This is a genomic window from Bacillus xiamenensis, assembly GCF_000300535.1.
Taxonomy (GTDB): domain Bacteria; phylum Bacillota; class Bacilli; order Bacillales; family Bacillaceae; genus Bacillus; species Bacillus xiamenensis.
In genome coordinates this window covers 1-115,343 of sequence record NZ_AMSH01000005.1, presented here as the reverse complement: position 1 = coordinate 115,343, position 115,343 = coordinate 1, and the positions used below count along the sequence as shown (strand labels likewise).

Below are 115,343 nucleotides of genomic sequence, written 5' to 3'. Positions count from 1 at the left end.
TCTTTTTATATCCATTGAACGCTTATGATATGTCACGCTTTAGCGATTTAAAGCGTTTTTCAACCAATTGACTAAATTATCATTTACGCATATACTAACATTCGTCTTACGAAAAGATTTATCCATTAGGAGGTCAACATGAGTTCTTTATTTAGAAAAAAATCTCTCGACCAGCTCATGCTTGAAAGTCAAACAAAGCGGCTGAGTCGTTCTTTGAATACATTTGATTTAATCTTGCTTGGCATCGGCTGTGTGGTCGGGACTGGGATCTTTGTCATTACGGGGGTCGCTGCTGCGAAAGATGCGGGACCTGCGATTATTATATCTTTTATTTTGGCTGCGATCGCATGCGCTCTTGCTGCTTTTTGCTACGCAGAATTCTCCTCGTCCATTCCAGTGTCAGGAAGCGTTTATACGTATTCTTATGCCACACTTGGCGAATTCCTCGCCTTTTTAATGGGCTGGGATTTAATGCTCGAGTATGTCGTTGCGCTCTCTGCTGTAGCCAGTGGATGGTCGTCCTATTTTCAATCACTGCTCAGTGGATTCGGCCTGCACATACCGAAGGCCTTATCGGGTGCACCTGGAGCCGTTGATGGGGCCGTCTTTAATCTGCCAGGCGCACTCATTATTTTACTCATTACCTTTATTGTCTCAAGAGGCGTAAAAGAGAGCACAAAGCTGAATAACATCATTGTGCTCATCAAAATTGCCATTGTCCTGCTCTTTATCATTTCAGGCTTCGCTTACGTTAAACCTGAAAACTGGACACCTTTTATGCCAATGGGCTTTAATGGCGTCATTGCCGGAGCTGCGACTGTCTTTTTTGCTTATCTTGGATTTGATGCAATTGCTAATGCATCAGAAGAAGTCAAAAATCCACAAAAGGCGATGCCAATCGGAATTATTGGTGCGCTCGGCGTTTGTACGATTTTATACATCGGTGTTTCATTCGTCTTAACAGGCATGGTTCACTATACGAAGCTAAATGTCAGTGACCCTGTCGCATTTGCTCTTCAAGTTGTTGGCCTGAATAGTGTCGCTGGCATTATATCCGCAGGTGCGATTATCGGGATTACGACCGTGTTAATCGCTCTTGTGTATGCCCAGGTTCGTTTAACCTTTGCTATGAGCCGAGATGGGCTGATGCCGAAAATTTTCTCAAACGTTCATCCAAAATCGAAAACACCGGTTGCCAACACTTGGCTGACAGGGATTGTTGCGGCATGTATCGTTGGATTCGTCAACTTATCAACACTGGCTAATTTAGTCAGCATCGGTACACTTGCGGCCTTTACGGTGATCTCGATCGCTGTGATCGTTTTACGAGAAAAACACCCGAATGTCAAAGCAGCATTTAAGGTACCATTCGTGCCTGTTCTTCCGATTATTAGTGCCGTCATATGTATTAAACTTGCGACGACACTTTCATGGGTGACATGGAGAGCTTTCCTCATCTGGGTGGCTATTGGTGTCATTGTTTATTTCACGTATGCAAGACGAAAAAGCCATCTCAATCAAACACATTAGAAAAGAGACACGGGGATTCCCGGTCTCTTTTTTTGCTTAAATCACACTGTTTTTAGCTGAATTCGAGTCGATCATATCTGGATCTAATACGCTTGAAATTGGAATGACAAGCGGTGAACAATCTCCATTGTCCTCACCAAAACCTTGGTTCATTTTCATCGAAAGAAAATAATCGACCTGCTGATAAGGACCTAGCGTGAGTGAAGCCCCCCGGTCCATTGCATTGATTTTAAAAGCACCGACATTGACGACTGAAGGTGAGAATAACATCACACGTCACTTCCTTTGAATAGGTTTAGCTGCTGGCGAAAAAGAGGCAGGTGAGTCCACTTGATCTCGATCATCAACATGGCTTTTTGTTCCGACAAAACCGCTGGCATCTCCAAAATTCTGTCCGTACCCCTGATTTTTCTTATCTGAGTTTTGCCACTCTGCTAACAAATTTTGTCCGACATTCACCGCCGACGCATTTTCAAAGGAATTAATTTTTAACATGAAAATATTAATATTGATATACGGAGTTGGTTGAACCACAGATAAACCTCCTTTTTATAGGTATATGCAAGCACCCATCAAGTATGTTAACAGGAGGTCTTCACATGGACTTCGAAAAAATGAAGCAGTGGATGGATATTGCCCAGCAAATGCACGGAGATGATTTTTGGAAAATGATATTCGATGATGAGCAAAGATCTCCCTTTATGGCAAATGGTCCGTCTCCCTTTACATTCACGCAACAAGATCAGCGAGGAACAGATGCGTCATTTCCACCAATCGACATTGTGGAAACCCCTACAGAATTTCAGTACTTAATATATTTGCCTGGCTACCGGAAGGAAGATGTTCAGGTGCTGTCATATGGGGAATATTTGGTTGTGAAAGGACAGCGTTTTTCCTTTTTTAACGAGCAGGACTTTCGTCAAAGGCAAGGGAAATATGGTCCGTTTGAAAGAAAAATTCGGCTTCCAGATATGATTCTTGGTCAAATGAATGCCGTCTTTAAAGACGGCGTGCTGTACATCCGGCTGCAAAAGGATGAAGGAAAAGCAACTGCGATTATCATAGATGACGAATATTGATACTCACTGCATCTATTTGATCACGATCATCAACCGTTTCAATCGGCAGGATCGTGATCACGCCATCGGCATTTTGCTCACCGAAACCATTGTTTCTTTTTATCGTCGAGCAGTGATTTTGTACGAACGTCGAACCGAATGTCATCGAGGACCCTGCACCAATACTATTCGTTTTCATATGAGCAATCTGAATCCGTGTAGGCAGCATGCTTTTCTCCCCTTTCTTGTCATCTCTATAAGTATATACCGGGCAGCTTTTCCATAGACTAGAGCAAGGCGAAAGAAAAGGTTGTGGTCACTTGAAACATTTCATTCAATCACTCTTTAAAAAAACGGAATCCAGCCCATCCCCGTCTGTCGTCGAGCTGGAAAAAAGACTCACTGCTCTTGAACAAAAAATGTCTGCACCTGCTTCACCAGTTTCAGAGGATACGCACATTCATATTGAATCACTGCACGTGGACAAAATTGACTACCATCTAGAGTTTGGTGAACTTTCCATTAACCAGCTGCAAGGCAGACTCAACATTGGGGCAACCTATTATACGCCAAAGGACGCGCACCTCAAAAAGCCCGCTCCAGCACCGAAGCCAAAAGAAACATCTGCACCAACCGTTTCGATTCGATCAAAGCCCTCATCTCAGCACGATCGGCAGCCAGAAATAAACCGCAAGAACAATCGCCACAATACTGATGATATTTAACCAAAAGCCCGCCTTGACCATATCAGAAATTTTGAGTATATCTGCGCTAAAGACAGCCGCATTTGGCGGTGTAGAGATTGGTAGCATAAACGCACACGAGGAAGCTAACGCAGCCGCAGCCATTAAACCATACGGCTCAATGCCAATGGCCAGGCCAAGCCCTACTGTGATGGGAATCACCATATTGGCCACAGCTGTATTTGACATAAATTCTGTCATAAACAGAACGGCAGCCGTTAAAATGAAGATAATCATGAAATAAGACAGACCGTTTAAAAGTTGAAGCTTCTCCCCCATCCAGCCCGTCAAATCGGTTTCTGCAAATCCTGTGGCAAGCGACAAACCGCCCCCAAATAAAAGCAATAGCCCCCAAGGAAGCTGTTTCATATCCTGCCATTCTAGAATTCTCTCACCATTCGTCGATGGAATGAGAAAGAGCAGGATTGCACCAAAAATTGCAATAGATGTATCTGATACATAAAGATTTCCAAACAACAAAGATTTAAAGATCCATAGGCACGCAGTCATGAGAAAAACCGTAAGAACCCATTTTTCCTCTTGTTTGATCTTTCCTAAATCCTTTAAGTCCTTTTGAATGAAGTGAGCTTTGATATCACTTCGATGCTCCACCCGAAATTGAATTTTTGTTAAATATACATATAAGAGAGACAGCATAACGACTGTGACAGGAAAGCCAAATAAAAACCATTCAAAAAACATAATGTCACGATCTAATAATTTTTTAGACATTGCGGCAAACACTGCATTAGGAACTGTTCCGACGAGTGTCGCTAATCCGCCGATCGAGGCAGAATACGCAACAGACAGCAAAATGCTTTTACTAAACTTCTCAAGTGAATGCCCTGACAATATCTGATTTGCTTTGACTTCTTTAATGATAGCGAGTGCCACAGGAAGCATCATTAAAGCTGTAGCAGCATTCGAAATCCATAAAGATAAAAAAGCCGTTGATATCATAATCCCTAATACAATACGGTCACTTCTTGTGCCAATAAAATTGAGAATATGTAAGGCCATTCGTCGATGTAAATTCCATTTCTCAATCGCAATTGCAATCATAAAACCACCCATATACATAAAGACAATCGGATCACCGTAGGATTTTGCCGTTGCATCCATCGACAGTCCCCCAAGCGTTGGCAGTAAAATAATCGGCAATAGAGACGCAGCTGGAATCGGCAATGCTTCTGTTACCCACCAAGTAGCCGTCCAAGCTGTGACAGCAAGCACTACCTTAGGTGCATAGGCCAATTCTGACGCTGGTATCAAAAACATGAGGATAAGAAATAAGCACGGTCCTAGCAATAATCCTGTGATATTCACTTTTTGATAAGCGATCATACATCCCTCCATTTTGTTATCGCTTCCAAGCGATTTATTCCCTTATGATCCTTCGATGATATGAAGTGATTTCCCTTTTACCAAGAGCAGGCATAAAGACTCGATAAACACAGTGAAATTTGACACCCAAAATGACTATCAGCAGTTCATTTGTCTTATTCACGCAGCATGATTCCCATGAGAAACTATACAAATCGTACACAATAACTGTAAAATAAGGAAGACAAAGGGCTAAAATAAAGGACATTTTAGCCCTTTGTCAACAATCTGACACGCTCTCCATCAAGAGCGTGTGTCTCTTTTTTCTACATCATGACAATTTGCTATTGTTTTATAGTTCACCTTATGAATAAAATGAGGAGAATGCAAAAAGAAACCAGTTGAATGAAAGGAGGAAGTCTCATTGGCTATTGCTGCTCGTGCAAAGGATAAACCTCAAAAAGCTGTCACTGGCTCAACAGTTTATCCTATTTTATTGATTATCGGTATTTGCCATTTGCTCAACGACACATTACAAGCCGTTATTCCTGCCATGTTCCCTATTTTAGAACGATCAATGGGGCTGACCTTTACACAATTAGGGCTGATTGCCTTTACATTAAATATGGTCTCCTCCGTGATGCAGCCTGCTATTGGGTGGTACACAGATAAACGGCCGATGCCCTACGCACTTCCCATTGCACTATTCTCAAGCGCTGTCGGTATTTTCGGTCTTGCATTTGCACCATCCTTTACGACCATTCTGCTTTGCGTCGCCTTTATCGGACTCGGCTCTGCTATTTTCCATCCAGAGGGTTCCCGCGTTGCCAATATGGCAGCTGGTCCAAGACGTGGACTTGCACAATCAATCTATCAAGTCGGCGGAAATACAGGTCAAGCCCTTGCACCACTGATTGCCGCACTCATGCTCGTCCCGCTCGGCCAGCCAGGAGTCGCCTGGTTTACGATTGTTGGATTGGTTGCTACCTGTTTCCTTCTCTACATTTCGAGATGGTACGCAGGGAAGCTTCAAACCATTCGAGCACAAGCGAAAAAAGCGGCTGCAAAAGCGGCCAGATCTGATATGCATCGCAAGTCAGCACTCGCGGCACTCGGCATTATCGTCTTCCTTATTTTTGCTCGCTCTTGGTATGGGAATGCAATCTCGAATTTCTATGCGTTTTATGCAATTCAACAATATGGTTTGACAATTAAAGAATCACAAACTTATATTTTCTTATTTCTTATAATGGGTGCAGTCGGGACATTTCTAGGCGGACCGCTTGCAGATCGATTTGGCAAGAAAACCGTGATTTTGGCTTCATTACTAGCATCCTTTCCACTTGCCCTTTTATTGCCTTTTGCCGGACCTGTTTTTGCGTATGTTTTACTTGGACTCATTGGCATCATTTTAATGTCAAGCTTCTCTGTTACAGTGGTATACGCCCAAGAACTATTTCCCGGGAAAATCGGCACAATGTCTGGTTTAACGGTTGGGCTGGCGTTTGGAATGGGTGCAATCGGATCGGTTGCCCTCGGCTCATTCATTGATGCCTTCGGTTTAACGCCTACCATGATCGGTGCAGCCTTTTTACCAATTTTAGGCATTTTAGCTGTCCTGCTTCCTAGTGATCAAACCATCACCAAATGGAATGAATCATAAATGAAAACCGCTCAAATCACTGAGCGGTTTTTTTCATATCTCATAAAAATGTGTATCGGGAACATGCTTCTTTGCGATAAACCCTTGCTGAAAGTCCGGAAATACCTCTTGTACCTGTTGAATCTTTTGATGAATCAAATTGGCATATGGAAGATACAAATGATCCACCAGCTTTTGATCTGTCATATAGTAATACCAATTGAGATTAAAGGTACGCTCATCAATGATTGTAAAGGCGGAAAAATGATAGAACAGCAGTGGACATTCATCGAGATAAATATCTCCTTTCACAACAGAGAGCTCGTAGTTTTCAATATTCCAAATCGCTACATTGGCACCTTTAGATGCCACCACATGGACTCCCTCAAAATCATCGACCCATCTTTCAACATACCGCTGATCTCCGTATGTCTTTTTTTCCGTATCCATTTCTACCGTACAGTGTGCAATGCAGTTTTCTTTCCACTGCGTCACAGCCCGTTTGGCCACATCTGTGTTGCGGCAGCCTACAAAACCAGTATTAAAACGGCCGGATAATTCATAATAGTGATAGAATCGCTTGGAATTCATATGATCTGTCAAATATAAATGAGCGAGTGGATTCTCTGCAAATATTTCCTTTGGGTGATGATAAAAATACAAATCTGTATCCAAATGAGCGAGATAATCCGCATCAGAGGACTCTAGAATTTTGAGTAAAAACGCAGGCTTTAATGTCCAGCAATACTCATGAAACGTACGATCATCCTTTGCCTTTCGCAGCGAATCATCTTCAATGTCTTCAAGCTGTTCATATTGGACATGCGGGTGAGGAAATTCACTTAACACCTTGTAAGCCAAAGGGTCAGCACATAAAACGGAGAGTTTGAAGGAACGAGCCGTCTGCTCAAGTGAATGAATCAGCGCCAGCAGCTTCAATACATGGGTATTCGACACAATGGTTGTAAAATGATAGGATGCCATCTACAGCACATCCACTTGAAACAAGTCAACATGCAGCAGCTCTTGCGTCAGCCCTTGAATGGCTTCTACTAGAACCGCAGAATCATATTCCTGCTTTGCAAGCTGCGCCGCCTCTGACAGTTTTTTCAAAGAAAAGTGCTTTGCGGTCAGCACATCCTTTTGATCACGTTTGATGCCCATATTCCGCTCTGTAATCATATGCAGCAGCTCTAAAAAATAAGAGAGCAGATCATTAAATGCCGGGTTTTCACGCAGCTGACGAATTTCTTTCATGATGTCATTGGTCACAGTGTGAGAAAATGGTCCAGAGAAGGCCAAATGAACATCAATGGAATCAATATTGTTGTACTTCTCGCACATATACAAAATGTTATATTTGATGTCATCGAATGACGTTAAATTACTTGGATGCTCCTGATGTACACTCAAAATATCCTCACGCAGCTCAAATGAGAGGCCAAGCTGATGCAGACGAATCCCCAAATCATAATCCTCAAACCCGTACCGAACGATATTTTCATCAAACATCCCTAGTTTCATGACATGCTTTCTCTTTACGGAGGAGTTATTTGTAATGAAAAATCGCCACGGCAATTGATAAGAACTTAAATCATAGTCGTACGTGTTTAAAATGTCTTTCAGGATATCAATAAATTCGGACTGCAAGTCGAAGCTTCTCTCTAGAAATGCTCCGTTTTCCACTTCCTCCATTGATAAAAGAGGCGTTTTGTCCTTCATTTTCCGCTGATACAGCCCTTGTTCTTTCAATCGCTTCACATGATCTTTATCAAATCCAGTGTAAAAATAACGATAAATTCGCTTCCAGCAAACACCGCAAATGACAAGATCCTCTTGATCATCATGTGCTTCTGCATGCTTTTGAATAAACCTCGGTTCTGCGAGCATATCACTGTCATGAAAAATTAGCAGGTCTCCCTCCGCCTCGCGAATGGCATGATTGCGCCCCTTGGCAATCCCTTGATTGACGGGGATACGCACCTTTTTCAACGGAAAGTTCACTTCCATTTTTTCGAGCATTTCCATCGTGCCATCCGTTGACCCATTATCGGTGACAATGACCTCAAATGGAATATCTGTTTTTTGGCGTGTTAAGGAAAAAAGACTCCCTTCTAAACGCTCTTTGGCATTATAGCTCGGAATAATGACGCTTACCTTCGGCTTTTCATTCATGCGTCATCCACCTCCAGTGTGGCATAGCCGTTAAACATCGGATTGACTTGTTCCACAGATTCAATCACATGGCGCAGCACTTCTCGATAGGCTTCTTGGAAAAATGGCAAATCATTTCTTCCTTTTTCATGGATTTGCTGCATATCATCCTTGCTCACAATCCGAAAACCACTGAAATGATAGCAAATGAGCGGACTTCCATCCTCAAGCAGAATACGTCCATCCTCTTCCTGATAGACATGCTGTCCATAATTCCAATGACCAATATTGACACCTTTCGTTTCAATCTCTTCTACGTTGTCAAACAGCATTGGCATATGATCCAAATACCCTTGATCGCCAAATTTACCTTCTCCAGGCGCATTTTTGCATTCTTTTAGACACTCTTCTTTCCACCAGCTGAGACACTTTCTGCCGGCTTCATCTCCTTTAAAATGTAGGAATCCTGAATTATATCGGCCTAAAAGCTTCTGAAGCATCGTCACTTCCTCTGGATCAAAGCTTGGAATGACGATATCCCCTCTTGATAGGAGAACAGAGGCATCCGGCTGGTTTTGAAATATAACTTGCGGACTCTCATAAAAGAATAAATCCGCATCAAGATACGTCACTTCTTCTGCCTTCTCCTCTTCGAAAATACGCTCAATCCAGATCGGCTTTAACGTCCAGCAATATTCCGAATCATCCCGTTCCTTTTTGATCTCTAGAAGCTCAGGTGTTTCAAGCTGCCGTACATGAACAAGATCGACATGCGGGAAATTCATTTGATGAAGCAAATCAAATGCAGCATCATCCATACATAACGTCTTGATGACAGCATCATCTTCTACTTGCTTCAACGATAAGAAAAACGCAATGGCTTGATAAAGTCTTCCACTTGATAGAACCGTACAATATATGCTGTTCATCTATTTACACCTCTATTTTTGAAAGAATTCGCGGTACCATTCAATGGTTTTCTCTAAACCTTCATCAATGGAGTAGTCTGGCTTCCAATCAAGCAGCTTTCTCGCTTTTTCTGCCGACAAATATTGATGCTTAATCTCATGCGTTCCTTGGTTGAGAATACGAGGTTTCAGGTCACTTCCCATTGCTTTTAAAATCTTATCTACGAGTTCAAGGACCGTCAGCTGAATTTCATTACTAAAATTAAACGCTTCTCCAGCAAGCCCTTTTTCCTCCATTTTTTCAGCTAGGAGCAAATAAGCCTTAACCGCATCTTCAATGTAGAAATAATCGCGAATAAAGGTCCCGTCACTTCTAATTTCTGGAACCTTTCCCTCTAACACAAGCTGGATGGTTTGCGGAATGATTCGGTTAAAATTCAAATCCCCGCCACCGTATAAATTACCGCACCGCGTCACACAAACCGGAAGACCATATGTGTTGTAGTATGTGTGAGAAATTAAATCTGCGCAGCTTTTCGATACATCATACGGGTGCTTCCCGTTAAGCGGCATGTTTTCATCATAAGGAAGCTGCTCCTGATCACCGTAAGCTTTATCACTTGATGCCACAATGACTCGTTTGATGAGCGGCTGCCTCCTGCACGCCTCCAGCACATTCCATGTCCCTAAAATATTGGCTTCAAATGTAGAGACCGGATGTCTGTTTGCGACCCCAACAATCGCTTGGGCGGCCAAATGGAAGACGGTATCAATTTCGTACTCTCCTAGTGCACGTTCAATCGTTTGCATGTCCTCAAGTGCGCCTTGCACGACATTCATTTTTTCAAACTGACTGCCTTGATATAAATTCGATCTTGGCACTTGATCACGTACAAGCCCTGTTACGTTTGCTCCTTGATCTATCAATTCCTTGACGAGGTAACTCCCTAACAATCCCGTACACCCGGTCACAAATACGTTTTTCCCATTCCAAAATCCGCTCATGCTGTCACCAAACCTTCCATGGTTGTTTTCCTTCTGTCCACATGTCGTTGATTTCCTTCAAGTTTTTGTACGTATCAATTGCTGTCCAAAATCCGTGATGCTCATAAACCGCAAGCTCTCCATCATTCGCCAGATGTTGAAGCGGCTCCGCTTCGAACACGCATTGATCATCATCTGTTAAATAATCAAAAACCTTTGGAGACAACACAAAAAATCCTCCATTGATCATCCCGATACTGTCCGTCTTCTCAGAGAAGGATTGTGCCATCCCGTTATACACCTTAAGTGTCCCGTACTGTGACTTCTTTTCAATTCCTGTAACAGTGGCAGCTGCCCCAATATCTTGATGGCGCTTAAGTAAATGAAACATATTGATATTGGCGAGCCCGTCACCATACGTCATCATAAATGTTTCATCCCCAATGTAGTCTTGTGCCTGCTTTAACCGTCCGCCTGTCATCGTATCCTCACCCGTATCTAAAAAGGTGATTTTCCAGTTCTCCGACTTCCCTAAAAGCTTCATTTCTCCTGTCGACATATCCAGCTGCATGCTGTGATGCCGCCAGTCGTAGTTGAGAAAATACTCTTTGATCTTCTCTCCTTTATATCCAAGTAATAAGATAAACTCGTCAACACCGTAATACTGATAGATTTTCATAATATGCCATAGAATAGGCCGATCTCCGATCATAGCAAGTGGTTTAGGAAGCGCTTGTGTGACCTCACTCATTCTCGTTCCCTTTCCTCCGCAGAGAATGACTGCTTTCATCTTCTCCCCTCATCTCTCTATGAAATTTTTGATTAAAAACCTTATCTTTATGCGGAAAATCAGTACATGTTCCCTTATACTTTGTCCGATATCAGGTTTTGAATCTACTCTATTCATATGTAAAAAAGAGAGTTCGCGCCACCTAGCATTCAACTATTTTTACAAATAAAAAAGAGCGAGATTTGTCTTCTCGCTCTTGCAAAGTTTAAATTGTATATTTTCAGGGTAGATGGTATGATAAACATGTGCATACGCAACACAAACAGCCTCTTTCTATAAAGAGACTACTAGATTGAATGAATCAAGTGGCAGCTTGCGTCATTCTCAATATGAATCACGGAGGTGAATTCCCATGGCACAAAACGTACTTTGTGAAGTGAACTCTTGCCGTTTTTGGGCTGAAAACAGCTGTACAGCCTCTACAATTAAAATTGGTAAAAGCACAATGTCTGACGTGACTCGCAATGTAGACACTGATTGCGAAACATTCGAAACAAAATAATAAAAGATTTCTGAGATGAAGGAACTGGCAGGTTCCTTCTTTTCTTTTATCATTCTATCAAGAATGATAATTATTATCAAGTGTTTTTCAGTAAACATTTCTCGGGAAATAATGACACGATATTTCTCCATTCGTTGACGATTTTCACTCCTTTTTCTATACTCAACATATCCGAAGAAGAAAAAGTGGTGACCAATCAGTGGATTTTACGATACGTTTTCTATCATTCTTTGTGGTAGAAGTAGAAGGCAAAGATGAACAAGCAAATAAACGGTTTAAACATTATCAAACATTAGACCAAGAGGAATTTGAACAAAGTGAGCTGAAGGACTTTTTAGACGGTGAGCTGAAAAAAATCGTCAAACGAAAAGTGGACAGACACCCTAAGTCTGAGCAAGTACCGACTAAAATTGGCCGTTTTATTGTCGAACCGGGTCATGAGCTCGATTCAAATCCAAACTACAATTTATTTCATCAGACGAGATTTGCAGATACAAAGGAAATATTCAACGAATGCAGCGAACAATTTGTTCGCACCTATTTAGATACAAGTGCTGTGAGGGGTGGCGTTTTTTTAGTTGCTTCCGCAGTTCCTAAAAAGTATTTCGATGACTCCTTTGTCTTTATCATGAAATGTGATTTTGAACAGAAAGTCGCTTCTATTGCTGATACATCTACCTTGATCCGAAAAGTCGAAATGGCGATTACAACCAAAAACATGAAATCGATTCAATATCCGTTTATGCCAGAAGAGGGCATGACAGAGGAAGCAGAAGTGAAAATCCACCAATCCTCACACGCTCGTTATTTTGAGGACTTCCTGAAATTCGTCGAATATGGGGAATCGATGCCTGAAATCATGAAATCACAGGTCATGAATATGGTTCAGGAACAAGTATTTGAAACATTACAGGATGAAAGTGAAGAATTAAAACAATTTGAAGAGGACCTTGAAATATGGGAAGCGAGTGAAAAGCGTGAGATTAGGGAAACGCTCGATACAGAACAGGTCACGTTAGCAGCTTCACATATTGTTGAACAAACCCCTGACATCACAATGAAAATGCGTCTAGGTGAAACAGAGATCAAAGGTCTTTTAGCAGACTTTGGCCACTCGATCCATATTGCAAAGGTCAACAATCGTTATGTCGTACTAGTTGAAGCAGACCAAATCATATTCGAAAAAGGTAGCACACCTGTTGAATTCCATAAACCAAATGGCTTAAAAGAAGTCGTCAGCCAGCTGACGCAAAAAGCCTATGATTCGGGCATTGAATAGGTGAATATTACTGCCTCATGCGTTCAGCCGCATGAAGGCAGTTTTTTTATGTTGCTATCAGCCTTTACCACATATGCGATCATGAAGAAAATACATTCACTAACCTGACTTCTGTTACATCTTGACTTGATGATTCACACTTCCCCATAAGAGACATGCTGCCGATTGCCTCTCGTCCATAGACTTAAAAACAGTACGCTCATCATAATCATCAGCCAAAAGACACTGTTCGCCCCCCAAAATTGAATGACTGTATATCCCAGCAAAGGTCCTAAAGCAGCCCCCAGATCTTGAACAAAGGAATAGCTAGCAAGGAAGCGGTTCCTATCTGTTTGAGTAGAGGCTTTGTGAAAAGCAAGCGTATCGGTTAGCGTCGTTAAAATCGTGGACAACAGCTGAAGCAAAAGCAACATCACAAGAAACCAGCCAGTGATCTTCAGCATGGCTCCGAGTATACTGAGAGCTCCAAACGAAAGAAACATCCAGCACAGCATTCGTTCCTTCACCACAACCCCGTCAAACCACCTGCCTGCTCTTGGTGCGACAAATGGTTCCCATCCCCATCTGATTGCTTGAATCGCCCCACTTAAAGCAGACGCACCTATGACATAACCGAGAAGAGCTATTCCATTCTGGCCGATCTTGACTTCAATCACATGACTCAACGTTGAAGCAAATAAACCTTGTATGATCAGTGCTACAAGCATACCTGTCAGAAGAACTTTCACAACTTCACGTGAAAGCCACTTCTGTTTGATGCCTTGATAGACTTGCGTCTCTTTGCCCTTCTCAATCTCATCTAAAGACACATAAAAAATACACCCTAGCAATGTGAGCAAGCCAAAGACGAGCGTCATGGGCTGGAAACCGATCAAGCTGGCGAATACCCCGCCAAATAGCATTCCGAATAAACTGCCGAGACGGTAAAGCCCGTTATAAAGACCCGTTAAATGCCCTTGTGTGCCTTCATCCATTTCAGCCATCAACCGCATCCCGCTCATACGAAGTAAAGTCCAAGCTAATCCCCAAGCGCACCGGCAGATCAGCAGCAGCCAAAAACCGCTGACGCCATATAACATCGTGGTCACTGACGCCAGCAAGATAGCAATCAATACGCCAGTCTTCATCGGCACATACCGGTATAGCCACCAAACAACAGGCGCTAAAGGGATGCGAATGAATCGGTTGATCGAGAGCAGCAAACCGACCTCCCAAATGGACGATAATCCAACCTCTCTCCAATAGATAGGCAGAACAATATAAAGCATTGAATCTCCAATGAGTGCAAACGCAGTGATAAGTGATATGGACACGACCTGCTTTTGACGATGATCCATTTTTTTGCCCCCTTCGCTACCTTTACGATAAGGGGTGCCTTATAATAAATCTAATGAATGTTTTTGATCCAATCATCAAAATAATTGATAGGTGGTACAAAAATGAATTTACATGCCCTCCGTATTTTTGCAAAGGTAGCCGAAACGAAAAGCGTCACACAAACGGCAGACGTGTTGTCTTTGACACAACCAGCGGTGACGGCTCAATTAAGAAGCATTGAACAAGAAATCGGTTTCCGCCTATTTAAACGAAACGGCCGAGGAATTACACTGACAGAGATGGGAAAAATTCTGTATCCTTATGCCCGGCAAGTATTTGAGGCTGAAAAGGAAGTAGAATATCAGATCACACTTTTACAGAACGGGAAAAAAGGGAGACTGCGAATTGCTTCTACCTACGTTCCACTTAACTTTTTGCTGCCTGGATGGCTGGCTACGTTTAAAACATCATCACCACAGACAGAAATTGAATTAAAAAGCGGAAACTCCGCTCAAGTCATAGAGAATCTTCTGCAATATCATTCAGATGTCGCCATCGCTGTCATTGAAGACCTGCACCATGAGGACATCCACACCTCCCATTTGACTAATTTAAGCTATGATTTTATTGTCCCGTCTGATCATCCGTTGAACGGACAAACCGTTCCCCTTGAGCGCCTGCGTCATGAACCCTTTTTAATGCGAGAAGAAGGCAGTTCCACAAGAGAGAAGCTCTTTTCTCTTTTTACCTCGAAAGGAATTAAAAAACCGAACGTTGATTTACAATTCAGCGGTGTCCATGAAGCCATTCAAATGATCAAAGCTGGCTATGGCATCACACTTGTTCCTCGTGACGCTGTTCAGCAAAGCTTAGAACGTGGAGATATCGGACGCGTGTATATCGAAGGAGTTGACATTATCAGACCTGTTGTTGTCTGCAAACGAGCGAATGACCTTGAGGAAAATAAAACAGTGAATGCCTTTCTGCAAATGAAAGACATTGGACCATTTATACCACCAGCCTTCAATTAAAAAAGTGCCTGCTTCGTAAACAGGCACTTTTTCTATTCGGATGGTTGGACAAGATCAAACGGAACAGCCTTTGATGCCTTTACTAATTGTTCTGGTGTGATGAGTATTTCATTTCCCCACTCGCCAGCTCCTACTCCTAATACCTCTTCTTCTAATAGCGAAGCTTCAATAATCGTTCGGAACCCTTCAGGCTGCCAGCAAAATGGCGGAATCGAACCAATTCGATAGCCCGTCACTTCAAGAACCGTGTCTGGTGAAGCCATTTTGATATTACGAGAGCCTGCTGCTTTTTTTAGTTTTCCTGATTTGATGTGCTGATCAGCACCAACCATCACAAGCAGCTGCTCCCCTTCCCCTGTTTCAAAGATCAATGTTTTGATCATTTGTCTTTCTCTAAAACCAAGAGCTGCCGCTACATTTGCTGCACCCTTCTCTGTTTCGTCAGAAAATGTTTTGATGTCATACGGAATGCCAAGCTTGTCCAAAAAGTCGTGTGCTGGTAATTTTCTCAATGGATTGAACCCCTTTCCTTACAATGTCCTTTCATTTAGCTTATCACAATCCTCTCATCCTTAAGATGTATTTTTCAATAGAAAGCCTCTAGCCCCTTCGCTCTCATGCTATACTGAACTTGTTTTTGAAAAGGAGCCGGTTTGATATGGGAAAAACGTTTTGGTTTTACACAGGCAGTAAAAGCCTTCTGATGCTAAGTGATATCGTGTTTGTGATGACCATCACTTTCGTCATTTATCAAGATACACAATCTGCTACCTATGCGGCATTATTTCCACTCATTAGAACGTTATGTCAGCTATTAGCTGGGCTCATCTCTCCTGTTTTGATTGATCGCTTTCAAGCCTATCGCCTTTTAAAATGGCTCCCTCTTGCACGTCTTGTGATGATGATCTTGTTCACCACACAATTCCATTTCTTTCAGCAGCATATCGTCTGGCTGTTTGGTGCACTCATACTCATTTCGATGACAGGCGGATTCATCAGTCCTTTATTACAGGCGATCATGCCAATGCTTGTGCAGGCAAATCAGCTTGTTCAAGCGAACAGCACAGCCTCCATTTTTCAACAAATCGTTCAAATTGCCGGCTATTCGTTTACCGGAATACTCGTCTTGTGGATTGGGTCAACTTATTTATTAGCTTTCACTTGTCTCATGATTGTATGTTCTTATCTATTGTTCTTACCCGTTTTGCCTTTGCTTCAGGAAGAAAACACGACTCAAAGAACGAATCAATTAAACAGTTTCAAAGACGGCTGGACGGTCATTTGGAAAAATAAAATGATTCGTACCCTGACATTCATGGATGTTTGTGAAAATATAGCGGGATCTGTTTGGATTGGAGCCATTACACTCGCCTTTGTCACGCATGATTTGAATAGAAGCGAGGATTGGTGGGGGTTTATCAACGCTGCTTATTATACTGGCGCCATTATAGGCGGGCTGCTCGCTGCATGGTTCAGTCGTTTCATTCAAAAACAGCTGCTCCTCTTTATGGCAACAGGTTCATTCATCTATGCAGTGCTCACCATTCTTTTTGCAATGAACAGCCTTCCATGGCTTGCGCTGCTGCTTTGTATTCTGATGGGACCTGCCTATCAAATTCGAGATGTTTCCCAGCAAACCATTCTTCAAACAGCAACACCCACCCGTGACTTATCAAAGGTGTATTCCGCTCACTACGTCCTTTCTTCTGTATCTGCCGGTTTATCCATCTTCTTTGTTGGATTTATTGCAGATACATTCGGCGCAAGGTTTGTGTATTTGTTATGCGGACTGTTTGTCCTCGTCTGTTCCGGCATCGCCATTCTTGCTTTCATGGTGCAGAAAAAAAGAGCGGCTGTTTAAGGCAGCGGCTCTTTTACTTTTCTTTTAACATCGCAAACATGTCACGGGCCATGGTTTCTAAAATATACACAACGGGTGTCTGTGTGGTGATATTGGCTCTGTGCATCCGTTCATCTGTAACGTAATAGGCAATATTGACATCAGAAATACGTGAAATCGTACAGTGCTGATTGTTTGTAATACTAATGATCGTACTGCCTTCTCTCTTTAATTTCGAAATATGATCAATCGTAATACGGTTCTCCCCTGATACAGACAGCACAATCGTGACGCTATTGTCTAAATACTGCATATTCATCGGAAAAAATGGATCATTGATGTAAAACGAAAATTTTTCAAGACTTGAAAAGTATCTTGCCCCATATTGCGCCAGAATGCCAGAACTGCCAGTCCCAATAAACAGCACATTTTTTGCCTCAGCAATCAGCCTCGCTGCCTCTTTGATTTTTTCTTCAAAATCTCCTTTCAATGTTCGTTCTATAAATTCATATAGAAAATGCTGTGTGCTTTTCAAAGAGGGCGTTTGCTCTGATTCTAAATACATTTTGAGCTTCACTTTAAACTCTGAAAAGCCTTCACACTTCACTTTTCGGCAAAAGCGAAGGACAGACGAGGTAGAAATATGAGCAGCATCTGCTAAGTCGCGAATTCTCATATAGACGACCTTTTCACTGTTTTCCATAATATATCGGTATAAAGCGCTCTCTAGTTCATTAAAGCTGGAAATGACCTCACTTGAAAACATCTGACTTCCCCTTTCTCCAACAACATGTCACAACGTGTTTCTTTTATGTAACAAATCTCTAAATAGGGCACCCTTGCCTAAAGACGCCAAAGCCATTTACGCACAAGATGCTCTCACGATAAGCTATAGTTGTACAAACAAAAGAACAATTGGTTTCAATCTATTATAACATTGTGCGTTACATTATTCGGAGGTGCAGAGCATGGCAAAAGGATTAAAGGTTGTCACAATTGGCGGAGGATCAAGCTATACGCCCGAGCTAGTGGAAGGATTCATAAAACGGTACGATGAATTTCCAATTAGCGAACTTTGGCTCGTCGATATTGAAGCGGGAAAAGAAAAGCTTGAAATCGTCGGAAATCTTGCAAAACGAATGGTGAAAAAAGCCGGACTTCCAATTGAAGTTCACTTAACACTCGATCGTAAAAAAGCCCTCGTTGGCGCTGATTTCGTCACAACACAATTCCGCGTCGGATTACTGGAAGCACGTATGAAGGATGAACGCATTCCTTTAAAATATGATGTCATTGGTCAAGAAACAAATGGTCCTGGCGGTCTATTCAAGGGCCTGCGCACCATCCCTGTCATTCTTGATATTGTAAAAGATATTGAAGAATTATGCCCGGATGCATGGCTTGTGAACTTCACGAACCCTGCCGGTATGGTCACAGAAGCCGTTCTACGCTATTCAAATCACCGTAAAGTCGTTGGCTTATGTAACGTGCCAATCGGCATTCGCATGGGCATCGCCAAAGGGCTGGATGTAGATGCAAGCAGAGTGGAAGTCAGCTTTGCTGGATTGAACCACATGGTATTTGGACTGGATGTATTCTTAGACGGTAAAAGCATCATGGATCAAGTCATTGAAGACATGGCAGATCCAAACTCCACCATGTCAATGAACAACATTCAAGCGATTCCATGGGATGCAGATTTCTTAAAAGGGCTTGGCGTAATTCCTTGTCCGTATCACCGCTACTACTACAAAACAAGTGATATGCTGGCTGAAGAAAAGAAAGCAGCAGAGAATGAAGGAACGCGTGCAGAAGTCGTTCGTGCACTAGAAAATGACCTATTCGAGCTTTACAAAGACCCTGATCTTGATATTAAACCGCCACAGCTTGAAAAACGAGGCGGTGCTTACTACAGTGACGCAGCGTGTAACTTGATCGCATCCATTTATAACGACAAGCATGACATTCAGCCTGTGAACACGATCAACAATGGCGCGATCAGTGACATTCCAAATGATTCTGCCGTTGAACTGAACTGCGTCATCACAAAAGACGGTCCAAAACCAATCGCTGTTGGTGAAATGCCGGTCGCTGTCAAAGGACTTATTTCTCAAATTAAATCCTTTGAACGTGTAGCCGCTGAAGCAGCCGTGACAGGCGACTACAACACAGCCCTTGTTGCCATGACCATCAATCCGCTTGTCCCATCAGATGCCATTGCAAAAAGCATCCTAGATGAAATGCTAGAAGCACACAAAGAATATCTTCCGCAGTTTTTTAATAAAGTAGAAGCATAATAAGAAGGAACCGCACTTGTGGAAAGTGCGGTTCCTTCTTATTTACCGGCAAATAGCTGATCCATCCGAGCGAGATCATATGTTAATAGCCAGTGCTGTAAGCCCTCATAGACCGGCCGCAGATGTTCAGGGTCTGCCGCAATGAGATCACAGCCTTGATCATCATATAAGTGGAAAATCATCTGTTTTGAGAGGTTGATTAGATAGATTTCATAACCAAGCTTTCCTTTCATGATTTGATTCGGCGTGTAAAAGTCTTCTTGGCATATTGCATGAAGAAGCGGGCGCAATCGAATATCCATCATCTGACAATTGAGCATAAATCGCTCTATTTTCATTGTTTCTTCTAGATTTGGTTGTACATAGGTCAAACGCTCGTGACGCAACCTGTGACGCACTTGTCGGTCGACATATTTTTGATAAACAAGGAGCTTTCGCTTCGTTAGTTCATGTTCATGCTGCGTGTAAACATCTGTGACGAATAGCATCTCGTCCTCTGGATGAAACGCATATCTCACAATGTCAAAAGCACGATCCCCTGCTTTCTCTAATACATCCGATTCCTTTCCTAATGACCAATCTGCCACTTCAAACCGAAGTCCATACGGCCATTCATAAAAAAGAGGCGGTGCTAGTAAAAGATCAGAAAAATTGTGTTTTAAAAACGTATCTATTAGATCGCTCATTTGATTTCCTTCCATTGGTTTTATTTTCATCTTGAAACATGGAAAAAACAATTGGAAATTCCTTGTTATTTCTTATATGATAACATGAGATGGAGGTGTGACTAATTGAAAAAATCCAAATGGTTTTTACAAATATACCTCACGACATTGATCACGATGTGGATCCAGGACAGACTTGATCAGGCGAACATCATTGATATCACCAATGTATGGGCTGATGCTAGCAGCTGGGCCATCATCTTCTTAGTGACTTTTGCTCTTCTCGAATGGATAGCTCACGTCCTATCAAAACGAAAAGCCCCTGCTCTTCACTAAACATCTCTTTTCATAGAGTTGTTTTTTTGAAATGGTTCTCCCATCAATTCCTGAATAATGCCTAATTCTGCTCCTCAGACCATTCCACATTTCGCATTTTCTTCCGATAATAGTAGTAAGCACGAATAAAATTTTGATTAAAACGAGAAGGAGTGAAGGAAATGTCAGATCAACAGCACAACGCATCCCATGAAGAAGAAGAGGAATTTAACGTTTACGACATGCTTCCGCCCGCAGGAACAATCATCGGCGGAGCAACAGAGGAAGAAATGGAAGCAGCGGCAGCACTAGAAGTGAGACATTACGCCTTTATGCGCCTGCAAGACTCATACATTCAATTTGATGGGTCTTCGTATAAAGAATTGCTCAAAGACTTTCAAGAACTAGAATTTGACTCTGCAAAATTTTGGAGAGCCATCGCACGACGCCTGCAAGTCCCATACGAATGGCCAATCCGAATCGATCATGCAAACGGTCCTATTTATATTGGTGAAACAGAGGATAGCCGTGAGGTTGGGGAGAGTGCGGAGTAAAGGAATTGGTGACCCCCTTTTTAGTAAAAGGGGGACTTTTGTTTTCTAACTAAAAAAGAAAGATTTATGACTCCTCTAAATCAAATTCCAACGCGATTGATATATTAAAGGCAATATCCCGCAATTCATGAATTTCTGATTGATTCAAGTGTTCCGCAAAACGACATACATTTTGGACAACATCCATATTCTTCTTAATCATTTCTTCATTCAATATAAAGATCGTATTCAGCGCCCACCCAGCAGTCGTTACCATTTCTTCGTCTTGAATGGAGTGCATGTATGTTTCTACTTCAGAAAAGATCCACTTAATATCATCAATGTGTTTCACTTGGTAATTTGTAATTTTTGAAAGCTGTTCAGGGTCTTTGGTGATGAATATGTCCTTCACTTCTTCTTTTGATAATGGCGGATTCTGCTTTTCATATTCAGCCTGCCACTCTTCATCCGACATCCCATCTTCTAAGCTATCCTCTGCGGTATAATGCCCAGCAATCAGTTCATCAAACGAATCCGCTAATTTGAAATCCGTCTCATATTCTAGATCAAAGTAATGAACCGGCGGATGCTCCTTTGTTTCTCTATAATCCAAAGCGATCCACGTATGACCATCCCCACAAATAAGCACAAGTCCCTCAGGCAATTCCCATTCTTCTATTAAATAATCGCTATCCATTATGCCTTCACCTTTGGCAATTCCTCTTAAATGATCAAATGACACATGATCCTCTGCCCATCCATTCGGCTGGTCCGTTGGAAAAGCGTTATTCAGGGTATACCCGCCATTTTGTTCAAGAATAAGTTTCTTATATGTATCAGGCAAGATGACGCCTAGCTTCTTTTCCGCTTTTGCAATGCCTTTTTCATTGATTTTCTTAAATGTCTCTTCACTTTCTCTGTCTGTATCCCAAAATGGTTTCAAATAAAATACCTCCAATTGTCATTTCTATCTCATCTTACCATTTGAGCTACTAGTTTAATAGTCCTATTCATAAAAAAAGAGAAGGGTTACCCCTCCTCTTTTTCATCATGATTGTTCGTTATTTCTCGCTTCAAATTCATCAAGCATTGCACGCACTTCATCTGTTGACGATGTGTTCATTAATTGATTTCTTAAGAAACTCGCTCCTCTGAACCCTTTCACATAAATCTTAAAGAAACGGTGAAGCGCCTTGAACGGACGCAGACCTAGTGAGGAGTATTGATCATGGAGATCAAGATGCAATCTTAAAAGACCAAGCAATTCATCACTCGTATGCTCCTTCGGCTCTTTTTCAAAGGCAAAGGGGTTATGGAAAATCCCGCGCCCAATCATCACTCCGTCCACTCCATACTGCTCAGCGAGCTTTAAGCCAGTTTGACGGTCAGGAATATCACCATTGATTGTCAAAAGCGTATCAGGAGCTACTTCATCACGCAGTTTTTTTATCTCAGGAATGAGCTCCCAATGCGCATCCACTTGGCTCATTTCCTTTCTTGTGCGAAGATGGATCGATAAATTCACAATGTCTTGCTCCAAAATGTGTCTGAGCCACCCGCGCCATTCATCGACCTCTGTAAATCCTAGTCTTGTTTTCACACTAACAGGTAATCCCCCTGCTTTTGCCGCTTGAATTAGCTCTGCCGCAACGTCTGGGCGAAGAATCAAGCCACTGCCCTTCCCGTTTTGTGTGACATTTGGGACAGGACAGCCCATATTAATATCAAGCCCCTGAAAACCTAATTCCGCCATTCCAATGCTCATTTGTCTAAAGTTCTCAGGTTTGTCTCCCCAAATATGAGCAACAATCGGCTGCTCATCCTCTGTAAACGTTAAACGGCCCTTCACACTTTGAATGCCATCAGGGTGGCAATAACTTTCACTGTTCGTAAACTCTGTAAAAAACACATCCGGTCTCGCCGCCTCACTCACAACATGACGAAACACAACATCTGTCACTTCTTCCATTGGTGCTAATATAAAAAATGGCCGTGGCAAATCACGCCAGAAATTTTGATTCATCTTTCGTTCAATTCCTCTCATGACATAGCGCCTAAAGGGCATGTCCTTCTGTAAATTCTTTCAGCAATTTTTATCATTATATACTTTAATATGAACGTGGCAAAATTGCAAAAAGGGACATTTGGTAACCAAATGCTGGACAAATATTCATTTTTGATCCACGATTACCGTTTTTTATTCAAGTAGAGCAAGCGAAAATAAAAATATCCCGATGTCGGTTTAATATCACGAAATCGGGATGCTTCAATACATTACTAATTAATCACAAGACTTGCCACACACTCCACATGACTCGTATGCGGAAACATATCCACAGGCTGCACTTCCTCCGTCACATACCCACCATCCTCAAGAATACGCAAATCACGAGCAAGCGTCCCAGGGTTACAGGACACGTAAACAACACGGTTTGGTTTCATCTTGATGATTGTGTCAAGCAATGCTTCATCACAGCCCTTTCTTGGGGGATCAACGACTAATGTATCTGCTTTGATACCTTCTTTGTACCAGTTTGGGATAACAGTTTCTGCTTCACCAACTGCAAATTCGACGTTTTTAATCCCGTTTAAGGAAGCATTTCGTTTTGCATCTTCAATTGCTTCTGGCACAATTTCTACACCGTATACTCTACCTGCTTTTTGTGCGAGAAATAAGGAAATCGTACCGATTCCGCAGTATGCATCAATAACGGTTTCTTCGCCTTGCAGCTCGGCATATTCAAGCGCTTTGTCATAAAGCACCTTTGTTTGAGCTGGATTCACTTGATAAAATGATCGGGCTGAAATCGCAAATTTGATGTCGCCAATCGTATCATAAATGTATTCTTCTCCCCATAAAACGGTCGTTTCGTCTCCGAAAATGACATTTGTTTTCTTTGAATTCACGTTTTGCACAATTGACCGAACGTGTGGGAAGCGTGCTATAATTTGCTCAATCACCTGCTGCTTTTGCGGAAAATTAGCCGTTCTTGTGACAAACACAACCATCATTTCACCTGTTGCAATGCCGTAGCGAACCATGACATGACGCAACCAGCCTTTGTGCCTCTCTTCGTTATATGCTTTAATGCCAAATGCATTACAGATGTCTTTTACTGCCTGTACCGCTTCGTCATTTTCTGACTGCTGGATCAAACATTTTTCCATATCAATGATTTCATGCGTTCGCTGCTGATAGAAACCAGCAACGAGCCCGCCTTCACGTTCACCAACTGGAACTTGTGCTTTGTTTCGGTAATTCCAAGGATCTTCCATGCCGAGTACAGGATGAACTTTTACACGGCTCATATCAAGCTTGCCGATCCGCTCCAATACGTCCTTTACTTGTTTGTGTTTAAATTTCAGCTGACCTTCATAGCTCATATGCTGAATTTGACAGCCGCCGCACTGCTTGTAAATGGGACATGGCGCATCTTGCCTGTGCTGACTTTCCTTTGTCAGCTCCATGAGTCGTCCAAAAGCAAATCCTTTTTTGACACGTGTGACTTTGATTTTTCCTTGTTCGTCAGGAAGGGCATTCGGTACAAAGACAGGGAAGCCTTCAATTTTCGCTACTCCTGCACCTTCGTGCGTTAAGTCTTCGAAGGTGACATTGTAGTATTCATTTTTTTGAACGGGCGGTTTCATTTTCACCAATTTTATCACCTCATTTGCAAAGAAAAACTTGGTCGCCATAAGGAACCAAGTTCAGTCTTCACCCTATTTTTTCAGCTGTTGCTTTTGGCACAATAAATTCAATATGGCGATATAGGTTTTCAAATTCACCTGGCAGCATGCCGCCGTATTCACCATCTAAATTCAATTGCATTTTATCTTTTACATCTACTTTCACGCGATTCGCTTTTGCGTAGATGACATTGTTATCATGAATATGCTCGCCTCGAAGTGCAAGGCTGACCACTCGAATGGCTTCTGCTAGATTGACCTTCTTTAAAATAATCAAATCAAACATACCGTCATCTAATATGGAATCTGGTGCCAGCTTTTCAAAGCCGCCTACTGAGTTTGTTAGTGAAACAAGAAACAGCATGATTTCTCCATGAAACAATTTGCCGTCATATTCAATTTCGACTTCTGTCGGGCGGATGGAAGGAAGCATCTCCATGCCTTTCAAATAATAAGCAAGCTGTCCTAGCATGGTTTTCAGCTTACTAGGCACTTCATAGGTCAGCTCTGTTAATCGGCCGCCTCCTGCAATATTAATGAAATATTGGCCATTCACTTTACCGATATCAAGCGGCTTTGCTACTCCATCAATGATGGCATCTGTTGCTTTTAATATATCTTCTCTTGGAATGCCAAGTGCTCTTGCAAAGTCATTTGTTGTTCCTACTGGAATGATACCTAATTTTGGTCTTTTTTCAAGCGGTGCTAATCCATTGACGACTTCATTGATCGTGCCGTCTCCACCTGCTGCTACAATTAAATCAAAATCTCTCTGTGCAGCTTTTTCTGCTGCTTGTGTTGCATCTCCTGCACATGTCGTCGCATGACAAGATGTTTCATAGCCAGCCTGTTCAAATTTTTGCAAAACCTGCGGTAAATTCTTCTTAAAGAGTTCACGCCCAGATGTCGGATTGTATATAATTCGAGCACGTTTCATTCATCATCATCCTATTATCATTATGCAATCTATTTTCACCACTAACAACCTTTAATTATACTATGAGTTTTGAAAATGGCAACTGAACAATCCCCTAATATTTGAAATCTCATGGCACGTTTCCCTCAACAGATAAGCATTCTGATAAGATAAAAGAAAACGATGAAAAGGATGGTATGCGATGAAAAAACCTGTCTATTTCAATCATGACGGCGGTGTTGATGACCTCGTCTCCTTATTCCTGCTTCTTCAAATGGAGCACCTGAAAGTCATTGGGGTGTCTGTGATTCCTGCTGATTGTTATTTAGAGCCTGCGCTGAGTGCGTCTCAGAAAATCATTGATCGATTTAGTCCTTATGAGATTGAGGTCGCTGCTTCCAACTCTAGAGGTGTCAATCCATTTCCAAAGGAATGGCGCATGCATGCCTTTTATGTAGATGCACTGCCGATTTTAAACGAAAAAGGCGCTGTTGATACAAAAGTATCCAAACTTCCAGCCCATCTTCATCTGATTGAAACGGTTAAAAAGGCAACAGAACCTGTCACCCTGCTCTTTACAGGTCCGCTCACAGACTTTGCACGTGCCTTAGAAGAAGATCCCTCCATCTCAAATAAAATTGAGAAACTGGTATGGATGGGCGGCACATTCCTTGAAAAAGGCAATGTCGAAGAACCCGAGCATGATGGAACAGCCGAATGGAATGCCTTTTGGGACCCCTATGCTGTCAGCACCGTCTTTCAAGAGCGTTTTCCAATTGAAATGGTCGCACTTGAAAGCACGAATCAAGTCCCGCTCACACTTGATGTACGACAACGCTGGGCTTCCCTCCGCTCTCATATTGGAATAGATTTTATTGGACAGTGTTATGCCTTTTGTCCGCCACTCATTCATCACGAAACGAACTCGACTTACTACTTATGGGATGTGCTGACAACCATCACTCTTGCTTCCTCATCATTTACCCGTTCAAAAGAGATGAACGCGATCGTTTACACTGAAACACCAAGGCAAGGACGTACCGAAGAACATCCAGATGGAAAATCCATTCAAGTGATCGACCATGTCGATCGTGATGCATTTTTCCAAGCGTTTGAAGAGCTCATGAGAAAAGCGGTTTGTCAGATTTCAACATAAAAAACCCCGCCAATGAGCGGGGCTTCCTCTTACTCTTCTTCTGCGTACTTTTTCTTACGTCTAAATTTGCTTAGGATTTCATACACGATTGGTACGATGACCAATGTGAGAAGTGTAGAACTTGTTAAACCGCCAATAACGGTGACACCAAGTCCTTTTGATACGATCTGGCTTCCGCCTTCAAAGCCTAATGCGAGTGGCAGCAGCGCACCGATCGTTGCAAGTGCCGTCATTAAGATTGGACGTAACCTTGTTGTACCTGCTTCAAGTAACGCTTCTCTTGTTGAAAGACCTTCTTGTTCTTTGTGTATGACGCGGTCAATCAAGACAATGGCATTTGTCACAACGATTCCGATCAGCATGAGCAATCCAATCATGGCATTTAAACTGATGGTTTCTTTCGCTACAAACAATCCAACGAGTGCACCAATAATCGTAAATGGAAGCGAGAACAGAATGGCAAATGGTGCAAGACCTCCGCCAAATGTAATGACGAGAACGAGGTATACAATGGCAATTGCTGCAAGCATTGCGAGCCCTAGCTGTGTAAAGGATTCTTGAATATCCGCACTTACACCGCCTGTATCAATCGTAACGTCAGATTTCAAATCAAGCTTATCGACTTTCTTCTGAACATCCTGTGTCACTTTTGATACATCATCTGTCGTCATGTCACCAGACACTTCTGCGTAAATTTTTCCATCACGCTTTGTCACAGTGTTTGCTGTCGTGCCATCTTTCACTTCCACGACATCACCAATTCGGACTTCTTGCCCTGTCGGTGTTGTGATCTTTTTATTCTCTAAATCTTTTTTGCTCTTATATTCATCTTTTTCCGTTTGAAGCTTCACATCCAGTTCTTTGCCGTCCTCTGTTACTTTCGTCAGTGTTGTTTCACTGCTTTGAGGAGCAATCGCCTGTGCGATTTGTGAAGCCGTTAAGCCTAGCTTCGCCAGTTTTTCTTGATCTGCATTGAACGTATATTCGTCATATTTCTCAGATAAGCTTGTGCTGACGTTTTTCAGGTTCTTCTCATCTTTTAAAATGTTCTCGACATCTTTGACTGTCCCTTCAATATCACTGACCTTGTCACCGTACACATAGTACGTCACTGTATTACTTGCGCCAGCAGATGAGAAGTCTTGTGATTTCCATTCCCCTTTAGACGTTTTGTCTTGCAGGGCTTTGACCACACGATCTTTTTCTTTATCGAAATTCGGTGTGTCATCATCATATTGGACGAAGAATAACGCACCGTTAGAATTGCCGCCAACACTTGCTGTCAGTGCATTTGAAGAGCCTAATGAATATTGAACCGTATTGACATGGTCACGTTTCATTAAGTATTCTTCTGCTTTTTTCGTTTCATCAATTGCTTGTTCTCTCGTTTGTCCTGGCTCTGGCGTGTATGTCACCATCGCCGTTTTTTCCGCTTCTTGCGGTAAGAAGCTGACGCCGACAAGTGGTGCTAGGAATAAACTTCCGACAAGCATGAGAATCGCAATTCCTGATGTAATCCATTTATGATTAAGGGTCCAATTGAGTATCCGTCTATAACCGCCGGCAAGCCTGCTTGGTTTATGTTCTTTTACCTTTTTCGCTTTGCCATACAGGTTCTTTTTAAATAGGCTGTGAGCCATCATTGGTACAATTGTAATGGCGACAAGCAGAGAAGCAAGTAAAGCAAACACAATCGTTAATGCAAATGGGATGAATAGTTCACCAATCATTCCACCCACAAGTGCTAACGGTAAGAACACCGCAATTGTGACAATCGTCGAAGACATAATCGGGATAAACATTTCTTTCGTAGCTTCTCTGACGAGTGCTTTGCCTTTTAACGGTTCATTCTTTAATGCCATTCGCCGATAGATGTTTTCTATGACGACAATCGAATCATCGACAACGCGCCCAATGGCGACGGTCATAGCACCAAGTGTCATGATATTTAATGTGATATCCAGCTGATTTAATAATAAAACAGCAATCAACAGGGATAACGGAATGGAAATCACCGAAATTAATGTTGATTTGATATCTCGCAGGAACAAGAGAATGATAATGATCGCAAAGATTGCTCCGATGATCGCCTTGTTCAGCATTGTGCTGACAGACTCTTTAATCGGCTCTGCCTGATCATATGTGGTGCTTACTTTGATGCCTTTGTTGTCTTTTTTGAATTTCTCAAGCTCTTTTGTGACTTCTTCTGCTACACTCACTGTGTTGGCATCAGAGCCTTTCACAATTTGCAGACCGATACTGTCTTTTCCATTCGTTCTAGAAATCGATTCTGCTTCTTTCACAACTTTAATATCTGCAATCTCAGAAAGCTTAATTGTCGGTAGCTCTACAGATTGACTGCTTGCTGCGCCTAGACCTGTTTGCTGCTGACTTGCACTTCCAGCCTGCTGCTCAGCACCTTGGGTATCTGCATTTCCTGAGCTGCTAGAAGACGATCCATCTCCTGCTGTTGCACTTGATGTAACAGGAATTCGCATGTTCTTCAAATCTTTGACGCTTAAAATATTACCGTCCACTACGACTGATTTTTGCTTGCTCCCAAATGTGTATAACCCTAATGGTACATTGACATCAGAGCCTTTGATCATGTTTTGGACAGTTTCTTCATCTAAACCGTATTCTTTCAATTTCTTTTGTTTAAAAGAAAATTCCACTTCTTTAATTTGCTGTCCTGAAGCTTCGACAGAAGATACACCATCTAATCCTTCAAGCGAAGGAACAAGGTCATCTTCCACTTTTTGTGTAAGGTCTTCTAATGATTCTTTATCACCCGAGACACTGAGTGCTAAGATTGGAATTGCGTTAATACTAAAGCGAGCGATTTTCGGTTGTTCTGCATTTTCAGGAAAATTGATATTGCTAATGGCATCTTCAATTTCCTTCTTTGCTTCATCCATATCTTTGTTGTAATCGTACTCGATTTGAATTGATGAGGCATTCTCAAAAGAATTGGAAGTGACCACTTTGATCCCATTGAGGTTTTGTATAGACTTCTCAATTGGATCTGTCACTTTATCTGATACTTCGTCCGGCGTTGCACCAGGATACGTTGTAGAAACCGTAATGACTGGAGTGTTGATATTAGGGATTGATTCTTGTTTCATATTCAATCCGGCATATAGACCAGCAACTGTTACGATAATCGTCATGAGCCATACAGCGAACTTGTTCTTTAATACAAAATTGATGATCGAATTCATTATGTCCTCCATTTCCCTTTATGTATTGACTGACTGGTCATTCTATATCATAATAAACGGTGATATACAATGTCGTCAACCATTTCACTTGCGTTTGACGTAACATTCTAAAGCTGAAGGGGCCTTATTTCATGAACGAAAAAAAAGAAAAAATCATTAAAGCAAGCATCCAGTTGTTTGCGAAAAAGGGTTTTTCTTCTACGACCATTCAGGAAATTGCAGATGAATGCGGAATATCCAAAGGTGCATTTTACTTGCATTTCAAATCAAAAGAACAGCTTTTCAACCGAGCGTTTGAATATTATATCGACACGTCTATGCAAAGTATTGAAAAGATTCGAAAAGAGAATCAGCATCTTGCGCCTAGAGAGATTTTTCAGAAACAAATCGCTGAACAGTTTCAACACTTTGCTGAGAACAAGGATTTTATCATTTTGATCCTCAGCGAGAACATTATTCCGGAAAACCAGCAAATTAAAAAGTATTCCAAAACGGTTAAAAAGCAGATGAATGATGAAATCCAAATTTCTATTTTGACCACGTATGGACAGGAGATCGAACCATATATAACTGACCTGTCAGTCATGATTCAAGGAATCATCCAATCTTATGTGCAGATACTGCTTTTGCAAGATCAGATGCAATTATCATGTGATGAGCTCTCATCCTTTATTCTCGACCGATTTGATGATTTGGTTCATGGGCTTCTTCGTTCTCATGCGAAGCCAATTCTGAAGCAAAACATTTGGGATGATGAAGCTCCAAATGCCGCTACTCTTCAAGAAGATCTTCGATTGTTAAAATCTGAACATCTTTTATCTGATGATACCCTTGTATCCATTGAAGTGATTGAAGAAGAACTGGCCAAAGATCAGCCCCGCAAACCGGTCATTCAAGGGATGCTGACAAATTTAGAAACGTGTGAGGACTCCGCTGTCCAAAGAGCTGTGGAACAATTGAAGGTGTTCCTTCAATGACAATACGTGGCGATGTTCACTTTCGTTCACCTTTATCCCCTTCGAATATGTGCTAAAGTTTATGCTTCATTATAAAAAAAGAACCAATGAATTGATATACGGCGGTGGTCTGAATCTCTAATAAGACCCTGTCATTTTCACCAACAAAAAAACCGCCTCATCATCCATGTGGCGGTTTTTGCGATTTAGCGTTTTTTGATTTCTTCGAGAAGAATCTTGTTGACCATCGGCGGGTTTGCTTGTCCCTTCGATGCTTTCATGATTTGTCCAACTAGGAAACCAATTGCGCGGTCTTTTCCATTTTTGAAATCTTCAATGGATTGCGGGTTGTTATCAAGTGCTTCTGTGACTAGCTTGAGCAGTGCACCTTCGTCAGAAATTTGGACAAGTCCTTTTTCTTTGACGATTGTTTCTGCATCGCCCCCATTTTCAATCAGCTCTTTGAATACCTTTTTGGCAATCTTAGAAGAAATCGTTCCTTTTTCAATGAGTTTGATCATGCCAGCAAGCCCTTGTGGCGTAAGTTTTGTTTCTTCCAGCTCTTTTTGAGCGGAGTTTAAATATGCAGATACTTCACCCATGAGCCAGTTTGATGCTTGCTTCGCTTCCGCACCTTCTGAAATGGTCGCTTCAAAGAAATCAGACATTTCTTTTGTCAGCGTCAGCACCATTGCATCATATGCAGGCAGTCCAAGTTCATCAATGTAGCGTTTGCGGCGCTCGTCTGGAAGCTCTGGAATGGATGCTCTTACGCGTTCTTTCCACTCGTCATCAATGTACAGCTCCACCAAATCTGGTTCTGGGAAGTAGCGGTAATCATCAGAGCCTTCTTTCACACGCATGAGGATCGTCTTTTTAGACGCTTCGTCATAGCGGCGTGTTTCCTGCTCAATCACACCGCCAGAAAGCAATACTTGCTCTTGACGTTTCTCTTCGAATTCAAGTCCTTTTTGAACGAAAGCGAAAGAGTTCAAGTTTTTAAGCTCTGTTTTCGTTCCAAACTCTTCACGTCCAATTGGGCGCAGAGAAATATTGGCATCACAGCGCAGTGAGCCTTCTTCCATCTTACAGTCGGAAACGCCTGTATATTGAATAATAGATTTTAATTTTTCTAAGTAAGCATATGCTTCTTCTGGTGTGCGAATGTCTGGCTCAGATACGATTTCAACAAGCGGTGTGCCTTGTCGGTTGAAATCGACGAGTGAATAACCGTCGCCTGTGTGCGTCAGTTTCCCTGCATCCTCTTCCAAATGAAGACGCGTAATACCGATTCGTTTTGTTTTGCCGTCTACTTCAATTTCAATCCAGCCGTTTTCACCGATTGGTTTATCAAATTGAGAAATTTGATACGCCTTTGGGTTATCAGGATAGAAATAGTTTTTACGGTCAAATTTTGTATCAGTTGCGATCTCACAGTTCAGCGCCATTGCCGCTTTCATCGCAAAGTTCACCGCTTCTTTGTTCAGCACCGGCAGTACGCCAGGATACCCAAGGTCGATGACACTTGTTTGCGTATTGGCAGCCGCACCAAAAGCTGTCGGCGAGCTTGAGAAAATTTTTGATTGTGTTTTTAGCTCTACGTGGACTTCAAGTCCAATTACCGTTTCAAAGTTCATTCTGATTCACCCCTTACAGTTCAGGTTTTGCTTTATGATGATCTGTTGCTTGCTCGAAAGCGTGAGCCACGCGGTACACGGTTCCTTCGTCAAAGTGTTTACCGATGATTTGCAGTCCTAGCGGAAGACCGTTTGTAAATCCACAAGGTACACTGATTCCTGGAACGCCTGCAAGGTTAACAGGGATCGTTAAAATGTCGTTTGCATACATAGTCAGTGGATCGCTTGTTTTTTCACCAATGTTAAATGCAGGAGTAGGTGTTGTTGGTCCTACAATGACATCATACTTTTCGAAAACATCTTCAAAGTCTTTTTTAATCAGAGTACGGACTTTTTGCGCCTTCTTATAGTATGCATCGTAATATCCTGAGCTTAGAGCGAATGTGCCAAGCATGATGCGGCGTTTTACTTCATCTCCAAAGCCTTCAGAACGGGTATTTTTATATAAATCAATCAGGTTGTCTGCATTGTCTGTACGATAGCCATAGCGGATGCCGTCAAAACGAGCAAGGTTCGCAGATGCCTCAGAAGATGACAGTAAGTAGTAAGTCGCAAGCGCATATTTAGAATGCGGAAGAGACACTTCTTCCCATGTCGCACCAAGTCCTTCTAATACTTTCAACGCTTTTAGAACAGACTCTTTTGCTTCCTCGCCAACGCCTTCGCCAAGATATTCTTTTGGCACAGCGATTTTCAAGTCTTTGATGTCACCAGTTAATGAAGAAAGAAAATCTGGTACATCGACATTTGCACTTGTAGCATCCATTTGATCGACACCAGCAATCGCTTGAAGAACATATGCGTTGTCCTCTACATTACGCGTAATCGGCCCAATTTGATCTAATGATGAAGCAAATGCGATTAAACCGTATCTGGATACACGGCCATATGTCGGTTTAAGACCAACAACACCACAAAATGATGCCGGCTGACGAATGGAACCGCCTGTATCTGAACCAAGGGAGAATGGTACTTCCCCTGCTGCAACAGAAGCTGCTGATCCACCGCTTGATCCACCTGGAACGGTGTTCAAATTCCACGGGTTTTTCGTTGCTTTGTAGCCTGAGTTCTCCGTAGAAGACCCCATTGCAAATTCGTCCATGTTTAATTTACCGATTGTGACAGCTTCCGCTTCTCTTAGGCGGTTCACAACGGTTGCATCATAAATTGGATCAAAGTTTTGTAAGATCTTACTTGATGCGGTTGTACGTAAATCCTTCGTCACGATGTTATCTTTGACACCGATCGGCATACCGAACAATAGACCAAGCTCGTCCTTTTCACCAACTGCCTCGTCTAATTCCTTTGCATATGCACGTGCTTTCTCTTCGTCAAGCGCAAGAAATGCTTGTACTTTACCGTCTACTTCATGGATTCGTTTATAAGACTCGTCCACTAAATCAGAAACAGACAGTTCCTTTTTATGTAAAAGCTCTTTTAATTCAGAAATTTTGTGGTCAAACAATGACATGTCTCAGGCCTCCTTTAGTCCAAAATTGATGGCACACGAATATAGCCGTCTTTATGATCAGGCGCGTTTTTGATGACTGCCTCAATGGAAAGACCTTTATTCGGAACATCTTCTCTCATGACGTTTTTCATTTTTAATACGTGTGTGGTTGGTTCAACGTTTTCCGTATCTACCTCGTTTAACTGCTCTGCAAATGAAATGATGCTATCCAGCTGTTCTGTAAACATCTCAGCTTCTTCTTCTGTAATCGCAAGCCGCGCCAAATGCGCAACGTGCTTTACTTCTTCTATTGAAATTCTTGACATGCAGGTTCACCTCCAAAAATGATACGTGTTCATGGTCATGATCATAAGTCATATACACTTTATCATATCAAATTTTACTGTTCTAAAGCAACTTTACAAAGACGCTCAGACAGGCTTTGTCTCTTGATATGTCATTGTCGTGCAGCAAGTAGCGAAAATATTCATCAAGGTGACTATTTATTTTTCAGAATATTTTTACTTTGGTTTGTTTTTGTAAACGCATACATATAGAGTCTTATCATCAATCCATGCATTTTTTCTTCAAAATGGAGATGTTTAAGACGGTTGATCACTTGGGAATACTCTGATAGGTTAAGTAACCATAGCAGTGAGCAGGGCAATGAAATGAAAATCCTGCCCTAGCACTTCTGTATATTTTGATTGAGGTGATGTCAAATTAATACGAAAAAGGTGAGAAAACTACATGAGTATTGAAGTTACGATTTCCTTATCTATCTATTTTATCGGAATGCTTGCGATTGGTTGGTATGCGTTTAGGAAAACACATGATTTAAATGATTATATGCTTGGTGGACGCGGACTTGGCCCATTCGTTACAGCTTTATCAGCAGGTGCTGCGGATATGAGCGGTTGGATGCTGATGGGTGTACCAGGTGAAATGTATAAAACAGGTTTATCGACAACCTGGCTTGCAATTGGTTTAATAGTCGGTGCTTACTTGAACTATTTAATTCTTGCACCTCGTTTACGTTCTTATACAGAAATTGCGGATGATGCTATTACGATTCCTGATTTCTTTGACAAACGATTCAAAGGATCATCTGCTTTATTAAAAGCTGTTTCAGCCGTCATCATTTTAATCTTCTTTACACTGTATACATCGTCTGGGATGGTATCAGGCGGGCGTTTATTTGAATCAGCATTCGGCGCTCATTACATGTTTGGACTGATTTTGACATCAAGTATTGTGGTTTTGTATACACTGTTTGGCGGATTTTTGGCAGTGAGCTTAACAGACTTTGTCCAAGGAGCTATTATGTTTTTAGCATTAGTGCTCGTGCCGATCGTTGCCTTTACACAATTAGGCGGACCTGTTGCCACATTCCAAGATATTCAACAGATTGACCCTAAATTGCTTGATATTTTTAGAGGAACGAGCGTCATTGGCATTATTTCCTTCCTCGCTTGGGGACTAGGTTACTTTGGACAGCCTCATATTATCGTACGTTTTATGGCGATTACGTCCGTAAAAGATTTAAAACCAGCACGCCGAATCGGAATGAGCTGGATGATTATTTCAGTCATTGGTTCACTGTCTGTCGGTTTAGTTGGTGTCGCATATGTACATGAAACGGGTATGAACCTTGCTGACCCTGAAACGATCTTTATCGTCTTTTCTAAAGTGTTGTTCCATCCGTACATTACTGGATTCTTACTTTCTGCCATTTTAGCAGCAATTATGAGTTCAATTTCCTCTCAGCTGCTTGTCACAGCAAGTGCGATGACAGAGGATTTATACAGAACGTTCTTTAGAAAGAAAGCCTCGGATAAAGAGCTTGTGATGATTGGCCGTATGTCTGTACTAGTGGTGGCAGTTATTGCTCTTTGTCTTTCACTCAACCCTAGTGATACCATACTTGACCTCGTCGGTTATGCGTGGGCAGGATTTGGTTCTTCATTCGGTCCAGTTATCTTACTTTGTCTATACTGGAAACGGATGAATCATCACGGGGCACTTGTCGGGATGATTGTTGGTGCCGTTGTGGTTCTGACATGGATCACGACAGGTCTCAACCATTCAACAGGTATCTATGAAATGATTCCTGGCTTTACGTTAAGTGGTTTAACTGCAATTATTGTGAGCTTAATGACAAGTAAGCCGACAAAAGCATCAAAACAGCTATTTCACAAAATGGAAACCCATCTCGAAGAAGAATCAAAATAATATAGAAGTGAAGAGTCATCTGCATCTAGCGGATGACTCTCTTCATTTTTTAATAAAATGCTTTTCTTTCTCCCGTTTCTGAATAAAATAGAAGTTGTGGCAGCCATATAGGCTGTGAGAAGATCATATACATGATGTGAAACGTACATGAAGTGAAAGGAGCGATACGCATGTTTTGGACAATTGAATGGGATACGGTCTTAAAATTAGCCGTTGCCACCTTAATCGGTTTGATTATCGGTCTTGAACGCGAGCTGAAGAAAAAGCCGCTCGGTTTAAAAACGTGTATTGTCATTGCTGTCAGCTCCTGCGTATTAACCATCATCAGCATTGATGCAGCCTACAATTTCCCTAGAGTCTCTAAGCTTCAAATGGACCCACTCAGGTTACCGGCGCAAATTATATCTGGTGTTGGTTTTATTGGAGCAGGTGTGATTCTGCGTAAAAGCAATGACGTCATCTCAGGTCTTACGACATCTGCGATGATCTGGGGAGCAGCAGGACTTGGGGTTGCAACAGGTGCAGGTTTTTATAAAGAAGCCTTCCTCAGCCTTTTCTTTATTCTGGTGAGTGTCGAATTTTTACCTTGGCTCTTCCAGCGAATTGGACCGATTCGCTTACAGGAAAAAGAAATCCGCATCAGAATGTCACTTTCTGATCGCAACCGCATGACAGACATTTTGAAAGAAATGAAAGCACTCAATATTCGCATTCATTCCGTACGTATTGATGATTTAAAGGAAAAGGACTATCCGATCATGGAAGTACGCGTACGTGTGCATAAAGATCGCTATACAACCGATGTGTACTTTGATATTAAAGATTTAGAAGGTGTTGTCGGCGTGAAGTGTGATACGGTGTAGTATCAAAAACTCCCTTGCTGTTTCAAACGGCAAGGGGGTTTCTTTTATCGCGCCAGCTGATGAAAGTCAAAAGGCGTCACTGGTATATTGTCCTCAATTTCCTTTCGAAAACGCGCCAGCATGGCGCTTTCGTCAGCGCTTAGTGTTTGGAGATCAAATGCTTGATGTAAAAGCCCATAAATAAGCATATGACGCAGCATAAGAAAATCTGGTATTGTTGCCAGCCATGCGTCATCAAGCTCATGCTCCTGTCGATAGCCTTTGAGAAAATGGCTCATAAATTCAGCGGTAAATTCAGCTTTATCCTCATACGGAATCACCGGATACCATAGAACGTTGTATAGCAAAATGCTCATATCGTTGATAAACCAGTGATATCCACAATCATCAAAATCAAATGCAATGATGTCTCCCTGATGATAATGGAAGTTCCCATGATGTAAATCGGCATGCACCAGTCCATAGACATCCTTGGATATCGGGAGCTGGTGAAGCTTTTGCATCAGTTCATCTTTTCGCTGCAGCACAACCGTTTGATCAGAAGGAATATATGATTCAAGCTTTAATTGCTCTTCTTCATACCACTCTTGACGCTTATAGCGAGGATCTTTCACTTGATATTGTTTGGTCGCTTGATGCATGCGCCCTGTATAAGCACCTAACGCCTGAAACAATTGTCCATTCCAATCCGTTTCCGTCACTTTTCTGCCCGGTGCTTTTTCATATGCACGCAGCAAAAAAGCGCCTCCTGCTTGATCGGGAATCACTTCAACATCTTTTCCTCTTGCTGATAAGACCGGTTTAGCTACTGAGATGCCATGATCAGATAAATACCGAATCCAGTCCATTTCTCCTAAAATATACGGGCATGAACGGCGAATGGTATGGGTGATTTTTAATATATAATTCACCCCATTTTTAGCCTTATATTCATACACATCATTTTCTGCATCGGCTAGAAATGTGACTTGTTCTGGGTGAAAGTCATATAATAGAGCCGCTTTCTTTAAGACCATTTGTTCATTGTATCGCGCTTTTACTTCTTTATGCATGCTGATTCTCCTTTTGTCGTCTATTTACTTATACATGACGGTTATCAGCATTTATACGAGCATCAACATACCTGCCTTTCCTTTTGGTTTCTTCACATACTTTGACAAACGTTTAAAAAATCCCTCTTATTTGAAAAGAAAACCGCCTTAGAGGCGTGGCGGCTTTTGATTAATCATATATATGGACGGTTGGTTCTTTGTCTTCAGCATTTTTCGTGATCAGGGCTTCTTGTTGATCAGAAGATGTGATGTTGATTTCTATATTGGTGCTCTTATAGTAATCCATCACTTCACCTGTTAAGTATTGCGTGAATGCTACGACTTCTGTTTTTCCGTAGAATTGCATTGGAATTTCTATTTTCATTTTTTGCAGGCTTCCGTTTTTATAAAAGCCTGTACCTACCACACCTGTGTAATTTGGGAAGTAGTCTTCTACTTTTGTCTTGAAGCGGTCAAATCGTTCTGAATCGTCTTTGTAGGTGCTTGTTGCATTATCTGAAGGGAAGAAAACATTCTCTTCTTTGATCGTATCCCAATTGCCAATATCAGATGAACCTGCTTTCACATCGGTTTTGGCGATAAAGTTTCCTGGTACGATAGACGATTTTGGTGCTTGTTTATAAAGGGCGATCATGACAGGCACTTTTTGCAGCCCATCCATTTGACGAAGTCGTTTGATGACTTTCTCAGCGATTTTTTCACCCTCCGCTAAAAGCTTCTTAGAATTTTTCGATGAATCGATGGTTACCTCTTGTTGAGGATCTCCGACATTTTCTCGATAATAATATACAGAGTTTAGCGCAAGACCAATGACGACTCCGCCAAGCTGTAAGCTGTTTTTATCTTTTCGAATTAAGTAATTATGCTCTAGCATCGAAGCCAAGTAGATTGGACTATTTTCGTTTTTGGACTTCGTTGAACCTGAGTTTGGAAGAGCAGGGTTTAATCCAAGGTTCTTAAAGTTTTTATCTTCTTTTTCAGCTTTTTTCAGATCACTGCCTGTTTTTTTGCGCGCCAGCCAGCTGAGAACGGTATCCTCATCTAAATGCTGTCCTTCTTGGAAAAGATAGTCGTTTGTATTAAATGATTCTGTCGCCAGGCGCATCAGTCCTGTTTCAAATTCATCAATATCTAAGCGTGTATTGAGACGCTCTGCTGTTAATCCTCTTGCAGCACCTTCTTTAAACGGCAGCACCATTTTGTAATACGAATCAGAGATATTGTACATTGGGATGATGGCTGTTTCTTTCGTTTCATCCGTTTTTTGTGTAACCTCTTCCTCGTCTTTTCCCCCAAAAGGTGCACACGCTGACAATACCAGTGTGAGCATTGTCAGCAGCAATAGCAACTTTTTCAATAGAAAACACTCCTCTTATTTCTTTAGCTCCTCGAGCATTTTGGCTTCATCCCATATTTCAATATTGAGTTCTTCCGCCTTTGTCAGCTTACTTCCAGCTGCTTCACCGGCAATGACTAAGTCTGTTTTTTTACTCACACTACCTGCTAACTTGCCGCCTAATGCTTCGATCGCCGCCTTTGCGTCGTTTCGAGACATGACCTCCAGCTTCCCGGTCAGCACAATGGTTTTGCCAGCAAAGTAGGAATCACTTTCCTCTGCTTTCACAGGCTTTGGTCCTGTGTAGGTCATATTGACTCCAAGTTCTTTAAGTTCATTTAGCAGATCCAGTATTTCTTCTTTCTCAAAGTACGTGACGACTGCATCGGCCATTTTTTCACCAATTTCATCGACTTCGAGTAATTGTTCTTTCGTCGCTTGTTTTAACTGATCGATATCCTCGAAATGCATCGCCAACGTCTTCGCCGCTTTAGAGCCGATAAATCGAATGCCGAGTCCAAACAGTAATCGTTCAAGAGAGTTTTCTTTCGATTGCTCGATCGAACGCAGTAAGTTATCGACCGATTTCTCGCCCATTCGGTCAAGTTGAATGAGCTCCTCTTTCGTTAATCGGTAAAGATCAGACACCCGCGACACGAGCCGTTCTTTGAAAAGCTGTGTAATGACCCGTTCCCCAAGTCCATCAATGTTCATGGCATTGCGAGACACAAAGTGAATGAGGCCTTCACGTATTTGGGCGGGACATTCTGGATTGATGCACCGCAGTGCTACTTCTCCTTCGATTCTCACTAATTCACTTTGACATTCTGGACATTCAGCCGGCATGTGAAATGGCTTCTCTTCTCCTGTACGCTGATCGACAAGGACGCCTACGACTTCAGGAATAATATCGCCCGCTTTCTTCACGATGACTTGATCAAGAAGACGAATATCCTTTTCTTTGATCAAATCTTCATTATGAAGAGAAGCACGCTGCACTGTTGTCCCTGCCACCTTTACAGGCTCAAGTATCGCTGTTGGTGTGATGACGCCTGTACGCCCGACATTTAACTCAATATCAAGCAGTTTCGTCACGACTTCTTCAGCAGGGAACTTGTACGCAATCGCCCACCTTGGACTTTTTGCTGTGAAGCCTAGTTCTTCCTGCTGAGCCAAGGAATTGACTTTAATGACAATGCCATCAATTTCATATGAGAAATCCGCACGCTTTGTTTTCAGTGTTTCAATGAGGTCGATCACTTCTTCAATTGTTTGACACGTCCGTCTTTCTTTGTTCGTTTTAAAACCAAGCTCATCGAGAAGATCAAGTCCTGCACTTTGCGTGTCGACACCGATTTCATCAAGCTCCGCTATACTGTAGACGAAGATATCCAGATTTCGTTTCGCTGCAATTTTCGTATCAAGCTGACGAAGTGAGCCGGCAGCCGCATTACGCGGGTTGGCAAACGGTTCTTCTTCGTTTTGTAATCTTATTTCATTTAATGCTTCAAAAGAAGGTTTGGGCATAAATGCCTCGCCTCTCACTTCAATCGACAGAGGACGATTGATTTTGAGCGGAATCGAACGAATGGTCTTAAGGTTTTCGGTAATATCCTCACCAATTGTCCCATCACCACGCGTGGCACCTCGAACAAACACCCCATTTTCATAACGGAGAGAAACAGCGAGTCCATCAATTTTCAGCTCAACATTGTAAGCGACGTCGTCACCGACTGCCTGACGAACCCGGCGGTCAAAATCAAGAAGATCCTGTTCATGAAACGCATTGCCAAGGCTGAGCATCGGCGTGCCGTGACGTACCTTTTGAAAGGCGTCTAAAACAGCGCCTCCTACTCTTTGCGAGGGTGAATCCGCTGCTTTTAAATCAGGGTGTTCTTCCTCTAGAGAGATCAGCTCACGCATCCGCGCATCATATTCAGCGTCAGGAACACTTGGACGATCCAGTGTGTGATATTCGTAGTTGTATTGATTCAAAATCTGGTGCAGTTCCTCGATCCGGCGTTTCGCTGCTTCTTTATCCATCTGCTTCTTCCTTTCACTTCATCCGTTTTATCACTTCTATAGATTTATTGCTTCTCGATTGGCGCAAATGCTGCGAGGAGCCGCTTAATGCCTGTCGGGCTTGGGAACGCAATATCAAGCTCTGTGCTGTCTCCGCTGCCTTTCACACTCACAACCGTTCCAACGCCCCATTTTTTATGAGCAGCTTTATCTCCCACAGCCCAGCCAATACTGCCGCCGCCTGTGTTTTGAATGGTTTGCGTTTGCGGACGTGAAACAGGGCCCCGTCTTTGCGGTCTTTCTCTTGTTTGGCCAAACGGTGTTTTCGTTTCTTTTTTCTCATTTAGGTTGTCCAATAAATCAGCTGGTATTTCTCTAATGAATCTTGATTCAAGGTTCATGTTCGTCCGGCCAAATAATGTTCTCATCTTAGCGCTTGATAAATAAAGCTCTTCTTCGGCCCGTGTGATCCCTACGTAAGCAAGGCGGCGCTCTTCTTCCATCTCTGCATCTTCCATTAATGAACGACTGTGCGGGAAGACGCCTTCCTCCATCCCCATTAAGAACACAACCGGGAATTCCAGCCCTTTTGCTGCGTGAAGGGTCATTAAAATAACGGCATCATGATCTTCTTCCTCATTCTCATCCAGCTTATCAATGTCTGCCACAAGAGCGAGGTCTGTCAGGAAGGTGACAAGTGATTTGTCTTCATTTTGTTCTTCAAAGTTCTTTGTGACAGATAGAAACTCATCAATATTCTCTAAACGGCTTTGGGCTTCAATCGTCTTTTCGATCTTCAGCGCTTCACGGTAGCCTGTTTTCTCTAAGATCTCTTCCGTTAATTCTGTGACAGATAGATATTCCTGCATGTTTGTCATTTGATCAATGAGCTGTTTGAACTCATCAAGTGCATTGGCTGCCCTTGCACTGAGTCCAATGAAATCCACCTGACCAAGTGCTTCGAACATAGAGAGATCATTCATTTCTGCATATGCGGCAATTTTATCAACAGAGGTCGCCCCAATTCCGCGCTTTGGTACGTTGACAATACGCATAAAACTAATATCATCATCTGGGTTTGCCACAAGGCGTAGGTACGCCAAAATGTCTTTGATTTCTTTTCTGTCATAGAACTTCGTGCCACCGACAATGTTGTATTGAATGTTTGCCTTCATTAACGTTTCCTCTATGACACGTGACTGAGCGTTCGTTCGATAGAGGATCGCAACATCAGATAATTTTCGCTTTCCGCTTTGATGAAGCTGGCGAATCTTTCCTGCGACAAACTGACCCTCGCCAAATTCATTATCTGCTCGATAATAAGCAATCTTCGCTCCTTCGTCATTTTCTGTCCAAAGGTTTTTTGGCTTACGATTTGCATTGTTTTGGATCACCGTATTTGCAGCGTGCAAAATGCGTTTCGTTGATCTGTAATTTTGTTCAAGCAGAATCACTTGACTCGTTGGATAATCCTTTTCAAAGGAGAGAATGTTCGTGATATCTGCTCCGCGCCAGCGATAGATTGATTGGTCTGAGTCACCGACGACACAAATATTTTGAAAGCGCTGAGCCAGCAATTTCACGAGCATGTACTGCGCTCTGTTCGTATCCTGATACTCATCCACATGAATGTATTGGAATTTACGCTGGTAATGCTCTAATACTTCAGGAATTCGCTCAAACAGTCTGATCGTCATCATAATCAAATCGTCAAAATCGAGTGACTGGTTTTTGAGTAATCGTTTTTGATAATCTGTATATACGTCACTGACGACTTGATCGTAAAAGTCACCGGCTGTTTTTGCGTATTCTTCTGCATCAATGAGTTCGTTTTTTGCACTGCTGATCGATCCTAAAATACTGCGTGGATCAAACTTTTTCGGATCAATATTTCGTTCTTTTAAAATGTTTTTAATCACAGAAAGCTGATCAGATGTGTCTAATATGGAGAAATTGCGATTCACACCAATTCGATCAATATCGCGTCTTAAAATCCGGACACACATACTATGAAACGTCGAGATCCAAATGTCATCTGCACCGGGCCCTAAAATAGCTTGGACACGTTCACGCATTTCACGTGCTGCTTTATTCGTAAATGTAATCGCTAAAATGTTCCACGGAGCCACGTGCTTTTCTGCCATTAAGTAGGCAATTCGATGCGTGAGCACCCGTGTTTTTCCACTACCTGCTCCTGCCATTAGCAGCAGCGGACCGTCTGTCGCTTTGACCGCTTCCTTCTGCGCATCATTCAGTCCTTCTAATAGATGATTCGATATTTCATTCATTCCATTCACCGCCAATTCGAACTTATGTTCTATTTTAACCCGTTTCGTCTTGTTTGACTATGATGACTTTTTCACTGCATCGACTGTCTTTAACGCTTCTTTGAAATTATCATAAATGACGTTTCCAACAACGACCACGTCTGCATGCTGCGCGAAGTCTTTTGCCTGCTCTTCATTCTCAATGCCGCCGCCATAAAATAGAACCGTTTCATGAAGCACTGCTTTTGTTTCTTTCACAAGCTCTATGTCTCCAAGCGTCCCGCTGTATTCTAGGTAAAAAATAGGCAGTTTCATCAAGTGCTCTGCCACTCTCGCATATGCCCTTACGTCATCTATATCCAGTGCCGTATTTGCCTCTGTCAGCTTCGCCGCTTTACACTCTTCGTTTAAGATGACATATCCTTCCGGCACAATCTCTTCCATTGACATCAGATCACCGTATTCCTTCATCGCATCCTTATGAAGCCCAACAATCCAATCAGGATGAGCGCTGTTTAACACAGTGGGGATGAAATACAGATCGAAGCCCGGCACAATCATCTCATGCGTCGAGATTTCAAGCACACATGGCACAAGAAAGCGGCGCACCTTTGACATGAGTTGCAGCACGTTGTCCTCTGTCACATTGTCACTACCGCCAATCAAAATGGCATCCGTACCAGATTCACAAATCGCTTCGAGCTGTTCATCGGATATCTCTTTATTTGGATCGAGTTTAAAGACATGCTTCCACTCGGTAACATCATACATGAAAAACGTTCCTCCATTCGTTTCATTCCATTTAAATATTATAACAAAATCAGGCACCGCAAAAAACGGGTAACCTCCTTCAGCTAAAAGTTTCATTCTTTTGAAAATGAGTGGCGGCGATTTTCGTTGCAAATGCTGAGGAACGTCTCAAAAAAAGCTCACTTTCACAGGAGAGGTTTTGAGGATGTTTTCACTCCATATACGTTTTACAGACCATGATGTGCGCTCAACCTATTATTTTTCAGGCTTAGAAAACCTCATGATCAAGGATTGATCGGTTTTCAACAGGTCGAGCCGCCAACATAAGAAAAACCGTTTTGATTGATTCAAAACGGTTTTTTTAAAACTATTGTCTCACTTCATTAAAATAATGGACAGATGTCATAGCCCCTTCATCGACCATCTTGTTATCTTGAATATCTAACGGATCAGGGTGTCCGGCTTTGTCAGGCACCTTTTCATTTGACCGGCACATGCTGACCCATTTTTTCAGATGCTGTTTATTTTTAACCGCTAATAACACAGCACCTCCAACCCCTAATCCAGCAAGTACGTATGGACGCTTATTCATGTATGCTCCCTCCCCATTTGATCTTATTTTTAAGTTACCCCGCCTTTTTATTTCTAAACGTCACAATATGTTGAGCCTGTCATGTGGTTTCTCTTTGCACAAAAGGTGGAATAAAAACAGCAATGAAAGAGAAAAGAGGGGATGTATGTGACAGCAGCTTTCATTGTCATAGGCGCACTAATCGTTATTTGTTTGATTGTACCCATGATTCTACTCATATGGATTTGGATGAGAGATGAGAAACAAGAAGAGCATTCTGTTCTGCGAAATTATCCGGTCATTGGAAAACTGCGGTTCATTTTTGAAAAAATAGGACCAGAGCTTCGCCAGTACCTCTTTCTTAATGACCGAGAGGAACTTCCTTTTTCAAGAAGGGAATATGAACAAGCTGTCATGTCCGGAAAATACAAAAGCCGTACCATGGGATTTGGGTCAAAACGTGATTTTGACAAGCCTGGTTATTATATTCGTAACGTCCTGTTTCCAAAATAGCGGGATGAGTTACGTATCGATCAATCAGAAAACATTCAAACAAAAGTGTATGAGATTGATCAAGACAATCTACTGCGAAGAAGTGAACATGTGAAAGAAGTCGAAGCAAAGCCTTATTTTCTCCACGAAGAGGATGTGCAAGTCATTGGTGAACATACGTGTCAAAAACCCTTCCGCGTCAAGGGACTCATTGGTCAATCAGCCATGAGCTATGGCTCCTTAGGCGACCGGGCGATTACCGCTCTATCCTCCGGCTTAAAAATGGCTGGCGGCACGTGGATGAACACAGGTGAAGGTGGCCTTTCCCCTTACCACCTGAAAGGCGGCGCCGATATTATTTGCCAGATTGGTCCTGGTCTATTTGGGGTTCGAACAGAGGATGGCGCATTTTCATTCGAAGAGTTTAAGAAAAAAAGTGAACATGATGAAGTAAAAGCCTTTGAACTCAAACTGGCACAAGGAGCGAAAACACGCGGCGGTCACATTGACGGAGAAAAAGTCACAGAAGAAATTGCCCAAATCCGCAAATTACCGCCTCATCAATCAATTGACAGCCCAAACCGGTTTGAGATGTTCAACTCTATTCCTGACATGTTTGATTTCATTGAACAACTGCGAAGCATTGGCGGAAAGCCAGTTGGAATCAAGCTTGTGGTCGGACATAAGGAAGACATTAAGGAGCTTGCTCTCTATATGAAAAAAAGCGGAAAGCACCCTGATTTCATTACGATTGATGGCGGAGAAGGCGGCACTGGGGCGTCCTTTCATGAATTGGCCGATTCCGCAGGCCTGCCCATTTTCACCGCACTGCCAATGGTCCATCAAATCTTGAAGGAATATGGGGTTCGAGATCGACTCAAGCTGTTTGCTTCTGGTAAACTTCTTTCTCCTGATAAAATTGCAATTGCCCTTTCCATGGGTGCGGACTTTGTGAATATCGCAAGAGGTCTGATGTTTTCAGTCGGCTGCATTCGGGCGCAAGTGTGCCACACGAATAAATGTCCAGTAGGTGTTGCGACCACTGATCCAAAGCTGCAAAAGGGCTTATCCATTGAAGAAAAGAAATACCGAGTCTGCAATTATATCCTGTCACTTAGAGAAGGATTGTTTAATTTATGCGCAGCAGCTGGCATTGAATCGCCTATTCATTTTAATGTGAAACATATTATTTTCCGAAAAGAAAATGGTCAAACAAGTGAAGTGCCGATGTTTTCTGGTACACAGCAATCTATCTAGCTTTAAATAAAGAAAGACAGCGTTCGTCTTCTTGCTGCTGAAAAAAGGATTTACCAAAGGCGTAAAATCACGAAAAGCTCTTGTTGAAATGTTTGCATACTAACCTATTAAAAAGAGCCGTCATATCAAAAGCGGCTCTGTTTTCAATCATCAGCTATTGGACGTTTTGGTATTCTTTTTTTTCATCAAGTAAACTACTACTGAGATAATGACTACGGGTATTACAACAAAAATACCAACACCGATCATGGTATTCCAAGGCATGTTTACTCTCTCCTTTCATTAAAGGTTCATATCATTTAAACCACGTGCTCATTGTTCGCGTTTGTTACCACAGATGCTTTTGTCCACATATTTATTTCATTATTGCAGATCAAAAGGGAATTTTCACAGCGATCTACATAAAAAAACTGCAAACAAATCCATTTTCGTGACCAGGATTGTTTGCAGTAAAAGCTGCTTTATTTTGTTTCGTCCGTTGATTGCTGCTCTGCTATGCGGTCAAGTGCCATTGTATAGGCATCATTGCCGTAGTTCAAGCAGCGTTTGACACGTGAGATGGTGGCTGTACTTGCACCTGTTTCCGTTTCAATTTTATGATACGTGTTTCCCTCGCGAAGCATACGCGCTACTTCAAGACGCTGTGATAAAGATTGGATTTCATTGATGGTACACAAGTCATCAAAGAATCGATAGCATTCTTCCAGGTCTTTAAGGGATAAGATGGAGTTGAATAACTGATCTAAGCTTTTGCCCCTTAATTTATCAATTTGCATCTTTATACATCTTCTCCTTTACTATTGGCACACCGTTTCGCATGAAACTCTTAGAGAAAGCGGTATCTTTCCTGACTAATTTTTTTCAACCTCAGCAATGAGCTTTGAACGAATCATGACAGGTTTGGTTCTACGCTGAAAATGCCGTCAGGTTCTTTCGTAAGCCGAAGCTTCTTTATCGTAAACAAATTCGACAAGTTTTGTCATATTCCTTGTGCGACAATCTGACAAACTTGTTTGCTTCCGATATCGAGAACACTTCTGCTCTGTTAGGTCTGCCCTAAAAAACAGTATGTGTAGAAAGCTCGGCGAGACGACAAACCTTCGCCCCGCCTTACTTGATCAATCAAAATATGTTGGCCGGCCAGCGTAACCGACAGATTCATTTTACAATTAGGACACTTCATTCGTCATGTCAAAGCCCTCTGCTTTGTCACCATATGTTAGCAGCGAAGAGATCCTTTACTCACTTCCGCCCTATAACAGCGGCCAGAAATCAGGCAAAGATGATACAGCTCCACTCTGTTATATTTTAACGCATTATAGACGGAAAGAGTACAGTTTTTTTCATGACATCAAATATTCCTCTTGGTGTCACTCGAATATACGGCAAATGTGTGCTTTGGAAAAAGACAAGTGTATCAATCGGACAGTCAAATGGATACCCGCGCTCAATGAGCAGCTCACGTAAGGTTTGCTCCTGCTGAAGAACCGTCTCAAACGATTCAGCTGATGCACAGCCTGATAATTGCAGCGGGATTTCATGCAAAATCTTTCCGTTCTCTGTGAGTACGATCCCTCCGCCGATTTCTTTCATTCGCTTATGAGCCAGCATCATATCGTCTTTATTTTTCCCGATGACTAAAATGTCACCAGTCGTTGAAAATGAGCTGACAAACCCTTGTACCTTGTTTGCAAAGCCTTTTAGCATTGTATTCACACGCCACTCGCCTTTTCGATCAATCAGGCTAAAGAAGCTTTGATCATGGTCACATGACAGCTGGTTCACAGAGTTATCAATCTCCACTGTATAAGGCTCCATGATGACGGCATTTCTCATTTTGACCCCAAGCGGCATAGAGAATTGCAAGTCGCTCATCGTCAGATCATAGCCTAAGTCTAGCGGCTCGAGCCCGCCATTTTTCCATTCTGTCTCTTGAAATTGATGCTGGTTCTTCCCTTCTAATTTAAGAATCACGCCTTTAGAAATAACCGTCTCAGGATTTGGGTTCATCGGATCATCTAAAATATTCAAAGAGGCCAAGCGCCCAGGACCGACAACGCCTAATAGGTCATCAATTTGATAGTATTTCGCAATATTAAAGGTCGCCATATTGTACGCATCCATGATAGGCACACCTTCTTTAAGGGCAATTGAAATTAAACGATTGATCATGCCTTCTTCATAAAAATGAGGTGCTGACCCATCTGTTGTATAGAAAAAGTGATCATAGTGTCTGAAGTCACGCTCATGCAATTCTCTTAATATGTTCACTAAATCTGGGCGGATGGAAGAATGACGCAGGGAAACATGGTAGCCAAGAGACAAGCGTTTCAACACATCATCTGCATTCATCGCTTCATGATCACTGTCCGCTCCAAACAGCTTCATTTTTGTTAACGTTTTCTCAGAAGCTCCGGGAAAATGCCCTTCTATTCGTTTTCTCTGCTTCTTCGTTTCTTGCATGCAATATAAAATGAGATCATCACCGTCCATTAATCTAGGCCAGCCTGTTAATTCGCCGCCTTGAAGGACATCCGGATGATCAATCCATTCCTTGCGATAGTTAATTGGAAGCATCTCATCTTCATACCTTACTTCGGTTTGAAGATCGTATCTGGACCACCAGAAATACTGAAATGGCTGCTTTTTTAATTCACATAGAGTGGAAAGCGCTTTCTTTTCATTGCTTTGCAAAAGAAGAAATAAGTTATCGCTGACCATTGTTGTTGTGCCAAATTGAGACACATATTCTGCAAGTGATTGGGGATTATAAATATGGAACGGATGCGCGTGAGGTTCAATATACCCCGGCACAATGTATTTCCCTTCACAATCAATCACACGTTTAGCTGATTTATTTTGAGGAAGCTCTGCTCCGACATAAACAATTCGATCATCATGTATCCAAATATTTGCCTTCACCCATTGCTTCAAAAACGGGTTTAGCACGAGTCCATTCGTTAAAAGGAGTGTTGGAACTATTTTTGAGTCGACTACATCGATTTGTGTGCGGATGTCATTGTTTCTCCAATTAAAAGTACGTTCGGACATTCACATACTCTCCTTCATTTGTATTAGCCCTATCGTAACATAACGAACCACGTTACGCATTAATGAAACGTTACAATTTCTTGAAATCACACTTAAAATAATTTAAAAAAGGAGAATTACCTTCAATGAAACCTAATCTTGGCTTAATGGAAGCGCTCATGAGAATTGCCTGCGGAATGACGATATGTACAGTGGCTGGATCTTTATATGCTAGAAAACCTTGGAGTAAAATGCTGCTTATTGGCATCATGTTTGGCGGTATGAAATTGGGCTCTGGTATTCTTCGTTTTTGTCCAGTGACCTATATGTGTGAGCAGCAGTACACACATAAAGAGAAGGCTGAGTGAGACAGCCTTCTTTTTTTGTGCGCTCATCAATCAGCTGCTTCACACCATTTCACGATCGTGCCCGCAATAATTTCTGCTGCTTCGATGACATGCTCTATATCAATGGATTCATTCGGATAATGGGCAAGCTCCGTTGTTCCAGGTCCAAACACAATGATCGGGATACCTGCTGCCTGTGACAGTAATCCGCCATCTGTTCCCCAAGGGGCAGCTTCCACCTTTGGCGGATGCTTTAATACCTCTTCATATTGTTCCTTCAATAGACCTAAGAGCGGATGATCTGTATCAATTGACCCCGGGAGCCATCTTGCACCAAACCATTCGACCTCTACAGGATGTTCTTGGAACCATTCATCTTTCTCCCCAAGTCCCGCCATCCAATTCTCTAGTTCCTTCTCTGCCTGTTCCACCGTCTCACCCGGCATCACACCGAGTCTGCCTTCCATTGTGACAAGGTCTGCAACAGAAGACGGCCAATCACCGCCTTGAATTTTCCCAATGTTGATGGGGACCGGAATCGGGATATGCTGAAATAGTGGCTCCGTTATTCGATGATTTCTTTCTTCTTCTAGTGCTGCTATATGAGAAAGAACCAGGGTACTCTTTTCAATAGCGGAAACGCCGTGATACCTTGTTCCGCCGTGAGCCGCCCTTCCTTTAATATGCAGTCTGAACCACTTTGACCCTTGCTGAATCGGAAAGATTTTCATATGACTTGGTTCTGGAATGATCGCAGCATCTGCTGTGTATCCTTTCAGTATCGCTGCAAGTGTGCCTGCCCCGCCGCTTTCCTCTTCAACCACACTATGAAACACCACATCTCCTTTCAGCGGAATCTGAAGCGCATGCAGTGCCTCAAGGGCAAAGAGTAAAGAAACGTTCCCGCCTTTCATATCTGTTGCCCCGCGTCCATAAAGTCTCCCATTTATGATATGCCCGCTGTATGGCGGATATGTCCATTGTTTCGCATCTCCTTCTGGGACAACATCTACGTGCCCATTTAATAAAATGGATGTCCCATTGCCTTTTCCTTTCAATCGTCCAGCAACATTAGGACTTCCTTTAAAAGAACGGCGAGGGGAATAAAAATAAGGATGTTCCAGTAACTCCTCGCCGCCGATTTCCCAAACATCTACATCAAAGCCTATGGCCGACAGCTTATTGGCCACGATGTTTTGTACTTCCTGTTCATTTCCTTGTGTGCTCTCGCATTGCACCATTTGCTGAAGAAGTGTAATGGCTTCCTCCTGATGCTCTTTCATCCAGTTTCTGATACGTGTGATTGGCTGCAAGTTGGTCATCCTTTCTACACAACAGATTTGACATCAGGCGCTAATATTAAAGGAGCTTCTGTCGCCCTCATAACATCTTCCGGCTGAAACGGCGGCATGACTTCACGCAAAATGAGTAGCTGAGACTTAACCTCGATCACCGCCATATCGGTAATAATCAAATCGACACAAGATTTAGCGGTTAAGGGCAGTGTACAAGCCGATTTCACTTTAGATCGACCTTGTTTATCCAGATGGCTCATCACCACCACCACCTTTTTCGCTTTTTGCGCCAGTTCAATCGCTCCGCCCATACCAGGCACTCTTTTACCCGGTACAATCCAATTGGCAAGATCCCCCTGACTGCTTACTTCAAGTGCACCCAAAATCGTCATATCAAGCATCCCTTTTCGGATAATGCCAAAAGCCGTCGTGCTGTCCATGTAGGAGCCGCCTTTTATTAACGTAATGGGAAAACCGCCGGCATTGCACAAATTCGGATCTTCTTCCCCTTGCAGGGGCGAGGCTCCTGCCCCCATAATGCCGTTTTCTGCATGCAGCCACACCTCGTAATGTGCGGGGATGTAATCGGCCGCTAGGGTCGGGATGCCGATCCCAAGATTCACAATCATGCCATCTTCAATTTCCTGTGCCGCTCTTTTGGCAATGCAGTGTCTTAAATCGATGTCTCCCATGCCCATGTCCAGTTCACTCCTTTTGATTGCACGATCTGGTTCACAAATACGCCCGGCGTCACGATTTCTTCTGGATGAAGCTGTCCCACCGGCACAATCTTTTCTGCTTCCGCAATGGTCCAATCCCCTGCCATGGCGACAAGCGGGTTTGTATTTCGTGCACTTTTATCAAAAATCAGATTTCCCGCTTCATCCGCTTTATAGGCATTGACGATGGCAATATCCGCCGTGAGCGCAGGCTCAAAAATATAATTTTTCCCATTTAACGGAACCAATTGTTTCTCCTCAAGGTTCAGACTATCCATTCCGACATCTGTCACAATGCCCGCCAGCCCCATCCCGCCTGCTCTGATCTTTTCTGCAAGGATGCCCTGCGGGTAAAAAAGAACGTCTAATGTACCTGCCTGCATTTTCTGACCGGCAATCGGATTCGAACCAATATGAGAAGCGATGATTTTTTTGACTCTTCCTTCTGTGATAAGTCGGCCCACGCCAATTTGGGGAAAGCCTGCATCATTTCCGATCAATGTCAGATCTTGAATATTTGCTTCCAAAATGGCATCAATCAACGATGGTGGTGAACCCACGCCGCCAAATCCGCCAAACATGATGGTCATCCCATCTTTCAATCGCTTAACCACTTCATCAAAGCCCACCGTTTTGTTCATGTTCCTTCCTCCCCTACATAGCAGATGGGAAAAACCCTCGATTGATGACTTCTTGTTCGACCTGCGTGATGGTCTGCCCAAATATATAAATAAGTTCATCCATCTCCTGCTGCGTAATAGAAAGCGGCGGTGCAATCATGACAGCTGCGCCGCCCACTCCATCCTCTCCAGCGCTTGCGGGATACACGAGCAATCCGTTTTGCTTTGCCGTTTCAACGACAAGATTGGTCATCTGGGCATGTGCAGGAAATGGCGTTTTGGATAAACGATCTGCGACAAACTCAATGCCAATGAGCAATCCCTTCCCTCTCACATCTCCTATAATGGAATGTGTTAATTGCAGTTCTTTTAAAGCATTCATCAGGTATCGCCCAGAAAGATCAGCCCGTTCGGCCAGCTGATGTTTTTTCATATACCGAATGACCGCAAGTGAAACGGCTGCTGAAAGCGGATTGGCACTATATGTGTGGCCAGCCATCACAGAGCCTGAACCACTGAGAATCGGCGCAATCACATGATCCGCTGAAACGGCGGCCGCAATCGGTGAATAGCCTGCACTCATTCCTTTTCCGAGAACCATGATATCTGGTACGACACCCCAATGCTCCATCGCAAACATTTTCCCAGTTCGTCCAAAGCCTGTCATGACCTCATCTACAATCATTAAAATCTCGTTTTCTTCACAGACACGCTTCATCGCCTCGAAATATCCGTCTGGCGGAACAAGCGCCGCTCCCGCTGCTCCAACAATCGGTTCTGCAATGAATGCGGCAATCCTCTCTTTTCCTATACGCTGAATGACAGTCTTAAATTCCTGGACATACCACTCGACCTGCTTGCTTTCTTCTTTTGGCAGCCATGACCGGTAGTTATAGGGCGGAGACAGCACCGGGTGTTTTTCAAGCAGTGGTTCAAAGCGCTCTCTCCTCGCAATATGACCGGACATCGACAGTGCACCAAGTGTGATGCCGTGATAACTCATCCATCTTGATATGATGTGATTCTTTTCTGCCTTTCCCTGCTCCTGCCAATGCTGAATCGCCATTTTCATAGCTGTCTCCGTTGCCTCTGATCCGCTTCCTACAAAAAAAGACCAGTTCAGGTTACCTGGGCAAAGTGTACTCAATTCATACGCAAGTTCTTCCGCTGGTTCATTTGTAAATTGTGACCTGTACGTAAAGCTCACCTTTTTCGCTTGCTCGGTCATCGCTTCAATAATATCTGGTATGCCATGTCCAATACTTGCCGTGACTGCCCCCGATGAGCCGTCTATATATTTTTTTCCGTCCCGATCATATAAATAAATCCCCTCTCCTCTCACAGCCACAGGATATTGCTGATTCAACATCGGTTTGATTAGGTAATCCCGGGTCTCCACTTTGTCATTCCTCCCTCTCTTATCAGCAGCTGTCTCTTTCTTTTTACATGAATCGCAAGAAAATTTTGTATACTTGTTATAAGATTAGCTTAATCAAGAGGGCAGTCATCCTCCATTCGACACATGCCCGAATTTCACACGTGTTTTTTATACATGATGTATAAGAGTGTTCAAAAGGAGGTCATGAGTCTATGGCGATTCTCGTCAAAGATGCACTCTCGCTCGATATGATGAAAGAAACCAAACTGCTTGCTGGAGAAAATGGACTGGACCGCCTCATTCAGTGGGTAACCATTGTGGAGATTATCGAGGACACTTCCAGACTGTCCGAAGGGGAATTACTCGTCACAACCGGGTTTGGGCTTGCAGAAAATAAAGAAAGATGCGCTCGCCTTGAAGAATTGATTCAATCCCGTCGACTATCAGCCATTGCCATTTATAAGGGCGTCTACTTAACAGAGATTCCTGCCTCACTGATTAAGGCAGCCAAAAAAAGCGGCATTCCGCTCATTGAAATTCCGCCGCACGTCAATTTTTCAGACATTACAAAAGCCGTCCTAGAGCAAATCGTTAGCAGTCAGCTCCATCAACTCAAATATTCTTCAGCGATTCATCAAAGACTGACCCATTTAAATGTGAGCAATAAAAATGTCACGCAAATTACGGATGAACTGGCACATCTTACTGCGGCAAATATCGTCGTTCTTGATGTGTTTTTGCACCAAACAGCGGCTCATCTCGAAACAGATCACGTAACGTATTCTCCTGCTTTTGGCTTTCTAATAGATGACGAACCAATTGAAACAGCTCCACTTCTGAAGCAGGCAGAGGAGAAAGGGAGGCTCATCTATGACACATGCGGTGCGTTTGTTCTGGCTACGTGCCCCGTGATTGCAATGGGCGATATTTTCGGGTTTATTGTGGCTTTAAAGAAAAAGGAGATGTGGCATCATCTCGATGCGATTGCCATCGAGCATGCCGGGGCGGTGTATGCCATTGAATGGCTGAAACAAAAAGCCATTCAAGATACAGAAAACCAAATGCAGGGGCATTTATTAGATGATATGCTGCAGCAGCAATACACAGAAGAAAGCTATGTCATCGAACAAGCAAGAAAACTGCAATATGATATGAGCGAGGAACAGGTCGTCATCTACTTTCAATTTCAGCATCAGCACACGCAGCTCGATCACCAGATGGTGCAGCGCCTCTCTCAATTGCTTACATCCATTTTTGAACGCAGACATATCCCTTTTTTACTAAAGGCAAGGCTTGATTCCATTTTCGTCTTGACGCCTGCAGGGAAAAGCACGTATCAAGAAACAAATTGGTATCGTGCATCAGAAGAATGCCGCAGTACTTGGTCTTATTTTTTCCCCGTCCATCCCATTGTGATTGGCATTGGAAGAGCCTACGACCAGATCAGTCTCTTTGCTAAAAGTGCAAAAGAAGCCCAGTATGCAGCAAGGCTTCTTCCTCTTTTGAAAACAGATGACAGCATCATTCATTATCAGAAGCTCGGTCTATATGGGATGCTGCTTGAAATGAACGAAGCCGGAATGAATTTGCATGACTTTTATGTGGAGCTGTTAAGCCCTCTGCTTTATACGAAAAAACAAGGGGCTGACCTGATTCATACACTCGAAGTGTATTTGGCACACAATGAAAATATTCAAAAATCCGCGGGGGAATTGTTTATTCACCGGCATACGTTAAGCTACCGGTTGAAACAAATTGAAACGAGAACAGGCTGCAGCCTCAAATCCACTGATGATCGGATGAAGTTGCAGCTTAGTATCATGGCGTACCGCCTATCTGGTCTGCTTGATCAGATGAGAACCATTTCATGATTCATTTGGCGTTTTGACCCATAGATTCATATCTTCAATTTTGTCAAAAATATAGCAGTTGTTTTGAAAGCGTCCGGTATACGTATACCCAAGCTGATAAAACACTTGATTCATTCCATAGGACAGTGCACGTGCAAGAGAATAAAAGACATAAATGTGCATGGATTGAAGCTCTTTTTCGAGCGCTAGAATCAAATGATGCATGAATCCTAGTTTTCTGTATGTGGGAAGGGTTGCACAATCGGTTAATTCTGCATGACCATACGGTGCATTGATTTCAGCAGATGCCGCACTCACAATATGACCGTCATGTTCAACGGCATAAAAAACCGTCCCTTCCTCCATGACCTTTTGAATATAATCCGGCTTATTCATTGGCGTGGGGTACGTTTCAAAGACCGTATCATAGAGCTCTGCCAGCTTGTGAATGTCCTGCGTATCGGCTTTCCTTATCACATACTCATCCTGCCACACGCTCTGATCTTTTTTGATCGGCTTTTTTTGAATAGACGCAACAATTTCATCTTCCTTCAGCCAATAGGGGCTGTCCATCCGATCTTCAGTCAGAAAGAGCGACATGCCGTACGCATCACTTCCGAGAAAATAATGAGAAAACACCCCTTCAAGCCGAAAGCCTTTCTCTAAAAAAAGCGGCAGATGCTCACGCCTTACTTTTACAATGACCTTAGAAGCCTTGCAGTCCGCCGCTTCCTGAAGTACGGTCTGAATCACATCCCGCACCCTGCCGCTGTAATCATCTAAACGAATTCGCTCATTAAATCCATCCATACAGATCAAGGCAGAAAAACGCTCGTTTGCAAGTTTCTTCAATTGCACCATACACTCATTCCCCTCTTAGCTAATAAAAAACTTCCAAATTAAAAATGAAGAAATAGCAATGCCAGAAAAAATGGATAGGATCATATAACTAATGGCAAAGCCTTTTTTCAATTTATTCTGCTTAATGGCAATCAACATGATGTTATTTATTGTTATGAGAAATAAAATAAGTATAACGATCGCAAAGATGATAAATGCTTTGATTTCCATGTTTCCTCCGTATATCCATTCGTGATCGTATACTACTTCTTCATATTCCACCCGCATCCCTTCTCATGAACAGAAGAAGAAAAACACCTTTCCATCTCATCAGATAGAAAGGTGTTTTGATTAAACGGTTTTCCCCGCAGCCTTCAGCGCACGGGCGCCAATGTCACGGCGGTAAAATAAACCTGGTTGAATGATTTCTTCAACCGCTTCATACACTCTTGATCTTGCCGCTTCAAATGTGTCATCAAATGCGGTCACATTTGCTACACGTCCGCCATTTGTGACGAATTGACCGTTTTCCTTTTTTGTTCCTGCATGGAAGGTCACCACATCAGAAACGGTTGTTTGCAAAGCACCGATTGGCGTGCCTTTTGCGTAGTCCTCCGGGTATCCTTCTGAAGCAAGAACCACACTGACAGCGGCGGTGTCTTTCCACTGCAAGTCCACATCTTTTCCGTCTAGAATATCGAGGAATACTTGGACTAAATCTGATTCAAGACGAGGAAGCACAACCTGCGTTTCAGGGTCACCAAAACGTGCATTAAATTCAATGACCTTTGAGCCTTCTGGTGTCAGCATTAAGCCCGCATATAAAATACCGGTAAACGGACGTTCTTCCTGCACCATTGCACGAGCAGCCGGTTTGACGACGTCTTCCACCGCTTTTTGTACGACTTCATCTGAAATTTGTGGAACGGGTGAATAAGCACCCATACCGCCGGTGTTTGGTCCTTTGTCATCTTCAAATGCCCGTTTATGATCCTGTGCGATTACCATTGGATATACTTTTTCACCATTGACAAAGGCCATCAGTGAAAACTCTTCACCTGTTAAAAATTCTTCAATCACAACAGATGCACTCGCATCGCCAAACTTTTCATCCTCTAAAAAGTCATGCAGGCAGTTAATCGCCTCTTCAAGCGTCATTGCCACTGTCACGCCTTTTCCTGCGGCAAGCCCATCTGCTTTAATGACAATTGGGGCACCCTTTTCTTCCACATATGCCTTCGCTTCTTCAAACGATGTAAAAGTGGCGTAAGCGGCTGTCGGGATATCATAATTTTTCATTAAATCCTTAGCAAATTCCTTTGAGCCTTCAATGACTGCGGCTTTTGCATTCGGTCCAAATACTTTTAGACCTGCTTCTTCGAATGCATCGACGACACCTGCAATTAACGGAACCTCTGGGCCGACAATCGTTAAGCCGATATCGTTTTCTTTTGCAAAACGAATTAGCGCCTCATGATCTCCTTCGTCGATCGGTACAAGCTTCGCAGTGTCTGTCATTCCATCATTGCCGGGTGCGACAAATACTTGGCTGACAAGTTCACTTTGATTCACTTTCCATGCGATGGTATGCTCTCTTCCGCCTCTGCCGATAATTAATACGTTCACACTGTCATCCCCTTAATGTTTGAAATGTCTAACGCCAGTGAAGACCATGGCGATGCCGTATTCATCTGCTTTTTGGATCGATTCTTCATCACGAATGGAACCACCTGGCTGGATGATCGCTGTGACGCCTGCCTTTGCAGCAGCTTCCACTGTATCGCCCATTGGGAAGAACGCATCAGAACCCAGCGCACTTCCTTTTGCCTTTTCACCTGCTTGCTCAATGGCAATGTTAGCGGAGCCGACGCGGTTCATTTGACCAGCACCAATCCCTACGGTCATTTGATCCTTCGCTAGAACGATCGCATTTGATTTCACATGCTTAACGACTTTCCATGCGAGCTTTAAGTCTTTCCATTCGTCATCAGTTGGCTCTCTTTTCGTCGGGATCGAGATGGTCGCTTCATCTAAGCCATACGTGTCGATATCCTGAACGAGCAGTCCGCCATGAACACTCGTCAGCTGCTTTTCTTTTTTCTCAAGATCCGCATCGACATCAAGTGTTAAGAGACGAAGGTTCTTTTTCGCTGTTAGCACATCAAGTGCTTCTTGGCTGAACGATGGAGCAATGACAATTTCTAAGAAAATCGTATGCAGAACGTCAGCCGTTTGTTTGTCTACTTCACGGTTCAGCGCAACAATGCCGCCGAAAATAGACGTTTCATCTGCTTTAAATGCACGATCAAATGCTTCTGCAATGGTTTCTCCTGTACCAACACCACATGGGTTCATGTGCTTCACAGCCACAGCGGCCGGCTCTGAGAATTCACGTACAATTTGAAGAGCGGCATCTGCATCTTTGATATTGTTGTAGGAAAGCTCTTTTCCATGTAATTGTGTCGCTGTTGCGAGCGAGCCTTTGCTTGGAAGGGCATTTTCATAGAAAGTCGCCGCTTGGTGCGGGTTTTCTCCATAACGAAGGGATTGCTTTTTCTCAAATGTGACAGTGAACTGTTCTGGCTCTGTTTCACCAACATAGTTCGTTAAGTAATCCGCAATGAGGGCATCGTAAGCAGCCGTATGACGGAATACCTTTGCCGCCAGCTCACGTTTTTTCTCTAGCGGCACGCCGCCTTCTTTGATTTGCTGAATGACTGTATCATAATCTCGAGGGTCCACAATCACGGTGACGTCCTGATGGTTTTTTGAAGCGGCACGAAGCATGCCCGGCCCGCCAATATCAATGTTTTCAATCGCTTCTTCATATGTCACATCGTCTTTTGAGATTGTCTCTTTGAAAGGATATAGATTCACGACAACAAGATCAATCGGCTGAATGCCATGCTTTTCGATCTGTGCCATATGCTCATCGTTTTCTCTCACTGCTAACAATCCACCATGAATGTTCGGATGGAGTGTTTTGAGTCGTCCGTCCATGATTTCTGGGAATCCCGTCACTTCAGAAATTCCAATGACATCAATGCCGTTCTCTTGAAGAAGTTTGTGTGTACCTCCAGTTGAAATCACTTCAACGCCAAGTTCTGTTAATTCTTTCACAAAAGGTACAAGATTCTTTTTATCGGAAACACTGATTAATGCGCGTTTGATCGTCATGCCTTTGTCACCTCATTAAGATAATTCTAAAAGTGATTTGATCACTTTTGGATATAGTGTATGTTCTAATTCGTGCATTCTTTTTTCAATGGATTCAAGCTCTTCCCCATGTTCAATGTAAATCGCCGCTTGGTCAATAATCGGGCCGGTATCCATGCCTTCGTCGACATAATGAACTGTGATACCTGCCACTTTGACCCCTGCTTGATAGGCTTGCCCAATGGCATCAAGCCCCGGGAATGCTGGCAGTAAGGACGGGTGAATATTCACGATTTTCCCTCTGAATGCGTCAAGTAATGTCGGACCGATCAGTCTCATATACCCAGCAAGGAAAATCCATTCCACTTCATGCAGCTTCAGCTGTTCAATGATCGTTTGTTCAAAAGCCGCTTTACTAGGGAAAGCCTTCGGCGTAAAAGCAAAGGACGGAATCCCCTCTTTCTCTGCCCGCTCCAGCACCTTCGCACCCGGTTGATCACAGATCACAATGGCGGCCTCTGCCTGCCACTGTTCTTCCTTTAATGTATCCATAATGGCTTGAAAATTTGTCCCGCTTCCAGAGGCGAAGATTGCAAACTTCTTCATGAGAGACTTCCACCACCGAAAGTGACGCCTTCTCCCTTTTGAACTCGTCCGATGAGAAATGCTTTCTCTCCGTCTTGTTCAAGTCCGCTGATCACATCGACGAGATCATTCTCTTTGACTGCTAAAACAAAGCCGATACCCATATTAAACACGTTGAACATGTCTTCTGCTTTCAATTGTCCTTTTTCTTGAATAAAGGAGAAAATCGGCGGAACTGGCCATGAGCCATTATCAATTTCCACACCAAGTCCTTCAGGCAGCATACGTGGTAAATTCTCAATAAAGCCGCCGCCTGTCACATGTGCCATGCCGTCAATCTTGCCGGCTTTCACTTGTTTGAGGACTGGCTTTACATAAATTTTCGTCGGTTCAAGAAGCTCTTCTCCAAGCGGTCTTGTAAAAGGTTCATATGTTTGGTGAAGATCAAGACCAGCGTCTTCGAGCAATACTTTACGTACAAGAGAATAGCCATTGCTATGAATCCCACTTGAGCTGAGTCCAATGAGTAAATGCCCTTCTTTGATACTCTCTCCTGTCACGATTTCATCCTTTTCAACGACGCCTACAGAAAACCCAGCAATATCATATTCTTCTTCTGTGTAAAGACCCGGCATTTCTGCTGTCTCTCCGCCGACAAGCGCTGAACCAGACTGCTCGCATCCGTCAGCTACACCTTTGACGATGGATTCAATTTTCAAAGGATCTGCTTTTCCAACTGCTAAGTAATCTAAGAAAAAGAGCGGCTCTGCCCCTTGTGCAAGCACATCGTTCACACACATAGCAACAGCATCTACACCGATCGTATCGTGTTGATCCATTAAAAATGCCAGCTTTAATTTCGTACCAACACCATCTGTTCCTGAGACAAGAACGGGCTTTTTGTATGGCAGTTCAGATAAATCAAACATACCGCCAAATCCGCCTAGAGCCCCCATGACACCTGCTCTTTTTGTACGTTCTACGTGTGTTTTCATTCGTTTAACGGCTTCGTATCCTGCTTCGATGTCGACACCGGCGTTTTTATATGCTTCTGACATCCCATTCACTCCTTTTATCTGCTTGTCTTTCATGTATTTTCGGCAGAATGAAAGAGCAGCATATCAAATCACGTTGACTGCTGCTCCATTATTCGATTATTTCGTCAGGACTGTTTCCTTCACATGAGGAAGGACAGTATCTTCATAAATTTCGGTCGGGTATTTTCCAGTAAAGCATGCTAAACACTGACCACGCTGCGGATCATCATACTTTCTGCCAATCCCGTCCATTAAACCGTCTACAGATAAAAATGCAATGGTGTCTGCACCGATTTCCTGTCTAATTTCTTCTACTGAATGAGAGGAGGCGATGAGCTCTTCGTGTGTAGACGTATCAATTCCATAAAAACACGGATGAGCGATTGGCGGTGAACTAATGCGTACATGCACTTCCGTCGCTCCCGCTTCTCTTAGCATCGTCACAATCCGGCGGCTTGTTGTTCCGCGTACGATGGAATCATCCACCATCACGACACGTTTTCCTTCGACCACCCCGCGTACAGCAGATAGCTTCATTCGCACGCCCTGCTCACGCAATGATTGAGACGGCTGAATAAATGTCCGGCCGACATAACGGTTTTTAATTAAACCAAGCTCATATGGAATACCTGTCGCTTCGGCATATCCAATTGCGGCAGAAATACTCGAATCTGGCACCCCTGTCACAACATCTGCTTCCACATGCGCTTCTTCTGCAAGCTTTTTGCCAAGATTCTTTCTCGCACTATGCACATTGATGCCATTGATATTGCTGTCAGGTCTTGAGAAATAAATGTATTCCATGCTGCACATGCTACGGTTAATGTTCATCGAAAAGCGTTCTGACTTCAGCCCTTCGTCATTAATGATAAGCATTTCACCAGGCTCCACATCACGTAAATATGCGGCACCCACGACATCAAATGCACATGTTTCAGAAGCGACAACATAAGCGTCTCCAAGCATACCAAGTGAAAGTGGACGTAAGCCATTCGGATCAAGCGCCACAATCATTTCTGTTTCCGTCATGATTAAGAAAGCATATGCTCCTTTCAGCATAGACAGGGCATTTTTGATTTGATCCTTCAAATCAACATATCCGCTGCGCTTAATTAAGTGAGCCAGCACTTCGGTATCAGAGGATGTTTGAAAAATGCTTCCTTGGTTCTCTAGCTGCTGTTTTAATTGCGTTGCATTGACTAAGTTTCCATTATGAGCAAGGGCAAGACTGCCATTGTTTTGCGAGCGGAAGAAGAGGGGCTGCACATTTTCAAAGCCGCCTCCGCCTGCTGTCGCATACCGAACGTGTCCAATCGCACCTTTTCCCTTTAAATCCTTTAGCTCACCATTTTGGAACACTTCCGTAATCAGTCCAAGGCCTTTATGTGATGTCAGGTTTTCACCATCTGTTGCAATAATTCCCGCACCTTCTTGTCCTCGGTGCTGAAGGCTGTGCAATCCGTAATAGGTGATTTGAGGGGCTTCGTCGTGTCCCCAAACCCCAAAGACACCACACTCTTCGTTTAAGCCTCTGATTTCAGCAAGCATGGGATCGCTCCTTTCCATGCACGTTCAAGCTCGTTGACCGCTGCATGAATCCATTGTTGTCCTTCTTGATTTTTGACGGAAAACACACCATCATTTGTGACCGTTCCAACTTCTTTTGCATCTTTCACAGCCGCAGCAAATGCTTCACGGTTTTCTGGTTTAACAGTTACGACAAAACGTGACTGTGATTCACTGAATAATAATGCTGCGCTGTTTAGATCAATCTGGATATCAGCGCCAAGTCCCTTTGTTCCAAATGTACTCTCAGCTAGTGCTACACCAAGACCGCCTTCAGACACATCATGTGCTGACTGAACAAGTCCGTTTTGAATCGCTGCTAAAAGGGCTTCCTGACGCGCCAGTTCTACATCCAAATCAATTTCTGGTGCTTTTCCGTAGATACGGCCTTCAGTCATTTTTTGAAGCTCACTGCCTGCGAATTCTTCCTTCGTTTCACCAATGACGAAAATGACATCGCCTGCCTGCTGGAACGATTGAGTCGTAATATGAGCTGTATCTTCAACCAAACCAACCATTCCAATGACTGGTGTTGGGTAAATCGCTGTTCCATTTGATTCATTGTATAAAGAGACGTTCCCGCCGATCACCGGCGTGCTTAATGTGCGGCAAGCTTCACTAATGCCGTCAGCAGACTTTTCAATCTGCCAGAAAATTTCTGGTTTCTCCGGGTTACCGAAGTTTAGGTTATCTGTCACAGCAAGAGGACGAGCGCCTGAGCAGACAATGTTACGTGCTGCTTCTGCGACTGCAATCTTACCGCCGACCTCTGGATCAAGGTAGAGATAACGTGCGTTACAATCTGTTGTCATCGCAAGAGCTTTTTTCGTTCCACGAATTCTTAGAACACCCGCATCAGAGCCCGGTGCAACAACTGTATTTGTTCGAACCATATAGTCGTATTGATCGTAAACCCATTCTTTACTCGCAATTGTTGGCTGCTGAAGGAGCTGTTTTAAAGTATGTGCTGCATCTGTGATCTCAGGTGCTTCTACTTTTGTTTCTAAGAACTCACGATAGTATGCAGGTTCACTTGACGGCTTGTGATAAACTGGCGCTTCTTCTGCAAGGGCATCAACTGGAAGCTCACACACCACTTCACCTTGATGGAGTAAACGAAGCATTTTATCGTCTGTCACATGACCGACAGATACAGCTTCAAGATCATATTTTTTAAAGATATCAATGATTTCTTGCTCACGGCCTTTTTCAATGACCAAAAGCATTCTCTCTTGAGATTCAGACAGCATCATTTCGTATGCTGACATGCCTGTTTCACGCTGAGGGATCAGGTCTAGGTTCATCTCGATACCAGAGCCTGCTTTACTTGCCATTTCCGCACTTGAGCTAGTTAAACCAGCTGCTCCCATATCTTGAATACCTACGAGCGCATCATTTTTGATGACTTCAAGACACGCTTCAAGCAATAGCTTTTCCATGAACGGATCGCCCACTTGAACAGCTGAACGCTTTTCTTCTGATTCATCAGAAAATTCTTCAGAGGCAAATGTTGCGCCGTGAATTCCGTCACGTCCTGTCTTGGCCCCAACGTACATGACCGTATTGCCGACACCTTTGGCCTGCCCTTTTTTGATGTCCTCATGATTGATTAACCCTACGCACATCGCGTTAACGAGCGGGTTGCCTTCATAGCTTTCATCAAAATGAACTTCTCCGCCGACTGTTGGAATCCCAATACAGTTTCCATAGCCTGCGATCCCTGCCACTACTTCTTCAAACAAGTACTTCACGCGCGGTGAAGTCAGTTCACCAAAACGAAGAGAGTTTAATACAGCAATTGGACGCGCCCCCATGGAGAAAACATCACGGATAATCCCGCCGACACCTGTTGCCGCTCCTTGATACGGTTCAATTGCAGATGGATGGTTATGTGATTCGATTTTAAACACAACCGCTTGGTTGTCTCCAATATCAACGATTCCAGCGCCTTCCCCAGGACCTTGAAGAACATGCTCTCCTTTCGTCGGGAATTTGCTTAAAACAGGCTTTGAGTTTTTATAACTGCAATGCTCTGACCACATCACAGAAAAGATGCCTGTTTCTGTGTAGTTTGGCAGCCTACCAATAATGGATTCGATTAAAGCGAATTCTTCATCACTCAATCCCATTTGCTGATACAATTTCTCTTCTTTAATTTGCTTGTGACTTGGTTCAAGCAGTAGTGACATGAGTGTCCCTCCAATTTTTCACGATAGATTGAAACAATTTAAGTCCGTCTGCGCTGCCTAGTAATGAATCAACCGCGCGCTCAGGGTGCGGCATCATGCCGAGTACATTGCCCTGTTCATTCGTTACACCTGCAATGCGATTGACACTGCCGTTAATATCGTCTCCATAAGTGAAGGCGATTTGGCCTCGTTCAATCAGCTTCGCTAACGTGTCTTCATCACAGTAGAAGTTGCCTTCACCGTGTGCTACAGGAATCGTAATGGATTCGCCTTTTTGATAGCCGCTTGTAAATAGTGTTTCGTTGTTCTCTACAATGAGTTCAACTGGTCGACAAATAAATTTGAGGTCTTTATTGCGTCTCATCGCTCCTGGAAGAATGCCAAGCTCCTGAAGAATTTGGAACCCGTTACAAACACCAAGAACAGGTTTTCCTTCCGCAGCTGCTTTTTTCACAGCCGGCATGATGTTAGAAAAACGAGCAATCGCACCGCATCTTAAGTAATCCCCATAAGAGAAACCGCCTGGTACGAGTACAGCGTCAAATCCGTCAAGACTCGTTTCGTCGTGCCATACATATTCAACTTGTTCACCTAACTCATCTTGAATCGCATGGTACATGTCGATATCACAGTTAGAGCCAGGCAAGACGATCACTGCAAACTTCACTGTGCGACAACCTCCTCCACCTCATAGCGGTAATCTTCAATGACCGTGTTGGCAAGCAATTTTTCACACATTTCTTTGACCACTGTATCTAAATCACGATCTGATTTTTCAATGACAAGCTCCATGTATTTCCCGATACGGACATCCTTTACTTCCTGATAAGACATGCTGTGCAACGCGTGCTGCACGGCACTTCCCTGTGGATCAAGAACGCTCTCTTTTAAGCTGACAAAAATTTTCACTTTATACATGTTTATGGCCTCCAAGTCTTTTGAAAATTTCTTCGTATGCATTCGTTAAGCCGCCCAGGTTTCGTCTGAACACGTCTTTATCAAGCTTTTCGTTTGTGTCTTTGTCCCAAAGCCTGCACGTATCAGGTGAAATCTCATCAGCTAGCAAAATACGATTCTCGTGATCTATTCCGAATTCAAGCTTGAAATCAATTAAATTCACATGGCAATCTGAGAAGATTTGCTTCAATTCTTCATTCACTTGTCTTGTAATTTGTTTCATTTCCTCCACCTGTTCAGGTGTCGCTGCATGTAATATGCGAATATGATCTTCTGTAATGAGCGGATCGCCCAGTGCATCATCTTTGTAGTAAAACTCGATCAATGGTGTATCCAGCTTCGTTCCCTCTGGAATCCCAAGACGCTTTGACATACTGCCTGCTACAACGTTTCGCACAACCACTTCAAGCGGTACGATATCTACCTTTTGAATGAGCTGTTCTGTTTCAGAGAGGCGTTTCACAAAGTGATTGTTGATCCCTTTCTCATGTAGCATTTGAAAGATTAAGCTGGAAATTTCGTTGTTCAGTCTGCCTTTGCCTTCAATTTCCGCTTTCTTTTCACCGTTAAATGCTGTAGCTGAGTCTTTATATTCGACATATAAAATATGCTCGTCATCGGTCTGATAGATTTTTTTCGCTTTGCCTTCGTAGAGAAGTTCTTGTTTCACAGTCATTCAGATTGGCCTCCTAATTTGAATGTTGGCAATTTTCAGGATGAGTCGCCTGACTAGCAGGCGGCCCATTTCTTACGCAAGACCTAGACGTTCGAAAATCATATCGACATTTTTCAAGTGATAGTTGTAATCGAAGCAGTCAGCGATTTGTTCAGGTGTTAAGCGTGAAGTGATTTTCTCCTCTGCTTCTACTAATGAACGGAATGGTACTTGTTTTTCCCAAGCCTCCATCGCCTTTGGCTGAACCGTGTCATATGCTTCTTCACGTGCCATACCTGTATCAATAAGTGCAAGAAGAACACGCTGAGAGTAGATCAAGCCAAGTGTGCGGTCCATGTTGCGTTTCATATTCTCAGGGAACACCGTCAAGTTCTTCACAATATTGGAGAAACGGTTTAGCATATAGTTCAGTGCAATCGTTGCATCTGGTAAAATGATGCGCTCAGCAGATGAATGAGAAATATCACGCTCATGCCAAAGCGGTACATTTTCATAAGCAGTCAGCATATATCCACGGATGACGCGGGCAATCCCCGTCATATTTTCAGAGCCGATTGGGTTCCGTTTATGCGGCATAGCAGATGATCCTTTTTGTCCTTTTGCGAAGAATTCTTCTACCTCACGTGTTTCACTCTTTTGAAGACCGCGAATTTCAACAGCAAATTTCTCAATGCTTGTAGCGACTAATGCAAGAGTTGCCATGTAATCGGCATGACGATCACGCTGCAAGGTTTGGGTTGAAATTGGTGCAGCCTTGATGCCAAGTTTCTCACATACATATTGCTCAACAAACGGGTCAATGTTCGCATATGTGCCAACAGCACCAGAGATTTTACCGTATTCGATGCCAGCTTTTGCTTGTTTAAAACGTTCTAAGTTACGCTTCATTTCTTCGTACCAAAGAGCAAGCTTCAGGCCAAATGTTGTCGGTTCAGCGTGTACACCGTGTGTACGGCCCATCATGACTGTATATTTGTGCTCTTTTGCTTTTTCTTTTAGTATGTCAACAAATCTCTCAATGTCCTTGAGCAAGATATCGTTCGCCTGTTTTAATAGATATGAAAGCGCCGTATCCACTACGTCTGTAGAGGTTAACCCGTAATGAACCCACTTTCTTTCTTCTCCTAGAGATTCAGATACAGCACGCGTAAAGGCAACCACGTCGTGGCGCGTGTCTTGTTCAATCTCTAAAATACGTCCAATATCAAAGCTTGCATTCTTGCGCATTGTCACAACGTCTTCTTTCGGAATAACGCCAAGTTCTGCCCAAGCTTCACAAGCGAGAATTTCTACTTCAAGCCATGCATTAAATTTGTTTTCCTCTGTCCAGATTGCTGACATTTCTGGTCGTGCGTAACGTTCGATCATTTCCCGTTTCCTCCATCTCTTTCAGTCCATATCTTTGTGATGTTTGTCATCCATTCATCATCGAGCTTTTTCATAAACGTCATATGTCCCATTTTGCGGCCGGCTTTCACTTCATGCTTGCCATATAGATAAAGCTTCGCTTCCTTTAAAAGCTCAGGATGCTCTTTTGGGATATCCACTTCATCGCCAAGTAAGTTCACCATCATTCCCTCTGATAAAAGGGCTGTACCGCCAAGCGGCAAACCACATATGGCGCGAATGTGCTGCTCAAACTGACTCGTCTCACATAAATCAAGTGTGTAATGTCCAGAGTTATGCGGGCGTGGTGCCAATTCATTAACGATCAGCTTTCCTTCATTTGTCAGGAACAGTTCTACAGCAAGCGTACCGACTAATCCAAGTTTTTCAGCGAGTGTCGTTGCCAGCTCTTTTGCTTTCTCCTGAATGCTGCCGTCTACTCTTGCAGGCACAATGCTTTGGAATAAAATATTGTGCTGATGAATGTTCTCAGCAACTGGGAATACCGCAATTTCCCCATGAACAGACCTCGTCACAATCACGGATAGTTCCATTTGGAATGGGACCCAGCTTTCTAAAATGCACGTCCCATGAGTGAGGAGTGCAGTAGCTTCATGAAGCTGATCCTTCTCTTTGATGACGTATTGTCCTTTACCGTCGTAACCGCCTCTGCATGTTTTCAGCACAGCTGGCAATCCAAGTACATCTATTGCGGCTTCTAGCTCTTTCTGATCATGAATGATGCGATAAGGTGCTACTTCACAGCCTGCGTCTACAATCCCTTTTTTCTCCGTTTCACGGTTTTGAGTTAACAGAAGAAGGTCGCTTCCTTGCGGTAAATACGCCTCTTCCTTCAGCTGATTGAGTGCATCATAATCAATATTTTCAAATTCATATGTCACCACATCACTGATGTCCGCCAGCTGCCTTATCGCTTCAAGGTCACTGTATGCGGCTGTAATTTCCGTATCTGCAACCTGTCCACAAGGAGATTGTGTCACAGGGTCTAGGACAGCTGCCCGGTAGCCCATTTGCTTTGCACTGACGGCCATGTATCTGCCAAGCTGTCCGCCGCCGATGATACCGATGGTTGCGTTTGGAAAAAGGGTCTGCTTAGCCAAGCTGATCACTGCTTTCTAGTACAGTCTGTTTTGTTTGCTCTCTTCTTTCTTCAAGGCGAGCTGCAACGGCTTCATCAAATGCTGAAATCATTTGTGCGGCTAACAGGCCTGCATTTGTTGCACCGGCTTTGCCAATCGCTACTGTAGCAACAGGTACACCGCCTGGCATTTGAACGATGGATAATAAGGAATCCATCCCGTTTAATGCTTTTGATTGTACGGGCACACCAATGACCGGCAGTGTCGTTTTCGCTGCGACCATCCCCGGTAAATGTGCTGCGCCTCCAGCACCGGCAATAATGACCTTGAGTCCTTTGCCTCTTGCTTCAGTCGCATATTCAAACATCAAATCAGGTGTCCGGTGTGCAGAGACAACCTGTTTTTCATACGGAATGTTTAGTTCCTCTAAGATATCGCACGCATTTTTCATTGTTTCCCAATCAGATGTACTTCCCATGATGACACCTACAAGCGGCTTCATTTTGTCCCCACCTTTAAGCTGTATTCGATTTTGTATCGTTTGACACGCTTCCCAAACCTAAGTAGCTTGTCAAACGCCGAACAAAAAGACCCGGTTTGTATTGCATTGTTAGGAAGCAACACAAACCGGGCCATGGTAAGCGCTGTTCGCTTTTGAAACGCCATGTCAGTTTTGTTCACTATCCTGCATAGTCCAGTCATTTACGGTAACTGGGTAGAAACTTATGGGCCATATTCCCAAGATTATATGAGGTTCGTGTTTTGATTTCATGTTTATCTTAACAACGGATGTTCATGATGTCAACGGATTTATCGAACAATCTATGAAGTCGTCGTTTTAATGTTCGGATTTAGAGTATTTTTCCCTCAAATACGATTTTTTTACCAATCGGAATGATCTGAATCGACCCATTTTCCTTCTTTTCCTGAAAAATCGGCTCCTCCATTCGGCGGACAGGCGAGTAGCCTTCCTCTGCCATCTGAGACAACACTTGATCAATCGTCATGTTGTCTTCCACGTAGAATTTCTTTTTCTTTGGTTTTGCGGTCATTCTTTAATTCTCCTTTTCTTCACGGCCTTCACCCAGAAGCCGCCATGAATCGTTTTGGGCTCATACGAGATGATAAACGCCTTTGAATCAAGCGTTTTAATCGTTTCATATAATTGCAGTTCATATTTTCTCGGTGTTAAAATTTGCATCGCTGACCGGTCTCCTTCAAGACCTCCTACTACCCAGTTGGTGACACCATATCCTTTTTCTCTCAATTGCTTTGGGAGATCTAGATCTATTTCTTTTGTAATCACGTTCACAGTAATGTAGCCAAGTGCCAGCTTCTCTTCAATTTTCATCCCGACAATAATCCCAATCCCATAGCCTAGCGCATACGCAATGACATTTTGGACTTGATCTAAATTATCTAACACGATACTCAAACCAATGACATAAATCAGCATCTCGACTGTACCAGCAAAGGCGGCTGCGTACCTTCTGCCTTTCATTGTTAAAATCAAACGCATAGTGGAAAAAGAGACATAGACAATGTTAATCACTAAAATGATCAAAACCATGGTGAACGCATTGGATAAAAGTTGTTGAAGCACGATTCGAACCCCCTGCACTAAAAATCAAATAAAGCACCCCATATTCTACTAGAGAACAAACCTTGATACAATCAAATTTGCACGAGAAAAACACATATATCTTTCGACAACAAGGGTGGTCTATGTTACCAAGAGTTTACCCGCTTTTCCCCCTTCTCAACATGAAAAAACCTCCTTTTTAACCAAAGGAGGTTTTGAGCCTGTTTTATCCAAACTGAACAGGAACAAGCGAAGGAATCAAATATTCTCCGACAATGCCCCACAGCAGTGCAATGATGACCAGCTCAACCAATAAAAAGACCCAGCCAGCATACATCAAATCCCCTCGATCAGCTTCATGCGCTGATTGAATCGAACGAAAGAGCACCACTGCAATTAATTGGAGACCGACAAACATCATCACAGATAAAATGACCGTCACATATGGAATATTCAGCATGGCAAATACAAGCCAAAGGATGGATAAAACCAAAACTGGTACAAGCGCAGCACCAAACTTCATGATCACTACTTTTAGCGATATGTTCCCTTTGAGCATGTACTTACCAAGCACCCAAACCGTCAGCACCATGAGTGTCAACAGAACGAGTGTAAAGACCGCTACCTTCAAAAAGGCATCACCAAAAGAATAATGAATGCCAAAGCCTAATAAACGAGTCTTTGACGCCTTTAATTGAACATAGTTGCCTAAAGCAAAAAACACGCTGAACAACACAATTGAAATCCAAGCGTACTTCAAGCGTAAAGTTTCCGCTTGATTTATAGCATGACTAGGTGATTTTAACATCGCAAGCCCATATGAGCTATAGCGCTGAAAAGCACCTCCAACACCTCTCATCATGCGCTGAAGGGCTGAACGTTCATCATCCGCTGTCTTTGCGTTTCTCCCTCGTTTTGCTGCGCTGCGGCTGAGGCGGGATTGCCTTGTTTCTTGATCTATTGATGGCTCTTCGTTTTTCGTTTCAGATGTGACCTGCTCTTGATCTTTCTCTAACATCTCATATCAACTCCTATCCCAACACAATCCGCACAGGCTCAACGAATGACCTGTTCGGATGACTCCTATTAAAGTAGCGGAGTCTTTCGATTCAGTCAAGATTCCTTGTCCTTCATACGAATAGACGGATAAAAGACGGCAGAGGTTTTAAATGGAGAGAAAATAAGACAAAACAAAAAAGCTGATGACTGCATCAGCTTGTATGAGCTCATCATGAACGATAGTGACTCCTCTTTGCTTTCTGTACCCGAAGATTCTCCTGATGAGTAGGGAAACGGGTCTTTTCTGTTGTATCGACTTGTGTAATTTGTCCATTGTGGATGGTGATCACCACCGATCCGTATTCAATGCCTTTTAAGGCAGATAAAATAAAATTCAGCTTTTGTTCATCCATCGCTCATCCCCCATCCCACTACTTTTGCTTTCGTTCTTTTAAATAGAGAACCTCATTTTCCAACTCATGAATCGTATAATGCATGAGTGCTTCCTGTTTTTCTTCATGCCCCCATAACAGGAGCTTCTCAATCAAATCCTGCTTTTTCCGCTCAATCACCTGCCTAAGCCAGCGTGACAAGACATCCCCTCCCCTTTTTCATCAATCAAAGAAAAAAAGGCACTCTGAAACCTTCTATTGAAAAAGGAAATCAAAGCGCCTTTGGTGATCCAATCAGCGAATTATGTCTTTTTATCATAAACAGATAATTCCTATAAGTCAACTATGTTTTTAAAATTTTCCTACAAAAAAACAGCAGCTTCCATGAGCTGCTGTCAGATTGTTGACAAAGGGCTAAAATGAACTTTATTTTAGCCCTTTGTCTTCTTTTCAGCGTGACATGAAAACCTTTGCAGTCTAGGAAGGACGAGTACCGGCGCGGAGCGAATTTGAAAATTGTTGACAAAGGGCTAAAATGAACTTTATTTTAGCCCTTTGTCTTCTTTTCAGCGTGACATGAAAACCTTTGCAGTCTAGGAAGGACGAGTACCGGCGCGGAGCGAATTTGACATTCGTGAGCACCGGCACGCAGGACTGACAAAGAATGCGAGGGTTTGTCTACACGCTGAAACAGCAGCTTCCGTGAGCTGCTGTTTCAGACGAATGATTAATGATTTAAGAAAGCAAAGTATAGAATAAAGATGACAAACAATCCGTACATAATTGGATGCACTTCTTTTGCTTTTCCTTTAAAGATCATAGTGATCGGGTAGAAAATGAAGCCAATCGCAATCCCTGTCGCAATGCTGTATGTGAGTGGCATCATAATCATGGTTAAAAAGGCTGGTACCGCAATCTCAAAACGATCCCATGCAATCTTCGCAAGCGGTGCTACCATCAGTGCACCAACAATGATTAAAGCAGGTGCCGTTACATTCGGTGTCACGACAGATAAAAGCGGCGAGAAGAACATCGCAAGTAAGAAGAAAATACCTGTCATGACGGCTGCAAAACCAGAGCGGGCACCCGCAGCAACACCTGAACTAGATTCAACATAAGACGTCGTTGTTGATGTTCCAAGAATAGAACCGACGACGATAGAAGAAGAATCCGCCAGCAGTGCTTTTCCTGCACGCGGCAGCTCATTATTTTTCATTAAACCAGCCTGCGTTGCCACAGCCACAAGTGTACCAGCTGTATCAAAGAACCCAACGAATAGGAACGTTAAAATGACAATAAGCATTTGAATGGAGAAAATATCTGGCAAGTGAATCAAGGCTTGGCCAAAGGTTGGAGACAAGCTTGGAATGCTTCCGATAATTTGAGATGGAACTGGCACAAGACCAAAGATCATTCCAGCAATGGCTGTCACAAGCATCCCAATGAAGACACCTGCATTCACTCGAAGAACCATTAAAATGACGGTTACAACAATCCCAAACACCGTTAACAGCACAGGGCCACTATGAATATTTCCAATTGAAACGAGCGTATTATCATTATTGGCGATAATACCAGAGCCTTGTAGACCCACAAACGTAATAAACAAACCAATCCCTGCACCAACAGCCAGCTTCAGCTCAGCCGGAATGGCATTGATGATTTTTTCACGAAAACCTGTTAAAGAAAGAGCAACGAAAATTAATCCTGAAACAAAAACACCTGAAAGTGCTGCCTGCCATGAGATTCCCATACCAAGAACAACCGAGAAAGCGAAAAACGCATTCAGTCCCATACCTGGTGCAATCGCAATCGGATACCTGGCGATTAACCCCATCAGGAAACACCCTGCCGCAGAAGCTAACGCCGTAGCTGTAAAGACAGCCCCCTGATCAATTCGTAATTTATCTGGAAAATCCGGTACTGCTACTAAAGCAAGTGTGATCGGATTGACAAACAAGATGTAGGCCATCGACAAAAAGGTCGTTAAACCGCCGATGATCTCTCTGCGATAATTTGTACCTAACTCATCAAACTGAAAAAACTGTTTCAAAGCCAACTGACTCCCTTCATGTCCTTTTGCTTTAGTCTGCCCCATTCACAAGTCAAATAAAAAACGCCCCAACAGTTTTTGGGACGCTTGACTACAATGTGAATTCAGACCGTGACATCAAACAAGAACAATGCATGATTTATATCAAACGAGTGTGAATTGACGTAGTCAAGCCATTTACGGTAGCTTGGTAGAAACTTGCGGGCCATATCCCCGCGATTATACGACTTCTATCTATTTGATTTCTGTGTCTATTGTACCAACTTCATTTTTAAAACACAATACGAAAAGCGAACATTTCTGAAAGAAATGTCCGCTTCATTCGTCTTATTACACGAATTTGGAAAATCACATCTAGTTCTTTATACACCCTTCACTGAATTCCTATCCTTTGCAAAAACCGATTCAGCTACATGGAAAAACTCTTTTACTGCCGGGGAAGCATGTGTAAGCGCTGGACAGGCAAGCGCCACCTCACGATGATGCGCCACATTCAACTGACTAATCTGCACATGCTGCTGCGTTTTCAAGAATAACTTAGGACCTATCGTCACACCGAGCCCTTCCCCAACCATACGGGCAATGGTCGTACAGTCGTGCACTTCAAATAAAGTAGCCGGCTTGATGTGCGCCTTTGAAAAAATATCCTCTACATGTGATTGATACATGCCAGTTGGCATAATAAACGGTTCATCCGCTAACTCTGCCATCTCTACAATCGGTTGCTGCTGAAAACGATGATTTTCATGATAGGCGACCACCATTTCATCTTGAATCAGTGGCAGCAGATCAAATGCTTCATCCGCTTCACCTTTTACAACAAAACCAACATCAATAATGCCGGAATGAAGCCACTCCAATATTTCTTCATATGTCCCCTCATAGAACTTAAATTCAATTTTCGGATGCTTTTTCTGATAGCTCACAAGCAGTTTCGGCAATAAACAAGCCGATGCACTGGCAAAGGTTCCAATCCGAATTAAGCCTGTTTCAATATTTTTCGTCAGCGCAATTTCCTGCTGAATCTTCTCCACTCTATTTAACACTTCTCTTATATGAGGGAGCAGGGTTCGACCGATGTCTGTCAGCATGATACCCTTTTTCCGGTCACGAATGAATAAAGACACGCCCCACTCCGTCTCTAAGCTTGCCACCGCATGACTCACGGCAGACTGCGTCATATTTAATGCTTCAGCTGCAGCGGTAAAACTGCCTAGCTCGATCACCTTTGCCATTGTTTCGAAACGAACAAAACTCATGAGTATTCACTCATCTCCTTCATGAAAAATATCAATTTTACTTATGTTAGCACGCAATTTAAAATGAACACAACGTTTCAACATAAAGGAAGGGTTCAAAATGAAAAGTACATCTTATCCATTGCTCATATTTCTTTTAGCCGTCGGTTCTTTCGTCACAGGTACTTCAGAATTCGTCGTATCAGGCATACTGGACATCATTTCTGACGATCTGCGCATCTCCATCCCGGTTGCGGGACAGCTCATTACCATCTATTCTCTTTTTTATGCCGTGGGTGCCCTCTTTTTAGTCATGGCCACATCGAAATTGAATCGAAAAAAAGTTCTTTTATCGGCGATTTCCATGTTTATAGCAGGTAATGTGCTTGCCTTTTTCAGCCATCATTTCATGCTGCTCATGCTTTCGCGGGTCATGATGGCCATGAGTGGCGGCTTATATATTGTGCTTGCAACGAATCATGCAGCGCAGCTCGCCCCGCCAGAAAAAAAGGGACGTGCGATGGCAACGGTGATCACTGGATTTACAGTATCACTAGTACTCGGTGTACCGATTGGAACATTTTTATCAGGATATGTAGATTGGCATGCCATTTTTCTCATCATTGCAATAGGGACCGCTTGTCTCTTGTTTCTTCTGTATCGATTATTACCGCCTATGGAGGGACATTCCCATGTGCCATTCAAACAGCAAATGCAAATTCTTCAAGACCGCAGGGTGTTAAGTGGTTTAGCCACGACAGCTTTTTGGATTTTAGGATATACAATGGTATTTGCTTATATCTCGCCATTATTGCGGCAGACGGCCGGATTTACTCTTGACATGATCAGCATTGCCCTGCTCATCTTAGGAATTTCTGCTTTTATTGGCTCACGCTTTGGCGGCTTCGCCGTCGATCAATGGGGACCAAATCGAACCATTGCAATCAGCATCACGGTTCAGATGCTCACTCTCTTTGCGTTATCCTTTACACAATTCTCTATAGTTGGCGTCTTCATCACGCTCGCCATATGGGGCACCGCAACATGGACGACAACACCAGCGAAACAATTTTATCTGATCTCCCTGAAACCCCAAGCATCGGAAACCGTGCTAAGTTTTAATACAGCGGTCATGAACATCGGCATGATGCTCGGATCGTCAATAGGCGGCGTGATAATCCAATATACAAACGTAACAAATTTAAGCTGGATTGGCGGGTTAGCAAGCCTTGTGGCGCTAATGTTGATTGGGTATTCGTTCAACCGCAATCGACTGGTGCATCAACAAACAAAAAGCGAACATGTATAACCATGTTCGCTCTCGCTTATTTATCGACTAGCTTTTGAAGTTTCTTTTTTGACTGGAATGGTTACAGTGATATCTTTATGTGGTGCCAACAAATTCAAATCTGACAAATTAAGATAAAGCCCATAATCCTTAAATGAAAAATGGTTTAATGATAATTTGTCTAACTCCTTCACATCAAATTCAAAGGTGGATTGCATAGAAGCTGTCTTTAAATTGGTCACTTTTGCATTGTTCCCCTTCAAGTAATATCCGTTCTCATAATCTGCTTCAGGGTCAGGCCATGATTTCATTTTTTTAAAGTCGCCTAATCCAATTGATGCACCGACACTTTTCATCACATCCTCATCTAATTTTCCCTGGTCTATTCCCGTAAATTGATAATCAACTGTTACAGAACGCCCTTTTTGCTCTATTTTATTGATCTTGATCCCAATTCCATGGTGCTTTGTTTTGAACTGAATAGGCAGCTTATTCTTAAGTGAAATGATTTTGCTTTCTTCATGTTCATATATCCCATTTAGATAAAATGTCAGTTCAGTAGTGTTTGAAGCAATTGGCTTATCCAAAATGGTCAAAGCATTTTGTCTAGTTTTTTCAGTTGAAAGTTGTTTTTCCTTTAATGTTACTCCATTCATAAGCCTGTACTCATTTCCCAAATTAACTCTCATGCTATCTAAAGTGATATCATCATCTTTTGCGACACCATTGTAATCAATCGCATATTGAATCACAGAGGAATTCACTCCATTTTCCACCTTGATATCTTTCACTTGATAACGTCCATTTAAAATAGATACTTCTTTTTGTCCTGCTAATAAGGTGGTTTTTTGCTTAACCACAGGTAACTCAAAGCGCCAATTCCCTACAATATCTCCAATTTTCGAAATCACGAGTTGTGCTTTTTGACCTTGCTTAATCATTTGTCCATTTGTATAGAATTCTATTCGTCCAGCATATCGACCATCTTTTAGTTTTTTCAACTCTGGACCACTTGTATTTGGTTGGAAATTTTCATTGATCTGATCTGAATCAATGTTGATCGGTATAAAATCTTCTTTTGTATGAAAGTTCTCCACAGTAAACGTATAAACAAGCCGCCCAGCATCATAATACACACTGTTTACTTTCACAGTAACCCCTCTTGATTCAGCCCCCTCATTGACATGCTTCACCAACTCACTCTGAAAAAGAGACATTCCTACTTTATCGTGAAACATCATATATAACTGTCCAACAAACGGCACTCGAGCCATCGCTGTATTAAGAGAAGGAAAAAGGAAGCCTGATGAAAAATAAAGAACGATTAGTACGATGGCAGAATATATTGGCGTTCTCCAATTCCATATGAACCAATGTCTTTTCTTTTCCGCTTTCACATCTCCCATTGCTTGACGAATTGCAGAGGTCAATTCAACTTTTGGTACTTCAATCTCTTCATAAAGCTTTTTCATTTCTTTTCGTTCCATCGACTCTCTCCTCCTTCTCCAACGTTTGCTTTAATAACTTTCTTGCTCGATACAAATGAGTTTTGACCGTTCCTTCGGGCACACCCATCTGTTCAGAAATCATTGAAATCGAATAATCTTGAAAATAAAACAGCTGAATCACGAGCTGATATTGCTCATCTAACACATCTAGTGCATTTTTTAAATCGAGCTTGTCTTCCAAAAAATCATGCCGCTCAACGCTCTCATGGTGCTGTTCAAACGGAACAACATCTTGCTGCTTTTTCTTCATCGCAAAAATCGTATGAATCAAGATACTAGTCAGCCATGTAGAAAAATAGGCTGGTTCTTTTAAGCCCGATAGATGCTTAAATGCTTTAATGACCGTCTCCTGAACAGCATCTAACGAATCCTCTTTATTTCTTGTGTAGAGAAAAGCCGTTTTATATAAACGCTCTTGATACATCAGCATTAATGTCTCAAATGCCGGGACATTCCCTTTTTGTGCTTTTTTAATTAGACGCATTTGCTTCATCTCATCCACACCTCCTACACCTGTTAGAGCACACTTTCTCACAAACGGTTTCAACAAATAGAAATTTCTTTTACTTAGCATATGTCGGACAAAAATAGAGAAAGTGAAGAATGGGCCGCAAAGATCGTATTGAACTTTTGATATAATGGAAGAAATATCTACAAAAAGGAGGATATTGATTGTTTCTATTTGAAGAACCTGCTTGTGCTAGCTGCCAAAAGAAGATAGAAGATAACGAAGAAGTGTACGTTAAGCTGGTCTACCCAAAGAGACGAGGAATGACAGAAGTAAAGGCTTGGCTAAGAAATGAAGGGGTTTTTTATTGTAAGGCATGTTATGAAAAAACAACATAAAGACGAGCACTTCAATAGAATGCTCGTTTTTACTTTCTACTATTTCACTCCCGCTTACTACGAAGTTCAATGAGTGCTAGTGTCTCGTCATTGAAAAAGAACTCCAAAATGATGCCATTTGATTGATCTTGGTATTGTATACCTTTGCTATACCCTTCGACAAACCAGAGCTTCTTGAATTGCTCTCCATATGTTTGTATCACAGATGAATAATCTTCTCCTATTTTAACTCCCTTAGATGTTTGAAGATTTTTCTGTTTTGACTGATTGTAAATAGATGTTACTCGATGATGTTGATCAACTGATACGACAAAATCTTCATTTTCTTTTTCCATGTAGACCGTCTGTTTTTGATGAGAGAATTGAGAATTCTCAACAAACTGATGATCTCCCTTAAATGTTTGACCGATCTTAAAATGACCTATCGATTCATCTGTTAAAGTGATAGAGTGAAAATTAAAAAACATTGCTATCCAGACAACTAGTATGGCTCCACCTAAAACAGAACCTATTATCACTAACACCTTAGAACGAAAGGCTCCCTTTTTAAATAAATAAATCATTAAAGATACGGTGATCACCATGATACAAATCATGATCAGAAAAATGCCCATTTCTTTTATCCTCTTTTTCTTTAGTAAAATTCGAATGTAAATGATTACCCCAATGATAAATTCATATTATATCAGAGCATTCCACAAATTGTACCAATACAGGTATAATTCAAATAAAATAAACTATAGGAGATACATATGACTAGACATAAACTGATATTTCCACAATCATTTCCAACGATACATACCGAAAGACTGATCTTAAAACAAGCAACGATCGCAGATGCTGAGGATATGCACATCTATTTATCCAATGAAACTGTCTGCCGCTACATGGGCATTGATGCACATGAAACCATCGAAGACACAAAAGGAGAAATCAAGTGGTATGACAATATCTTCAAAGAACAAACAGGCATCCGCTGGGGCATTTCTTTAAAAAACAACCCCACCATCATCGGCAGCTGCGGCTTTCTCAATCTAGAAAAACAGCACCTCCGTACAGAAATTGGCTATGAATTACACCACGATCATTGGAGAAAAGGCATCATGAAGGAAGCGATTACTGCGGTGTTGCGATATGGATTTCAGGAGATGAACCTGAATCGGATTGAAGCATTGATAGACCCTGATAATCTAACTTCTGTTAAATTGTTAGAGAAATTTAATTTTGTACGTGAAGGATTGTTAAGGGAATATGAGTATGGTAAAGGGAAGTTTGATGATGTGTTTATATATGGGTTGTTGAAGAAATATTAGTTAATAAATTCTTATTTAAAAAAGTCCTAAAACCTAATTTCAAAAAAGGTTTAGGACTTTTCATTAATGTTCCATATTGATTGTTCTTAAGAGAAATTCCTCAATTTTCTTTTCAACATTCACGTCAGTGGTCTTCAGTCTAAGGAGTGGAATTTTAACCTTATCCAGAATGCTATCTTTAACACTATCTCGTTCTTTTTGTATCTGTGTATTATGATAACCACCATCTACTTCAATAACTGCCATAGGTACTTTTCCTACCTTATAATAAAACACAAAATCACAGCTAGCTCTTTTCTGAAATTTTTGCTCTCTTTTCGTAAAATTACTATCCGTTTTAACCAGTTGAGATAATTTTATATGCATATGAAAGAGTAATATTTTAAAATCATCCTTTAACATCAATTCTTTAAGAATTGCTGCAATTATCTGTTCAGATTTAAATTTAGAATCTTTGTCATCTAATTTTACTTTTAACTTCTCTAGCGATTTATCATATTCATGATAAAGTAAATCAAACGCGGAGATAACAGGACTTTCATGTATCTGATCAGAATCAGCATAGTACTGAATATATCTGATAAGCGCTGCAATGTCTTGGTTATAAGGTAAAAAAACACTATTACCTGTCACTAATGTAAACTTATGCTTCGCACGAGATACAGCCACATTTACTAAGTTGGGATTATCAACAAAATCCATCTTACTTAAACTACTTTTCTTATTATCAAGAACTGTAGAGAAGATAATATTGTCACGCTCTTTCCCCTGAACTTTATGAATTGTTGAACTTGAGACATTATTGCCTAAATACTTTTTTGACAAGTTGATTTGTGCATTATAAGGAGCAATAAAATTAGTCTCTTCTGCTTCCCCAACTCCTACTTCAAGAATTGACTCTAGTTCTCTTTGATTAGCGTTCCATCTCATATGATTTCCTTTTGAAGTTGTAATCAACTCTAAAGACTGCTCTCCTTTATCCTCAGTCATTGGAATTAGCTGATTGTCATAATATTGTTGATTACAAAATTGAATAATTTTCGGATGACATCTATAGTGCTCTTTTAGTAAAGTTATAGGGATCTCCTCTTTTAAACACGAGATAATAGAATCTAAAAAACTCATTTTTCTATTATCATAAACAGGAGAAGGTGGCTCAATGTCACTCTTAATCTCAATATGTGGCAGTTGTTTTCTATCACCAACAACAATCAAATTCTTGGCACAACCTGCACTTAAAACTCCTGAAATTATTTCTTGCTGAGAAGCTTCATCCATAATGACATAATCAATTAATGTACCCTTACCTAGTGCATTAATTATTGATTGACTTCCACTACCTAAGATTGGATATCTATTTAAGAACAGATTAAAATTTTTTTTGTAATTATCCAACTCAAAATTAAATGACTTAGATGGAATAGTTTCACTTAGATAATTTTTAAGATACCCCATAGAATTATCGGTTAAATCTTCTAATAGATCTCCAAAATTTTGGCTTTTCAGCTCGTTCTCATAAAAATCAACTTTTTTCTTTTTACGTTTTAATAAACGTTGATAAAACAAGAATTGAAGTGAATAAATAAAATTGTCGCGCTCATTAATATCATTAAGAAAGCTTGTTCGAATCATTTGATAATTAAAAAGCAATTGTAATTTTTTCTTTAAGGAAACTTTCGCTTTAACTTGATGATCTAAAAAAACCATTAAATCAACTATTTTTCTGAGACTAAATTTATATTTTTCTAGAGGGATCAATTTTACATCAGGTCGTTCCTCGTGTCGCCACTTTTCTAGATAAGATAATTCTACAGACAATTCATTAATTTCAGCTTTTAAACTTGCTACTTGATTTTGTACATGCAAATGTTTTTTTAATTTCTGGACAAGATCATCGATTTCTTCTATTTCTTTTACGTCTTGTATATTTTCATTAACATTCTCAATCAATGATTGAAAAAACTCCTTTTGATTATTTTTATTACCTAATTTCGCTATTATATATCCTAAATTCACCTTCTCAAGTTTCTCATACACATTATTCACAGCATCATTATTATTAGAAACTATTGCTACTGTATTCCCATTTATTAATATGTTAGCAATAATATTAAGTATTGTCTGAGTTTTGCCTGTTCCAGGTGGTCCTTCAATGACACTTATCTGGGATGAAAATGCTGCTTCGACTGCTTTTAATTGTGATTCATTTAATCCAAAAGGGAAAATCAAATGTTTTTTCGGTGTTCTTTTTTCTGTTTCACCACAACAATAGGCATTTAAAGCTGTACCGGAATGAGGAACTATTCTTTCTAACTGTCGTATTACATTCTCTGCTATATGCTTACTAGTAAACTTTAAACGTTCTTTTGCAACTGAAGTAAAGTATGAGAATACTTCTCCATTTTTAAAATTTGCCGAATATAAAATTTGAGCGTTATCACTCTCCATAATATATGGTTTTTCGGATTCCGGGTATTTTAATACGATATATTTATTTCCATAATGTATTGCCTTCTCAATATTACTGAACGTATTCTTTTTTTTATTATGTAGTAAATTCCCTTTACAATCTATTGTTGGTTCAATCACACATTGATCTAGTGGTTTATAAAAGAACTTACCTGATGGAAATTCAACTCTTAACATAAGTCTATCGGAATCTTTTTCAGTACATATTTTCCAATCTTTGATTTGATCTGATTTATCTTGCCCATCCATATATATTAAAACCATAAAGAAAAACACCATCCGTATGTTTAGTTAATTCTAATATACTTGAAAATATTTTGATTTTCATCTAAATTATGGATTTTTAACTTAAGAGATAAAAATATTTTTTGATATCATACAGGTGCAGGTGTCTATATATATCCATCAAAGAAGTAACCGATCCAATGACCATCTATCTCATCATTGGCTGATCCATGCTGGCTGGGTATCTTTTACTTCTATTCATTATTCAAAAAAGTCGTTTTCACTTGAAAGAAATAGGTTTTCGAAAAGGATCTCTCGGTTTGTGGATATTTCCCATCCTAATCATCGAGGCCATTCCGTTTATTGCTGGATTCAACAAGGATTTATCTGTTTCTTCCTTTCTGGCACTTTGTTTCTTCATGGTGTGTGTCGGTATTTTTGAAGAAGTAATTTTTCGAGGCATTCTGTTTCAATATTTAAAACAAATCAACTTGAGCACTGCCATATGGGGCTCCGCTGTACTATTCGGTTTTGGGCATGCTGCGAATCTACTAAGCGGAAAAAGCATCACCTTAACCATCGCACAAATCGTCTTCGCCTTCTTATTTGGATTCGTTGCGGCCGAAATCGTCGCACTTACTAACAGCCTGCAATGGGTGATCATATGGCACGCATTGCATAATATCGTGGATCAAACCACAAATGGGCAAGCACCTATGGCAATGCAAATGCTTTTGCTTTCGATTAAATGTATCATCTTGGTTGTTCTTGCGGTGGTGTTGTGGAGAAAATTAAGAATGAAAAGTTGAACCAACTCCTCAATCTATGAAGCGAAGAACGAAGTCAATCAACTCTTTGTTTCTTCATCCTTTCACATGGTTAAGATCGAAAAAACATATAATATTTAATTTAGTTTCTGCACAAAAAAGCCAGCTCCTACTGTAAAGGAATTTACTTTTCTCCTTGGTGTTTTTTGATGAGGAATCTTATCATTTTCCAGTATAATCAAAGGGTTGAGTATTCTACTAAAAACAAAATTAAGAATATTAAGTGCATAATTCTATATGAGTTAATTTCTTTCGGATAATTATTTTTCTCTTCAGGCATTTGAAAGTTTGAACTATCAAATGGCATTCAAGGCTCTTTCATAATTTTAACTATCAAATTTGAATTTCAAAGCAACCTCATCATATTTATCTTTAACCAACAGCTTACCCTCAACATTAATCTTATTGTAACTGTCTACAAACTCTAAATGTTTAAGGTTTTCAGAAACGATTGAAAAGAAAGACTGATTAGTGTCAAAAAAATATTTTTCTATTGCTTCAAACATCTTTTTTGCTGTCTCACCCGTAATTTCATTTTTAATAAACGAATCCATACAAAAGGGAATTATATAAGAGCTATACTTCCTCAACAAACTAAAATAAATTAAATAGTAAGCTAAAAATTTTTTATTTTTATCCATACCACTACCCGATATTTTCTTAAATTCAAGAAATTTAAGTTCATCCAGATTTAAATCAGTTAAATCCAGGTTTATATCAGTTAATACTTTTTTTATTTCAAATACCAAATTAATGTAATCTCGTTCAATAATCTCTCTTAAACTTTCTTTCTCTTTCTTCAGTTTATTAATTTTCCTTCTTAATACTTTAATTTTTTCTTCTAAATTATATTTAGAAAGAACTTGTTTATCAACTAAATTTTCCAATTCATTTGATGCTTCTTTTTTAGCAGTTGCTTTTACATAATCATCAATCGTAAGTAGATCTTTAGAATTTTGAATCCTACGATGAATTTCATCAATTTTAGATTCAATAGAATTTTGCTGTGATTCGAATTCTATAATTTCATTAGTCAATTTTTCTACTTCTTTTTCTATTTCCTCTTTCAAAAGCGATATTTCAAAATAATTATTCGATAAATCAAGTCTTGTTAAAGATTGTTCTTTCGTTAATTTAGAATGACAGTACTGACATTCTGTTTCAATAGAGTTATATCTCTTTTTGTTCATTTTTAAAAGCTGCTCTAATTCAGACAATTCTTGCTTTTGCAAATCCAACATTTCTTGCTTGTTTAATAGCTTCATTTTATATTTTACTATTTGTTCATTTAATTCATTTTGCATCTGCAAGTAGCGATCGATATCTTTATTTAGGGCTATTTTATCAATTTTTGAAACAGTAGGGACGGGACATCTGCGTTTTCATGTCTATAATCTTCCAAAACATTTAACAAGCTCTCTATTGTAGACACTACCGTATTCTTTTCTTTATTATAATTAGTAAGTGAATTTTGCAACTCCAGAAGCTCGTAATTGGAGAGATTAAAAACACTTTTGAAAATATCTTCCGGTATGCGAGTATATTGATTCAAAGTATTAGTTACATTTCTATAAATTCCGCCATCCCAAGAATCGTCTTGATCTATGTAAAATGGTAAAATTACTGCCGAAGAATATGCCTCGTATAAGTGCTTAGTACGAGTATTAGCTAACTGCATTTTAATTTCAAGTTTATGTTGAAGCCACTCTGAATACTCTTTTACATTCAAAGGTACTTCTACATCACTTACTCTGAAAATATCTTTTTGTCTAGTTATATTATATTTAATATTATTTACCAATACTTCTATTTGAAAATACATGGAATTTATATTCCAGTTACTAGGGAATTGATGTACGTCAAATCCTAATGTATAATACATTGATTTTAAAAGACTTGATTTACCTTTGGTATTTCCTTTACTAACAATAAGATTAGTCCCAACTTTAAAGTCAAAATTCTGAGCTTCTTTATTTTTAAAATCAAGAATAGAAAAAGCAATTATTATCATAGATTTTATTCTCCCAACTCACAAAAACAGTCTATTGCTAAAGCAATAGATAGTTCTGTAGGCTTCATATCTGGCACTATATCTACCAATAGATCTCTGAGATAGTTAATAGCACCCTCATCATTCTCCCTCATAAGTAAATTAATATCTGCCTTTTTCTTCGTTTGCTCTTTAATATTTTGATACAAGAGTGGTATTCTTAATTTCTCCTTCTTTACTTTTTTTTTCATAATGGTGTTGATTGAGAGATTATCTAAAATTTCATCAAACATCTCTTTTTGCTTAACATTAATGAATACCTGCTTAAGATAATTCCCGTCGATTTTTTTCCTTTCTACATCACTTTCAGTAGAAACTACTATTTCACTTTTACGATCTATTTCCAATGATAGTTCTCCTAAAACTAATTTAGCTCGATCATTAGAAACCAACAAGTTTTCATTAACCATTTCTCCTTTTAAAAATGTTAAAGCCAAATTTATATCGTTTGGAAAAGGAGTTATATATATATACTGATTGTTCATTCTATTTTTCTGTTCTTCATCTAAATCAAGAGTATTTATAATCTCTGTCTTTTGTTTCGATGAAAGGCTGTGTTTCATAGGAATAAGCGTTCCTTCTTGGCTTATCAATTCATTTTTTGTTAACTCCGCTATATCCCACAGGAAAATTTTCCTTATATCTCCATCATTACCAGGAGAAAGATTTTTCTCTATGATTGAAGCTTTTCCGCTAGGCCTTGACTTCAACTTACCTATGGAAAGTTTTTTTGTTCCTTTCACTTGTATAAAATAAGTATCTTGTCCAAGATGAATTTCAAAATCTTCTCGCGATTCAGGTATGACTATAAAATTATCTTTTTCAAAATTATGAATCATTACAAGTATGATGGAAGCTTTTTGATAGTTAAATCCTTTTATTGCGATGGCTCCCCCGTTGTCAATTTCAATCATTGCACTCCTCCTGATATCCTCTCTCTTATTTATATGATATCAGGATTTTCAAAAAATTGGTACTATTCATTTGAATTTTCCATAAAATCCTAGTAGGTTTTCAATAATTTAGATTTTGAACCTCAAATATAAATAACTCATTATTTTCAATATCAGATACAGAATGCATGAACGCATCTTATGTTACTTTTATTAGCTCACATAAAAAACTATGATACCAATAAATAAAGACACCTCCCAAATGAGAAAGTGTCTTTAAAAGTTTTTTATCGAGATGGATATCAAGAGATATAACTGACTTGTGGAGAATGCAGAACTATTTGAAATAGATTAACACTCTCATCAACACACAATTATATATTTCATTCCCACTCAATCGTAGCAGGCGGCTTACTCGTAATATCATACACCACGCGGTTCACATGCTTCACTTCATTCACGATACGAGTTGAGATCTTCTCAAGTACATCCCAAGGGATTCTTGCCCAGTCACTCGTCATACCATCAATAGAAGTAACAGCACGGATGCCGATTGTGTAGTCGTATGTTCTTGCGTCACCCATGACACCTACGCTGCGGATGTCTGGGAGGACTGTGAAGTATTGCCAGATGTCGCGCTCAAGGCCGAAGTTGGCAATTTCTTCTCGTAGAATCGCATCAGATTCACGGACGATTTCTAGTTTTTCTTCAGAAATTTCACCTAGGACACGGATCCCTAGTCCTGGACCTGGGAATGGCTGTCTCCAGACGATGTCGTCAGGAATGCCTAGCTCTGACCCTAGAGCACGAACTTCATCCTTGAATAGTGTATTGAGTGGCTCAATCAATTCAAACTGCATGTCTTCTGGAAGACCGCCTACGTTGTGGTGAGATTTGATTGTTTGTGCCGTTGCTGTTCCGCTCTCAATGATGTCTGTGTAAAGTGTTCCTTGTGCTAAGTAGTCGATGCCTTTTAGCTTGTCCGCTTCATCATCGAATACATAGATGAATTCGTTACCGATGATTTTACGTTTTTGCTCAGGATCAGACACACCTTTTAGCTTGTTTAAGAAGCGATCTTTCGCATCTACTTTAATCACGTTCATGTTGAAACCTTCGCTAAATGTTTTCATAACCCCTTCTGCTTCGCCTTTGCGAAGAAGACCGTGGTCAACGAAAATACATGTCAGCTGATCGCCGATGGCTTTGTGGATCAATACGGCCACAACAGATGAATCCACACCGCCGCTTAGTGCGCACAATACTTGTTTGTCGCCCACTGTTTCACGGATTTTTTGCATTTCGATTTCAATGAAGTTCTCCATTGACCATTTGCCATCACAATCACACACGCCGAAGACAAAGTTTTTCAATAGGTCATTTCCGTACTCAGAGTGACGTACCTCTGGGTGGAACTGAACGCCATAGAAATTCTTCTCAGCTAAGCTCATCGCTGAGTTTGGACAATGTGCACTTGTTGCATCAACTGTAAAGCCTTCTGGTACTTCAACGACAAGGTCGCCATGGCTCATCCATACGACTTGATCTGTAGGAAGGTCTTTGAATAAAGCAGGTGTTCCGTTAATATGGATGTCTGCTTTCCCATATTCACGCTGGCTAGCGGCTTCTACTTTCCCGCCTAAATAGTGAGTCATCAGCTGCATGCCGTAGCAAATGCCTAGAACCGGAATGCCTAGATCAAAAATCTTTTCGTCACAGCGGAAAGATCCTTCATCATATACACTGTTCGGTCCGCCAGAAAGGATAATTCCTTTAGGCGCCATTTCTTTAATTTCTTCAGCAGTTAAAGTGTGCGGATGAAGCTCACTGTACACACCAAATTCACGAATACGGCGAGTGATCAGCTGATTGTACTGACTACCGAAATCGAGAACCAAAATCATTTCATTTACTAAATTTGTCATGGTGTCACCTCTATGTCCAATATAGTTTTTTATAAACGCACAGAAAAAATGAGAGGAGAAAACCTGCTCTCAGTGTGGAATCACGCTTTTGAAGCGCCCAGACTCACATCCGAACGCTTCAATTTCATGTATTTTAGAAGGTTTTAATATTCACCTATTCTAACAACAGGAAGGTACGGGGTCAAGACTATCTCCTGTTTATTAAATTTTCCCATAACTTTGCCGATTGCCGCCAAAGCGCCGATGCATCTTCTCGTCGATAGAGCGCCCGCTCATAAAGCTGCGTCAACTCAGACATGTGATGATCTCCATCCTTGTCATCGATCAAAGAAGCGAATTCTCTTAACGTCATGCTCGGCTTTTTCTCGTTCCCTCTGCGCTTCAGCTGTTTTAATAGAGCCGCATACGCATAGAAAAATGCTTCCTCATCTGGCAGACGTTTCACCTTTCGTACAATGAAGAACGGAAGCCATCTTGATCTGAATCGATAAAGCAACCAACTAATGAAGCCAAGAAGGACAATAGCACCTGCTACATAGCCCAAGATTGAACCAATATGCACCATACTCGGCTTTGTTTGAGCTGTTTGTTCCTCTTGCTGCGGCGGCTGTTCCGTCTCCGGCTGCTGCGGCTGCTGTGTCTGCTCGTTTTCTTGTTCATCAGACGCAGGTTGATCTTCTTCATCCTTTTGATCATCCGTTTGGTCGCTGGCAGTGGTTTCATTCGTAAATGTCTCTGGGTTCGTGAACCCTTTTGTCGGTTCAAAGGTCACCCATCCCCGATTTGGAAAATAGACCTCCACCCATGAATGCGCATTGTTATTGGTTACTTCATACACATTGTCTACACCTATCTGTGTTTCATATAACTGGCCAGACGTATATCCTTTCACCCATCTAGCCGGAATCCCGATCGAACGAAGCATCACAATCATTGAGGTTGAAAAATTGTCACAATAGCCCATCATCGTATCAAATAAGAATTGATCCACATAATCTTCATTACGTCCCGGCACCGCAACATTTTGCGTTTCATATGAAAACTTTGCAGATCCTAAATAATCCTCAATTGCTTTTGCTTTATCATACATATTATCCTTCGTTTCCGTTAAACTGTTTGCCAATGTTTTCACACGCTCTGGCAATGTGGAAGGGAGCTGCAAGTATTCACGTCCGACCTGCTGGTTTACCTGCTGCTTGGTCGGCACTTTGATCCGCTGTAAATCCTCAAGAATAAATGTAGGTGATAAGAAGCTGATTTGATAGTTCCCTAAATTTTCTGGCGGGTTTTGATTAGCCGGCACAATTTTTTCAGTCTTCCCCATCATTTGTAGTGGAATATTTTCCATTGGCGTCAGATTGGTCGTCCCAATTGGATAGACCGCATGATTAAAGCGATAGTCCGATTCTATATCGACTCTCATTTCATGCTCCTCTGTTTTCACACGGTCGGTAAACCACCGATTCGGCACATCGTCATCTTTTAACCGAGTAGGCTTTGTATCATTTGAAGCATCCTCCCAGCCTTTCCCGGTGTAAATACTTTTGGTTTCTACACGAAAATAAGAAGGCTCCTTTCCGCTCCATTTAAATACTGGTGTGCGGTCCTCACTAAACGGTCCTCCAAGTGACGAATCATCCGCACTATATCCCACCTTATTCTGTCCTGCCGTTCCATCTTGATTCGTAACCGCCTTAAAAAATGGTACAGGGTCAGGCCATTTCGGATCAGACTTTGGTAAAGAAGCACCGAGTGACGCTGATACAAGGACTAGCACCAGCATGGGCAAGAACCAATTGAGACGCGCTTTCTGCGACACACGAACGCCTTCAGCTGCACGAAGTCGATCAAAATATAGCAACCCAAGCAAACAAAAGCCAAATACCATAATTCGAACAATGGCAAAGGTCGCGTCATAAGGCGTAAACGTATCCAGGATCGTGACATACACAATCGTCATAAGTAAAAAGAAAAAGATACGCTGCTGATACACAACCCAATAATGCAGCAAATAGACAAGCAGCCAAAGCAAAATATAAAACAACAATGTGCGGAAAGACGGATACATGTCACTCCACATGCCCATGCTCATTAGAGAGAGATTATCTTTAATATCAGCAAAAAGCGCAGCCAGATAGCTTGGCTCTGATTGATAAAAGATCAAATATAAAGCAAGCAAGATTAATCCAGCGCAAATAGGAAAGGTCACATACCACTTCAGACGAAAGAACGTAAACAAACACGTAAGCCCTATAAAAATGATGAAATAAGACGTATGACTCGTCTCTGTAAAATCTTGAAGCGGACGAAGCCACTCCCAAAGCAGCAGAAATGCTACAGCATAATAGATAAACAACTCAAAACGGCTTTGCCGCTGATGAGTATGCAGCATAAAAGTTTGTCACCTCACAGTTCTTTCGTGCAGCCGGTCTTCAAATAAAAAGGTAGTGTGTATACCAGAAGCTTTGAACCGGTCTACAAGCTGTTTTTCTTTTGTCGTTAATCGGTCAACAGCTCTCTTCACTAAAAGAACAGTGATGTTCTTTCTGTTTCGATTGCCTAGAAGACTCGCAGCCAGCTCTTCCTGCAGCTGACCCGTCACAACATATTTCCCGGTGTGCTGGTACTCACTCGCTGTTAATGATTGATAATCGGGTGCGCGAGAAGGCTGATGCTGCACCCTTGTTAAATAATAGAGCATGTCCTGTAAATGCAGATCTCCTTGATCCACTCGAAATGACTGCTGATCTCCAAGTGGGACAAGGCCTGCTGGCACGCCTTTTTTCACAGCCGTTTGAAGAACAGAAGCGGCAATAGACACAACCGTCTCAAAAGCGGATTTATCTGTAAAATCAGCAAACACCACAAGGTCCTTTGTCTGATTCTGTTCAAACTCCTTTGTCATCAGCTGACCTCTTCTAGCCGTTGTCTTCCAGTCCACCCAAGCAAACCGGTCTCCTTGCTGGTATTCCCGCACACCTGTTGTTACATTGGTCGGTTCATTTAACCAGGAGTGCACCGCTTTGCCTCCATTTTCATTCACCGATTCAGCAGATTCAACTGGAATATCCAGCATTTTTGGATAGACAAGCAGCTTTTGCTCTAACGGGAGGATCACTTCTTTTTCAACAAACCCAAACATATCACCTGTTTTGATTCTAACCGCAGTTAATTGATGCTCTCCCCGTTTGATATCATTCAATTGATAAGAAACTCGCCACGTTTTTCGAAACCATGGAAACAGCATTCGCTTCATTTCAACCTGTTCCTGCAAATGAAAGGTGTCCGGCGGATTATCCTCAAGGATGACGTACACGTACGGAAATGGATTCGTCCGCTTGATTTCAAGGTCAACAGACAGCACATCCCCTGCCCTCAACCGGGTATGCTGCAATGTCCTTTTGACTGTCGAGCGAAGCGGAACAAGCGCAAACAGAAGCGAATACAAAGCATATGGCAAAAATGCATAAAAAAGGAACCAACTCACAAAGCCACCCTGAAACATCGCGTAGCAAAAGGCAGCCGCAGTGAGGAGAAGTAGCATAAAAACCCGTAACCATAGTGAAAAAGCGAAGCGGTCACGTGACTTCATTGAGTGATCGACTTCTGAACTGGCACGCCAATGTGCTCAAGCACCTGTCGCAGCAGTGTCTCCGCCTTCTTCCCTTCATATGTTGCTTCTGATGTCAAAATCATACGGTGCGGCAATGTGTAAGGCGCCAAATACTGTACATCATCTGGAATCACATAATCACGCCTGTTCAACAGCGCATACGCCTGAGCCGCTTTCATCAGTGCAATCGACCCCCTTGGGCTCACGCCTAAATAGACGGAAGGATGATTCCTCGTTGCTTGAGCAATTTCGACAATATATTCCTTAATGGATGCATCCACATGTACGGTCTGAACAGCTTGCTGCAAAGCATGAATATGATCCTTTGTCATGACGGCTTGGAGCGTGTCAATCGGGGATTGCTTCTCCTGCAAATTGAGCACCTCCAGCTCCTCTAGCATGGTCGGATACCCCATCTGCAGTTTGAATAAAAACCGGTCCATTTGCGCTTCTGGGAGCGGATAGGTTCCTTCATATTCCACTGGATTTTGAGTAGCCATGACAAAGAAAGGATCTGCCAGCGGCATCGTTTCTCCGTCTACGGTGACACTGCCCTCCTCCATCGCTTCAAGAAGCGCTGATTGTGTTTTAGGAGAGGTACGGTTAATCTCATCAGCCAAAATAATCTGTCCCATAATCGGCCCTTGTCTAAATTCAAACTCATTGGTCTTTTTATTATAAATCGATACACCTGTTACATCTGAAGGCAAAAGGTCAGGAGTGAATTGAATTCGTTTAAAATCACAGCCAATTGATTTTGCCAAAGCACGAACCATCATCGTTTTCCCAACGCCAGGCACATCCTCTAATAACACATGTCCCTTCGCCAAAATCGCAACAAGGCTTAATATCGTAATGTCTTTTTTCCCAACCATGACTTTATTGATGTTATCTACGATTTTTTGTAAATCTGAATGCATCGGTTCATCAAATGCCATCCTGATCCTCCTATCACGTTTCCGTCAATTTTCATATAGTCTAACTTTACCATACAACGCGCATCTGTATAAAACATCAGTACATAGAAAAGGAAAAGAAGCCTTCTCACGATGGAAAAGACTTCTTCTCTTCATTTGATACATTTGCTGGCTCCATATGAACATGAGAATGTAAAATATCATGTTCCGTTTTCATTCTTCGTTCGATTTCATCTGCAATATCATGGCTTTCAGCAATGTTCAAATGCGGTTCTACCTCTACTACTACATCCACATGGACCGTACTTCCAAGATAACGAGCCTTGATATCTTTCAAATCGCCTACTCCTGGTGTCGACTCAATGGTCTCTTTATACTTTGACATATCTTTTATATGGAAACCGTCCGTTAACGAATGAGAGGCATCTCTGAAAATCTCCCAAGCCGTCTTACAAATAATTAAACCAATCACAAACGCAGCAAGCGTATCAATCCATGCCAGCTGAAATTGTGAGGCGATGATCCCTACAAACGTCCCGATACTCACATAGGCATCGGATTTATTATCAGCAGCTGCCGCATAAAGAGCCTGGCTATTGATCCGTTTAGATAGATTCCTGTTATAAATATACACAGCATACATGACAACAGCACTTCCTGCTGCCGTCCAAGCCGCGACCATATCAGGCGTTTGATGTTCGGATGAGAAAAGCGACTGGCCTGCACTCAGCAAAACCTGAAGCCCGACAAGCATCATAATAAAGGAAGCCACAAGCGACGCAATATTTTCAGCTCTAAAATGACCGTATGGATGATCTTCATCAGGCGGCTTCTGAGAAATACGCAGCCCAATTAATACCGCAAGCGAGGCAATGATATCTGTCGTATTATTTAAGCCATCCGCCGAAAGGGCTTCTGAATGAAACACATACCCTATGATGAGTTTGACAGCAGATAAGATCACATAGGCAATAATGCTGACCCAAGCACCTGTTTCACCTTGTCTTAATTCGTTATAGCGCTCCATATCGAACAGCGCCTCCTCACACATAACTTTTTCTATTATTTATCTTACAAAGCAAAGCCCGTGTGGGTCTACAGCAACATGATTCGCTTGCGTCAGCAAAATAGGATACATAGAAATGTGTTGACTTAAGCAAACTTATTTTTATAAGGTCAATTGACCTCAAGACCTACTCCCATCAGCATTTTTCCCATTCACTCCGAAACGTGAAAAAGAACAAAATTTCTCTATCGTTAAATTGTCAGAATAATTTTATTTTAAGACACAACTTTTTTTTCTCCTATCTTATGCTAATTTTAAGAATGAGTAGAGAAAAAAGAGGGAACATAATCTCTCAAATCTTTTATACTTTTTAACATCATGTTAATAGGTTTGAAATGTCAGTTTGATAACCTGTCCAATGCTGAATGGCAATTCAGTATGATAAAATTTAAAATATTCTAAAAACAAATTCTCTATTAAAAGAGAAGTGTTTGGAGGTAAAGAAATGTCCAACATGACAAACGGTCTTCAAAAAAACCTTAAGACAAGACATATTTCGATGATCTCCATTGCCGGGGTCATTGGGGCAGGGCTATTTGTTGGTAGCGGCGCTGTCATCCATTCTGCAGGTCCTGGATCCATTCTTTCCTATTCATTTGCCGGACTTCTGGTCATCTTTATTATGAGAATGCTTGGAGAAATGGCATGTGCCTATCCGACAAGCGGTTCTTTCTCAAAATATGCGAGCGATGCCATCGGCCCATGGGCTGGCTTTACAATCGGCTGGCTTTACTGGTTCTTCTGGGTCATCGTCATTGCCATCGAAGCCATTGCCGGTGCTTCCATTATTCAATATTGGTATGGAGATGCACCTGTTTGGCTCACAAGTCTTATCCTCACAATCCTCTTAACATTGACAAATATCTTTTCTGTTAAATCTTTTGGCGAATTTGAATATTGGTTTTCATTAATTAAAGTCGTCAGCATTATTCTATTTCTACTTATTGGTTTTGCATTTATCTTTGGTTTTGGCGGTCATCATACTTCAGGTCTTGCCAATTTAACAGCGAACGGCGGGTTCCTTCCAAATGGATTCGGCTCTGTGCTGCTCGGGATCGTTGTCGTCATCTTTTCCTTCATGGGAACCGAGATTGTGGCAATTGCGGCTGGTGAATCAGCAGACCCTGTCAAGTCTGTTACAACAGCTACTCGTTCTGTTGTATGGCGTATTATTGTTTTCTACGTCGGATCAATCGCTGTCGTGGTTACCTTACTCCCATGGAATTCGGCAAGTATTTTAACAAGTCCATTCGTTGCGGTATTAGATTACATTGGCGTCCCATCAGCCGCTCAAGTCATGAACGTTATCGTTTTAACAGCCGTACTTTCTTGTTTAAACTCTGGCTTGTACACAACGTCCAGAATGCTTTATTCATTAGCAGAAAGAGGCGAAGCGCCGAAACGTTTCATGAAAATCAGCAAAAGCGGTGTCCCTGTAGCGGCTACAGTCGCAGGTACCTTCTTTTCCTACATTGCCGTTATGATGAACTACTTTTATCCTGAAACCATCTTTCTATTCCTAGTCAATGCATCTGGTGCCATCGCACTTCTTGTTTACTTGGTCATTGCCGTTTCACAATTAAGAATGCGTCGTAAAATGGAAAAAGAAAATCCAGAACAGCTCAAAATCAAAATGTGGCTGTTCCCATACCTCACGTACTTTACCATTTTGGTCATTTGCGCCATCTTGGCCTCTATGCTGTTTATTGAATCGATGAGGCCGCAGCTCATATTGACATGCATCATTACCGTTAGTGTACTAGCTGCCTACTTCATCTTTAAACCGAATAAAAAGATGCCTGCAAGTGCGGCGCTTGAAAATAAACACCCTTAATTCTCCCGCTGAAAAGCGGGTTTTTTTAATTTATTCACCTATTTTGATGTCCGCACTTATAATGTATCAAATTGAATGTAAGTGAGGATTAATCAACATGAACCTAGAAAAATTTGTTGACGAGCTTCCAATTCCAGAAGTTGCAGAGCCCGTCAAAAAGAACCCAAGACAAACGTATTATGAAATCGCCATGGAGGAAGTGTTCTTAAAAGTTCATAGAAACCTGCCCCCAACCAAGCTATGGACCTACAATGGCAGCCTGCCTGGTCCGACCATTAAAGCGAGTCGAAATGAAAAGGTCAAAGTGAAATGGATGAACAAATTGCCGCTGAAACACTTTCTGCCTGTCGATCACACCATTCACCCCGGGCATCATGATGAACCAGAAGTCAAAACAGTCGTTCATCTGCATGGCGGGGTCACACCAGCAAGCAGCGATGGTTACCCAGAGGCTTGGTTTTCACGAGACTTTGAAGCGACCGGTCCTTTCTTTGAACGGCAGATTTACGAATACCCTAACCATCAGCAAGCATGCACATTGTGGTATCACGATCATGCGATGGCATTGACGCGCTTAAATGTGTATGCCGGCTTAGCAGGGTTTTACTTGATCTCAGATTCATTTGAAAAGTCGCTGGAATTACCGAAAGATGAGTATGATATTCCATTAATGATCATGGACCGTACATTTCAGGAAGATGGAGCATTGTTTTATCCAAGCAGACCAAACAACACACCAGAAGACAGTGACCTTCCAGACCCCTCCATCGTGCCCTTTTTTTGCGGGGAAACGATTTTGGTCAATGGAAAGGTGTGGCCGTATTTAGAAGTTGAACCACGAAAATACCGTTTTCGGATATTAAATGCATCCAATACAAGAACTTATGAGCTGCATCTAGACAACGATGCCACGATCTTACAAATTGGATCTGATGGCGGCTTTTTGCCAAGACCGGTTCATCACCAATCCTTTAGCATTGCACCTGCTGAACGTTTTGATGTCATCATTGATTTTTCAGCTCATGAAAACAAAACGATCATTTTAAAAAATAAAGCAGGCTGCGGTCAGGAAGTAAATCCAGAAACAGATGCGAACGTTATGCAATTTAAAGTCACACGTCCGCTAAAAGGAAGAGCACCTAAAACATTACGTCCGATTTTCAAACCACTTCCATCGCTTCGACCGAGCCGGGCAGATAAAGAACGTACACTAACACTTAGCGGCACACAGGATAAATATGGCCGCCCAATTTTATTGCTAGATAACCAATTTTGGAATGATCCTGTCACGGAAAATCCGCGACTTGGCAGTGTAGAGGTTTGGTCTATTGTCAATCCAACAAGGGGTACACATCCTATTCATTTACACCTTGTTCAATTCAGAGTGATTGATAGAAGGCCATTTGATACAGACATCTATCAATCGACAGGCGAAATTGTGTACACAGGACCGAATGAAGCACCTCCTTTGCATGAACAAGGCTACAAGGACACCATTCAATCGCATGCCGGTGAAGTCATTCGTATTATCGCCAGGTTTGTCCCATATAGCGGCCGCTATGTGTGGCATTGTCATATTTTAGAACACGAGGATTATGACATGATGCGGCCGATGGATATCATTCAGTAATAACCATCATCGTTTCACAAACTATATGCAATTTCGTTTGACATAGATTATCATGAAAAGGCTAACTGACATGAATTCATTAGCCTTTTTTCCTTTTGGCGGTCGATCTATTTGGAAATTGAATAATAAACTTAATGAATGGTTTCTCCGAACATTTAACACTAAAAAAATAGCGTAGCAAACCGATAATACTACTATATACCCATTACCTCTATCAAAAGGCACTGAAGAAACAATACACGAACAAATAGAAAATCGTCATAAAAAACGGAGGAGTTCAATTTGAATGAAGAAAAAGAGACTTGCCAGGTCAATCGAGAAACAGTGGCAGGAAACATAGAGAAGCTTTCAACTCATGAAAACGAGAGCATTCGATCAAACATTGAACAACTAACAATTGAACTCGGTGAACAAAAAGAATTCAATCACTTCATATTGGATGAAAAACAAAAGGCCATCAGCACACTATCTGCTCTGATTACAAAAGGCGATTGTGGTGAAGAGTTAAAAGCTCATTTTGCACAAGCATTACATATCGGGCTCTCTGTTATAGAGATTATGGAGTTGATTAAGCACTGTACAAAGGTTGCAGGATTCCCTCATTCCATTAATGCCTTGTTTATTTTTCAAAACTTACTAGATGAAAACATAAAATAAATAAGAGAAAACGAGAAGTCATCTGTCCTCTCGTTTTTTTATTTCTACTTATCTTAATCTCTTTCGTTGATTCTGTCACAACAGCAAAATATGAAAATACCACTCATTTCCTTGCTTAAAAAATGATTTTCATTTCAACAATCCTTATCTTTCACCGACATATCCCACGACAAAATAAAAAAACGTCCAGTTATATGACATAACTGAACGCACCTTTTATCGATTGACAGTAAAGTTGTTAACAATCCCGCCATCTTTCTCCCAAGCAGCTTCTACTGTTTTCTTCTTGAGGTCGTATTCATAAATGGTTCTAACCTTCGCCTTCCGGCCGTTGTCATCCTTTAATTCCTTTGCGTTCTTTGCAGCACCTAAGAAATAAATCGATGTCCCATCCGAAGAAAATTGCGGCTGTGCAGTACTTAAAATATGCACATCCTTGCTGTTTTTAACGAGTGTCTTCGTTTTTCCCGTATCTACATCAAGCATCTTAATAGAGGATACTTCTTTTTCGTTTCGAACCTTCACTTCTGTATAAACCAGCTTCTTGTGATCTGGTGAAAATGAAATATCATTAATTGTTTGAGAGATGCGCGCAATGTTTTTCCCCTTCTCACCTGCTTGAAGGGTAATCTTCATGGTCGTTGGCTCAGGGTCCATTCCTTTTTCATTCGCTTCATCAGTCTTCTTATAATCTTCTTTTAACGAATAATGCTGAATGGCCAAAAGATTTGATGCTGGATCGTAGGCAAAAGAGCTCACCGTATCATCATCACTTTTTTTAGGATATAACACTTTCACTTTGTGTTTTTTCAAATCAAAAGATGCTACATAAAATTGCTCACCTGAAGCCTTATTATACCTTAGATATAACTGCTTTCCGTCGCCAGACAGCCTCATACTGTCAATTGAATCTTCACTCGTAAAGAGCGTTTTTTCTTTATCGGTTTTTACATTCAGTTCTCGGATACTCACCTTTTGCGTGTCTTCATCCGTATACGTATAGTATAAAGTCTGTTTCGCCCGATCATAAGCAATCGAAGGATATGCTGTGAGTTTCTCCGTATGAAGTGCCTTGTCGTGCAGGTAATATGTGTTATTTAACTGTTGATCTGTAAATGAAACAAGCAATTCGTCTTTTGCATCTTGATTTATTTTCACTTTTCCTGCATGTTTCGCCTCTTGACCCGGCTTCATTATGAAGAAAATGACGGCCGCAATCACTGCGAGTCCAATGACCGTGATGATCCACCATGTTGATTTTTTCATTGACTTTCAGACCCTCTCTACAACAAAAGAAGCCAGAAAATGAACTTTTCCCGCTTCTTTGCATGCCTATGTATTAATAAGTGTAATGCCCTTTGACGACACCTTTACTTGTTGAATACCCAAGTGCTTTGAATGCTTTCGGACTTACGTCTAATACTGCGTTTGGCATTCTACCTACATCATATTTATATACTGTAATCACTTTATGTGGTTTCGCTTTTGTTGTCACTCTTAGTTTTGTACCTTTTTTCGGTACGTCAAATCCCATTTTCGTTGCTGCATCCCAATGACCGAGTTTTTTTCCATCTGCGCCTTTTTTGCCGACACCATTATACCAAGTAATATTGCCGCTTACTTTTTTTGCACTTGCTCCATGTGAGAAACTAAACGCTAAAAATAAACTAGCTACTGTTACGATTGTCGCGATAAGCTTTTTATTCATTAAAAAATCCTCCGTATTTGGTTTCTGCACTTATTATACATGAAGATGCACCCAGTTATTTTACAGTCACATTACAATTCGAATACAAGTTAACCACTTTATGACCGATTTTCAACATAAATACCACCAAAAACAGTCAGAACATTGTAAGTCAGACCTGTCTTTCATTTTATATCATATAAGTGAATGAACTATAAGGAGGAATTATCATGAAAAAATGGATCACGATGTTCAGTCTGAGCTTAGCGTTTGTTTTAATGCTTTCAAGTCTGCCTGCCTCAGCGGCTGGCCCCCGTCACGGTGCGATTGTGACACAAACGGATGAAGCGAAATGGTCAGGTATCTCTGCTGATATTGTACTGCCGAAAACAGCAACCATTAAAAATGGCTATGCTGACTGGTATCTCGGTCTCGGCTCTGCCGTTATTGAAAGCGGGATTTCAAAAACATCTTCTGGCTATAAGGTCTTTTTGGGCAGCGGCTCTCAAGGCGGCAGTCAATATTGGAACAGCGAATACGATTCAAGTATTAAAGATGGTGCACGTGTCAACTTAAAGCTCATCAACAATAGTGATGGCACAGTGTCACTATATGTCAACGGGAAACTGCGTTATAAACAGCCTGTTTTCAATCCTAGTCGTCTGAAAGACCTCGATGTCGTCAAAATGGTACATGGGGTTCAGGATGATGGGACAAACAGCTACTCACAAGCAAGCTTCTCTAATGTACAGCTTCGTGCAAATACATCTGGAAGTGTCTATAAAAAATGGGACGGCACCGTCAAATCATCTCTTTTACGTAAAAATCTAGAGTCAGGTGCTGCGGCTCCAGCATTCACAGTCATTTCTTCCATTCCACTTAGTACAACCCTTTCAGCACAATAAGAAAAAAGCGCCCATCCTTGGGTGCTTTTGATTGTTCACAGCTTGTCAACATTCTTTTTTAATCAAAACAACGTTTCGTGGTAACATAAGCATACATACTTCGAAGAAAAAAGGAGAAAGAACGTGAGAAAAAGTCTACTTATTTTCTTGAGTCTAGTTGCAAGCTTCTCTATTTTAGCTGCGTGCTCAAATACAACAAAAGAAAAAACATCAGAATCTGTAGCACTTCCGACGATTAATGAACGCATTCAAAATGAAACGAAAGAAGTAATGGAGCAGTCTAAACTCATTAAAGACACAACGATTACCGTTGATCAAAAGAAAAAAGTCATTTCCCTAAACGTGACGGCCTCATATGATACCAACAGTGATTACGCTGAAGTCATCGGATTAAACTTTGCCAAAACGCTAGCCATTGGAGCATCCACTGAAAAAGAAAACAACCTGCATAAGCCGGAAAATGACAGCCTTGGTGCCCTCTACTCCTTTTATGACCTGGATATCACCGTAAAACAGGAAAACGGCAAGGTGCTGGCAAAAGGAAAGAAAACGACAAATGAAACAAAGATCACCTGGGAGAGAGCCCAGTAATTGGACACAAAAAAGCTTGTAGAGAGCCGCTCTACAAGCTTCTTTTATTGTTCATTCCGTTCAAATCTTCTCTCATTATATGAATCAGTGTATCGATACCCGAGTGAGACCTAGATGCTAATCGCACCAACAAATGATCAATATACTCATACAAATGACGATCTCTCAAAATATACTCCCCATAAAACGGAATAACAAAGAAATAGAGCAAATCAGCAAATTCAAGTGCAACGTCATCTTCATCTTCATCCTCTAGCGCCTCTCCAACACATTGAATCAACCAATCCACATCTGCTTTCTTCTCAATCGGAACATACATCAATTGATGAATACAGTCCGTATCCTTCGTTTGCAGCAGCTGCTCCGCCGCTTCCTTTGATAAAGCACCAATTTCTTTAGAAGATATATTAAGAACCGCTAGTTCATTCTCTGATCTGTCTTGATCCATTTGCAGCACATTTTGGTCCATCTCGACTCACTCCCCGTTCTCAGATACTTTTATTATAAGGAATTCGTCTGATTTTTTATGGAAATGGTGGATTTTTTTATGTAATTTTAAACAAAAAGAGCATCCAACAATTGATGTTCAACTTCAATTCTAAAAAAACATCGTACTTGATTTCAATCTATATGTATTAGTAGATTGAAGGGGTGAGAGAATGACGTTGAAACAGCCACAGATCAAGGAATAATGGTTGATATGATTCTTGTAGACAGGCTTGGAATCTTTTGTGCGCAGCTGACCTTTTTTTACATATGACTTAAGCGGCACTAGTTGCAGAAGCAGCGATACCCACTCCCTTTGTGGAAGTGGGTTTCAAAGTATGATTTCTCGCGCTTTTTTGATCCAAACAATCCAAACACGATGACGAATACAAGAATAATCGCCACCCAAGTCGTCAATCCCATATGTTCACCGCTTTTCTCTTTAAAAGTCTTTTATTCTAACGCCTGAAAAGAGGTGAAGATTTCGATTTCATTTGTTCTTATATTTTTCCATCATTCATTAGAAATCAAATTTGCCGTAAGTGACCAATACGTGACCAGTAAAAAAACAAAACAAAAACCCCTATATTTCAAGGGGTTTTCGGGGGGTGTTACATCATTCCACCCATTCCGCCCATGCCGCCCATATCCGGCATTCCGCCGCCTGAGCCGCCTTCTTCTGGTTTGTCAGCTACGACTGCTTCAGTTGTAAGAAGCATAGCTGCAACAGAAGCTGCGTTTTGAAGTGCAGAGCGAGTTACTTTTGTTGGGTCAACGATTCCTTTTTCGATCATGTTTACCCATTCGTTTGTTGCTGCGTTGAAGCCTACGCCAATTTCTTCGTTTTTCAAGCGCTCAACGATGACTGATCCTTCAAGACCTGCGTTGTGAGCGATTTGACGGATCGGCTCTTCAAGAGAACGTAGAACGATGTTGACACCAGTTTGAACGTCACCTTCAGCTTCGATTGAAGCGACTTTGTTGTATACATTCACAAGTGCTGTACCACCACCGGATACGATACCTTCTTCAACTGCTGCACGAGTTGAGTTCAGTGCATCCTCGATGCGTAGTTTACGCTCTTTTAGTTCTGTTTCAGTAGCAGCACCAACTTTGATGACAGCGACGCCGCCAGCTAGTTTTGCAAGACGTTCTTGTAATTTTTCTTTATCGAATTCAGAAGTTGTTTCTTCTACTTGCGCACGGATTTGGTTCACACGTGCTGCGATTTGAGCAGAATCTCCTGCACCTTCAACGATGGTTGTGTTTTCTTTTGTGACAACCACTTTAGACGCGCGGCCAAGCTGACCAATTTCAGTTGATTTCAGATCAAGTCCTAGGTCTTCTGTGATTAATTCTCCGCCAGTTAGAACAGAAATGTCTTCAAGCATTGCTTTACGACGATCACCGAATCCAGGTGCTTTCACTGCCACTGCATTGAATGTACCACGAAGTTTGTTCACAACAAGTGTTGCAAGTGCTTCGCCTTCTACATCTTCAGCAATGATCAATAATGGTTTACCTTGTTGTACAACTTGCTCAAGTACAGGAAGGATTTCTTGAATGTTTGTGATCTTTTTGTCAGTGATTAAGATGTAAGGATTTTCAAGAACCGCTTCCATCTTATCAGAATCAGTCACCATGTATGGTGAAGCGTATCCGCGGTCAAATTGCATTCCTTCAACCACTTCAAGCTCAGTTGTGAAACCTTTAGATTCTTCGATTGTGATAACTCCGTCGTTTCCAACACGCTCCATAGCTTCAGCGATCAAACTTCCTACTTCTTCATCTGCTGCAGAAATAGACGCAACTTGAGCAATTGATTCTTTGCCTTCGATTGGTTTAGAAATCTCGTGTAAGCCTTCAAGTGCGACTTTCACTGCTTCTTCAATTCCTTTACGAACGCCAACAGGGTTTGCACCAGCTGTTACGTTTTTAAGGCCTTCACGGATCATTGCTTGAGCTAGAACTGTTGCCGTTGTTGTACCGTCACCAGCTACGTCGTTTGTTTTGCTTGCAACTTCAGCCACAAGTTTTGCACCCATGTTTTCAAATGCATCTTCTAATTCGATTTCTTTTGCAATTGTTACACCATCATTTGTGATAAGTGGAGAACCGAATTTTTTCTCAAGAACCACGTTACGTCCTTTAGGTCCTAAAGTTACTTTTACAGCATCTGCAAGTGCATCTACACCACGTAACATCGCACGACGTGCTTCTTCACTGAACTTAATATCTTTTGCCATAATAACGAAACCTCCTCAGTCTTTTTAGAAATATATCTCAATGCGTTTTTATGTGATTAACCAATAACAGCTAAAATGTCGCTTTCACGAAGAATTAAATATTCTTTTCCTTCATATTTCACTTCAGTGCCTGCATATTTTGAGAAGATAATGCGGTCGCCTGTATTGACTTCTAACGCAACGCGCTCACCACTTTCAAGTACACGCCCTGAACCTGCTGCAACAATTTTACCTTCTTGCGGTTTTTCTTTTGCAGAATCCGGTAAGACAATACCGCTAGCGGTTTTTTCCTCAGATTCAACGAGTTCAATGATTACGCGATCGCCTAATGGCTTTAACATAAGAAACAACCTCCTCAATTTTTATATGTAGTCTCTTTTAGCACTCATCACTAGAGAGTGCTAACACATTTATTATAATAAAGAATGTCTTCTGCAATTTCAAGTAAAAAACTCAAAAATTTTTACGCTTTCATGATCTTTTTTTATCATCGATTCTTTCCTTTTCAACGAAAAAGAAGACTTGTGTTACAATAAATCTAGTTCTTTTAGTAAAGGGGTTTTCGTTACTTGAAAAAACAATATTGGTACATCATCTTAACGTATATATTGGTGCAGGTTTCTGCGATTCCTTATGTGTTCATTATGAAATGGTTAGGATACATTCAGACACCGATGACACAAGCAGAGCTCTCTGAATTGTCAGGAACCTGGACCATCATCAGCTTCTGTATTGGATTGATCATCATTTTGTTCATTCTTCGAACCGTACCAAAAGCATCACTTCGGAATGAAGCACCTGTTTCCATCGGTTCTGCTATCGCCTGGATCATTGGCGGTTTCTTTCTTTCTCTGTTCACGCAATCGGTTGCTGGCATGATTGAACAATATGCATTCGGCATTGGCCGTGAGTCAGAAAACACACAAAATATTTTATCTATTATGGAGACTTTTCCTTTACTTGTCATCATCATTGCAATGATTGGGCCAATACTTGAGGAAATCATTTTCCGGAAAATTATTTTTGGTGTGATCTATGAAAGAACGAATTTCTTCATTGGGGCACTTGTTAGTTCGGTATTTTTCGCTGCTGCACACTCTGATTTTGCCCACTTCTTGCTCTATACCGCAATGGGCTTTACATTTGCCTTTTTATATGCAAAAACAAAACGAATCATTGTTCCAATCGGCGCACATATGCTAATGAACTCGCTCGTCATTCTTGTGCAGATTGAGCCAGTAAAAAAAATGATTGAAGAACAAACTCAAACAATGCAAATGATTATTGGAGGCTTTTTCTCATGAGAAACCCTGTCGTATGGGGCATTATTTATTTTGCCGTAGGTGTGGCGTTCACCTATATGGCCATTCAAAATCCAGGTGATATGTGGTCATTTTACAACATTTTGCTGATGGTGTTTGCGGCCTATAATATTAATATCGCGTTTAAAATGTTTGCTTTTTCTGTCAAACTGAAAAAACAGCAGCAAAAATAAACCAAAAACCATTTTCCTCTGCTTGGAAAATGGTTTTTTTATGGAGGGGATGTCTTCATGGAACAGGAAGAACTGAACATCATGAATGATCGTCATGAAACGATAGGTACAGCCGCCCGGTCTGATGTTCATGCCCAGGGCCTTTGGCATGAAACATTTCATTTCTGGCTTTTAAAAAAAGAAGATGACACAGTGTTCCTTTATTTTCAGCTTAGAAGTCCCGAAAAAAAGGATTTTCCTTCTCTCCTTGATATCACAGCAGCAGGCCATCTTCTCGCAGCTGAACAGCCTCCTGATGGTATGAGAGAGGTCGAAGAAGAGCTCGGTCTCTCCATCCCTTTTAAGGAAGTGACCTATACAGGAATCATCCAAGATGAAATTCATCTGCCATCGTTCATCGACCGTGAATTTTGCCATGTGTATCTTTATATGGAGCAAAAGGAACACATGGATGTTCATCTACAGAAAGAAGAAGTTGCTGGTCTTTATAGAGCAAAGTTAATGGATGCACAGCAGCTTTTAACAGGAGAATGCGAAAGAATTCAGATCGAGGGCTTTGACGTTGATGCAGCCGGAGAACGACGTGAGGAAAGCAGAGAAGTAGACGTACAGGATTTTGTCCCGCATGAGTCCGCATATTACAAGCACCTATTTCATGCAATCCATCAATTCCTTTCACAATAGAAAAAGCATCGTGATCACATGTTGGATCACGATGCTTTTTTTATGAGACATCAGCACTTTCTTTCTCCTCTGTTTGCTGCATTTTGCGATAGGTCACTCTTGAAATGATAATACTCACTTCATACAAAACGAGCATTGGCAAGGTAACCATGAGGTGAGAAACGAGCTCTGGCGGTGTAATCAGTGCGGCAATGACAAGGAGGACAAAATAGGCATACTTCCGTATTTTCGATAAGAACATCGGTGTAATGATGCCAAGTCTTGTGAAAAACATCAACACGACAGGCATCTGAAACAAAAACCCAAATGGAAGTGTTAACTGCATCAGAAATGTAAAATACTCATGAATCCCAATCACTTGTTCCACATGTAAATCATTCGACATCCGCATCATAAAATCGACGACAAACGGGAACAAAATAAAATAAGAGAAAGCCACACCGCTCAAAAATAAAAACAGTGCAATCGGAATGTAAGCAAGTGTCACCTTTCTTTCTTTTTCATATAAGCCAGGACTCACAAACGCCCAAAGCTGATATAAAATCACGGGACACGTCAAAACGAGAGCAATGACAAATGCGAACTGCATAAACACGTACAGTGGATCTGTGAGCTTAAATGCGTTCAATGTCAATGTTGCCGCTTCATCAGTATTTTGCAAATACACAATGACCGGCTTAGCGAGAAAAAAACCTGCCACCATAAAGGTGACAAAAAACATCGCAATGATCACTAAACGTTTTCGCAGTTCCACAATATGCTCCATAAGCGGCATATCTTTGACATTCATGAAGCTCATCCTATTCTACTGATCTTCTTTTTTCTTTTTTTCTTCCTGATCATCAGCTAAACCTTTTGTGGCATTTTTGAATTCACGTAATGTATCTCCTGCTGCTCTTCCTAATTCAGGAAGCTTTTTCGGCCCAAAAATAATGAGCGCAACAATCGCAATTAGAATCAAACTTCCAGGACCAATCGGACCCATTTGCTCCACCCCCTTTACCCCTTTTCGTCAGTCCTCCTGCGTAACAGAATAATGCTTTAAGAAATACACAAGAGACTGAAGTTCAACCGCCAAATCTATATGATGAATTCGAATGTGTTCCGGCACATTCAATCGAGCCGGCGTAAAGTTAAGGATTCCTTTGATGCCAAGGGCAATCAAACGATCTGTAATGGACTGAGCTGCTACGGCAGGTACTGTCAAAATCGCAACAGGAATATCTCCTACCTCTTGAACATGCTCTTCAAGCTTATCCAAATCATAGACAGGCACGCCGCCTATCTCACTTCCTATTTTACTCTCATTGACGTCAAAAGCCATTGAAATTTTTGTATTATTATTTTTGATGAAATTATAGTGTAAAAAAGCAGTCCCTAAATTCCCGACACCGATGAGCATGACATTCGTCATTTCATCTTGGTCAAGGGTTTTTCTGAAGAAGGTCAAGAGGTAATCGACATTATAGCCATACCCCTTCTTCCCAAGTGCACCAAAGTACGAAAAATCTCGGCGAATAGTGGCAGAATCCACTTTGACTGCATCACTAAGCTCGGCCGATGACACCCTTTGTTTTCCTGATGCATGCAGATTTTTTAAAAAGCGGTAGTAAAGCGGCAAACGTTTGGCTGTCGCTTGTGGAATTTTTGACTGGTCTATATTCATATAAGATCCTCCAACTTAAATATCAGATGCTCTGTGAAAATCACCGTTTTTCCCGCCTGTCTTTTCAACTAGATAGGTCGGACCGATGATCATGCCTTTATCAATCGCTTTACACATGTCGTAAACGGTCAGTGCACATACTGACGCAGAAGTGAGCGCTTCCATCTCCACACCCGTACTTCCTTTTGTTTTCACCTGTACTTGTATGTGCAGAATGTGCGCATTTCCGTCTTCCTCCCAATCAAAGGAGATATCCACGCCTTTTAGTGCAAGCGGATGACACATTGGAATGATATTGGACGTTTGCTTTGCTGCCATGATGCCGGCTACCTGTGCGACAGACAGCACATCCCCTTTTCCAATTTCACGATGTTGTATTTTATCAAACACTTCTTTTATCATACGAACGCTTGAAACAGCAACGGCGGTTCTCACTGTAGACGATTTATCACTAATGTCGACCATCTTTGCTCTTCCTTGTTCGTTAAAGTGGCTAAATTGACTCATCTTTCAACGCTCCCTCACTCAAATCATACACTATTTTTCCTTATCTGTCTTTCATTTGACCATGGCTGTCGTCTATAAGATTTGCCGGTTTACTGCTGATAAGCTACACTTAACATATTATAGCAGAGGTGAAGTTACATGATGATTCTACAAGTGAATCAGCTGTCAAAATCGTTTGGCGCTGATACCGTTTTAACGAATATAAAATTGGAAGTCAAAGCAAAGGATCGTATTGCCATTGTCGGCCGTAACGGTGCAGGCAAATCCACGCTTTTAAAAATCATTGCCGGTCAAATGTCTTACGAACAAGGTGAGATCATCAAACCGAAAGACCTATCTATTGGTTATTTAGCACAGCACACCGATGTGACGTCTACACGTACGTTAAAGGACGAACTCCTATCGGTTTTTGATCATTTAAAAGAGATGGAACAAGAGATGAGAGCCATTGAAGAACAGATGGCTTCTTCCACAGGCTCAGAACTAGATTCCCTGATGAAAACCTATGACAGGCTGCAACAGGCTTTTAAAGATCAAGGCGGCTATCAATATGAAGCAGATGTCCGCTCCATTCTTCATGGACTCGGCTTTAGCCATTTTGAAGATCACACAACCGTCCAATCCTTAAGCGGCGGCCAGAAAACCCGTCTAGCGCTTGGAAAGCTCTTATTGATGAAACCAGAACTCTTAATTCTGGATGAGCCGACCAACCATCTAGATATTGATACCTTATCATGGCTTGAGCAGTATTTGCAAAATTATACAGGGGCGATTCTCATCGTTTCCCATGACCGATATTTCTTAGACAAAGTCGTGAACCATGTATATGAAGTATCAAGAACAGCCATGAAGAAGTTTGCGGGAAACTATAGCAAGTATCTTGACCAAAAAGCTGAACAGCTAGAGCGTGATATGAAGCTGTATGAAAAACAGCAAGAAGAAATCTCGAAGCTCCAGGATTTCGTCGATCGCAACCTAGCAAGAGCCTCTACAACAAAACGCGCTCAAAGCAGACGGAAGCAGCTGGAACGAATGGATCGCTTAGACAAGCCATTAGGTGATGAAAAATCGGCAAGCTTCCATTTTGATATTACAAGACAGAGCGGTAACGATGTGCTGAAGGTACATGATCTTGATATTAGTTATGATGAAAAAACGCCGCTTCTATCCTCCCTCTCTTTTCATATAAAACGCGGGGATAGCGTGGCACTGATTGGTCCTAACGGGATCGGCAAATCAACTCTTTTAAAAACATTAACGAATACGCTGAAGCCTGTAAAAGGAGATATCATCTTTGGCTCTCATGTGACGATTGGCTACTATGATCAAGAACAAGCCAAGCTCACATCATCCAAGAAAGTACTTAATGAGCTTTGGGATGATTATCCGCATATGACTGAAAAAGAAATTCGGACATGCTTAGGGAACTTCCTTTTCTCAGGGGATGATGTCTTAAAGCCTGTACATGCATTAAGTGGTGGAGAAAAAGCACGCCTTGCCCTCGCAAAGCTGATGCTGCAAAAGGCCAATTTCCTCATTCTCGATGAACCGACGAACCATCTTGACTTAGATAGTAAAGAAATTTTAGAGAATGCACTAATTGATTATCCAGGAACCATTTTGTTCGTTTCGCATGACCGATATTTTATCAATCGCCTGGCAACAAAAGTACTCGAGCTCTCACCAAATGAAACAACTGAATACCTCGGTGACTACGACTACTATCTTGAAAAGAAAAACGAACAATTAGAGCTTGAAGCACTTCAAACTCAGGAGACGCATAAAAAACAAGCAGCAAAACCAGTAGAAACAGCCAAGCTTTCTTATGCGGAAGAAAAAGAATTGAAAAAGAAAGAAAGACAAAAACAACGCAGAATCGAAGAAATTGAAGAGCGGATCGCTGTTATTGAAGACAAGCTCGCTGAAAATGAACAGCTTTTGTGTGATCCTGCTATTTTCCAAGATCATGAGAAGGTACAAGCCATTCAAACAGAAAATGATTCTCTCAACCAAGAGATGGAATCCCTTTTTGCAGAATGGGAAGATCTATTAAATGCTTAAAGAGCGCCCTAACGGGTGTTCTTTTTTCTGTGAGCGAAAACTTCTTATCCACAAAAGTACCCACAACAACTTCTTGATTATCCTTAAATATATTAAAGTTATCCACTTTATCCACAGTGTTTTAATCACATATCCACATAAAAGATCCTGTTTATACACATTCTTCTCATTTTAAAACAAAATTTTCTAACAATTGTGGATATATAACGTTTACATGTGAATAAATCGTTTTCATTTTCATAAAAAAACCCCTGTATATCCACAGGAGTTCTCATTCATAGGACACAAGCGGCAATCCCGGCTGACCATTCATAGCCATATCGCCTCTTATTCCTTTTTCAAACGCAATGGTTCCCGCAGCAGCAATCATAGCTGCATTGTCTGTACAAAGAGACAATGGCGGAATGATAACATTGACTTCAGGCAGCTTCGCAAAGGCTGATGTTAAGGCTTCTCTAAGGCCTTTATTGGCAGCAACCCCACCAGCTAAAACGACTTGCTTCACACCGTACGCTTCAGCCGCTTTTAATGTCTTTCCGACTAGCACCTCAATGACGCTTTCTTGGAAACTTGCAGCCAAATCCTCTGGCGCAATCGTTTCACCTTTTTGAGACGCATTGTGCAGTGTGTTGATCACAGCTGATTTTAAACCGCTAAAACTAAAATGGTAGGAGCCTTCTTCAAGCCATGCGCGAGGAAGCTTGATTACAGGCTCCCCTTCATGTGCTAATCGATCAATGTGAGGTCCACCTGGATATGGAAGACCCATCGTCCGAGCCACTTTGTCATACGCTTCTCCAGCCGCATCATCCAATGTTTCTCCAATGACCTCAAAAGACCCATGCTCTTTCATGAGAACGAGCTCAGTATGTCCCCCAGAAACGACAAGAGCTAAACATGGAAACACCAGTTCATCAACGAGCTGGTTCGCATAAATGTGTCCAGCAATATGATGAACACCGACAAGTGGAATTTGATGTGCGAAGCTCAGTGCTTTGGCTGCATTGACACCTATCAATAGTGCACCGACTAAGCCCGGTCCTTCTGTCACAGCAATGGCATCTAAATCCTGAAAGGTCATATTGGCCTGAGCCATCACTTCTTCTAATACGATGGTCATTTGTTCCACATGATGTCTTGAAGCGATTTCTGGCACAACACCGCCAAATCGTTTGTGACTTTCTATTTGTGAGGCGACAACGTTCGCTACAATCTCTTTCCCATTTTTCACAATGGACGCAGCGGTTTCGTCACAGCTTGTTTCTATACCTAATATGAATCGATCTTTTTGTTCACTCATTTATATTCACCCACATGACTAATGCATCTTCCCCATTATCTGTATAATAGTTCTTTCGAATAGAAGCTGGTCGGAAACCAAGTTTTTCATAAAGGGATTGTGCTGGAGTATTCGATACCCGCACCTCTAATGAAAGATGATCTGTCTTTTTTTCTTTGCAAAATTCCATAACATATCGCAGCAATGCTTCTCCGTAACCTTTTCCTCTATGCTCAGGCAGAATCGCAATGTTCGTAATTTGTGCATCGTCCATGACAATCCAGACCCCGCAATAACCAACAGGCTCACCAGCTTCTTCGATGAGGAAATAATGGCTGTATTGGTTATGGAGAATCTCATAGACAAACGATTCTTTTTTCCAAGGTGCTGTAAACGAATGCACTTCGATCGTATACACCTCAGGAATGTCCTCTACTGTCATTCTTCGAATCCCTACTGTGTGGAGATTATTTTTGTCCTTCAAGCCATTTCACTTCCGCTTCTGCCAAACGAATATAGTTAGGAACTAGCTGATGTACATCTTCAGCAGAGCGATCTGCCCCTAAACATGCAAGCACTGAAGGTCTTGGATTATGAAATGTCCCCTCCGCCAAAACAGCCGTTTCTCCAAGTACGGAGCGAATGCTCTCTTGATGAAGATGCACATCATGTCCAAGAAATAAGACAGGCTTCCCTTCCTTCTTCAGCTCTTGAAGCCAATCTGTGAGCAGGATATTTTGGTCTGGTTTGACTTCTTTTAATTTTCCAGCTTCAAACGTATATAGCCCAGTATAAACTTGTCCTCTTCTCGCATCAAATATAGGCGAGATCCATCCATCAAAATATTGAGCATTAGCTGCCAGCGTTTCTAAACTTGAAACAGCAGATACCGGAATAGACAGCGTCCAAGCGAGTGTTTTTGCAATGGTCACACCGATTCTGACACCAGTGTAAGAACCAGGTCCTTTTGCCACAACAATTTTGCTTAATTCACTCGGTGCTACACCACATTCTTTCATCAGTGCTTCAACTGTCGGCATCGCTCGGACTGAATGATTCTTTTTTAAGTACGTAATGCTTTCTCCAATCACAGTGTCGTCTCGGACAAGAGCAATTCCTAGTGTGTGGTTTGACGTATCAATCGCCAGTATGGTCAAATTCTTTCATCTCCTTACAAAGGGTCTCATAGCGCTCCCCTTTTGCATAAAACGTGAGATGACGTTCTTCTTCACGTTCTGTTCTCAGCATTTCAATTTTTAAATAGGATGAAGGCAATTGCGGCTCAATGAGATGTGCCCATTCAACTAAGCATACACCCTCTCCCTCAAAATATTCTTCGAGCCCAATATCTTCTTCCGCATCTTCCATACGGTACACGTCCATATGATAAAGTGGCAGCCTGCCATCTGTGTATTCTTTAATAATTGTAAAAGTAGGGCTGTTGACGATACGGGTAATACCGAGGCCTTCTGCAAACCCTTTTGAAAAAGTGGTTTTACCTGCGCCTAGATCTCCTTCTAATGTCAGTACATCTCCTGGCATCACAAGTTTGGCCAAGGCAGCGGCAATTCGTTTCGTCTCATCCGCACCTTTTGTTTTCCACGTTAACTGCACGATGGGTGTCACCTCATTTCTTAAAATGATTATATCCTTTTTTCATTAATATTGTTTGTTGATCATTGTCTTTTAAGATCACACTGGCTGCTTCATCACCTTTGACTTGTCCAATGCACGTAACCTGAATGCCCTGCTTTTTACATTGTATCTCAAAGCTTTTCCAATCAGCCGCTGGAATCGTACCAGTTAAAACAAAGTCTTCTCCCCCGAACAACACCCATTCAAGCCAGTCTTTACGTAACAACGGTAAATCTGGGTGCTTCGGAAGCTTATCAGCTTCGATTTCCAACGTCACATGACTGGCTTCCGCAATTTCGTTCAGCTCACTCGCTAATCCGTCACTCACATCATTCAAGGTCACCCGGGGGAAGCTTGAACAAATAAGACCAGCAGCAACGTGCGGCTGCGGCATTTTGTGACGCTCAAGAAAAAAAGCAGTGTCGATTGAATGTGCAGCATTCACTTCATTCATTAAGAGTGATAGCCCAGCAGCTGATGAACCTAATTCACCTGTGACAAAGACAACATCTCCTGCCCTGGCACTGTGACGGTAACAGGCTGCTCCCTTTGTCACTTCACCAATGACCGTCACTGTAATAACAAAGTCACTGCGGGTGGCTACCGTATCTCCACCGATTAAATCCATATGATAGGTGTCAGCCAAAGCGTTCATTCCCTCGTAAAGAGCAGTGACAATTGCCTCATCACCATGAGGCGGGATCGCAATGGATACAAGATAATACTTTGGGGTTCCTCCCATGGCCGCAATATCACTTACATTAACTGCCAGCGCTTTAAATCCAACTTCAAAGGGTGTGGAAAAATCAAATCGAAAATGTACATGCTCCACCATTGTATCAACACAAACGACCTCTTCACAATGTGAATGAGGTTGATAAACACTAGCATCATCACCGATACCCATGACCAAAGAACGCTGATGTGTTTCTTTTGGTGTAATTCGGCGAATAAGATCAAATTCATCCATAAAAGACAGCCCCTTCATCCAATCAACTGATTGAGTAGACATGATGTCAGACACAGTTAGTATTAGTGTAGCGAATATGAGCCTCAGTTCCAACTAAAAATGATATAAAGAAAGCCTGGTATAAAAAAACCAGGCTTTGTTGAAGTCATTATCTTTTCTTTTCACATATAGTGTAGCCAAACAGACGATATTTCATCGCATCATGGATACTTGTTGAAAGAAAAAGACATAAAAAAAAACGAAACTATACGTTTTCGTTTACAAGTCATAAAAATGGCGGTCCGGACGGGACTCGAACC

The 115,343-nt window shown here is 41.7% G+C and carries 108 protein-coding genes, 2 pseudogenes and 2 riboswitches; of the genes and pseudogenes, 31 read left to right on the top strand and 79 right to left on the bottom strand.

Features of this window, described 5'->3' with window-relative positions; genetic code table 11:
- Positions 1 to 138 precede the first annotated feature (138 nt).
- Positions 139 to 1,530: a branched-chain amino acid transporter BcaP gene (locus tag BA1_RS03720; RefSeq protein ID WP_008355875.1), complete on the top strand. Its 1,392-nt coding sequence runs from the start codon at positions 139 to 141 to the stop codon at positions 1,528 to 1,530.
- 36 nt (positions 1,531 to 1,566) lie between these two features.
- Here the strand turns inward: BA1_RS03720 and BA1_RS03715 are convergent, their stop codons facing one another.
- Positions 1,567 to 1,800: a hypothetical protein gene (locus BA1_RS03715; protein ID WP_008355873.1), complete on the bottom strand. Its 234-nt coding sequence runs from the start codon at positions 1,798 to 1,800 to the stop codon at positions 1,567 to 1,569.
- A 6-nt stretch (positions 1,801 to 1,806) separates the two neighbouring features.
- Positions 1,807 to 2,064, bottom strand: coding sequence for a hypothetical protein (locus tag BA1_RS03710; protein ID WP_003213975.1), 258 nt, complete (start codon positions 2,062 to 2,064; stop codon positions 1,807 to 1,809).
- 65 nt (positions 2,065 to 2,129) lie between these two features.
- On the opposite strand from BA1_RS03710, the gene BA1_RS03705 reads away from it, so the two are divergent.
- Entirely contained in the window at positions 2,130 to 2,609 is a 480-nt protein-coding gene (locus BA1_RS03705) for an Hsp20/alpha crystallin family protein (protein WP_008355870.1), read from the top strand.
- Here BA1_RS03705 and BA1_RS03700 read toward each other — a convergent pair.
- Positions 2,590 to 2,817, bottom strand: coding sequence for a hypothetical protein (locus tag BA1_RS03700; RefSeq protein ID WP_008355867.1), 228 nt, complete (start codon positions 2,815 to 2,817; stop codon positions 2,590 to 2,592). The two genes, BA1_RS03705 and BA1_RS03700, sit on opposite strands and share 20 nt — an antisense overlap.
- Positions 2,818 to 2,908: 91 nt before the next feature.
- Between BA1_RS03700 and BA1_RS03695 the strand changes: the two genes are divergently transcribed.
- Positions 2,909 to 3,313 (top strand): hypothetical protein, encoded by a 405-nt coding sequence (locus BA1_RS03695; protein ID WP_008355865.1) that lies wholly within the window; start codon positions 2,909 to 2,911, stop codon positions 3,311 to 3,313.
- Here BA1_RS03695 and BA1_RS03690 read toward each other — a convergent pair.
- Entirely contained in the window at positions 3,245 to 4,675 is a 1,431-nt protein-coding gene (locus BA1_RS03690) for an SLC13 family permease (RefSeq protein WP_008355864.1), read from the bottom strand. The two genes, BA1_RS03695 and BA1_RS03690, sit on opposite strands and share 69 nt — an antisense overlap.
- Before the next feature lie 403 nt (positions 4,676 to 5,078).
- Here BA1_RS03690 and BA1_RS03685 point away from each other — a divergent pair, with 403 nt between their 5' ends.
- Complete coding sequence (locus tag BA1_RS03685) at positions 5,079 to 6,317, top strand: MFS transporter (protein ID WP_008355862.1); 1,239 nt, start codon at positions 5,079 to 5,081, stop codon at positions 6,315 to 6,317.
- 33 nt (positions 6,318 to 6,350) lie between these two features.
- On the opposite strand, the gene BA1_RS03680 is transcribed toward BA1_RS03685, so the two are convergent.
- Genes BA1_RS03680 through rfbF form a run of 5 tightly spaced genes read right to left on the bottom strand, consistent with a single transcriptional unit; the run spans position 6,351 to position 11,132 of the window.
- The gene (locus BA1_RS03680; RefSeq protein WP_008355861.1) at positions 6,351 to 7,280 is read right to left on the bottom strand and encodes a putative nucleotide-diphospho-sugar transferase; all 930 of its coding nucleotides are present in this window, start codon (positions 7,278 to 7,280) and stop codon (positions 6,351 to 6,353) included.
- Positions 7,281 to 8,471: a glycosyltransferase family 2 protein gene (locus BA1_RS03675; protein ID WP_008355859.1), complete on the bottom strand. Its 1,191-nt coding sequence runs from the start codon at positions 8,469 to 8,471 to the stop codon at positions 7,281 to 7,283.
- Positions 8,468 to 9,379: a putative nucleotide-diphospho-sugar transferase gene (locus BA1_RS03670; protein WP_008355857.1), complete on the bottom strand. Its 912-nt coding sequence runs from the start codon at positions 9,377 to 9,379 to the stop codon at positions 8,468 to 8,470. Before BA1_RS03670 ends, BA1_RS03675 begins: the two co-directional genes overlap by 4 nt.
- Before the next feature lie 12 nt (positions 9,380 to 9,391).
- Positions 9,392 to 10,363, bottom strand: a complete 972-nt coding sequence (locus BA1_RS03665) for a GDP-mannose 4,6-dehydratase (RefSeq protein WP_008355855.1) — start codon at positions 10,361 to 10,363, stop codon at positions 9,392 to 9,394.
- 4 nt (positions 10,364 to 10,367) lie between these two features.
- The gene (rfbF, locus tag BA1_RS03660) at positions 10,368 to 11,132 is read right to left on the bottom strand and encodes a glucose-1-phosphate cytidylyltransferase (RefSeq protein WP_008355852.1); all 765 of its coding nucleotides are present in this window, start codon (positions 11,130 to 11,132) and stop codon (positions 10,368 to 10,370) included.
- Positions 11,133 to 11,484: 352 nt separating this feature from the next.
- On the opposite strand from rfbF, the gene BA1_RS18485 reads away from it, so the two are divergent.
- Both BA1_RS18485 and BA1_RS03650 read left to right on the top strand, forming a co-directional pair.
- The gene (locus BA1_RS18485; protein WP_008355850.1) at positions 11,485 to 11,634 is read left to right on the top strand and encodes a DUF1540 domain-containing protein; all 150 of its coding nucleotides are present in this window, start codon (positions 11,485 to 11,487) and stop codon (positions 11,632 to 11,634) included.
- Between the two features lie 199 nt (positions 11,635 to 11,833).
- Positions 11,834 to 12,913, top strand: coding sequence for a DUF3900 domain-containing protein (locus BA1_RS03650; RefSeq protein WP_008355848.1), 1,080 nt, complete (start codon positions 11,834 to 11,836; stop codon positions 12,911 to 12,913).
- A gap of 134 nt (positions 12,914 to 13,047) precedes the next feature.
- Here BA1_RS03650 and BA1_RS03645 read toward each other — a convergent pair whose 3' ends face one another.
- Complete coding sequence (locus tag BA1_RS03645) at positions 13,048 to 14,250, bottom strand: MFS transporter (protein WP_008355846.1); 1,203 nt, start codon at positions 14,248 to 14,250, stop codon at positions 13,048 to 13,050.
- Between the two features lie 102 nt (positions 14,251 to 14,352).
- Here BA1_RS03645 and BA1_RS03640 point away from each other — a divergent pair, with 102 nt between their 5' ends.
- Positions 14,353 to 15,261 carry a LysR family transcriptional regulator gene (locus BA1_RS03640; protein WP_008355844.1) on the top strand — a complete coding sequence of 303 codons (909 nt, stop codon included), beginning with the start codon at positions 14,353 to 14,355 and terminating at the stop codon, positions 15,259 to 15,261.
- Between the two features lie 32 nt (positions 15,262 to 15,293).
- Here BA1_RS03640 and BA1_RS03635 read toward each other — a convergent pair whose 3' ends face one another.
- On the bottom strand, positions 15,294 to 15,773 hold the full coding sequence (locus BA1_RS03635; RefSeq protein ID WP_008355843.1) for an aminoacyl-tRNA deacylase: 480 nt from the start codon (positions 15,771 to 15,773) through the stop codon (positions 15,294 to 15,296).
- 146 nt (positions 15,774 to 15,919) lie between these two features.
- On the opposite strand from BA1_RS03635, the gene BA1_RS03630 reads away from it, so the two are divergent.
- Complete coding sequence (locus BA1_RS03630; protein ID WP_008355840.1) at positions 15,920 to 17,122, top strand: MFS transporter; 1,203 nt, start codon at positions 15,920 to 15,922, stop codon at positions 17,120 to 17,122.
- Positions 17,123 to 17,135: 13 nt separating this feature from the next.
- Here BA1_RS03630 and BA1_RS03625 read toward each other — a convergent pair whose 3' ends face one another.
- Positions 17,136 to 17,867: a MurR/RpiR family transcriptional regulator gene (locus BA1_RS03625; protein WP_008355838.1), complete on the bottom strand. Its 732-nt coding sequence runs from the start codon at positions 17,865 to 17,867 to the stop codon at positions 17,136 to 17,138.
- 202 nt (positions 17,868 to 18,069) lie between these two features.
- Between BA1_RS03625 and BA1_RS03620 the strand changes: the two genes are divergently transcribed.
- On the top strand, positions 18,070 to 19,398 hold the full coding sequence (locus BA1_RS03620) for a 6-phospho-beta-glucosidase (RefSeq protein WP_008355837.1): 1,329 nt from the start codon (positions 18,070 to 18,072) through the stop codon (positions 19,396 to 19,398).
- Positions 19,399 to 19,436: 38 nt separating this feature from the next.
- Here BA1_RS03620 and BA1_RS03615 read toward each other — a convergent pair whose 3' ends face one another.
- Entirely contained in the window at positions 19,437 to 20,084 is a 648-nt protein-coding gene (locus BA1_RS03615; protein ID WP_034738322.1) for a DUF3885 domain-containing protein, read from the bottom strand.
- A gap of 105 nt (positions 20,085 to 20,189) precedes the next feature.
- Between BA1_RS03615 and BA1_RS03610 the strand changes: the two genes are divergently transcribed.
- Together BA1_RS03610 and BA1_RS03605 are read left to right on the top strand one after the other, a co-directional pair.
- Positions 20,190 to 20,399 (top strand): hypothetical protein, encoded by a 210-nt coding sequence (locus BA1_RS03610; RefSeq protein ID WP_008355833.1) that lies wholly within the window; start codon positions 20,190 to 20,192, stop codon positions 20,397 to 20,399.
- A 161-nt stretch (positions 20,400 to 20,560) separates the two neighbouring features.
- The gene (locus tag BA1_RS03605) at positions 20,561 to 20,932 is read left to right on the top strand and encodes a hypothetical protein (RefSeq protein WP_008355831.1); all 372 of its coding nucleotides are present in this window, start codon (positions 20,561 to 20,563) and stop codon (positions 20,930 to 20,932) included.
- Positions 20,933 to 20,996: 64 nt separating this feature from the next.
- Here the strand turns inward: BA1_RS03605 and BA1_RS03600 are convergent, their stop codons facing one another.
- The 4 genes from BA1_RS03600 to BA1_RS03585 all read right to left on the bottom strand — a co-directional run bounded on the left by BA1_RS03600 (position 20,997) and on the right by BA1_RS03585 (position 25,535).
- On the bottom strand, positions 20,997 to 21,854 hold the full coding sequence (locus BA1_RS03600; RefSeq protein ID WP_008355829.1) for an SMI1/KNR4 family protein: 858 nt from the start codon (positions 21,852 to 21,854) through the stop codon (positions 20,997 to 20,999).
- Between the two features lie 105 nt (positions 21,855 to 21,959).
- On the bottom strand, positions 21,960 to 22,934 hold the full coding sequence (locus BA1_RS03595; RefSeq protein ID WP_008355826.1) for a tRNA dihydrouridine synthase: 975 nt from the start codon (positions 22,932 to 22,934) through the stop codon (positions 21,960 to 21,962).
- Positions 22,935 to 23,188: 254 nt separating this feature from the next.
- Positions 23,189 to 24,565 carry a 23S rRNA (uracil(1939)-C(5))-methyltransferase RlmD gene (gene rlmD, locus BA1_RS03590; protein ID WP_034738320.1) on the bottom strand — a complete coding sequence of 459 codons (1,377 nt, stop codon included), beginning with the start codon at positions 24,563 to 24,565 and terminating at the stop codon, positions 23,189 to 23,191.
- A gap of 61 nt (positions 24,566 to 24,626) precedes the next feature.
- Positions 24,627 to 25,535 carry a diacylglycerol kinase gene (locus BA1_RS03585; RefSeq protein ID WP_007496845.1) on the bottom strand — a complete coding sequence of 303 codons (909 nt, stop codon included), beginning with the start codon at positions 25,533 to 25,535 and terminating at the stop codon, positions 24,627 to 24,629.
- 181 nt (positions 25,536 to 25,716) lie between these two features.
- On the opposite strand from BA1_RS03585, the gene BA1_RS03580 reads away from it, so the two are divergent.
- Positions 25,717 to 26,670: a nucleoside hydrolase gene (locus BA1_RS03580; protein ID WP_008355821.1), complete on the top strand. Its 954-nt coding sequence runs from the start codon at positions 25,717 to 25,719 to the stop codon at positions 26,668 to 26,670.
- A gap of 29 nt (positions 26,671 to 26,699) precedes the next feature.
- On the opposite strand, the gene BA1_RS03575 is transcribed toward BA1_RS03580, so the two are convergent.
- The gene (locus tag BA1_RS03575) at positions 26,700 to 29,891 is read right to left on the bottom strand and encodes an efflux RND transporter permease subunit (protein WP_008355819.1); all 3,192 of its coding nucleotides are present in this window, start codon (positions 29,889 to 29,891) and stop codon (positions 26,700 to 26,702) included.
- Positions 29,892 to 30,022: 131 nt separating this feature from the next.
- Here BA1_RS03575 and BA1_RS03570 point away from each other — a divergent pair, with 131 nt between their 5' ends.
- Positions 30,023 to 30,868 (top strand): TetR/AcrR family transcriptional regulator, encoded by an 846-nt coding sequence (locus tag BA1_RS03570; protein WP_008355818.1) that lies wholly within the window; start codon positions 30,023 to 30,025, stop codon positions 30,866 to 30,868.
- A gap of 185 nt (positions 30,869 to 31,053) precedes the next feature.
- Here the strand turns inward: BA1_RS03570 and gatB are convergent, their stop codons facing one another.
- Genes gatB through gatC form a run of 3 tightly spaced genes read right to left on the bottom strand, consistent with a single transcriptional unit; the run spans position 31,054 to position 34,260 of the window.
- Positions 31,054 to 32,484, bottom strand: a complete 1,431-nt coding sequence (gatB, locus tag BA1_RS03565) for an Asp-tRNA(Asn)/Glu-tRNA(Gln) amidotransferase subunit GatB (RefSeq protein WP_008355815.1) — start codon at positions 32,482 to 32,484, stop codon at positions 31,054 to 31,056.
- A 13-nt stretch (positions 32,485 to 32,497) separates the two neighbouring features.
- The gene (gene gatA, locus BA1_RS03560) at positions 32,498 to 33,955 is read right to left on the bottom strand and encodes an Asp-tRNA(Asn)/Glu-tRNA(Gln) amidotransferase subunit GatA (RefSeq protein WP_008355813.1); all 1,458 of its coding nucleotides are present in this window, start codon (positions 33,953 to 33,955) and stop codon (positions 32,498 to 32,500) included.
- A 14-nt stretch (positions 33,956 to 33,969) separates the two neighbouring features.
- Complete coding sequence (gene gatC / locus BA1_RS03555) at positions 33,970 to 34,260, bottom strand: Asp-tRNA(Asn)/Glu-tRNA(Gln) amidotransferase subunit GatC (protein WP_003213898.1); 291 nt, start codon at positions 34,258 to 34,260, stop codon at positions 33,970 to 33,972.
- A 424-nt stretch (positions 34,261 to 34,684) separates the two neighbouring features.
- Here gatC and putP point away from each other — a divergent pair, with 424 nt between their 5' ends.
- Positions 34,685 to 36,166, top strand: a complete 1,482-nt coding sequence (gene putP, locus BA1_RS03550) for a sodium/proline symporter PutP (RefSeq protein WP_008355811.1) — start codon at positions 34,685 to 34,687, stop codon at positions 36,164 to 36,166.
- A gap of 170 nt (positions 36,167 to 36,336) precedes the next feature.
- On the top strand, positions 36,337 to 37,029 hold the full coding sequence (locus tag BA1_RS03545) for an MgtC/SapB family protein (protein ID WP_008355809.1): 693 nt from the start codon (positions 36,337 to 36,339) through the stop codon (positions 37,027 to 37,029).
- Positions 37,030 to 37,073: 44 nt separating this feature from the next.
- Here BA1_RS03545 and BA1_RS03540 read toward each other — a convergent pair whose 3' ends face one another.
- From BA1_RS03540 to BA1_RS03515, 6 genes are all read right to left on the bottom strand, one after another.
- Positions 37,074 to 38,081 carry a phosphotransferase enzyme family protein gene (locus BA1_RS03540; protein WP_008355807.1) on the bottom strand — a complete coding sequence of 336 codons (1,008 nt, stop codon included), beginning with the start codon at positions 38,079 to 38,081 and terminating at the stop codon, positions 37,074 to 37,076.
- 169 nt (positions 38,082 to 38,250) lie between these two features.
- A complete protein-coding gene (locus BA1_RS03535; RefSeq protein WP_008355806.1) occupies positions 38,251 to 39,438 on the bottom strand; it encodes a CamS family sex pheromone protein in 1,188 nt (395 codons plus the stop codon).
- 15 nt (positions 39,439 to 39,453) lie between these two features.
- Positions 39,454 to 41,460, bottom strand: coding sequence for an NAD-dependent DNA ligase LigA (ligA, locus tag BA1_RS03530; RefSeq protein WP_008355804.1), 2,007 nt, complete (start codon positions 41,458 to 41,460; stop codon positions 39,454 to 39,456).
- Between the two features lie 44 nt (positions 41,461 to 41,504).
- Entirely contained in the window at positions 41,505 to 43,727 is a 2,223-nt protein-coding gene (pcrA, locus tag BA1_RS03525; RefSeq protein ID WP_008355802.1) for a DNA helicase PcrA, read from the bottom strand.
- Between the two features lie 57 nt (positions 43,728 to 43,784).
- Positions 43,785 to 44,477, bottom strand: coding sequence for a heptaprenylglyceryl phosphate synthase (pcrB, locus tag BA1_RS03520; RefSeq protein ID WP_008355800.1), 693 nt, complete (start codon positions 44,475 to 44,477; stop codon positions 43,785 to 43,787).
- 346 nt (positions 44,478 to 44,823) lie between these two features.
- Positions 44,824 to 45,048 carry a hypothetical protein gene (locus BA1_RS03515; protein ID WP_008355798.1) on the bottom strand — a complete coding sequence of 75 codons (225 nt, stop codon included), beginning with the start codon at positions 45,046 to 45,048 and terminating at the stop codon, positions 44,824 to 44,826.
- A gap of 147 nt (positions 45,049 to 45,195) precedes the next feature.
- Here BA1_RS03515 and BA1_RS03510 point away from each other — a divergent pair.
- A pseudogene (locus BA1_RS03510) lies at positions 45,196 to 46,776 on the top strand (FMN-binding glutamate synthase family protein).
- A gap of 461 nt (positions 46,777 to 47,237) precedes the next feature.
- Here BA1_RS03510 and BA1_RS03505 read toward each other — a convergent pair.
- Together BA1_RS03505 and BA1_RS03500 are read right to left on the bottom strand one after the other, a co-directional pair.
- Positions 47,238 to 47,552: a YerC/YecD family TrpR-related protein gene (locus BA1_RS03505; protein WP_008355795.1), complete on the bottom strand. Its 315-nt coding sequence runs from the start codon at positions 47,550 to 47,552 to the stop codon at positions 47,238 to 47,240.
- A 532-nt stretch (positions 47,553 to 48,084) separates the two neighbouring features.
- Entirely contained in the window at positions 48,085 to 49,827 is a 1,743-nt protein-coding gene (locus tag BA1_RS03500) for an adenine deaminase C-terminal domain-containing protein (protein WP_008355792.1), read from the bottom strand.
- A gap of 125 nt (positions 49,828 to 49,952) precedes the next feature.
- Here BA1_RS03500 and BA1_RS03495 point away from each other — a divergent pair, with 125 nt between their 5' ends.
- Positions 49,953 to 50,174 carry a YgaP family membrane protein gene (locus tag BA1_RS03495; RefSeq protein ID WP_008355790.1) on the top strand — a complete coding sequence of 74 codons (222 nt, stop codon included), beginning with the start codon at positions 49,953 to 49,955 and terminating at the stop codon, positions 50,172 to 50,174.
- Between the two features lie 26 nt (positions 50,175 to 50,200).
- Here BA1_RS03495 and BA1_RS03490 read toward each other — a convergent pair whose 3' ends face one another.
- From BA1_RS03490 to BA1_RS03475, 4 genes are read right to left on the bottom strand one after another with little or no spacing between them, the layout of a single operon-like run.
- Complete coding sequence (locus BA1_RS03490) at positions 50,201 to 51,466, bottom strand: peptidase (RefSeq protein ID WP_008355788.1); 1,266 nt, start codon at positions 51,464 to 51,466, stop codon at positions 50,201 to 50,203.
- A 14-nt stretch (positions 51,467 to 51,480) separates the two neighbouring features.
- On the bottom strand, positions 51,481 to 52,146 hold the full coding sequence (locus tag BA1_RS03485) for a 3-oxoacid CoA-transferase subunit B (RefSeq protein ID WP_008355786.1): 666 nt from the start codon (positions 52,144 to 52,146) through the stop codon (positions 51,481 to 51,483).
- Entirely contained in the window at positions 52,122 to 52,808 is a 687-nt protein-coding gene (locus BA1_RS03480; protein WP_008355784.1) for a CoA transferase subunit A, read from the bottom strand. Before BA1_RS03480 ends, BA1_RS03485 begins: the two co-directional genes overlap by 25 nt.
- Before the next feature lie 13 nt (positions 52,809 to 52,821).
- Positions 52,822 to 54,186, bottom strand: coding sequence for an aspartate aminotransferase family protein (locus BA1_RS03475; RefSeq protein WP_008355783.1), 1,365 nt, complete (start codon positions 54,184 to 54,186; stop codon positions 52,822 to 52,824).
- Between the two features lie 191 nt (positions 54,187 to 54,377).
- Here BA1_RS03475 and BA1_RS03470 point away from each other — a divergent pair, with 191 nt between their 5' ends.
- The gene (locus BA1_RS03470) at positions 54,378 to 56,036 is read left to right on the top strand and encodes a PucR family transcriptional regulator (protein ID WP_008355780.1); all 1,659 of its coding nucleotides are present in this window, start codon (positions 54,378 to 54,380) and stop codon (positions 56,034 to 56,036) included.
- Here BA1_RS03470 and ablB read toward each other — a convergent pair.
- From ablB to BA1_RS03370, 21 genes are all read right to left on the bottom strand, one after another.
- Entirely contained in the window at positions 56,031 to 56,876 is an 846-nt protein-coding gene (ablB, locus tag BA1_RS03465; protein WP_008355778.1) for a putative beta-lysine N-acetyltransferase, read from the bottom strand. The genes BA1_RS03470 and ablB overlap by 6 nt on opposite strands.
- Before the next feature lie 15 nt (positions 56,877 to 56,891).
- Positions 56,892 to 57,143, bottom strand: coding sequence for a hypothetical protein (locus BA1_RS03460; RefSeq protein ID WP_420196179.1), 252 nt, complete (start codon positions 57,141 to 57,143; stop codon positions 56,892 to 56,894).
- 63 nt (positions 57,144 to 57,206) lie between these two features.
- Positions 57,207 to 58,481, bottom strand: a complete 1,275-nt coding sequence (purD, locus tag BA1_RS03455; RefSeq protein WP_008355773.1) for a phosphoribosylamine--glycine ligase — start codon at positions 58,479 to 58,481, stop codon at positions 57,207 to 57,209.
- A 12-nt stretch (positions 58,482 to 58,493) separates the two neighbouring features.
- Entirely contained in the window at positions 58,494 to 60,032 is a 1,539-nt protein-coding gene (purH, locus tag BA1_RS03450; RefSeq protein WP_008355771.1) for a bifunctional phosphoribosylaminoimidazolecarboxamide formyltransferase/IMP cyclohydrolase, read from the bottom strand.
- 15 nt (positions 60,033 to 60,047) lie between these two features.
- Complete coding sequence (gene purN / locus BA1_RS03445) at positions 60,048 to 60,617, bottom strand: phosphoribosylglycinamide formyltransferase (RefSeq protein WP_008355770.1); 570 nt, start codon at positions 60,615 to 60,617, stop codon at positions 60,048 to 60,050.
- Positions 60,614 to 61,654: a phosphoribosylformylglycinamidine cyclo-ligase gene (gene purM / locus BA1_RS03440; RefSeq protein WP_008355767.1), complete on the bottom strand. Its 1,041-nt coding sequence runs from the start codon at positions 61,652 to 61,654 to the stop codon at positions 60,614 to 60,616. Before purM ends, purN begins: the two co-directional genes overlap by 4 nt.
- A gap of 96 nt (positions 61,655 to 61,750) precedes the next feature.
- The gene (gene purF, locus BA1_RS03435; protein WP_008355765.1) at positions 61,751 to 63,181 is read right to left on the bottom strand and encodes an amidophosphoribosyltransferase; all 1,431 of its coding nucleotides are present in this window, start codon (positions 63,179 to 63,181) and stop codon (positions 61,751 to 61,753) included.
- A complete protein-coding gene (purL, locus tag BA1_RS03430) occupies positions 63,157 to 65,388 on the bottom strand; it encodes a phosphoribosylformylglycinamidine synthase subunit PurL (RefSeq protein WP_008355763.1) in 2,232 nt (743 codons plus the stop codon). The genes purF and purL overlap by 25 nt, the downstream gene beginning before the upstream one ends.
- Positions 65,372 to 66,055: a phosphoribosylformylglycinamidine synthase subunit PurQ gene (purQ, locus tag BA1_RS03425; protein WP_008355760.1), complete on the bottom strand. Its 684-nt coding sequence runs from the start codon at positions 66,053 to 66,055 to the stop codon at positions 65,372 to 65,374. Before purQ ends, purL begins: the two co-directional genes overlap by 17 nt.
- Entirely contained in the window at positions 66,052 to 66,306 is a 255-nt protein-coding gene (purS, locus tag BA1_RS03420) for a phosphoribosylformylglycinamidine synthase subunit PurS (RefSeq protein ID WP_003214349.1), read from the bottom strand. Before purS ends, purQ begins: the two co-directional genes overlap by 4 nt.
- The gene (gene purC / locus BA1_RS03415) at positions 66,299 to 67,021 is read right to left on the bottom strand and encodes a phosphoribosylaminoimidazolesuccinocarboxamide synthase (protein WP_008355756.1); all 723 of its coding nucleotides are present in this window, start codon (positions 67,019 to 67,021) and stop codon (positions 66,299 to 66,301) included. The genes purS and purC overlap by 8 nt, the downstream gene beginning before the upstream one ends.
- 72 nt (positions 67,022 to 67,093) lie before the next feature.
- A complete protein-coding gene (gene purB, locus BA1_RS03410; RefSeq protein ID WP_008355754.1) occupies positions 67,094 to 68,389 on the bottom strand; it encodes an adenylosuccinate lyase in 1,296 nt (431 codons plus the stop codon).
- Positions 68,386 to 69,528 carry a 5-(carboxyamino)imidazole ribonucleotide synthase gene (purK, locus tag BA1_RS03405; RefSeq protein WP_008355752.1) on the bottom strand — a complete coding sequence of 381 codons (1,143 nt, stop codon included), beginning with the start codon at positions 69,526 to 69,528 and terminating at the stop codon, positions 68,386 to 68,388. The genes purB and purK overlap by 4 nt, the downstream gene beginning before the upstream one ends.
- On the bottom strand, positions 69,521 to 70,009 hold the full coding sequence (purE, locus tag BA1_RS03400) for a 5-(carboxyamino)imidazole ribonucleotide mutase (RefSeq protein ID WP_008355750.1): 489 nt from the start codon (positions 70,007 to 70,009) through the stop codon (positions 69,521 to 69,523). Before purE ends, purK begins: the two co-directional genes overlap by 8 nt.
- 168 nt (positions 70,010 to 70,177) lie before the next feature.
- A riboswitch (purine riboswitch) is annotated at positions 70,178 to 70,279 on the bottom strand.
- Between the two features lie 79 nt (positions 70,280 to 70,358).
- Positions 70,359 to 70,559, bottom strand: coding sequence for an NETI motif-containing protein (locus BA1_RS03395; protein ID WP_008344299.1), 201 nt, complete (start codon positions 70,557 to 70,559; stop codon positions 70,359 to 70,361).
- Positions 70,556 to 71,110 carry a DUF2179 domain-containing protein gene (locus BA1_RS03390; RefSeq protein ID WP_008344300.1) on the bottom strand — a complete coding sequence of 185 codons (555 nt, stop codon included), beginning with the start codon at positions 71,108 to 71,110 and terminating at the stop codon, positions 70,556 to 70,558. Before BA1_RS03390 ends, BA1_RS03395 begins: the two co-directional genes overlap by 4 nt.
- 205 nt (positions 71,111 to 71,315) lie before the next feature.
- Positions 71,316 to 72,107, bottom strand: a complete 792-nt coding sequence (locus BA1_RS03385; protein WP_008355748.1) for a hypothetical protein — start codon at positions 72,105 to 72,107, stop codon at positions 71,316 to 71,318.
- A gap of 211 nt (positions 72,108 to 72,318) precedes the next feature.
- On the bottom strand, positions 72,319 to 72,501 hold the full coding sequence (locus tag BA1_RS03380) for a YezD family protein (RefSeq protein WP_008355746.1): 183 nt from the start codon (positions 72,499 to 72,501) through the stop codon (positions 72,319 to 72,321).
- A gap of 18 nt (positions 72,502 to 72,519) precedes the next feature.
- Positions 72,520 to 72,681: a hypothetical protein gene (locus tag BA1_RS19250; protein WP_167358855.1), complete on the bottom strand. Its 162-nt coding sequence runs from the start codon at positions 72,679 to 72,681 to the stop codon at positions 72,520 to 72,522.
- A gap of 526 nt (positions 72,682 to 73,207) precedes the next feature.
- Entirely contained in the window at positions 73,208 to 74,533 is a 1,326-nt protein-coding gene (locus BA1_RS03375; RefSeq protein ID WP_008355742.1) for an NCS2 family permease, read from the bottom strand.
- Positions 74,534 to 74,678: 145 nt separating this feature from the next.
- Positions 74,679 to 74,780, bottom strand: a riboswitch (purine riboswitch).
- Positions 74,781 to 74,895: 115 nt separating this feature from the next.
- Positions 74,896 to 75,792, bottom strand: a complete 897-nt coding sequence (locus BA1_RS03370) for a LysR family transcriptional regulator (protein ID WP_008355741.1) — start codon at positions 75,790 to 75,792, stop codon at positions 74,896 to 74,898.
- A 100-nt stretch (positions 75,793 to 75,892) separates the two neighbouring features.
- Between BA1_RS03370 and BA1_RS03365 the strand changes: the two genes are divergently transcribed.
- On the top strand, positions 75,893 to 77,080 hold the full coding sequence (locus tag BA1_RS03365; RefSeq protein ID WP_008355738.1) for an MFS transporter: 1,188 nt from the start codon (positions 75,893 to 75,895) through the stop codon (positions 77,078 to 77,080).
- Positions 77,081 to 77,100: 20 nt separating this feature from the next.
- Here the strand turns inward: BA1_RS03365 and BA1_RS03360 are convergent, their stop codons facing one another.
- Both BA1_RS03360 and BA1_RS03355 read right to left on the bottom strand, forming a co-directional pair.
- Complete coding sequence (locus BA1_RS03360; protein WP_008355736.1) at positions 77,101 to 78,546, bottom strand: DUF4179 domain-containing protein; 1,446 nt, start codon at positions 78,544 to 78,546, stop codon at positions 77,101 to 77,103.
- Positions 78,515 to 79,060 (bottom strand): sigma-70 family RNA polymerase sigma factor, encoded by a 546-nt coding sequence (locus BA1_RS03355; protein ID WP_008355734.1) that lies wholly within the window; start codon positions 79,058 to 79,060, stop codon positions 78,515 to 78,517. The genes BA1_RS03360 and BA1_RS03355 overlap by 32 nt, the downstream gene beginning before the upstream one ends.
- A 179-nt stretch (positions 79,061 to 79,239) precedes the next feature.
- On the opposite strand from BA1_RS03355, the gene BA1_RS03350 reads away from it, so the two are divergent.
- Positions 79,240 to 79,413, top strand: a complete 174-nt coding sequence (locus tag BA1_RS03350) for a hypothetical protein (protein ID WP_008355733.1) — start codon at positions 79,240 to 79,242, stop codon at positions 79,411 to 79,413.
- Positions 79,414 to 79,457: 44 nt separating this feature from the next.
- Here BA1_RS03350 and BA1_RS03345 read toward each other — a convergent pair whose 3' ends face one another.
- Positions 79,458 to 80,027, bottom strand: a complete 570-nt coding sequence (locus tag BA1_RS03345; RefSeq protein ID WP_008355731.1) for a hypothetical protein — start codon at positions 80,025 to 80,027, stop codon at positions 79,458 to 79,460.
- A 138-nt stretch (positions 80,028 to 80,165) separates the two neighbouring features.
- Between BA1_RS03345 and BA1_RS03340 the strand changes: the two genes are divergently transcribed.
- The gene (locus tag BA1_RS03340) at positions 80,166 to 80,726 is read left to right on the top strand and encodes a GNAT family N-acetyltransferase (RefSeq protein WP_008355730.1); all 561 of its coding nucleotides are present in this window, start codon (positions 80,166 to 80,168) and stop codon (positions 80,724 to 80,726) included.
- 63 nt (positions 80,727 to 80,789) lie between these two features.
- On the opposite strand, the gene BA1_RS03335 is transcribed toward BA1_RS03340, so the two are convergent.
- Positions 80,790 to 83,444, bottom strand: coding sequence for an AAA domain-containing protein (locus BA1_RS03335; RefSeq protein WP_202802575.1), 2,655 nt, complete (start codon positions 83,442 to 83,444; stop codon positions 80,790 to 80,792).
- 296 nt (positions 83,445 to 83,740) lie between these two features.
- On the opposite strand from BA1_RS03335, the gene BA1_RS03330 reads away from it, so the two are divergent.
- Positions 83,741 to 84,229: a CPBP family intramembrane glutamic endopeptidase gene (locus tag BA1_RS03330; RefSeq protein ID WP_237739184.1), complete on the top strand. Its 489-nt coding sequence runs from the start codon at positions 83,741 to 83,743 to the stop codon at positions 84,227 to 84,229.
- 344 nt (positions 84,230 to 84,573) lie between these two features.
- On the opposite strand, the pseudogene lmuB reads toward BA1_RS03330, so the two are convergent.
- The 7 genes and pseudogenes from lmuB to BA1_RS03290 all read right to left on the bottom strand — a co-directional run bounded on the left by lmuB (position 84,574) and on the right by BA1_RS03290 (position 94,672).
- A pseudogene (lmuB, locus tag BA1_RS19725) lies at positions 84,574 to 86,258 on the bottom strand (Lamassu anti-phage system protein LmuB).
- 5 nt (positions 86,259 to 86,263) lie between these two features.
- Positions 86,264 to 87,211 carry a Lamassu anti-phage system protein LmuA gene (gene lmuA, locus BA1_RS03315; RefSeq protein ID WP_008355723.1) on the bottom strand — a complete coding sequence of 316 codons (948 nt, stop codon included), beginning with the start codon at positions 87,209 to 87,211 and terminating at the stop codon, positions 86,264 to 86,266.
- 362 nt (positions 87,212 to 87,573) lie between these two features.
- On the bottom strand, positions 87,574 to 89,115 hold the full coding sequence (gene guaA / locus BA1_RS03310) for a glutamine-hydrolyzing GMP synthase (RefSeq protein WP_008355721.1): 1,542 nt from the start codon (positions 89,113 to 89,115) through the stop codon (positions 87,574 to 87,576).
- A gap of 187 nt (positions 89,116 to 89,302) precedes the next feature.
- Entirely contained in the window at positions 89,303 to 91,507 is a 2,205-nt protein-coding gene (locus tag BA1_RS03305; protein ID WP_008355719.1) for a transglutaminase TgpA family protein, read from the bottom strand.
- A gap of 9 nt (positions 91,508 to 91,516) precedes the next feature.
- Positions 91,517 to 92,707 (bottom strand): DUF58 domain-containing protein, encoded by a 1,191-nt coding sequence (locus BA1_RS03300; protein WP_008355716.1) that lies wholly within the window; start codon positions 92,705 to 92,707, stop codon positions 91,517 to 91,519.
- Positions 92,704 to 93,666 (bottom strand): AAA family ATPase, encoded by a 963-nt coding sequence (locus BA1_RS03295; protein ID WP_008355715.1) that lies wholly within the window; start codon positions 93,664 to 93,666, stop codon positions 92,704 to 92,706. The genes BA1_RS03300 and BA1_RS03295 overlap by 4 nt, the downstream gene beginning before the upstream one ends.
- A gap of 106 nt (positions 93,667 to 93,772) precedes the next feature.
- Positions 93,773 to 94,672 (bottom strand): cation diffusion facilitator family transporter, encoded by a 900-nt coding sequence (locus tag BA1_RS03290; RefSeq protein ID WP_008355713.1) that lies wholly within the window; start codon positions 94,670 to 94,672, stop codon positions 93,773 to 93,775.
- Between the two features lie 484 nt (positions 94,673 to 95,156).
- Between BA1_RS03290 and gabP the strand changes: the two genes are divergently transcribed.
- From gabP to BA1_RS03275, 3 genes are all read left to right on the top strand, one after another.
- Complete coding sequence (gene gabP, locus BA1_RS03285; RefSeq protein WP_008355711.1) at positions 95,157 to 96,545, top strand: GABA permease; 1,389 nt, start codon at positions 95,157 to 95,159, stop codon at positions 96,543 to 96,545.
- 97 nt (positions 96,546 to 96,642) lie between these two features.
- Positions 96,643 to 98,175 (top strand): multicopper oxidase family protein, encoded by a 1,533-nt coding sequence (locus BA1_RS03280; RefSeq protein WP_008355710.1) that lies wholly within the window; start codon positions 96,643 to 96,645, stop codon positions 98,173 to 98,175.
- A gap of 282 nt (positions 98,176 to 98,457) precedes the next feature.
- Positions 98,458 to 98,832, top strand: coding sequence for a carboxymuconolactone decarboxylase family protein (locus BA1_RS03275; RefSeq protein WP_008355707.1), 375 nt, complete (start codon positions 98,458 to 98,460; stop codon positions 98,830 to 98,832).
- A 216-nt stretch (positions 98,833 to 99,048) separates the two neighbouring features.
- On the opposite strand, the gene BA1_RS03270 is transcribed toward BA1_RS03275, so the two are convergent.
- Positions 99,049 to 100,098: a hypothetical protein gene (locus BA1_RS03270; RefSeq protein WP_008355705.1), complete on the bottom strand. Its 1,050-nt coding sequence runs from the start codon at positions 100,096 to 100,098 to the stop codon at positions 99,049 to 99,051.
- Between the two features lie 73 nt (positions 100,099 to 100,171).
- The gene (locus BA1_RS03265) at positions 100,172 to 100,540 is read right to left on the bottom strand and encodes an RlpA-like double-psi beta-barrel domain-containing protein (protein ID WP_008344356.1); all 369 of its coding nucleotides are present in this window, start codon (positions 100,538 to 100,540) and stop codon (positions 100,172 to 100,174) included.
- A gap of 209 nt (positions 100,541 to 100,749) precedes the next feature.
- On the opposite strand from BA1_RS03265, the gene BA1_RS03260 reads away from it, so the two are divergent.
- Both BA1_RS03260 and BA1_RS03255 read left to right on the top strand, forming a co-directional pair.
- Complete coding sequence (locus tag BA1_RS03260; protein ID WP_008355703.1) at positions 100,750 to 101,424, top strand: hypothetical protein; 675 nt, start codon at positions 100,750 to 100,752, stop codon at positions 101,422 to 101,424.
- A gap of 123 nt (positions 101,425 to 101,547) precedes the next feature.
- Positions 101,548 to 102,015, top strand: coding sequence for a hypothetical protein (locus BA1_RS03255; RefSeq protein WP_008355701.1), 468 nt, complete (start codon positions 101,548 to 101,550; stop codon positions 102,013 to 102,015).
- Between the two features lie 31 nt (positions 102,016 to 102,046).
- On the opposite strand, the gene BA1_RS03250 is transcribed toward BA1_RS03255, so the two are convergent.
- The 3 genes from BA1_RS03250 to groES all read right to left on the bottom strand — a co-directional run bounded on the left by BA1_RS03250 (position 102,047) and on the right by groES (position 105,088).
- Positions 102,047 to 102,484, bottom strand: coding sequence for a hypothetical protein (locus tag BA1_RS03250; RefSeq protein WP_008355699.1), 438 nt, complete (start codon positions 102,482 to 102,484; stop codon positions 102,047 to 102,049).
- A 628-nt stretch (positions 102,485 to 103,112) separates the two neighbouring features.
- A complete protein-coding gene (gene groL / locus BA1_RS03245) occupies positions 103,113 to 104,747 on the bottom strand; it encodes a chaperonin GroEL (RefSeq protein WP_008355697.1) in 1,635 nt (544 codons plus the stop codon).
- 56 nt (positions 104,748 to 104,803) lie between these two features.
- Positions 104,804 to 105,088: a co-chaperone GroES gene (gene groES, locus BA1_RS03240; RefSeq protein ID WP_003214120.1), complete on the bottom strand. Its 285-nt coding sequence runs from the start codon at positions 105,086 to 105,088 to the stop codon at positions 104,804 to 104,806.
- A 228-nt stretch (positions 105,089 to 105,316) separates the two neighbouring features.
- Between groES and BA1_RS03235 the strand changes: the two genes are divergently transcribed.
- Genes BA1_RS03235 through BA1_RS03225 form a run of 3 tightly spaced genes read left to right on the top strand, consistent with a single transcriptional unit; the run spans position 105,317 to position 106,926 of the window.
- Positions 105,317 to 106,051, top strand: a complete 735-nt coding sequence (locus BA1_RS03235) for a CPBP family intramembrane glutamic endopeptidase (RefSeq protein WP_008355696.1) — start codon at positions 105,317 to 105,319, stop codon at positions 106,049 to 106,051.
- On the top strand, positions 106,048 to 106,242 hold the full coding sequence (locus BA1_RS03230; RefSeq protein WP_008355695.1) for a YdiK family protein: 195 nt from the start codon (positions 106,048 to 106,050) through the stop codon (positions 106,240 to 106,242). Before BA1_RS03235 ends, BA1_RS03230 begins: the two co-directional genes overlap by 4 nt.
- Before the next feature lie 57 nt (positions 106,243 to 106,299).
- Positions 106,300 to 106,926 (top strand): NUDIX hydrolase, encoded by a 627-nt coding sequence (locus BA1_RS03225; protein ID WP_008355693.1) that lies wholly within the window; start codon positions 106,300 to 106,302, stop codon positions 106,924 to 106,926.
- Positions 106,927 to 106,966: 40 nt separating this feature from the next.
- Here the strand turns inward: BA1_RS03225 and tatC are convergent, their stop codons facing one another.
- From tatC to moaC, 4 genes are read right to left on the bottom strand one after another with little or no spacing between them, the layout of a single operon-like run.
- Entirely contained in the window at positions 106,967 to 107,725 is a 759-nt protein-coding gene (tatC, locus tag BA1_RS03220; RefSeq protein ID WP_193352000.1) for a twin-arginine translocase subunit TatC, read from the bottom strand.
- Positions 107,726 to 107,731: 6 nt separating this feature from the next.
- Positions 107,732 to 107,911 (bottom strand): twin-arginine translocase TatA/TatE family subunit, encoded by a 180-nt coding sequence (locus tag BA1_RS03215; RefSeq protein ID WP_008355689.1) that lies wholly within the window; start codon positions 107,909 to 107,911, stop codon positions 107,732 to 107,734.
- A gap of 27 nt (positions 107,912 to 107,938) precedes the next feature.
- On the bottom strand, positions 107,939 to 108,592 hold the full coding sequence (locus BA1_RS03210) for a redox-sensing transcriptional repressor Rex (RefSeq protein ID WP_008355687.1): 654 nt from the start codon (positions 108,590 to 108,592) through the stop codon (positions 107,939 to 107,941).
- Positions 108,593 to 108,607: 15 nt separating this feature from the next.
- Complete coding sequence (moaC, locus tag BA1_RS03205; RefSeq protein ID WP_008355685.1) at positions 108,608 to 109,099, bottom strand: cyclic pyranopterin monophosphate synthase MoaC; 492 nt, start codon at positions 109,097 to 109,099, stop codon at positions 108,608 to 108,610.
- 138 nt (positions 109,100 to 109,237) lie between these two features.
- On the opposite strand from moaC, the gene BA1_RS03200 reads away from it, so the two are divergent.
- A complete protein-coding gene (locus tag BA1_RS03200; RefSeq protein WP_008355684.1) occupies positions 109,238 to 111,160 on the top strand; it encodes an ABC transporter ATP-binding protein in 1,923 nt (640 codons plus the stop codon).
- Between the two features lie 271 nt (positions 111,161 to 111,431).
- Here BA1_RS03200 and tsaD read toward each other — a convergent pair whose 3' ends face one another.
- From tsaD to thiL, 5 genes are read right to left on the bottom strand one after another with little or no spacing between them, the layout of a single operon-like run.
- Positions 111,432 to 112,460, bottom strand: a complete 1,029-nt coding sequence (gene tsaD / locus BA1_RS03195) for a tRNA (adenosine(37)-N6)-threonylcarbamoyltransferase complex transferase subunit TsaD (protein WP_008355682.1) — start codon at positions 112,458 to 112,460, stop codon at positions 111,432 to 111,434.
- Positions 112,453 to 112,881 carry a ribosomal protein S18-alanine N-acetyltransferase gene (rimI, locus tag BA1_RS03190; RefSeq protein ID WP_008355680.1) on the bottom strand — a complete coding sequence of 143 codons (429 nt, stop codon included), beginning with the start codon at positions 112,879 to 112,881 and terminating at the stop codon, positions 112,453 to 112,455. Before rimI ends, tsaD begins: the two co-directional genes overlap by 8 nt.
- Before the next feature lie 25 nt (positions 112,882 to 112,906).
- A complete protein-coding gene (tsaB, locus tag BA1_RS03185; protein ID WP_008355679.1) occupies positions 112,907 to 113,596 on the bottom strand; it encodes a tRNA (adenosine(37)-N6)-threonylcarbamoyltransferase complex dimerization subunit type 1 TsaB in 690 nt (229 codons plus the stop codon).
- Positions 113,577 to 114,056, bottom strand: coding sequence for a tRNA (adenosine(37)-N6)-threonylcarbamoyltransferase complex ATPase subunit type 1 TsaE (gene tsaE / locus BA1_RS03180; protein WP_034738314.1), 480 nt, complete (start codon positions 114,054 to 114,056; stop codon positions 113,577 to 113,579). The genes tsaB and tsaE overlap by 20 nt, the downstream gene beginning before the upstream one ends.
- A gap of 10 nt (positions 114,057 to 114,066) precedes the next feature.
- Positions 114,067 to 115,044 (bottom strand): thiamine-phosphate kinase, encoded by a 978-nt coding sequence (gene thiL / locus BA1_RS03175; RefSeq protein WP_008355676.1) that lies wholly within the window; start codon positions 115,042 to 115,044, stop codon positions 114,067 to 114,069.
- Positions 115,045 to 115,343: the final 299 nt, after the last annotated feature.

Excerpts from the sequence above, each read along its gene's own strand:
- BA1_RS03720 (WP_008355875.1), top strand. The coding sequence starts at position 139 with ATGAGTTCTTTATTTAGAAAAAAATCTCTCGACCAGCTCATGCTTGAA.
- BA1_RS03715 (WP_008355873.1), bottom strand. The coding sequence starts at position 1,800 with ATGTTATTCTCACCTTCAGTCGTCAATGTCGGTGCTTTTAAAATCAAT.
- BA1_RS03705 (WP_008355870.1), top strand. The coding sequence starts at position 2,130 with ATGGACTTCGAAAAAATGAAGCAGTGGATGGATATTGCCCAGCAAATG.
- BA1_RS03700 (WP_008355867.1), bottom strand. The coding sequence starts at position 2,817 with ATGCTGCCTACACGGATTCAGATTGCTCATATGAAAACGAATAGTATT.
- BA1_RS03690 (WP_008355864.1), bottom strand. The coding sequence starts at position 4,675 with ATGATCGCTTATCAAAAAGTGAATATCACAGGATTATTGCTAGGACCG.
- BA1_RS03680 (WP_008355861.1), bottom strand. The coding sequence starts at position 7,280 with ATGGCATCCTATCATTTTACAACCATTGTGTCGAATACCCATGTATTG.
- BA1_RS03675 (WP_008355859.1), bottom strand. The coding sequence starts at position 8,471 with ATGAATGAAAAGCCGAAGGTAAGCGTCATTATTCCGAGCTATAATGCC.
- BA1_RS03670 (WP_008355857.1), bottom strand. The coding sequence starts at position 9,379 with ATGAACAGCATATATTGTACGGTTCTATCAAGTGGAAGACTTTATCAA.
- BA1_RS03665 (WP_008355855.1), bottom strand. The coding sequence starts at position 10,363 with ATGAGCGGATTTTGGAATGGGAAAAACGTATTTGTGACCGGGTGTACG.
- rfbF (WP_008355852.1), bottom strand. The coding sequence starts at position 11,132 with ATGAAAGCAGTCATTCTCTGCGGAGGAAAGGGAACGAGAATGAGTGAG.
- BA1_RS18485 (WP_008355850.1), top strand. The coding sequence starts at position 11,485 with ATGGCACAAAACGTACTTTGTGAAGTGAACTCTTGCCGTTTTTGGGCT.
- BA1_RS03645 (WP_008355846.1), bottom strand. The coding sequence starts at position 14,250 with ATGGATCATCGTCAAAAGCAGGTCGTGTCCATATCACTTATCACTGCG.
- BA1_RS03640 (WP_008355844.1), top strand. The coding sequence starts at position 14,353 with ATGAATTTACATGCCCTCCGTATTTTTGCAAAGGTAGCCGAAACGAAA.
- BA1_RS03630 (WP_008355840.1), top strand. The coding sequence starts at position 15,920 with ATGGGAAAAACGTTTTGGTTTTACACAGGCAGTAAAAGCCTTCTGATG.
- BA1_RS03625 (WP_008355838.1), bottom strand. The coding sequence starts at position 17,867 with ATGTTTTCAAGTGAGGTCATTTCCAGCTTTAATGAACTAGAGAGCGCT.
- BA1_RS03620 (WP_008355837.1), top strand. The coding sequence starts at position 18,070 with ATGGCAAAAGGATTAAAGGTTGTCACAATTGGCGGAGGATCAAGCTAT.
- BA1_RS03615 (WP_034738322.1), bottom strand. The coding sequence starts at position 20,084 with ATGAGCGATCTAATAGATACGTTTTTAAAACACAATTTTTCTGATCTT.
- BA1_RS03605 (WP_008355831.1), top strand. The coding sequence starts at position 20,561 with ATGTCAGATCAACAGCACAACGCATCCCATGAAGAAGAAGAGGAATTT.
- BA1_RS03595 (WP_008355826.1), bottom strand. The coding sequence starts at position 22,934 with ATGAATCAAAATTTCTGGCGTGATTTGCCACGGCCATTTTTTATATTA.
- BA1_RS03585 (WP_007496845.1), bottom strand. The coding sequence starts at position 25,535 with ATGAAACGTGCTCGAATTATATACAATCCGACATCTGGGCGTGAACTC.
- BA1_RS03580 (WP_008355821.1), top strand. The coding sequence starts at position 25,717 with ATGAAAAAACCTGTCTATTTCAATCATGACGGCGGTGTTGATGACCTC.
- BA1_RS03575 (WP_008355819.1), bottom strand. The coding sequence starts at position 29,891 with ATGAATTCGATCATCAATTTTGTATTAAAGAACAAGTTCGCTGTATGG.
- BA1_RS03570 (WP_008355818.1), top strand. The coding sequence starts at position 30,023 with ATGAACGAAAAAAAAGAAAAAATCATTAAAGCAAGCATCCAGTTGTTT.
- gatB (WP_008355815.1), bottom strand. The coding sequence starts at position 32,484 with ATGAACTTTGAAACGGTAATTGGACTTGAAGTCCACGTAGAGCTAAAA.
- gatA (WP_008355813.1), bottom strand. The coding sequence starts at position 33,955 with ATGTCATTGTTTGACCACAAAATTTCTGAATTAAAAGAGCTTTTACAT.
- gatC (WP_003213898.1), bottom strand. The coding sequence starts at position 34,260 with ATGTCAAGAATTTCAATAGAAGAAGTAAAGCACGTTGCGCATTTGGCG.
- putP (WP_008355811.1), top strand. The coding sequence starts at position 34,685 with ATGAGTATTGAAGTTACGATTTCCTTATCTATCTATTTTATCGGAATG.
- BA1_RS03545 (WP_008355809.1), top strand. The coding sequence starts at position 36,337 with ATGTTTTGGACAATTGAATGGGATACGGTCTTAAAATTAGCCGTTGCC.
- BA1_RS03540 (WP_008355807.1), bottom strand. The coding sequence starts at position 38,081 with ATGCATAAAGAAGTAAAAGCGCGATACAATGAACAAATGGTCTTAAAG.
- ligA (WP_008355804.1), bottom strand. The coding sequence starts at position 41,460 with ATGGATAAAGAAGCAGCGAAACGCCGGATCGAGGAACTGCACCAGATT.
- pcrA (WP_008355802.1), bottom strand. The coding sequence starts at position 43,727 with ATGAATGAAATATCGAATCATCTATTAGAAGGACTGAATGATGCGCAG.
- pcrB (WP_008355800.1), bottom strand. The coding sequence starts at position 44,477 with ATGTATGATGTTACCGAGTGGAAGCATGTCTTTAAACTCGATCCAAAT.
- BA1_RS03515 (WP_008355798.1), bottom strand. The coding sequence starts at position 45,048 with ATGAATAAGCGTCCATACGTACTTGCTGGATTAGGGGTTGGAGGTGCT.
- BA1_RS03505 (WP_008355795.1), bottom strand. The coding sequence starts at position 47,552 with ATGCAAATTGATAAATTAAGGGGCAAAAGCTTAGATCAGTTATTCAAC.
- BA1_RS03500 (WP_008355792.1), bottom strand. The coding sequence starts at position 49,827 with ATGTCCGAACGTACTTTTAATTGGAGAAACAATGACATCCGCACACAA.
- BA1_RS03495 (WP_008355790.1), top strand. The coding sequence starts at position 49,953 with ATGAAACCTAATCTTGGCTTAATGGAAGCGCTCATGAGAATTGCCTGC.
- BA1_RS03485 (WP_008355786.1), bottom strand. The coding sequence starts at position 52,146 with ATGGGCATGGGAGACATCGATTTAAGACACTGCATTGCCAAAAGAGCG.
- BA1_RS03480 (WP_008355784.1), bottom strand. The coding sequence starts at position 52,808 with ATGAACAAAACGGTGGGCTTTGATGAAGTGGTTAAGCGATTGAAAGAT.
- BA1_RS03470 (WP_008355780.1), top strand. The coding sequence starts at position 54,378 with ATGGCGATTCTCGTCAAAGATGCACTCTCGCTCGATATGATGAAAGAA.
- ablB (WP_008355778.1), bottom strand. The coding sequence starts at position 56,876 with ATGGTGCAATTGAAGAAACTTGCAAACGAGCGTTTTTCTGCCTTGATC.
- BA1_RS03460 (WP_420196179.1), bottom strand. The coding sequence starts at position 57,143 with ATGCGGGTGGAATATGAAGAAGTAGTATACGATCACGAATGGATATAC.
- purH (WP_008355771.1), bottom strand. The coding sequence starts at position 60,032 with ATGACGATCAAACGCGCATTAATCAGTGTTTCCGATAAAAAGAATCTT.
- purN (WP_008355770.1), bottom strand. The coding sequence starts at position 60,617 with ATGAAGAAGTTTGCAATCTTCGCCTCTGGAAGCGGGACAAATTTTCAA.
- purM (WP_008355767.1), bottom strand. The coding sequence starts at position 61,654 with ATGTCAGAAGCATATAAAAACGCCGGTGTCGACATCGAAGCAGGATAC.
- purF (WP_008355765.1), bottom strand. The coding sequence starts at position 63,181 with ATGCTTGCTGAAATCAGAGGCTTAAACGAAGAGTGTGGTGTCTTTGGG.
- purL (WP_008355763.1), bottom strand. The coding sequence starts at position 65,388 with ATGTCACTACTGCTTGAACCAAGTCACAAGCAAATTAAAGAAGAGAAA.
- purS (WP_003214349.1), bottom strand. The coding sequence starts at position 66,306 with ATGTATAAAGTGAAAATTTTTGTCAGCTTAAAAGAGAGCGTTCTTGAT.
- purC (WP_008355756.1), bottom strand. The coding sequence starts at position 67,021 with ATGACTGTGAAACAAGAACTTCTCTACGAAGGCAAAGCGAAAAAAATC.
- purB (WP_008355754.1), bottom strand. The coding sequence starts at position 68,389 with ATGATCGAACGTTACGCACGACCAGAAATGTCAGCAATCTGGACAGAG.
- purE (WP_008355750.1), bottom strand. The coding sequence starts at position 70,009 with ATGAAGCCGCTTGTAGGTGTCATCATGGGAAGTACATCTGATTGGGAA.
- BA1_RS03395 (WP_008344299.1), bottom strand. The coding sequence starts at position 70,559 with ATGACCGCAAAACCAAAGAAAAAGAAATTCTACGTGGAAGACAACATG.
- BA1_RS03385 (WP_008355748.1), bottom strand. The coding sequence starts at position 72,107 with ATGTTAGAGAAAGATCAAGAGCAGGTCACATCTGAAACGAAAAACGAA.
- BA1_RS03380 (WP_008355746.1), bottom strand. The coding sequence starts at position 72,501 with ATGGATGAACAAAAGCTGAATTTTATTTTATCTGCCTTAAAAGGCATT.
- BA1_RS03370 (WP_008355741.1), bottom strand. The coding sequence starts at position 75,792 with ATGAGTTTTGTTCGTTTCGAAACAATGGCAAAGGTGATCGAGCTAGGC.
- BA1_RS03365 (WP_008355738.1), top strand. The coding sequence starts at position 75,893 with ATGAAAAGTACATCTTATCCATTGCTCATATTTCTTTTAGCCGTCGGT.
- BA1_RS03360 (WP_008355736.1), bottom strand. The coding sequence starts at position 78,546 with ATGGAACGAAAAGAAATGAAAAAGCTTTATGAAGAGATTGAAGTACCA.
- BA1_RS03355 (WP_008355734.1), bottom strand. The coding sequence starts at position 79,060 with ATGAAGCAAATGCGTCTAATTAAAAAAGCACAAAAAGGGAATGTCCCG.
- BA1_RS03345 (WP_008355731.1), bottom strand. The coding sequence starts at position 80,027 with ATGGGCATTTTTCTGATCATGATTTGTATCATGGTGATCACCGTATCT.
- BA1_RS03340 (WP_008355730.1), top strand. The coding sequence starts at position 80,166 with ATGACTAGACATAAACTGATATTTCCACAATCATTTCCAACGATACAT.
- BA1_RS03335 (WP_202802575.1), bottom strand. The coding sequence starts at position 83,444 with ATGGATGGGCAAGATAAATCAGATCAAATCAAAGATTGGAAAATATGT.
- lmuA (WP_008355723.1), bottom strand. The coding sequence starts at position 87,211 with ATGATTGAAATTGACAACGGGGGAGCCATCGCAATAAAAGGATTTAAC.
- guaA (WP_008355721.1), bottom strand. The coding sequence starts at position 89,115 with ATGACAAATTTAGTAAATGAAATGATTTTGGTTCTCGATTTCGGTAGT.
- BA1_RS03305 (WP_008355719.1), bottom strand. The coding sequence starts at position 91,507 with ATGCTGCATACTCATCAGCGGCAAAGCCGTTTTGAGTTGTTTATCTAT.
- BA1_RS03300 (WP_008355716.1), bottom strand. The coding sequence starts at position 92,707 with ATGAAGTCACGTGACCGCTTCGCTTTTTCACTATGGTTACGGGTTTTT.
- BA1_RS03295 (WP_008355715.1), bottom strand. The coding sequence starts at position 93,666 with ATGGCATTTGATGAACCGATGCATTCAGATTTACAAAAAATCGTAGAT.
- BA1_RS03290 (WP_008355713.1), bottom strand. The coding sequence starts at position 94,672 with ATGGAGCGCTATAACGAATTAAGACAAGGTGAAACAGGTGCTTGGGTC.
- gabP (WP_008355711.1), top strand. The coding sequence starts at position 95,157 with ATGTCCAACATGACAAACGGTCTTCAAAAAAACCTTAAGACAAGACAT.
- BA1_RS03280 (WP_008355710.1), top strand. The coding sequence starts at position 96,643 with ATGAACCTAGAAAAATTTGTTGACGAGCTTCCAATTCCAGAAGTTGCA.
- BA1_RS03270 (WP_008355705.1), bottom strand. The coding sequence starts at position 100,098 with ATGAAAAAATCAACATGGTGGATCATCACGGTCATTGGACTCGCAGTG.
- BA1_RS03265 (WP_008344356.1), bottom strand. The coding sequence starts at position 100,540 with ATGAATAAAAAGCTTATCGCGACAATCGTAACAGTAGCTAGTTTATTT.
- BA1_RS03260 (WP_008355703.1), top strand. The coding sequence starts at position 100,750 with ATGAAAAAATGGATCACGATGTTCAGTCTGAGCTTAGCGTTTGTTTTA.
- BA1_RS03250 (WP_008355699.1), bottom strand. The coding sequence starts at position 102,484 with ATGGACCAAAATGTGCTGCAAATGGATCAAGACAGATCAGAGAATGAA.
- groL (WP_008355697.1), bottom strand. The coding sequence starts at position 104,747 with ATGGCAAAAGATATTAAGTTCAGTGAAGAAGCACGTCGTGCGATGTTA.
- groES (WP_003214120.1), bottom strand. The coding sequence starts at position 105,088 with ATGTTAAAGCCATTAGGCGATCGCGTAATCATTGAACTCGTTGAATCT.
- BA1_RS03230 (WP_008355695.1), top strand. The coding sequence starts at position 106,048 with ATGAGAAACCCTGTCGTATGGGGCATTATTTATTTTGCCGTAGGTGTG.
- BA1_RS03225 (WP_008355693.1), top strand. The coding sequence starts at position 106,300 with ATGGAACAGGAAGAACTGAACATCATGAATGATCGTCATGAAACGATA.
- tatC (WP_193352000.1), bottom strand. The coding sequence starts at position 107,725 with ATGAGCTTCATGAATGTCAAAGATATGCCGCTTATGGAGCATATTGTG.
- BA1_RS03215 (WP_008355689.1), bottom strand. The coding sequence starts at position 107,911 with ATGGGTCCGATTGGTCCTGGAAGTTTGATTCTAATTGCGATTGTTGCG.
- BA1_RS03210 (WP_008355687.1), bottom strand. The coding sequence starts at position 108,592 with ATGAATATAGACCAGTCAAAAATTCCACAAGCGACAGCCAAACGTTTG.
- moaC (WP_008355685.1), bottom strand. The coding sequence starts at position 109,099 with ATGAGTCAATTTAGCCACTTTAACGAACAAGGAAGAGCAAAGATGGTC.
- BA1_RS03200 (WP_008355684.1), top strand. The coding sequence starts at position 109,238 with ATGATGATTCTACAAGTGAATCAGCTGTCAAAATCGTTTGGCGCTGAT.
- tsaD (WP_008355682.1), bottom strand. The coding sequence starts at position 112,460 with ATGAGTGAACAAAAAGATCGATTCATATTAGGTATAGAAACAAGCTGT.
- rimI (WP_008355680.1), bottom strand. The coding sequence starts at position 112,881 with ATGACAGTAGAGGACATTCCTGAGGTGTATACGATCGAAGTGCATTCG.
- thiL (WP_008355676.1), bottom strand. The coding sequence starts at position 115,044 with ATGGATGAATTTGATCTTATTCGCCGAATTACACCAAAAGAAACACAT.